The sequence below is a fragment of the Litoreibacter sp. JB4-2 genome, assembly GCF_055693445.1.
Genome location: NZ_CM146334.1, coordinates 3,489,670 through 3,600,766, shown reverse-complemented (window position 1 = coordinate 3,600,766; position 111,097 = coordinate 3,489,670). Strand labels below are relative to the sequence as shown.

114 protein-coding genes, 1 tRNA gene, 6 pseudogenes and 1 riboswitch (2 of these 122 running past the window's edge) are annotated in these 111,097 nt (G+C 57.1%); of the genes and pseudogenes, 58 read left to right on the top strand and 63 right to left on the bottom strand.

The genetic code is table 11. The features are described from left to right. The 3 genes from ACZ1G7_RS18035 to ACZ1G7_RS18025 all read left to right on the top strand — a co-directional run. On the top strand, positions 1-354 hold the 3' end of the coding sequence (locus tag ACZ1G7_RS18035) for a quinone-dependent dihydroorotate dehydrogenase (protein WP_472660760.1). 705 nt of this gene lie to the left of the window's left edge; only the last 354 of its 1,059 coding nucleotides appear in the window; its start codon lies beyond the left edge, outside the window; it ends in the stop codon at positions 352-354. Further along, positions 345-683: an arsenate reductase (glutaredoxin) gene (gene arsC, locus ACZ1G7_RS18030; RefSeq protein WP_472660759.1), complete on the top strand. Its 339-nt coding sequence runs from the start codon at positions 345-347 to the stop codon at positions 681-683. Before ACZ1G7_RS18035 ends, arsC begins: the two co-directional genes overlap by 10 nt. Before the next feature lie 242 nt (positions 684-925). Beyond that, the gene (locus ACZ1G7_RS18025; protein WP_472660758.1) at positions 926-1,312 is read left to right on the top strand and encodes a hypothetical protein; all 387 of its coding nucleotides are present in this window, start codon (positions 926-928) and stop codon (positions 1,310-1,312) included. On the opposite strand, the gene ACZ1G7_RS18020 is transcribed toward ACZ1G7_RS18025, so the two are convergent. Genes ACZ1G7_RS18020 through ACZ1G7_RS18010 form a run of 3 tightly spaced genes read right to left on the bottom strand, consistent with a single transcriptional unit; the run spans position 1,309 to position 3,552 of the window. Beyond that, entirely contained in the window at positions 1,309-2,631 is a 1,323-nt protein-coding gene (locus tag ACZ1G7_RS18020; RefSeq protein ID WP_472660757.1) for an MATE family efflux transporter, read from the bottom strand. The two genes, ACZ1G7_RS18025 and ACZ1G7_RS18020, sit on opposite strands and share 4 nt — an antisense overlap. Further along, complete coding sequence (locus ACZ1G7_RS18015) at positions 2,621-3,124, bottom strand: PaaI family thioesterase (protein ID WP_472660756.1); 504 nt, start codon at positions 3,122-3,124, stop codon at positions 2,621-2,623. Before ACZ1G7_RS18015 ends, ACZ1G7_RS18020 begins: the two co-directional genes overlap by 11 nt. Further along, a complete protein-coding gene (locus ACZ1G7_RS18010; protein WP_472660755.1) occupies positions 3,121-3,552 on the bottom strand; it encodes a PaaI family thioesterase in 432 nt (143 codons plus the stop codon). Before ACZ1G7_RS18010 ends, ACZ1G7_RS18015 begins: the two co-directional genes overlap by 4 nt. A gap of 163 nt (positions 3,553-3,715) precedes the next feature. Here ACZ1G7_RS18010 and ACZ1G7_RS18005 point away from each other — a divergent pair, with 163 nt between their 5' ends. The 12 genes and pseudogenes from ACZ1G7_RS18005 (at position 3,716) to ACZ1G7_RS17950 (ending at position 13,679) form a co-directional block, all read left to right on the top strand. Further along, the gene (locus ACZ1G7_RS18005) at positions 3,716-4,084 is read left to right on the top strand and encodes a MerR family transcriptional regulator (protein ID WP_472660754.1); all 369 of its coding nucleotides are present in this window, start codon (positions 3,716-3,718) and stop codon (positions 4,082-4,084) included. Between the two features lie 265 nt (positions 4,085-4,349). Beyond that, positions 4,350-4,628, top strand: a pseudogene (locus ACZ1G7_RS18000) (MerR family transcriptional regulator); the annotation flags it as partial. 168 nt (positions 4,629-4,796) lie between these two features. Next, the gene (locus ACZ1G7_RS17995) at positions 4,797-6,575 is read left to right on the top strand and encodes an acyl-CoA dehydrogenase C-terminal domain-containing protein (protein ID WP_472663759.1); all 1,779 of its coding nucleotides are present in this window, start codon (positions 4,797-4,799) and stop codon (positions 6,573-6,575) included. 52 nt (positions 6,576-6,627) lie between these two features. Then, the gene (locus ACZ1G7_RS17990; RefSeq protein WP_472660753.1) at positions 6,628-6,840 is read left to right on the top strand and encodes a hypothetical protein; all 213 of its coding nucleotides are present in this window, start codon (positions 6,628-6,630) and stop codon (positions 6,838-6,840) included. After that, positions 6,837-7,463: a glutathione S-transferase family protein gene (locus ACZ1G7_RS17985; RefSeq protein WP_472660752.1), complete on the top strand. Its 627-nt coding sequence runs from the start codon at positions 6,837-6,839 to the stop codon at positions 7,461-7,463. Before ACZ1G7_RS17990 ends, ACZ1G7_RS17985 begins: the two co-directional genes overlap by 4 nt. A gap of 72 nt (positions 7,464-7,535) precedes the next feature. Beyond that, a complete protein-coding gene (yidD, locus tag ACZ1G7_RS17980) occupies positions 7,536-8,021 on the top strand; it encodes a membrane protein insertion efficiency factor YidD (protein ID WP_472660751.1) in 486 nt (161 codons plus the stop codon). An 18-nt stretch (positions 8,022-8,039) separates the two neighbouring features. Continuing rightward, positions 8,040-8,378 carry a hypothetical protein gene (locus ACZ1G7_RS17975; RefSeq protein WP_472660750.1) on the top strand — a complete coding sequence of 113 codons (339 nt, stop codon included), beginning with the start codon at positions 8,040-8,042 and terminating at the stop codon, positions 8,376-8,378. Beyond that, positions 8,371-9,582: an acetyl-CoA C-acetyltransferase gene (locus ACZ1G7_RS17970; RefSeq protein WP_472660749.1), complete on the top strand. Its 1,212-nt coding sequence runs from the start codon at positions 8,371-8,373 to the stop codon at positions 9,580-9,582. Before ACZ1G7_RS17975 ends, ACZ1G7_RS17970 begins: the two co-directional genes overlap by 8 nt. 10 nt (positions 9,583-9,592) lie before the next feature. Further along, a complete protein-coding gene (locus ACZ1G7_RS17965) occupies positions 9,593-10,060 on the top strand; it encodes a hypothetical protein (protein ID WP_472660748.1) in 468 nt (155 codons plus the stop codon). Between the two features lies 1 nt (position 10,061). Next, on the top strand, positions 10,062-11,258 hold the full coding sequence (locus tag ACZ1G7_RS17960; protein WP_472660747.1) for a cupin domain-containing protein: 1,197 nt from the start codon (positions 10,062-10,064) through the stop codon (positions 11,256-11,258). Further along, positions 11,242-11,493 (top strand): hypothetical protein, encoded by a 252-nt coding sequence (locus tag ACZ1G7_RS17955; RefSeq protein WP_472660746.1) that lies wholly within the window; start codon positions 11,242-11,244, stop codon positions 11,491-11,493. The genes ACZ1G7_RS17960 and ACZ1G7_RS17955 overlap by 17 nt, the downstream gene beginning before the upstream one ends. Continuing rightward, positions 11,490-13,679 carry a 3-hydroxyacyl-CoA dehydrogenase NAD-binding domain-containing protein gene (locus tag ACZ1G7_RS17950; protein ID WP_472660745.1) on the top strand — a complete coding sequence of 730 codons (2,190 nt, stop codon included), beginning with the start codon at positions 11,490-11,492 and terminating at the stop codon, positions 13,677-13,679. The genes ACZ1G7_RS17955 and ACZ1G7_RS17950 overlap by 4 nt, the downstream gene beginning before the upstream one ends. 38 nt (positions 13,680-13,717) lie before the next feature. On the opposite strand, the gene ACZ1G7_RS17945 is transcribed toward ACZ1G7_RS17950, so the two are convergent. The 4 genes from ACZ1G7_RS17945 to ACZ1G7_RS17930 form a co-directional block, all read right to left on the bottom strand. Beyond that, positions 13,718-14,497: an SDR family NAD(P)-dependent oxidoreductase gene (locus ACZ1G7_RS17945; protein WP_472660744.1), complete on the bottom strand. Its 780-nt coding sequence runs from the start codon at positions 14,495-14,497 to the stop codon at positions 13,718-13,720. Positions 14,498-14,630: 133 nt separating this feature from the next. Continuing rightward, positions 14,631-15,248, bottom strand: a complete 618-nt coding sequence (locus ACZ1G7_RS17940) for a Hint domain-containing protein (RefSeq protein WP_472660743.1) — start codon at positions 15,246-15,248, stop codon at positions 14,631-14,633. Between the two features lie 113 nt (positions 15,249-15,361). Next, on the bottom strand, positions 15,362-16,012 hold the full coding sequence (locus ACZ1G7_RS17935) for a sulfotransferase family 2 domain-containing protein (RefSeq protein ID WP_472660742.1): 651 nt from the start codon (positions 16,010-16,012) through the stop codon (positions 15,362-15,364). After that, entirely contained in the window at positions 16,009-16,926 is a 918-nt protein-coding gene (locus ACZ1G7_RS17930; protein ID WP_472660741.1) for a DMT family transporter, read from the bottom strand. The genes ACZ1G7_RS17935 and ACZ1G7_RS17930 overlap by 4 nt, the downstream gene beginning before the upstream one ends. 84 nt (positions 16,927-17,010) lie before the next feature. On the opposite strand from ACZ1G7_RS17930, the pseudogene ACZ1G7_RS17925 reads away from it, so the two are divergent. Beyond that, a pseudogene (locus ACZ1G7_RS17925) lies at positions 17,011-18,635 on the top strand (AMP-binding protein). 31 nt (positions 18,636-18,666) lie between these two features. Here ACZ1G7_RS17925 and ACZ1G7_RS17920 read toward each other — a convergent pair. Then, entirely contained in the window at positions 18,667-20,262 is a 1,596-nt protein-coding gene (locus ACZ1G7_RS17920) for a hypothetical protein (RefSeq protein WP_472660740.1), read from the bottom strand. A gap of 598 nt (positions 20,263-20,860) precedes the next feature. Between ACZ1G7_RS17920 and ACZ1G7_RS17915 the strand changes: the two genes are divergently transcribed. Both ACZ1G7_RS17915 and ACZ1G7_RS17910 read left to right on the top strand, forming a co-directional pair. Then, a complete protein-coding gene (locus tag ACZ1G7_RS17915; RefSeq protein ID WP_472660739.1) occupies positions 20,861-22,279 on the top strand; it encodes a tetratricopeptide repeat protein in 1,419 nt (472 codons plus the stop codon). Positions 22,280-22,628: 349 nt separating this feature from the next. After that, complete coding sequence (locus ACZ1G7_RS17910) at positions 22,629-23,648, top strand: hypothetical protein (RefSeq protein ID WP_472660738.1); 1,020 nt, start codon at positions 22,629-22,631, stop codon at positions 23,646-23,648. On the opposite strand, the gene ACZ1G7_RS17905 is transcribed toward ACZ1G7_RS17910, so the two are convergent. The 10 genes and pseudogenes from ACZ1G7_RS17905 to ACZ1G7_RS17860 all read right to left on the bottom strand — a co-directional run bounded on the left by ACZ1G7_RS17905 (position 23,645) and on the right by ACZ1G7_RS17860 (position 34,683). After that, entirely contained in the window at positions 23,645-24,181 is a 537-nt protein-coding gene (locus ACZ1G7_RS17905) for a hypothetical protein (RefSeq protein WP_472660737.1), read from the bottom strand. The two genes, ACZ1G7_RS17910 and ACZ1G7_RS17905, sit on opposite strands and share 4 nt — an antisense overlap. Before the next feature lie 66 nt (positions 24,182-24,247). Then, a complete protein-coding gene (upp, locus tag ACZ1G7_RS17900) occupies positions 24,248-24,880 on the bottom strand; it encodes a uracil phosphoribosyltransferase (RefSeq protein WP_472660736.1) in 633 nt (210 codons plus the stop codon). Beyond that, positions 24,877-25,859: pseudogene (locus ACZ1G7_RS17895) on the bottom strand (adenosine deaminase). The gene upp and the pseudogene ACZ1G7_RS17895 overlap by 4 nt, the downstream one beginning before the upstream one ends. Then, entirely contained in the window at positions 25,856-26,992 is a 1,137-nt protein-coding gene (locus ACZ1G7_RS17890) for a phosphopentomutase (protein ID WP_472660735.1), read from the bottom strand. The pseudogene ACZ1G7_RS17895 and the gene ACZ1G7_RS17890 overlap by 4 nt, the downstream one beginning before the upstream one ends. Next, entirely contained in the window at positions 26,989-28,299 is a 1,311-nt protein-coding gene (gene deoA / locus ACZ1G7_RS17885; protein WP_472660734.1) for a thymidine phosphorylase, read from the bottom strand. The genes ACZ1G7_RS17890 and deoA overlap by 4 nt, the downstream gene beginning before the upstream one ends. Beyond that, positions 28,299-28,688: a cytidine deaminase gene (locus tag ACZ1G7_RS17880; protein ID WP_472660733.1), complete on the bottom strand. Its 390-nt coding sequence runs from the start codon at positions 28,686-28,688 to the stop codon at positions 28,299-28,301. Before ACZ1G7_RS17880 ends, deoA begins: the two co-directional genes overlap by 1 nt. Positions 28,689-28,764: 76 nt before the next feature. Further along, on the bottom strand, positions 28,765-29,589 hold the full coding sequence (locus ACZ1G7_RS17875) for a hypothetical protein (protein WP_472660732.1): 825 nt from the start codon (positions 29,587-29,589) through the stop codon (positions 28,765-28,767). Next, positions 29,589-31,478 carry a propionyl-CoA synthetase gene (locus ACZ1G7_RS17870; RefSeq protein WP_472660731.1) on the bottom strand — a complete coding sequence of 630 codons (1,890 nt, stop codon included), beginning with the start codon at positions 31,476-31,478 and terminating at the stop codon, positions 29,589-29,591. Before ACZ1G7_RS17870 ends, ACZ1G7_RS17875 begins: the two co-directional genes overlap by 1 nt. A gap of 78 nt (positions 31,479-31,556) precedes the next feature. Next, a pseudogene (locus tag ACZ1G7_RS17865) lies at positions 31,557-33,843 on the bottom strand (NADP-dependent malic enzyme). A gap of 72 nt (positions 33,844-33,915) precedes the next feature. Then, positions 33,916-34,683 carry an NAD kinase gene (locus ACZ1G7_RS17860; protein WP_472660730.1) on the bottom strand — a complete coding sequence of 256 codons (768 nt, stop codon included), beginning with the start codon at positions 34,681-34,683 and terminating at the stop codon, positions 33,916-33,918. A 183-nt stretch (positions 34,684-34,866) separates the two neighbouring features. Between ACZ1G7_RS17860 and glyA the strand changes: the two genes are divergently transcribed. After that, positions 34,867-36,162, top strand: coding sequence for a serine hydroxymethyltransferase (gene glyA / locus ACZ1G7_RS17855; protein WP_472660729.1), 1,296 nt, complete (start codon positions 34,867-34,869; stop codon positions 36,160-36,162). A 9-nt stretch (positions 36,163-36,171) separates the two neighbouring features. Here glyA and ACZ1G7_RS17850 read toward each other — a convergent pair whose 3' ends face one another. Further along, positions 36,172-36,762, bottom strand: a complete 591-nt coding sequence (locus ACZ1G7_RS17850; protein WP_472660728.1) for a TetR/AcrR family transcriptional regulator — start codon at positions 36,760-36,762, stop codon at positions 36,172-36,174. Positions 36,763-36,850: 88 nt separating this feature from the next. On the opposite strand from ACZ1G7_RS17850, the gene ACZ1G7_RS17845 reads away from it, so the two are divergent. The 6 genes from ACZ1G7_RS17845 (at position 36,851) to ACZ1G7_RS17820 (ending at position 42,096) form a co-directional block, all read left to right on the top strand. Continuing rightward, positions 36,851-37,183, top strand: coding sequence for a hypothetical protein (locus ACZ1G7_RS17845; RefSeq protein WP_472660727.1), 333 nt, complete (start codon positions 36,851-36,853; stop codon positions 37,181-37,183). 78 nt (positions 37,184-37,261) lie between these two features. After that, the gene (locus ACZ1G7_RS17840) at positions 37,262-38,548 is read left to right on the top strand and encodes a homoserine dehydrogenase (protein WP_472660726.1); all 1,287 of its coding nucleotides are present in this window, start codon (positions 37,262-37,264) and stop codon (positions 38,546-38,548) included. A 6-nt stretch (positions 38,549-38,554) separates the two neighbouring features. Next, on the top strand, positions 38,555-39,244 hold the full coding sequence (locus ACZ1G7_RS17835) for a ceramidase domain-containing protein (RefSeq protein WP_472660725.1): 690 nt from the start codon (positions 38,555-38,557) through the stop codon (positions 39,242-39,244). Next, the gene (gene glpX / locus ACZ1G7_RS17830; RefSeq protein ID WP_472660724.1) at positions 39,241-40,200 is read left to right on the top strand and encodes a class II fructose-bisphosphatase; all 960 of its coding nucleotides are present in this window, start codon (positions 39,241-39,243) and stop codon (positions 40,198-40,200) included. Before ACZ1G7_RS17835 ends, glpX begins: the two co-directional genes overlap by 4 nt. An 86-nt stretch (positions 40,201-40,286) precedes the next feature. After that, on the top strand, positions 40,287-41,948 hold the full coding sequence (recJ, locus tag ACZ1G7_RS17825) for a single-stranded-DNA-specific exonuclease RecJ (protein WP_472660723.1): 1,662 nt from the start codon (positions 40,287-40,289) through the stop codon (positions 41,946-41,948). Positions 41,949-42,021: 73 nt separating this feature from the next. Then, positions 42,022-42,096 (top strand) — tRNA-Glu (locus ACZ1G7_RS17820). Between the two features lie 147 nt (positions 42,097-42,243). On the opposite strand, the gene ACZ1G7_RS17815 is transcribed toward ACZ1G7_RS17820, so the two are convergent. The 5 genes and pseudogenes from ACZ1G7_RS17815 to ACZ1G7_RS17795 all read right to left on the bottom strand — a co-directional run bounded on the left by ACZ1G7_RS17815 (position 42,244) and on the right by ACZ1G7_RS17795 (position 46,574). After that, complete coding sequence (locus ACZ1G7_RS17815) at positions 42,244-43,257, bottom strand: GGDEF domain-containing protein (RefSeq protein ID WP_472660722.1); 1,014 nt, start codon at positions 43,255-43,257, stop codon at positions 42,244-42,246. Next, positions 43,257-43,856, bottom strand: a complete 600-nt coding sequence (locus ACZ1G7_RS17810) for a heme NO-binding domain-containing protein (protein WP_472660721.1) — start codon at positions 43,854-43,856, stop codon at positions 43,257-43,259. The genes ACZ1G7_RS17815 and ACZ1G7_RS17810 overlap by 1 nt, the downstream gene beginning before the upstream one ends. Before the next feature lie 71 nt (positions 43,857-43,927). Then, a pseudogene (locus tag ACZ1G7_RS17805) lies at positions 43,928-45,483 on the bottom strand (trimethylamine methyltransferase family protein). Between the two features lie 100 nt (positions 45,484-45,583). Then, on the bottom strand, positions 45,584-46,123 hold the full coding sequence (locus ACZ1G7_RS17800) for a peptide-methionine (R)-S-oxide reductase (protein ID WP_472660720.1): 540 nt from the start codon (positions 46,121-46,123) through the stop codon (positions 45,584-45,586). Between the two features lie 139 nt (positions 46,124-46,262). Further along, complete coding sequence (locus ACZ1G7_RS17795; protein WP_472660719.1) at positions 46,263-46,574, bottom strand: hypothetical protein; 312 nt, start codon at positions 46,572-46,574, stop codon at positions 46,263-46,265. A gap of 251 nt (positions 46,575-46,825) precedes the next feature. Here ACZ1G7_RS17795 and ACZ1G7_RS17790 point away from each other — a divergent pair, with 251 nt between their 5' ends. Further along, positions 46,826-47,746 carry an AraC family transcriptional regulator gene (locus tag ACZ1G7_RS17790; protein WP_472660718.1) on the top strand — a complete coding sequence of 307 codons (921 nt, stop codon included), beginning with the start codon at positions 46,826-46,828 and terminating at the stop codon, positions 47,744-47,746. Positions 47,747-47,760: 14 nt separating this feature from the next. Here ACZ1G7_RS17790 and ACZ1G7_RS17785 read toward each other — a convergent pair whose 3' ends face one another. Further along, positions 47,761-48,003: an HAD family hydrolase gene (locus ACZ1G7_RS17785; RefSeq protein ID WP_472660717.1), complete on the bottom strand. Its 243-nt coding sequence runs from the start codon at positions 48,001-48,003 to the stop codon at positions 47,761-47,763. Then, entirely contained in the window at positions 47,936-48,454 is a 519-nt protein-coding gene (locus tag ACZ1G7_RS17780) for an HAD family hydrolase (protein ID WP_472660716.1), read from the bottom strand. Before ACZ1G7_RS17780 ends, ACZ1G7_RS17785 begins: the two co-directional genes overlap by 68 nt. Positions 48,455-48,533: 79 nt before the next feature. Continuing rightward, a riboswitch (FMN riboswitch) is annotated at positions 48,534-48,667 on the top strand. A gap of 75 nt (positions 48,668-48,742) precedes the next feature. Here ACZ1G7_RS17780 and ACZ1G7_RS17775 point away from each other — a divergent pair. Then, on the top strand, positions 48,743-49,189 hold the full coding sequence (locus ACZ1G7_RS17775; protein WP_472660715.1) for a 6,7-dimethyl-8-ribityllumazine synthase: 447 nt from the start codon (positions 48,743-48,745) through the stop codon (positions 49,187-49,189). Positions 49,190-49,206: 17 nt separating this feature from the next. Here ACZ1G7_RS17775 and ACZ1G7_RS17770 read toward each other — a convergent pair whose 3' ends face one another. Continuing rightward, a complete protein-coding gene (locus ACZ1G7_RS17770) occupies positions 49,207-49,485 on the bottom strand; it encodes a DUF3572 domain-containing protein (protein ID WP_472660714.1) in 279 nt (92 codons plus the stop codon). Between the two features lie 136 nt (positions 49,486-49,621). Between ACZ1G7_RS17770 and ACZ1G7_RS17765 the strand changes: the two genes are divergently transcribed. Continuing rightward, positions 49,622-50,941, top strand: coding sequence for a diguanylate cyclase (locus ACZ1G7_RS17765; RefSeq protein ID WP_472660713.1), 1,320 nt, complete (start codon positions 49,622-49,624; stop codon positions 50,939-50,941). Here ACZ1G7_RS17765 and ACZ1G7_RS17760 read toward each other — a convergent pair. From ACZ1G7_RS17760 to ACZ1G7_RS17745, 4 genes are read right to left on the bottom strand one after another with little or no spacing between them, the layout of a single operon-like run. Next, positions 50,938-51,435: a periplasmic heavy metal sensor gene (locus tag ACZ1G7_RS17760; protein ID WP_472660712.1), complete on the bottom strand. Its 498-nt coding sequence runs from the start codon at positions 51,433-51,435 to the stop codon at positions 50,938-50,940. The genes ACZ1G7_RS17765 and ACZ1G7_RS17760 overlap by 4 nt on opposite strands. Next, positions 51,428-51,799: a hypothetical protein gene (locus tag ACZ1G7_RS17755; RefSeq protein WP_472660711.1), complete on the bottom strand. Its 372-nt coding sequence runs from the start codon at positions 51,797-51,799 to the stop codon at positions 51,428-51,430. The genes ACZ1G7_RS17760 and ACZ1G7_RS17755 overlap by 8 nt, the downstream gene beginning before the upstream one ends. Continuing rightward, on the bottom strand, positions 51,796-52,371 hold the full coding sequence (locus ACZ1G7_RS17750; RefSeq protein ID WP_472660710.1) for an RNA polymerase sigma factor: 576 nt from the start codon (positions 52,369-52,371) through the stop codon (positions 51,796-51,798). The genes ACZ1G7_RS17755 and ACZ1G7_RS17750 overlap by 4 nt, the downstream gene beginning before the upstream one ends. Before the next feature lie 50 nt (positions 52,372-52,421). Next, positions 52,422-52,889: an EF-hand domain-containing protein gene (locus tag ACZ1G7_RS17745; RefSeq protein WP_472660709.1), complete on the bottom strand. Its 468-nt coding sequence runs from the start codon at positions 52,887-52,889 to the stop codon at positions 52,422-52,424. A 175-nt stretch (positions 52,890-53,064) separates the two neighbouring features. Between ACZ1G7_RS17745 and ACZ1G7_RS17740 the strand changes: the two genes are divergently transcribed. From ACZ1G7_RS17740 to ACZ1G7_RS17715, 6 genes are all read left to right on the top strand, one after another. Beyond that, a complete protein-coding gene (locus ACZ1G7_RS17740) occupies positions 53,065-53,472 on the top strand; it encodes a DUF983 domain-containing protein (protein ID WP_472660708.1) in 408 nt (135 codons plus the stop codon). Positions 53,473-53,515: 43 nt separating this feature from the next. Beyond that, entirely contained in the window at positions 53,516-54,187 is a 672-nt protein-coding gene (locus ACZ1G7_RS17735) for an NUDIX hydrolase (protein WP_472660707.1), read from the top strand. An 86-nt stretch (positions 54,188-54,273) separates the two neighbouring features. Beyond that, positions 54,274-55,290, top strand: coding sequence for a lysylphosphatidylglycerol synthase transmembrane domain-containing protein (locus ACZ1G7_RS17730; RefSeq protein ID WP_472660706.1), 1,017 nt, complete (start codon positions 54,274-54,276; stop codon positions 55,288-55,290). Beyond that, positions 55,265-56,149 carry an FAD-binding protein gene (locus ACZ1G7_RS17725; RefSeq protein WP_472660705.1) on the top strand — a complete coding sequence of 295 codons (885 nt, stop codon included), beginning with the start codon at positions 55,265-55,267 and terminating at the stop codon, positions 56,147-56,149. Before ACZ1G7_RS17730 ends, ACZ1G7_RS17725 begins: the two co-directional genes overlap by 26 nt. 82 nt (positions 56,150-56,231) lie before the next feature. Beyond that, positions 56,232-56,579: a D-arabinono-1,4-lactone oxidase gene (locus ACZ1G7_RS17720; protein ID WP_472660704.1), complete on the top strand. Its 348-nt coding sequence runs from the start codon at positions 56,232-56,234 to the stop codon at positions 56,577-56,579. After that, positions 56,576-57,313 carry an SDR family NAD(P)-dependent oxidoreductase gene (locus ACZ1G7_RS17715; RefSeq protein ID WP_472660703.1) on the top strand — a complete coding sequence of 246 codons (738 nt, stop codon included), beginning with the start codon at positions 56,576-56,578 and terminating at the stop codon, positions 57,311-57,313. Before ACZ1G7_RS17720 ends, ACZ1G7_RS17715 begins: the two co-directional genes overlap by 4 nt. On the opposite strand, the gene ACZ1G7_RS17710 is transcribed toward ACZ1G7_RS17715, so the two are convergent. Beyond that, on the bottom strand, positions 57,310-58,743 hold the full coding sequence (locus tag ACZ1G7_RS17710; protein WP_472660702.1) for a UbiA family prenyltransferase: 1,434 nt from the start codon (positions 58,741-58,743) through the stop codon (positions 57,310-57,312). The genes ACZ1G7_RS17715 and ACZ1G7_RS17710 overlap by 4 nt on opposite strands. Continuing rightward, positions 58,743-59,555 carry a lytic transglycosylase domain-containing protein gene (locus tag ACZ1G7_RS17705; protein ID WP_472660701.1) on the bottom strand — a complete coding sequence of 271 codons (813 nt, stop codon included), beginning with the start codon at positions 59,553-59,555 and terminating at the stop codon, positions 58,743-58,745. Before ACZ1G7_RS17705 ends, ACZ1G7_RS17710 begins: the two co-directional genes overlap by 1 nt. A gap of 379 nt (positions 59,556-59,934) precedes the next feature. Between ACZ1G7_RS17705 and ACZ1G7_RS17700 the strand changes: the two genes are divergently transcribed. The 12 genes from ACZ1G7_RS17700 to ACZ1G7_RS17645 all read left to right on the top strand — a co-directional run bounded on the left by ACZ1G7_RS17700 (position 59,935) and on the right by ACZ1G7_RS17645 (position 70,779). Then, positions 59,935-60,123, top strand: coding sequence for a Flp family type IVb pilin (locus tag ACZ1G7_RS17700; protein WP_472660700.1), 189 nt, complete (start codon positions 59,935-59,937; stop codon positions 60,121-60,123). Positions 60,124-60,357: 234 nt separating this feature from the next. Then, positions 60,358-60,564, top strand: a complete 207-nt coding sequence (locus ACZ1G7_RS17695; protein ID WP_472660699.1) for a Flp family type IVb pilin — start codon at positions 60,358-60,360, stop codon at positions 60,562-60,564. Between the two features lie 265 nt (positions 60,565-60,829). Further along, positions 60,830-61,663, top strand: coding sequence for a Flp pilus assembly protein CpaB (gene cpaB / locus ACZ1G7_RS17690; protein WP_472660698.1), 834 nt, complete (start codon positions 60,830-60,832; stop codon positions 61,661-61,663). 216 nt (positions 61,664-61,879) lie between these two features. Continuing rightward, positions 61,880-63,286, top strand: a complete 1,407-nt coding sequence (locus ACZ1G7_RS17685; protein ID WP_472660697.1) for a type II and III secretion system protein family protein — start codon at positions 61,880-61,882, stop codon at positions 63,284-63,286. Between the two features lie 6 nt (positions 63,287-63,292). Then, positions 63,293-63,934, top strand: a complete 642-nt coding sequence (locus ACZ1G7_RS17680) for an OmpA family protein (protein ID WP_472660696.1) — start codon at positions 63,293-63,295, stop codon at positions 63,932-63,934. 209 nt (positions 63,935-64,143) lie between these two features. Next, positions 64,144-65,409 carry an AAA family ATPase gene (locus tag ACZ1G7_RS17675; RefSeq protein ID WP_472660695.1) on the top strand — a complete coding sequence of 422 codons (1,266 nt, stop codon included), beginning with the start codon at positions 64,144-64,146 and terminating at the stop codon, positions 65,407-65,409. Between the two features lie 11 nt (positions 65,410-65,420). Continuing rightward, the gene (locus ACZ1G7_RS17670; RefSeq protein ID WP_472660694.1) at positions 65,421-66,845 is read left to right on the top strand and encodes a CpaF family protein; all 1,425 of its coding nucleotides are present in this window, start codon (positions 65,421-65,423) and stop codon (positions 66,843-66,845) included. Positions 66,846-66,851: 6 nt separating this feature from the next. Then, entirely contained in the window at positions 66,852-67,820 is a 969-nt protein-coding gene (locus ACZ1G7_RS17665) for a type II secretion system F family protein (RefSeq protein WP_472660693.1), read from the top strand. A 12-nt stretch (positions 67,821-67,832) separates the two neighbouring features. Continuing rightward, positions 67,833-68,810, top strand: coding sequence for a type II secretion system F family protein (locus tag ACZ1G7_RS17660; RefSeq protein WP_472660692.1), 978 nt, complete (start codon positions 67,833-67,835; stop codon positions 68,808-68,810). Positions 68,811-68,813: 3 nt separating this feature from the next. Beyond that, a complete protein-coding gene (locus ACZ1G7_RS17655; protein ID WP_472660691.1) occupies positions 68,814-69,380 on the top strand; it encodes a tetratricopeptide repeat protein in 567 nt (188 codons plus the stop codon). Between the two features lie 55 nt (positions 69,381-69,435). Beyond that, positions 69,436-70,281 (top strand): tetratricopeptide repeat protein, encoded by an 846-nt coding sequence (locus ACZ1G7_RS17650; RefSeq protein WP_472660690.1) that lies wholly within the window; start codon positions 69,436-69,438, stop codon positions 70,279-70,281. Positions 70,282-70,287: 6 nt separating this feature from the next. After that, positions 70,288-70,779, top strand: a complete 492-nt coding sequence (locus ACZ1G7_RS17645) for a prepilin peptidase (RefSeq protein ID WP_472660689.1) — start codon at positions 70,288-70,290, stop codon at positions 70,777-70,779. Here ACZ1G7_RS17645 and ACZ1G7_RS17640 read toward each other — a convergent pair. Further along, complete coding sequence (locus ACZ1G7_RS17640) at positions 70,773-72,359, bottom strand: hypothetical protein (RefSeq protein WP_472660688.1); 1,587 nt, start codon at positions 72,357-72,359, stop codon at positions 70,773-70,775. The two genes, ACZ1G7_RS17645 and ACZ1G7_RS17640, sit on opposite strands and share 7 nt — an antisense overlap. 142 nt (positions 72,360-72,501) lie before the next feature. Between ACZ1G7_RS17640 and ACZ1G7_RS17635 the strand changes: the two genes are divergently transcribed. From ACZ1G7_RS17635 to pdeM, 3 genes and pseudogenes are all read left to right on the top strand, one after another. After that, positions 72,502-73,818 carry an ATPase gene (locus ACZ1G7_RS17635; protein ID WP_472660687.1) on the top strand — a complete coding sequence of 439 codons (1,317 nt, stop codon included), beginning with the start codon at positions 72,502-72,504 and terminating at the stop codon, positions 73,816-73,818. A 108-nt stretch (positions 73,819-73,926) separates the two neighbouring features. Continuing rightward, positions 73,927-76,379, top strand: a pseudogene (locus tag ACZ1G7_RS17630) (ligase-associated DNA damage response DEXH box helicase). 39 nt (positions 76,380-76,418) lie between these two features. Further along, a complete protein-coding gene (gene pdeM, locus ACZ1G7_RS17625; RefSeq protein ID WP_472660686.1) occupies positions 76,419-77,114 on the top strand; it encodes a ligase-associated DNA damage response endonuclease PdeM in 696 nt (231 codons plus the stop codon). Here pdeM and folD read toward each other — a convergent pair. From folD to ybgC, 12 genes are all read right to left on the bottom strand, one after another. Next, positions 77,085-77,987, bottom strand: coding sequence for a bifunctional methylenetetrahydrofolate dehydrogenase/methenyltetrahydrofolate cyclohydrolase FolD (gene folD, locus ACZ1G7_RS17620; RefSeq protein ID WP_472660685.1), 903 nt, complete (start codon positions 77,985-77,987; stop codon positions 77,085-77,087). The genes pdeM and folD overlap by 30 nt on opposite strands. Positions 77,988-78,098: 111 nt before the next feature. After that, entirely contained in the window at positions 78,099-79,775 is a 1,677-nt protein-coding gene (locus ACZ1G7_RS17615) for a formate--tetrahydrofolate ligase (protein WP_472660684.1), read from the bottom strand. Positions 79,776-79,956: 181 nt separating this feature from the next. Next, the gene (locus ACZ1G7_RS17610; protein WP_472660683.1) at positions 79,957-80,541 is read right to left on the bottom strand and encodes an MOSC domain-containing protein; all 585 of its coding nucleotides are present in this window, start codon (positions 80,539-80,541) and stop codon (positions 79,957-79,959) included. Positions 80,542-80,658: 117 nt separating this feature from the next. Then, complete coding sequence (ftsH, locus tag ACZ1G7_RS17605) at positions 80,659-82,584, bottom strand: ATP-dependent zinc metalloprotease FtsH (RefSeq protein WP_472660682.1); 1,926 nt, start codon at positions 82,582-82,584, stop codon at positions 80,659-80,661. 77 nt (positions 82,585-82,661) lie between these two features. Further along, positions 82,662-83,852, bottom strand: a complete 1,191-nt coding sequence (gene tilS / locus ACZ1G7_RS17600) for a tRNA lysidine(34) synthetase TilS (protein WP_472660681.1) — start codon at positions 83,850-83,852, stop codon at positions 82,662-82,664. Between the two features lie 83 nt (positions 83,853-83,935). Continuing rightward, on the bottom strand, positions 83,936-84,748 hold the full coding sequence (gene ybgF / locus ACZ1G7_RS17595) for a tol-pal system protein YbgF (RefSeq protein WP_472660680.1): 813 nt from the start codon (positions 84,746-84,748) through the stop codon (positions 83,936-83,938). Positions 84,749-84,760: 12 nt separating this feature from the next. Further along, a complete protein-coding gene (locus ACZ1G7_RS17590) occupies positions 84,761-85,291 on the bottom strand; it encodes an OmpA family protein (protein ID WP_472660679.1) in 531 nt (176 codons plus the stop codon). Positions 85,292-85,395: 104 nt separating this feature from the next. Beyond that, entirely contained in the window at positions 85,396-86,715 is a 1,320-nt protein-coding gene (tolB, locus tag ACZ1G7_RS17585; RefSeq protein ID WP_472660678.1) for a Tol-Pal system beta propeller repeat protein TolB, read from the bottom strand. 103 nt (positions 86,716-86,818) lie between these two features. Then, the gene (locus ACZ1G7_RS17580) at positions 86,819-87,949 is read right to left on the bottom strand and encodes an energy transducer TonB (protein WP_472660677.1); all 1,131 of its coding nucleotides are present in this window, start codon (positions 87,947-87,949) and stop codon (positions 86,819-86,821) included. 6 nt (positions 87,950-87,955) lie between these two features. Further along, positions 87,956-88,444 carry a protein TolR gene (gene tolR / locus ACZ1G7_RS17575; protein ID WP_472660676.1) on the bottom strand — a complete coding sequence of 163 codons (489 nt, stop codon included), beginning with the start codon at positions 88,442-88,444 and terminating at the stop codon, positions 87,956-87,958. A 3-nt stretch (positions 88,445-88,447) separates the two neighbouring features. After that, positions 88,448-89,143 carry a protein TolQ gene (gene tolQ, locus ACZ1G7_RS17570; protein WP_472660675.1) on the bottom strand — a complete coding sequence of 232 codons (696 nt, stop codon included), beginning with the start codon at positions 89,141-89,143 and terminating at the stop codon, positions 88,448-88,450. 104 nt (positions 89,144-89,247) lie between these two features. After that, entirely contained in the window at positions 89,248-89,643 is a 396-nt protein-coding gene (gene ybgC, locus ACZ1G7_RS17565) for a tol-pal system-associated acyl-CoA thioesterase (RefSeq protein ID WP_472660674.1), read from the bottom strand. A 147-nt stretch (positions 89,644-89,790) separates the two neighbouring features. Here ybgC and ACZ1G7_RS17560 point away from each other — a divergent pair, with 147 nt between their 5' ends. Next, positions 89,791-90,369: an exopolysaccharide biosynthesis protein gene (locus ACZ1G7_RS17560; RefSeq protein WP_472660673.1), complete on the top strand. Its 579-nt coding sequence runs from the start codon at positions 89,791-89,793 to the stop codon at positions 90,367-90,369. 4 nt (positions 90,370-90,373) lie between these two features. Here the strand turns inward: ACZ1G7_RS17560 and ACZ1G7_RS17555 are convergent, their stop codons facing one another. Genes ACZ1G7_RS17555 through ruvC form a run of 4 tightly spaced genes read right to left on the bottom strand, consistent with a single transcriptional unit; the run spans position 90,374 to position 93,187 of the window. Beyond that, complete coding sequence (locus ACZ1G7_RS17555) at positions 90,374-91,000, bottom strand: hypothetical protein (RefSeq protein ID WP_472660672.1); 627 nt, start codon at positions 90,998-91,000, stop codon at positions 90,374-90,376. A 6-nt stretch (positions 91,001-91,006) separates the two neighbouring features. Then, positions 91,007-92,029, bottom strand: a complete 1,023-nt coding sequence (gene ruvB / locus ACZ1G7_RS17550; RefSeq protein ID WP_472660671.1) for a Holliday junction branch migration DNA helicase RuvB — start codon at positions 92,027-92,029, stop codon at positions 91,007-91,009. A gap of 19 nt (positions 92,030-92,048) precedes the next feature. Next, positions 92,049-92,684, bottom strand: a complete 636-nt coding sequence (gene ruvA, locus ACZ1G7_RS17545; protein ID WP_472660670.1) for a Holliday junction branch migration protein RuvA — start codon at positions 92,682-92,684, stop codon at positions 92,049-92,051. Beyond that, complete coding sequence (ruvC, locus tag ACZ1G7_RS17540; RefSeq protein ID WP_472660669.1) at positions 92,681-93,187, bottom strand: crossover junction endodeoxyribonuclease RuvC; 507 nt, start codon at positions 93,185-93,187, stop codon at positions 92,681-92,683. The genes ruvA and ruvC overlap by 4 nt, the downstream gene beginning before the upstream one ends. A 343-nt stretch (positions 93,188-93,530) precedes the next feature. Here ruvC and ACZ1G7_RS17535 point away from each other — a divergent pair, with 343 nt between their 5' ends. After that, positions 93,531-93,722 carry a DUF1127 domain-containing protein gene (locus tag ACZ1G7_RS17535; protein WP_472660668.1) on the top strand — a complete coding sequence of 64 codons (192 nt, stop codon included), beginning with the start codon at positions 93,531-93,533 and terminating at the stop codon, positions 93,720-93,722. A 71-nt stretch (positions 93,723-93,793) separates the two neighbouring features. Here ACZ1G7_RS17535 and ACZ1G7_RS17530 read toward each other — a convergent pair whose 3' ends face one another. From ACZ1G7_RS17530 to ACZ1G7_RS17515, 4 genes are all read right to left on the bottom strand, one after another. Then, entirely contained in the window at positions 93,794-94,147 is a 354-nt protein-coding gene (locus ACZ1G7_RS17530; RefSeq protein WP_472660667.1) for a hypothetical protein, read from the bottom strand. A gap of 72 nt (positions 94,148-94,219) precedes the next feature. After that, positions 94,220-95,089 (bottom strand): 50S ribosomal protein L11 methyltransferase, encoded by an 870-nt coding sequence (locus ACZ1G7_RS17525; protein ID WP_472660666.1) that lies wholly within the window; start codon positions 95,087-95,089, stop codon positions 94,220-94,222. A 147-nt stretch (positions 95,090-95,236) separates the two neighbouring features. Further along, positions 95,237-95,899, bottom strand: a complete 663-nt coding sequence (gene msrA / locus ACZ1G7_RS17520; protein ID WP_472660665.1) for a peptide-methionine (S)-S-oxide reductase MsrA — start codon at positions 95,897-95,899, stop codon at positions 95,237-95,239. 57 nt (positions 95,900-95,956) lie between these two features. Next, positions 95,957-97,201 (bottom strand): MFS transporter, encoded by a 1,245-nt coding sequence (locus ACZ1G7_RS17515; RefSeq protein WP_472660664.1) that lies wholly within the window; start codon positions 97,199-97,201, stop codon positions 95,957-95,959. 96 nt (positions 97,202-97,297) lie between these two features. Between ACZ1G7_RS17515 and ACZ1G7_RS17510 the strand changes: the two genes are divergently transcribed. Further along, on the top strand, positions 97,298-98,074 hold the full coding sequence (locus ACZ1G7_RS17510; RefSeq protein WP_472660663.1) for an SDR family oxidoreductase: 777 nt from the start codon (positions 97,298-97,300) through the stop codon (positions 98,072-98,074). Between the two features lie 15 nt (positions 98,075-98,089). Here the strand turns inward: ACZ1G7_RS17510 and ACZ1G7_RS17505 are convergent, their stop codons facing one another. From ACZ1G7_RS17505 to modA, 8 genes are all read right to left on the bottom strand, one after another. Continuing rightward, a complete protein-coding gene (locus ACZ1G7_RS17505; RefSeq protein WP_472660662.1) occupies positions 98,090-99,367 on the bottom strand; it encodes a hypothetical protein in 1,278 nt (425 codons plus the stop codon). 195 nt (positions 99,368-99,562) lie between these two features. Continuing rightward, the gene (rpsD, locus tag ACZ1G7_RS17500) at positions 99,563-100,183 is read right to left on the bottom strand and encodes a 30S ribosomal protein S4 (protein WP_472660661.1); all 621 of its coding nucleotides are present in this window, start codon (positions 100,181-100,183) and stop codon (positions 99,563-99,565) included. A gap of 131 nt (positions 100,184-100,314) precedes the next feature. Further along, positions 100,315-100,926 (bottom strand): M50 family metallopeptidase, encoded by a 612-nt coding sequence (locus ACZ1G7_RS17495; protein WP_472660660.1) that lies wholly within the window; start codon positions 100,924-100,926, stop codon positions 100,315-100,317. Positions 100,927-101,012: 86 nt separating this feature from the next. Beyond that, positions 101,013-101,915: a Hint domain-containing protein gene (locus ACZ1G7_RS17490; RefSeq protein ID WP_472660659.1), complete on the bottom strand. Its 903-nt coding sequence runs from the start codon at positions 101,913-101,915 to the stop codon at positions 101,013-101,015. A 271-nt stretch (positions 101,916-102,186) separates the two neighbouring features. Then, positions 102,187-103,095 carry a lipid A-modifier LpxR family protein gene (locus ACZ1G7_RS17485; RefSeq protein WP_472660658.1) on the bottom strand — a complete coding sequence of 303 codons (909 nt, stop codon included), beginning with the start codon at positions 103,093-103,095 and terminating at the stop codon, positions 102,187-102,189. Between the two features lie 64 nt (positions 103,096-103,159). Next, entirely contained in the window at positions 103,160-104,278 is a 1,119-nt protein-coding gene (gene modC, locus ACZ1G7_RS17480; protein ID WP_472660657.1) for a molybdenum ABC transporter ATP-binding protein, read from the bottom strand. Next, positions 104,275-104,952 (bottom strand): molybdate ABC transporter permease subunit, encoded by a 678-nt coding sequence (gene modB, locus ACZ1G7_RS17475; RefSeq protein ID WP_472660656.1) that lies wholly within the window; start codon positions 104,950-104,952, stop codon positions 104,275-104,277. Before modB ends, modC begins: the two co-directional genes overlap by 4 nt. Further along, positions 104,949-105,635: a molybdate ABC transporter substrate-binding protein gene (gene modA / locus ACZ1G7_RS17470; protein ID WP_472660655.1), complete on the bottom strand. Its 687-nt coding sequence runs from the start codon at positions 105,633-105,635 to the stop codon at positions 104,949-104,951. The genes modB and modA overlap by 4 nt, the downstream gene beginning before the upstream one ends. Positions 105,636-105,744: 109 nt before the next feature. Between modA and ACZ1G7_RS17465 the strand changes: the two genes are divergently transcribed. Continuing rightward, the gene (locus ACZ1G7_RS17465; protein ID WP_472660654.1) at positions 105,745-106,719 is read left to right on the top strand and encodes a threonine dehydratase; all 975 of its coding nucleotides are present in this window, start codon (positions 105,745-105,747) and stop codon (positions 106,717-106,719) included. On the opposite strand, the gene ACZ1G7_RS17460 is transcribed toward ACZ1G7_RS17465, so the two are convergent. After that, positions 106,716-107,831 carry an acetoin utilization protein AcuC gene (locus ACZ1G7_RS17460; protein WP_472660653.1) on the bottom strand — a complete coding sequence of 372 codons (1,116 nt, stop codon included), beginning with the start codon at positions 107,829-107,831 and terminating at the stop codon, positions 106,716-106,718. The two genes, ACZ1G7_RS17465 and ACZ1G7_RS17460, sit on opposite strands and share 4 nt — an antisense overlap. Before the next feature lie 187 nt (positions 107,832-108,018). Here ACZ1G7_RS17460 and ACZ1G7_RS17455 point away from each other — a divergent pair, with 187 nt between their 5' ends. The 5 genes from ACZ1G7_RS17455 to ACZ1G7_RS17435 all read left to right on the top strand — a co-directional run. Then, positions 108,019-108,462: an NUDIX hydrolase gene (locus tag ACZ1G7_RS17455; protein ID WP_472660652.1), complete on the top strand. Its 444-nt coding sequence runs from the start codon at positions 108,019-108,021 to the stop codon at positions 108,460-108,462. A gap of 67 nt (positions 108,463-108,529) precedes the next feature. Continuing rightward, positions 108,530-108,955, top strand: coding sequence for a DUF1178 family protein (locus ACZ1G7_RS17450; RefSeq protein ID WP_472660651.1), 426 nt, complete (start codon positions 108,530-108,532; stop codon positions 108,953-108,955). After that, positions 108,956-109,615, top strand: a complete 660-nt coding sequence (locus ACZ1G7_RS17445; protein ID WP_472660650.1) for an SDR family NAD(P)-dependent oxidoreductase — start codon at positions 108,956-108,958, stop codon at positions 109,613-109,615. It abuts the gene before it with no gap. Between the two features lie 116 nt (positions 109,616-109,731). Further along, positions 109,732-110,535: a glycosyltransferase gene (locus ACZ1G7_RS17440; RefSeq protein ID WP_472660649.1), complete on the top strand. Its 804-nt coding sequence runs from the start codon at positions 109,732-109,734 to the stop codon at positions 110,533-110,535. Positions 110,536-110,621: 86 nt separating this feature from the next. After that, positions 110,622-111,097, top strand: partial view of an aspartate kinase gene (locus tag ACZ1G7_RS17435; protein WP_472660648.1) — the beginning only. It continues 775 nt past the right edge of the window; 476 of the gene's 1,251 nt are visible here — the first part of the coding sequence; its start codon is at positions 110,622-110,624; its stop codon lies beyond the right edge, outside the window.

Below are 111,097 nucleotides of genomic sequence, written 5' to 3'. Positions count from 1 at the left end.
GTGGCAACCAACACCACTCTGTCGCGCGAAGGGCTTGCAAGCGCGCATAAGGCGCAGGCGGGCGGGTTGTCCGGCCAGCCGCTGTTTGAAAAATCAACCCGCGTCCTGGCTGAGCTGTCAAAGCTGACCGACGGCAAGCTGCCCCTGATCGGTGTCGGCGGGGTAAGTTCGGCGGCGCAGGCCTACGCCAAGATCAAAGCAGGCGCGAGCGCGGTGCAGCTTTACACCGCCATGGTCTATCACGGTGTCGGGCTGGCGGGCGAAATCGCGCTTGAACTGGACGGTTTGCTTGAAGCGGACGGGTTCAGCACGGTCTCTGAGGCAATTGGAACAGGACGCGACGCATGGCTGTAGAAATTTGGCACAACCCGCGCTGCACCAAGTCGCGCCAAACCTTGGCCTTGCTGGATGATCCAAAGGTGCGGCTCTATTTAAACGACGCGCCCTCTCGAGCTGAAATTGAGGCGGCACTTGCCCTACTGGGCCTTGCACCCATTGCGCTGATGCGCACGGGCGAAAAACTGTTCAAAGAGCTGGGCCTGAGCAAAACGGATGACCCGGACACGCTGATAGACGCCATGGCGGCACACCCAATCCTCATCGAACGCCCGATCGTCTTTGCCAATGGCAAAGCCGCGATTGGCCGCCCGCCAGAGGCCGTCTTAGCGATTTTGGACGCCTAGCCGGGTCGACACCTGACCGAGGGCTGGTGTTCTGACATTCATTTAACAGAACTTTATGGCAGCCAGGCACTCTCTACCGAATTTCACTTTGCTACGGTGACCAAAACACCAGACCGTGGGGCGGTCAGGTGTTAGCCCGGCGCCTACGGCTTGAGTCCGGGCCTTTTGGCGAAAGATGTGATACTGGGGAGCTGGCACTTTAGGCCACTATTTTATGTATGTCTTTTTCAGGAGCATTTTTCATGCCATCCACCTCCATTGCCGACTACCAAGTTCTGCGCGACGGGACGTTCACGCTCAAGGACGCCACCAACGATGTCGAAACCTTCACCTTTGCGGTGCCAGACGATCTGAACCGCTCGACCTCCGGCCGGCGCAAATCCGTTCTGACGTTTAACCTGCGCCCGGTGCAGGACAGTCAGGTCACGGTCAGAATGCACACCACCAACATCATGACGAACCGCACGTTTTCGCGAAGCCACACGCGGATGCATCAGGAGACCTTTGACATAGACGCCATCCTGTCGACAGGCGGCGGCGTGCCGGATGCGGGCGCGCGGGTACAATTCATAGTGGTGGGTGAGGTCGTCTTTTCCGACGTCGTGATCTGGTATCAGATCAACCGCTAGGCGCGCTCGGCTGAGCGTTCCAGCGCGGGGTATTTCGCCCCCAGCGTCACGCCCCGCGCAACGAATGAGATCAGCAGCGCCGCCCACAGCCCGTGGTTGCCCAACAGCGGCATCAACACCCAGATCGCGGCCCAGTAGATGACGAACGACACCGCCATCATATTGCGCATGTCGCGCCCCCTTGTTGCGCCAATGAAAATACCATCCAGCATCCATGCGGCGCAGCCGACCAGCGGGGCCGCGACCATCCACCAAAGATACTGGCGCGCTTCGGCCTGAACATCCGGCGCTTTGGCCATCACGTCGATCAGCCATGGGCCGGCAATGGCAAAGAAAATCGCGGCGATCACGCAGACGCCAAGCCCGCCCGTGCTGGCCACAATCGCGGAGCGGCGCACGCGCGCCCGGTCGCCCCGCCCATAGGCCCGCGCGATCAGGGTTTCGGAGGCGAAGGCGAACCCGTCCATCGCGTAGGCGGTGATGTACATGAATTGGATCAGCACCTCATTGGCCGCCAAGGTCACGTCGCCGAACCCCGCGCCCAGGAACACGAAGGACGAAAAGATGATCATCAAAAGCGCCGACCGGATCAGGATATCGACATTGACCAGCATCATCTTGATCAGCCGCGCGCGTTCAAAAATGCGCGGCCATTCGCGCCAGGCCGGGTGGGCAAATGCAGAACGACACAGATAGAGGCCAAGCGCGGCACCGGTGATCTCGGCGATGACCGTGGCAATCGCGACGCCTTCGACGCCCCAGCCAAAGCCCAGCACGAAAACCAGATCGAGCACGATGTTGATCCCGTTCATCACCAGCTGGACCCAGAAAACACCGATGGTTTTCTCCATCGCGACCAGCCAGCCGGTCAGCGCATAGACAGCAATCGCCGCCGGGGCCGACCAAATGCGAATGGCCAGATACTCGCGCGCCAAGGTTTCAACCTCCGGCGTGGCGGGTGACAGCGCGAAAGCGCCCAAAAAAATCAGCGGCTGCAGGATGATCAACAGCACCCCACCTGCCCCCGCGATCAAAAGCGCGCGCGTCAGAAGGGCTGAGACCTCGGCGCTGTCACCCGCGCCTTCGGCCTGACCGACCATGCCGACCGTGCCCATGCGCAAGAAGCCAAAAATCCAGTAGATCGTCGTGAGGATAATCGCGCCCATGGCCACCGCGCCAATCGGCGCGGCCTCCCCCATTTGACCCACGACGCCCACATCGACCGCGCCCAATATCGGGACAGTGGCGTTTGACAGCACAATAGGGCCCGCGATTTTGAAGACACGGGCATGGGTGATGGGTTTGGGTTCAGCCTGCATTATCAGGCGGCGGCGGCATCAGGAAATGTCCGGTCGCCTGCGCGAACAGTTTGGATCGGTTGTCCTGCCATGCCTCCACATGGACTGAGCCATAGCGCCGACCGGATCGGTTGATCCGCGCCCGCGCGTAAGCATCGCGCGGCAGGCCCGTGCGCAGATAGTCAACGGTGAAATCAATGGTCTTGGGCATGCGCGGCAGCACGTCGCCCTCCGGATCGATCCGCCCGGCTTCCAGATCGGACCAAAGCGTGGCCCATGTCAGCTCTATCACCGCCGTGATTTCCAGGAAGGATGCGGTGACACCGCCATGGATCGCGGGCAGAGCCGGGTTGCCGATAAGCGCGGGCTTGTAGGGCAGCACCGCCGTCAGCTCATCCCCGCGCCGGTCAAATTCAACGCCGAGAAAGCCAATATAGGGCACCGCGCGCGTAAGCTTGCTCAAAAGCGCGTCGCGGCGGGTTTTGACGACTTGAACGGGTTCCGGCGCCTTCATGGCTTTCCCCTTTGGAAGGTAAAGGCCCCGGTCGCGGCAGCGACAGGTCGGTCGGTGTCATCGTCCCAGGCGGTCGCACGCACAAAGGCCACGGCGCGGGTGACGTGGTAGCATGTGGCCTCCGCCCGGATACTTTGGCCGGGGGCGGCGGCGCGCATATAGTCGATGCGCAGGTCAATCGTGGCTGTCGCTATGGGCGCGTCTGGATGGCTCATCACGGCCGCCCCGCCGCAGGTGTCCATCAAGGCAGAAACCGCGCCGCCATGAATAACGCCCGAACGCGGATCACCGATCAGGGCTTCATCATAGGGCATGGTTATCACCGCGCGGCCTTCGCCGATCTCGTCCAGGGACATCGACAGTGCCTTGGAAAACGGGATCGCTTCGATAAATTGGCGGGCAATCTTGGTGCGCTCGGCTGGCGTCATGGCGTGCAGCGACCTTCCGGGAATGTTCTGGCCCCCATTTATCCTGCCCGCGACCATCGCCCGCAACCCCGCAAATGAGGTTGTTTGACGAAAGAAACGAAGTTCGGGTAGAAATTAACCATTCGCGCGGCCCGTGCCGCGTCGCCACCACACTGGACCAGCCATGACAGACACCCGTCTTAGCTTTAAGGAAATGTGTGCCGAGTTTGATGTTACCCCGCGTACCTTGCGCTACTACGAATATATTGAGCTGCTGCAGCCCGAACGCGAGGGCCGGTCGCGGTTTTACCACCCACGCGAAATAGCGCGCATGAAACTGATCATGCGTGGCCGCAAGTTCGGCTTTTCGCTGGAAGACATACGGCAATGGCTCGACCTGTATGACGCCGACCCTGAGAACCGGACCCAAATGCAGGCCTGGATTGATCTGGCAGATGGGCAGCTCAATGAGCTGAAGTCACGCCGCAGCCAGATCGACGAAGCAATTGACGACTTGCAGAAACTACGCGACCAGGTGGCGACCGGACTCTGAATCGTCGCAGTTGCGCGCATCATATATGACAACTTTTCTTCTGCGTTCCCCGTTAACCCTTATTTTTAAGGGCGAAATGACTTTTTAGCCGGGAAATAAAATTTCCCAAAATGCGTATATTCTTGGCTGACATTACGTCAACCCGGTTTTGACGTCACGTTACATTTACGTAAACGTCAAGAAGAGTTGTAAGAGTAGTCCAAGAACTCCAGATCGGCCTCACTTCATCAAACGAAACAAATTTCGGCAGAGTAAGGACGATCCAATGACCGAAGGAATTATGACAATACGCGAGATGTGCGAAGCTTTTGGCGTCACGCCACGAACACTGCGCTTCTATGAGGCCAAAGAACTGATCTTTCCGACACGGGAAGGCCAGAGACGGCTTTACAATAAATCCGACCGCGCCCGGCTGAAGCTGATCCTGCGCGGCAAACGCTTCGGCTTCTCGTTGGAAGAAATCCGGCAGCTGCTGGACATGTATTATCTCGACGACCAACAGGCCACGCAGCTGGCTCGCACCTATGAAATCGCCCAAGACCGTCTGGCAGACATGATCCGCCAGCACACCGAACTCGGCGAAGCCATCAAAGACCTCCAAAGCCAAATGCGCTGGGGAGAGAAGATGTTGGCCTCGATGACCCCAGCAAACGCCCCCGCGCAGCCGCCGGGTAAGGCAAACACAGACCAAGACGCATATTCGGAGGAAACCATGCCAACCTACACCGCCCCCGTTAAAGACATGCAATTCGTGCTGCACGAAATGCTGAACGTCACCGGCCAAGACGTGCCGGGCTACGAGGATTTGGACGCGGATTTTACCAGCGCGATCCTGGAAGAGGCTGGCAAGATTTCCACCGAGGTTCTGCAACCTTTGAACGTCATCGGCGACAAAGAGGGCTGCGTTCTGGAAAATGGCGTCGTGCGCACGCCGACAGGCTTCAAAGAGGCCTTCGACCAATTGAAAGAAGGCGGCTGGACCGCATTGGACTGCGATCCTGAATATGGCGGCCAAGGCCTGCCCTATCTGATGGGCACCGCTGTGGGCGAAATGATGGTTTCCGCCAACATGGCGTTCAACATGTATCAGGGTCTGACCCATGGCGCTTATTCCGCGATCCATGCCCATGGCACGGACGCGCAAAAAGCTACCTATCTGCCGAAAATGGTCAGCTGTGACTGGACCGGTACCATGAACCTGACCGAGCCGCATTGCGGCACGGATCTGGGCCTGATGCGCACCAAAGCCGCCCCGCAAGAGGACGGCAGCTACAAAATCACCGGCCAGAAAATCTTCATCTCGGCGGGTGAACACGACATGTCCGACAACATCATCCATCTGGTCTTGGCCAAGATCGAAGGCGGGCCCGAGGGGATCAAAGGTGTATCGCTGTTCATCGTGCCAAAGTTTATGGTGAACGAGGACGGCTCGCTTGGCGCGCGCAATGGCGTCGCTGTCGGCTCCATCGAAGAAAAGATGGGCATCCACGGCAACTCCACCTGCGTGATGAATTATGACGGTGCCACCGGCTACCTGCTGGGCGAAGAACACAAAGGCATGCGCGCCATGTTCACAATGATGAACGAAGCGCGTCTGGGTGTGGGCCTGCAAGGCTACGCGCAAGCCTCCGTCGCCTATGAAAACGCGGTTGTCTACGCCAATGACCGGCTGCAAGGCCGCTACGTGACCGGCGCGAAGAACCCCGACGGCCCGGCCGACCCGCTGATCGTGCATCCCGACATTCGCCGCAACTTGATGGACCAGAAAAGCTTCGTCGAAGGCGCGCGCGCGTTCGTCTTCTGGGGTGCCAGCCTGATTGACCGGGCGCATCTGAACGATGATGCCGACGCGGACGGGCTGATCTCCCTGATGACGCCGGTGATCAAAGGCTTCCTGTCCGATAAGGGCTTTGAATACGCCACGGCCGCTCAACAGGTCTATGGCGGCCACGGCTATATCGAGGAATGGGGCATGTCGCAGTTTGCGCGCGATGCCCGGATCGCGATGATCTATGAAGGTGCCAACGGCGTGCAGGCGCTTGATCTTGTCGGCCGCAAGCTGGCGCAGGACGGCGGCAAGCATGTCATGGCCTTCTTCGAGATGGTCAAAAGCTTCATCAAGGAAAATTCCGGCGACGAGGCGTTCGACAAGAGCTTCATGGAGCCGCTGAAAGCTGCATCAAAAGACCTGCAGGCGGCGGGCATGTATTTCATGCAAAACGGCATGAAGAACCCCAACAACGCGTTGTCCGGCTCTTACGACTTTATGCATATGATGGGTCATGTCTGCCTGGGCCTGATGTGGGCGCGGATGGCGAAAGCGGCGCAAACCGCCATCGACAACGGCGCCACCGACCGCGATTTCTACGACAGCAAAATCGCCACCGGGCGCTACTACATGGCGCGGCAATTGCCCTCGACCAAAATGCATTTGGCGCGCATTGAATCTGGTGCCGATACTGTGATGGCGCTTGAGGCTGCGAACTTCTAAGCTTGGGGTCTGGGCGGGACTAATCCCGCCCGTGAACCTGAAGGAGGAACAGATGCCAAGACGGTTGCGACTGACCCGACGTGTGAACCTTGCGATGAGCGAGGACGGATGGCGGCGGCTGAAAAAATTCAGTGCTGAGGCCGGGTTAGACGAGGGCGAGGCACTGTCCTTCCTGTTTGAAAATTTCAGCTCGGTGATGGACGAGGACAATCTCACCCACCGCCTGCGGCTGTTTAATTCCGAGCTGGAGGCCCGAAAGAAATGACGATGAAACTACACTGCTTCGGCGAAAGCGGACATTCTTACAAAGCAGCGCTTACCTTGCAGCTGATGCGGGCCGACTGGGAGCCGGTTTTTGTCGACTTCTTTAACGGCGGCGTGCGCAGCGACGACTACCGCACGCTCAATGTGATGGGCGAGGCCCCGGTGCTGATCGATGGCGACAAAACCCTCACCCAATCGGGCGTGATCCAGCAATATCTGGTCGACAAAACCGGCAAGCTTGGCGGCGCGCGTGAGGACAAATACGAAGTCCTGCGTTGGGTCCTGTGGGACAACCACAAATTGTCCAGCCAAGCGGGCGTTGCCCGGTTCTTGCTGAACTTCCTGCCAGAGGACAAGCGCCCGAAAGAGGCGATCGGCTTCATCCAGTCTCGCATGATGGGTGCGCTCAAAGTGCTCAACGACCATCTCGATGGGCGCGACTGGCTGGCGGGCGACAGCCTGACCGTGGCCGACCTGACCTGCTGCGGCTACCTGTTCTACGACGAACCCTTCGGGTTCATCCGCGCCGACTGGCCCAATATCGATGCATGGCTGACGCGCATCTCAGAACAGCCCGGCTGGAAACACCCCTATGACTTGATGCAAAGGGCCTATCAGGCATGAGCCTTAAAGCCGCCACTTTGCTGCGTATGATCCCCCTGCCCGCGATAAAAGCGGTGCAGGGACGGAGGACATATGTTCAGCAAAACGGCGCTTGGTGCCATCTGGGTCTACCAAACATATATCTCGCCCCATAAGGGCTTCCGCTGCGCCTATGCCGTCCATCACGGCGGCGCGGGTTGTTCGGGCTATGCCAAAGGTGCAATCCAAGACCACGGTCTATGGCAGGCCATCCCTTTCATCCGCCGGCGATTGCGCGACTGCAAAGCGGCCTATGCCGAAATCAAAGCCAACTGCACTTGCCGCTCAGAACCGCTCAGCGAAAAAGAACGTGCCGAGCTTGAGCGCCGCCGCAAGAAAGACAAACGCTCCTGCACCAAAACAGATTTCTGTCTCGGCTGCGGCGATTGCGGCACCGGTTTTGGCGGTTGCGGGGGCGCAGGCGGGCGCGCTGCGGCGTCAAGCAAGGCCTGCGACGTCAACCCATGCGACGGCGATATCGGCATTGGCGGCTGCGATTGCGCGTCGTGTGACTGCGGCGGGTGTTCCTGCGGCGGCTGACCTTTCAAGGTCCCGCGCATGATTTTCTGGGCATTTCTCATCGGTATGGCGCTCTGCGCGCTGACCCTGTCGCTGATCGCACATGAAGACAGCCATGATAAATTCGGCTCCGCTGTCGCGATGTTTTGCGGCTGGTGCGCCTTCGCGATGCTCTTGATGGGCGGCACATGGGGGCTTGGCATTGTTCTGCCCGGCATCGCCGCCGCCTGTGTGATGGTTTTACGGACAACGACTTTCGGCAAGCGGATTTCTGCTCTTGCCACTTATAAAATGCCCTTCGGGATTGGCGCGCTGGTGTGCAGCGTGTTGGTCTGGCTGGGCGTGCTCAATATGATGGAAGGACTCCCGAATGGCTGATGCCTATATCTACGACGCCGTGCGCTCGCCGCGTGGCAAGGGCCGCAAAGATGGCAGCCTGCATGAGGTCACGGCGGCGCGCCTGTCGGCCCAAATCCTCAACGCGCTCAAAGCCCGCAACGGGCTTGAAGGCCACGCGGTTGAGGACGTGATCTGGGGCAACGCAACCCAGGTCATGGAACAAGGCGGCTGCTTGGCACGCACGGCGGTGCTGGCATCAGACCTGTGCCAATCCATACCGGGCCTGTCGATCAACCGGTTCTGCGCCTCGGGGATGGAGGCCGTGAACTTGGCCGCCAACCAGGTCGCAGGCGGCGCAGGCGACGCCTATATCGCAGGCGGCGTCGAGATGATGGGCCGCGTGGCCATGGGCAGCGACGGCGCGGCAATTGCCGTGGACCCGTCGATTGCGATGGACACGTACTTTGTGCCGCAAGGCATCTCCGCCGACATTATCGCGACCGAATATGGCTTCACCCGCGACCAAGCTGACACGCTCGCCGTTGAATCGCAGCGTCGCGCAAAGGCCGCATGGGATGACAACAGGTTCGAAAAATCCATTGTCACCGTAAAGGACCAAAACGGCCTGCCGATCCTCGATCACGACGAATACATGCGCCCCGGCTCCGACATGCAGTCCATGGGATCGCTGAACCCGGCCTTCCAGGCCATGGGCGAGGTTATGCCCGGCTTCGACAAGGTCGCGCTGATGAAGTACCCGCATCTGGAGAAGATCAACCACATCCACCACGCGGGCAATTCGTCGGGCATCGTGGACGGCTCGGCCGCTGTGCTGGTCGGCTCAAAAGAATTCGGCGAACAGATGGGCTTGAAGCCACGCGCGCGCATCCGCGCCACGGCCAAAATCGGGCTGGACCCAACGATCATGCTGACCGGTCCCGTGCCCGTGACCGAGCATATCATGAAAAACTCAGGCATGAGCATTTCCGACATTGATCTGTTTGAGGTGAATGAGGCCTTCGCCTCCGTGGTGCTGCGGTTCCAGCAGGCATTCGACGTCGACCCTGAGCTGGTCAATGTGAATGGCGGCTCGATCGCGATGGGCCACCCGCTGGGGGCCACCGGCGCGATCATCATCGGCACATTGCTTGATGAGCTAGAGCGCACCGACAAGGAAACCGGGCTCGCCACGCTTTGCGTAGCCTCCGGCATGGGTGCGGCAACCATCATCGAAAGGGTCTAGTTCAAGACAGATGGGAAGCCAAAGGGACGAGGAAGCCTGGCGCATTGCGTCATACATGGTCGAACGGACCCGATCGACGCTGATCGAAGGGGATTTTGACGGCTATGCGGCGGCGTTCACATACCCGCATGTCATCATCACGACGGAAAAGACGATTAAAATCGAAGATCTGGACGACATGAAAAGACTCTACGAAAACATCCGCGCCTCCTACGAGAAAATGGGTTTGACCCATGTTTCGCGCGAGTGTTTGGCGGCCGAATTTCGAGCCGACGGCGTTCTACAAGTCGCTCATGTCAACCACCTGATGTCAGGCACCCGCCGCTTGAATGACCCGATTCCCGTCTACTCCAATCTCGTCAAGGGAAGCGACGGGAAATGGCGCATTTCCAAAGCGGAATACGCAATTGACAAGAAGCTACCCTTTGGCGCTGCCCTCGAGGTGGACCAACACAGCAAGCCATTGAAGGTGAAATAATATGCCAAAAATTGACATCTCCAAACTGCCTGTTGAAACCGGCTCCGGCTACCCCGGCCACCGCGCCGCCTTGATGGAGGGCCGCAGCCAAGTGCGGTTGGGAAAAGCGGCCGGGCTGACCCAATTTGGCGCAAATCTGGTCACGCTCGCGCCCGGCGCGCTATCGTCGTTGCGGCACTGGCATATGGAACAGGACGAGTTTTTGGTCGTCACGCAAGGTGTCTGCACCTTGATTGACGACCACGGCGAGACCGCTTTGCACCCGGGCGACTGCGCTGCATTTCCGGCAGGCGACGCCAACGGTCATCACATCAAAAACACATCCGACGCGCCAGCCGCATTCGTCGTTATCGGCACCCACACCGCAACCGAGACCGGATTTTACAGCGACGAGGACATGATGGTGCGGGCCAAAGACGGCACTTTCGAGTTTACCCGCAAGGACGGGGGCCCCTTGACTAAAATGACTGTCCAAAAGAGCTCCAAGAAAGCCGCCTGCGACATCTACCAGGAGGTGCTCGACGCCCTATCGGACGCGCTGATGGCGAAAGACGAAGCCGTGCTGGCCGAGCGCGTGACCTACCCTTTTCGCGTCTCGACGACGGAGGAGGAATTCATCATCGAATCCGCCGTCGATTGGCTTCAATGCGCCGCGATCTTTCGCGACAACCTGATCGCGCAAGGCGTCAATCACTACATCCGCCTCGTCACGGATGCCGAATTTCTCAGCGAAAGCTACATTCGCGGCAGCCACATCACGCACACGATGCGCAACGCAAATATCGTTGTGCCCGCCTATGAAAACCACTCTACGCTTGTCCGCGTGGACGGTATCTGGCGGTTCAGCGAAATGGACAGTGCAATCCAGAACAACCGCTGGCCAATTTCAATGTCGAAGGTGCCCAATGGCAGCCGGCGAGATTGGCAAGAGACCCTGCCCGAGACAGACATTAGACGTTTCAGCGCCTCGCCGCTGGCGCTCTATCAAAGCTTTCTCGACGAGCTATCAGCAATCAACATGGCGGGTGATTTCGACGGCTGGTGCGCGCGCTGCACCTTCCCGCACAGCGTTCACATAGAGCAGGTCGACGACGTCATCGAGACGCCAGATGAGATCTCGCCCGTTCCTGAAAATGATGCGCGAGCAGATCGAAACCCACGAGATCGACGAGCTAAAGCGCGTGGCGACCAATGCTGAATTTATCAGCGCCACAAGGCTATGCGGCTACCATACGACAACGTTTGAATCCAAAGGCCAGGTAAAGCTCGGCCCCATCATGTCGCGCTACATTCTCAACCGCACCGGCACATCATGGCGCATGTCGTCGGTGACCAATTCACTTTCCAACACGGAATTCCCCTATTCCACGCCCAAGCCAGGTGACGCCCTGGTCTCGTTGCGTGAAATCCAAGAAAGGACGCTAAAGAAATGACCGACTTCACCATGAGCACCGACGCCGACGGCGTGGCCACAATCACATGGGACACGGTGGGCAAGTCTATGAACGTGCTGAACCGGCAGGGGTTTTACGATCTCGACGCGCTGGTTAATCAGGCCCTGGCCGATGACGCTGTGAAGGGTGTGATCATCACCTCGGGCAAGGACGGCACATTCGCAGGCGGCATGGATTTGAACGTCATCGCGCAGATGAAAAACGACGCGGGCGACAACCCCGCCCAAGGTTTGATGGACGGGCTGATGGCCTCGCATGGCGTTCTGCGCAAGATCGAACGCGGCGGCATGGATGACAAGAACAAGGGCGGCAAGCCCATTGCCTGCGCCATGCCCGGCACCGGCCTTGGCATCGGGTTCGAAATCCCTCTGGCCTGCCACCGCATCTTTGTCGCCGACAACCCAAAGGCCAAAATCGGCCTGCCCGAAATTCTGGTCGGCATTTTCCCCGGCATGGGCGGCACCACGCGGCTGGTGCGCAAAATGGGCGCCATGGCGGCGTCACCCTTCCTGCTGGAAGGCAAGCTGAGCGATCCGAAAAAAGCCAAAATGGCCGGTCTGGTGGACGAAGTTGTGCCTGCAGATGAGCTGCTTGCAGCCGCCAAGGCTTGGGTTCTGTCCGAACCAAAGATCGTCAAACCATGGGACGAGAAGGGCTACAAAATGCCCGGCGGCAAGCCGTATTCGCCCGAAGGTTTCATGACTTATGTCGGCGCCTCCGCCATGATCAACGGCAAGACCCAAGGCGTCTACCCGGCCGCCAAGGCGCTGCTATCGGCCGCCTATGAGGGCGCGATGGTGCCATTCGACACCGCCATTCGGATCGAAGCCCGCTGGTTTACTAATGTGCTGATGAACCCAAGCTCAGGCGCGATGATCCGTTCGCTCTTCATCAACAAGGAAGCGCTTGAAAAAGGCGCGGTGCGCCCGGATGTGGCCGATGAAAAGGTCCAGAAAGTCGGCGTCATCGGCGCGGGCATGATGGGCGCGGGCATCGCGCTGGTCTCCGCGCTTGCGGGCATCGAGGTCGTGCTGATCGACAGCAAGCAGGAGGCCGCGGACAAGGGCAAATCCTACACCGCCAGCTACATGGACAAGGGCATCGCCCGCAAAAAGGCCACCGAAGAGAAGAAAGAGGCGGTGCTTGGCCTGATCAACGCCACCACAGATTATGCCGCCCTTGAAGGCTGCGATCTGATCGTGGAGGCCGTGTTCGAAGACGTCGGCGTCAAAGCAGATGTCACCGCCAAGGTGCAGGCCGTCACCGGCCCCGATTGCATCTTCGCGACGAACACCTCCACCCTGCCAATCACCGAACTCGCCAAGGCGTCGAACAACGAAGAGCAATTCATCGGCATCCACTTCTTCTCCCCCGTGGACAAGATGCTGCTGGTCGAGATCATCAAAGGCGCCAAAACCGGCGACCGGGCCGTGGCCAAGGCACTGGATTTCGTGCGCCAAATCAAGAAAACGCCCATCGTGGTAAATGATGAACGCTTCTTCTACGCCAACCGCTGCATCATCCCCTACATCAACGAAGGGATCCGCATGGTCACAGAGGGCGTCGAACCTGCGCTGATCGAAAACGCCGCCAAGCTGATCGGCATGCCACTGGGCCCACTGCAATTGGTCGATGAAACCTCCGTCGATCTGGGCGTCAAAATCGCCAAAGCCACCAAAGCCGCTTTGGGCGACGCATACGACGATGCGGTGGATGAAATCCTGTTCTGGATGGAAGGCGAAGGCCGCTTGGGTCGCAAATCAAAGGCTGGGTTCTACAGCTACGACGACAAAGGCAAGCGCCAGCTGCTGTGGGACGGCCTGGCCGCCAAATACCCTGTCGCGACCGACCAGCCCGATCTGGCGGAGGTACAAAACCGCCTGCTCTTCGCGCAGGTGCTTGAAGCCGTTGGCGCACTGGAGGAAGGCGTGTTGATGGATATCCGGGAAGGCGATGTCGGCGCGATCCTCGGCTGGGGCTTCGCACCGTGGTCTGGCGGGCCGCTGAGCTGGCTCGACATGGTCGGCACCCCTTGGGCGGTGGAGACCACCAACGCATTGGCGATCAAACACGGGAAACGGTTCAAAGCCCCTGCCCTGCTGGAAGACATGGCCAGCAAGGAAGAGGCGTTCTACGACCGGTTTGACCCGGCCAAAGCGGCCTAAGCGGGCATCGAAACGGGGCCCGCCTGACGCGGTGGGCCTTATTTCTTCTTCTGCATCCCGGAAATCTGCTTCAAGACCATGCGGCGTGGCATCATCGGGATGATCCATTGCATCAACACGCTCAGCATCGGCTCATTCACCGTGACCAGCTTGCCCCGCATCATCGCGTCATAGCCGTGTTTGGCCACACTGGCGGCGGATGCACCGCCCGATTTGACCAGATTTGTGCCTTCCAAACCGGCAACCTCAGCGAATTCAGTTTTGACATAGCCCGGCGCCAACACGGTGCAGGTGACGCCTTTGGCGCGCAGCTCCTCATCGATGGCTTGGCTGAAGGAATTCACGAAAGCCTTGGTCGCAAAGTAGACGGCCTGCAATGGGCCGGGCGCAAAGCCAGCGGTTGAGCCCACGTTGAGAATTCGGCCCTTGCCGCGCTCCGCCATTTTGCCGCCAAAATGGTGCGTCAGGGCAACCAGCGCTTTGATGTTGAGGTCGATCATGGCCTGTTCTGCCGCCAAATCGCGCTCGACATGGATGCCGTGGCCGCCGAAGCCCGCATTGTTGATCAGAATATCAACCTGAAGCCCGGCGGCTTCAACGGCCTTGATCAATGCGTCCGCACCACCTTCCACGCCCAGATCCAGGGCGAAGACATGCACGGCAATACCGTGCTCAGCCTCAAGCTCAGATTTCAGGGCGTTCAGCGTGGCCTCCCTCCGTGCGGTCACGATCACGTCGCCGCCTTTGCGGGCATGGTAGCGGGCGAATTCCGTTCCGATGCCGGCAGAGGCACCTGTGATCAGGGCGGTATTGGGCATGATATCTCCTAAACCTGTGCGGTGGGTTGTTTGGCAGTTAAAACTGCATTGCCCAACAAAAAAGACCCGGCGATGAAAAACCGGGCCTTCTTTGAGGAAACGTCACGGCATGTGACCTTCTTCGAGGGGGAACTTATATCCAGGCATGCGGCGCGGGCCGCGTGCGGGGGGCCTGCGTGTCGGCCTTCAATTCGCGCATCAACATCCGCGACTGGCGGTCGCCAAGCGGCAGGAAATTGTGAACATTGGTCATGTCCGGCAGGTCGAAAAACACCCCGCCCTGCGTGACCAGCGTTTGCGGTGCGTCGAACACCAGCGTCACATGTGTCAGGTCACGGGCGATCTGGGCCCGTGCAATGCCGCGATATCCAACCAGATTTTCAGCCCGGACAGAGACGCAATTATGGCCAAACAATGTGCCAGCGGCTTTGTTTTCCAGAACCAGCCGCATCGACGGCGCCACAACAAGCGGCTTGTGATTGCCAAGCGCGCCTTCGGGGATCATCAGCGGCCAATGGCCAGCGGCGGCGGAATGCGACGACACGCTGAGCGCGCCTTTTTCAAGGCCCGCCAGAGGTTGCGGGCCGTTTTCTGCGGTCAGGACTATGTCGCCAACTTGCAAGTCTTCAACGCGCACCCAAGCATCGGGTGTTGCGATTTCGGTGCCCGCGAAAAACCCCGGTGCCGGAGCCACGTTCAACACCAACGGATCTGGCCGTTTGGTCACTTTGCGTTTTGATTTGAAAAACATCAGTCCCACCTGTCGTTTACTCGTTAACCAAGTGATGCAGGCAGAAGATGCCCTCGAATTGACTGCAAAGAGGTAATTTCAGGGCAGATTGTGTCTAAAATGAGAACAGTCTTTTAGTCGAATGCGTAGCCAAAGCGTTCGATATCCTCAGCGGCCAGTTCGCACAGCAATGTGCGGTCGCTCAGTGAATAATAGCCCTGATAGGCGTCCCCGCGCGCCGACGCATTCTCATGCGGGAACGGGCGCAGCTTCAACCCGATCAGGTCTTCCAGCTTGGGCAAGTCCTCGTCCAGATGTTCGAGGCGGACGAACATATCGCACTGCTCGACCCCATCCGCATCGCTGACATAGCGCCCATAGGGATTGGCCCGGAACGTGGCCTGCGTATGCGGGTGGTTCAGAAATTCCGAAAAACCAGCGGTTTTGGCGATGCGCACGGCCTCATGGTAGAAATCCTGCTGCTGCAGCCAATGATAATAGCTGACCATCCGGTCCCACGGGTTGCGCACCATGGTAAAAACGCGGGCCCGCGCGATCTGTTCCGGGCTGACCAGCCCGACAATGTCGTGCAGCGTTGAATGTTTCCAAAGCCTGCCGCTGGCCGCCACATCCTTGGCGCGCGCGCGCCGTTTCAACGCCTTGGGCGTGTCGCCCAGCATGATGTCATCCTTCGCAGCGCGGTTTTCCAGCGCAACCGCCATAGAGGTGCCACCCGTTTTCGGGATGTGGATGAACAGGTAATTGTGCTTTTCGCTGTAGATCATGCCGGTGGCGCCTCGTTTCGGGTGCGCAGTATGATGACAAGCCCCGCCGCCACGATCAAGACGATGCCCAAAAGACCCAGCGCGTCCGGCACCTCGCCCCAAAGCATATAGGCCCAGAACCCGGCAGAGATCAGGAAAGCGTATTCGAACACGGCGACATGGCTGGCCTCCGCGATCTGGTAGGCGCGGGTGATGAAGCCCAGCCCCGCCAGGGACACCACGCCTTGCGCCACCACCCAGAACACCGAATTCTTGGTCCAGGCCTGCCATCCACTTGCGAAAAATCCGTCTGTTATGGGGTCTGTCACCGCGCCTATGGCCCAGAAATAGACCAGCCCCGCTGCGCCCCATAGGCCCAGAACGGCAAAGAAACCCACCACCAGCGCGGCGGTGCCCTCACCCTCGCAATAGACCCGGGTGCAGACAGCGCCGTAGCCGTAAAACAGCCCCGCCAGAACGGGCACAAGCGAGACCGCATTGAACGCGCCTGCGTCCGGGCGCAGCAACAACAGCACACCCAAAAAGCCTAGACCCACCGCAAAAACACGCCAGCGCCCAATCGGCATGCCGTAAAACAGGGCCGAGATCACTAGCACAAAGATCGGCGCCGTGAACAACCCGGCGCCCACTTGCGCAATCGGCAAAACGGCGACGGCGGCAAAGTAGAAAATCATCGCCGTGGCGGTGAAAAAGCTGCGAAAGGCCACGGCCCCCACCCGTTTTGGGCGCACGCCCCAGCCCAGCCACAAGGCCAGCGGCACCAACACCCCCAGCACCATCACCGAGCGGGCAAAATGGAACTGCCAAAGCCCTATATCTTGCGCCATCAGCTTCACGAAATTGTCGATAAAGCCCAGCAGCGCCATGCCGCAGACCGCGAAAAGCGCCGCCTGTGCGGTTTTCTGTGCGGCCATGGCGCGCTCCGTTTTTGCTCTTTAAAAATGTCTGACATTTCGACAGTATCCGTGTCCATCAAAATTAGAATTTGGGAGGATTCTATGGGTTGGATGTCCGACGAGATCGGCTTGGAAAAACGCGCGGCAAACTACGTGCCCCTGACGCCGCTTAGCCATCTGAACCGCGCCAAAACTGTCTTCCCCGGGAAGGAAGCGCTGGTCTACGGAGCCCGCCGTTTCACCTACGCCCAGTACCACGCGCGCGTCTCGCAGCTGGCCTCCGCGCTGCATCAACGCGGCATCGCGCCGGGCGACGTCGTGGCCACCCTGATCCCCAACCTGCCCGCGCAGGCCGAGGCGCATTTCGGCGTGCCCGCTTGCGGCGCAGTGCTGAACACGATCAACACAAGGCTCGACACCAGCACAGTGGCCTACATATTCGATCACGGCGAGGCCAAGATCGTGCTTTGCGACACCCAGTTCTTGCCGCTGGCCGAGGCCGCCAAAGCCGCCTGCGAAGGCGACGGCCCCGAGATCATCGAGGTCGCCGACCCACAAGCCAACTACCCCGCCACCGGGCGCTTCCCCGAATATGAGGACGTGCTGAACGGCGGCGACCCGAATTTCGCATGGCTCATGCCCGAAGATGAATGGGAAAGCCTCGCGCTGAACTACACCTCCGGCACCACCGGCAGGCCCAAAGGCGTGGTCTACCACCACCGCGGAGCCTACCTGATGACGATGGGTACGGTGATCTCCTGGCGGATGCAGCTGTTCCCGAAATTTCTGGCCATTGTGCCGCTGTTTCACTGCAATGGCTGGAACCACACTTGGATGATGCCCGTGCTGGGCGGCACGGTGCATTGCTGCCGCGATGTCACGGCGGAGGCGATTTATGCGGCCATCGCCGATGAGGGCGTCACCCATTTCGGCGGCGCACCGATCGTGCTGAACATGATCGTGAACGCACCGGACAATGCCCGCAAACCCTTCAACCACACGGTCGAGGTGTTCACCGCAGGCGCCCCCCGGCCCCCGCGACGCTGGCTGCCATCGAAAAGCTCGGCTTCAACATCACGCAAGTCTACGGCCTGACGGAAACCTATGGCCATGTGACCGAATGCATCTGGAACGACGACTGGGACGCGCAACCACAGGACCAGAAAGCCGCAATCAAAGCCCGGCAGGGTGTGGCCTTGCCGACGATGGAACAGGTCACTGTGGTCGACGCAGATAACGCGCAGATCCCGATGGACGGCGCAGCGCAAGGCGAAATCGTGATGCGCGGCAATTCGGTGATGAAAGGCTATCTGAAAAACCCTGACGCCACCGAGGAGGCATTTGCCGGCGGGCATTTCCATTCCGGCGACATCGCCATCCAGTACCCCGACGGCTACATCCAGATCGCCGACCGGATGAAGGACATCATCATCTCCGGCGGCGAAAACATCTCATCAGTCGAGGTCGAAAGCGTGCTCATGTCCCACCCCGACGTCTCCCTCTGCGCCGTGGTCGCCAAGCCTGATGAGAAGTGGGGAGAGGTCCCCTGCGCCTTCATCGAGCTGAAAGACGGCGCCACAGGCGACGCCGACAGCCTGATCGCCCACACGCGGTCGCAACTCGCCGGCTTCAAAACCCCCAAAACAGTGGTGTTCCAAGAGCTCCCCAAAACCTCCACCGGCAAAATCCAAAAATTCATGCTGCGCGAGCAGGCCAAAGGAATGTGAGGTATGGGGCACCCTAACAGTTACCCGAGGGTTAGTTCGAATAGGGCGTCGTCGGAAATTCCATGGTGGTGTAAGCGAGCGACTGCGCCGGTAAGCTGCGTTCTTTGCGGCAGATGCCCCGCCGCTTTGCGGCATTCTCCAGAACGGTGAACGTATCGGTTACCTCTGCTGGTGGCGTGCAGTTGTAGTGGGATCTTGCCTCGCATATGCCGCGTTTGACCGCCAGCGCACGCATGAAGGGACATAATATGTCATGTTCCAAAGACGCGCCTTCAAATGCGCTTTCCACCTCTTTGGGCAGGCCACCAACTTTGAAACGTTCAAATATGCCGTAGAGCGCAACCTTGTCCTGTAGGTAAATCATCAGCTCTGTAACGTCGTGGTTAGAGGTGATTATCGCATTGATGCTGTAGGGCTCCAGCTTGAAAAAAGGCTGTTCTGGATTGGCACGCTGCTTTGTCAGGACATAGTTTTTCCATGTTTCCGGATTGTAGGGCGCCGCAAAGATGAGCCGCTCAGCATAGTCAACGAGAGTATCCAAATCAGGCTGACCTATGACCTTGTAGCTGGTGTCACCATTTGGATCGTTTTGGACTTCTATCTCAGGCTCGGTCAACTTGAACAAGGCTTGGGGTGAAAAAGGATTGTTTTCAATCTCTTGCTCCCACTGCTTGTAATCCCGAACATGGTGAATGGCACTCATGCGGGGCAACCCGTATGTCGCGCCAATCGCGGCATCAAACCACGACGCTTTTATTGGCTCTATGGTGTCGGGATCTTTGAGGATCTCGTAGGCAAGCAAAGCTTCTTCTCGCGTTGCCTCCATTTTCAGGAGGAAATGTAACCTCAGTTTGTTGAGATGCGGCAGGTCGCCTTTGGCAAGCCGTTCTCCAACCCAGTCACGTTGATCATCAAACCAAAAGGCGCGGCTGATTTTGCACGACAGAACAGGCTCCACGGGGGCGTCCCAATAACGCTCCGCATATGTGTCGCAAAGCGCCGCTGCATCCACATATTTACCGCCCCAGCCCCAGCGATGCGTAGCGGCTGCACGCCTAAGAGAGCCAGAATTTGGATCGGTCGCCATCACAGTATCAATAACCGCTCGGACAGCCGGGAGCTGGTTTGTCTGACTGGCGACAGCAAACATGGCATCACTGGCAGGGATGAGGCGCGGGGAACTGGCATAGGCCGATGAGGCGAGACGCCAAACCTCCCTCTGTAGGTGCGAGAAGGCACCCATGGCCGCATGGTATGTTTCGCGCGCGTTTTCTTCGCCTCTCAACCCCCAGCTGAACTTATGCAGATACCAGGCCAGCGCAACTTGGGCAAAAGGGGACTCGGGCAATTCAGTGAGCCACCTATCCGCGAAAGTGCCATTTTCGAGATTGGCCCAGGTAAACGGGTCATAAAGCGCACGCATTTCTTCTGCGGTGATCTCTCCGGTTTCAAAACGGGCCTGCATCTGGGAAAAATGTGCCTCAATAGCGTCGACGTCTTGCGCTTTTATGAAAGACTGGACGTTCTCGATGATTGCGTCCTTGCCAAACTCAGTCGAGCTCGATTGCCCAAAAGCACCGACTGGGAACGACAAACAAAATAAGAAAGCTATGAGTCTAACGGCCATGAATAATTCCAATCTAAATCTTTGTGAAAGCTAGACAGAGCAATGGGCAGAATTGTGGCACGTGTTCGACGTCGATCATGACTCCCTCTGGATATCGCGTAGTTGGTTTTGTGAAATTTGGTGGAAAAACGACAATCGTGTTTTTTGCAATCTCTCTGCCGGTGCTGAATGCCCTCTACTAGTCTGAGAATACACATTAATTCAGCACATAAGCCGTCATATGCTCTCAATCCGCCCCACTGAACAGAACTAGGAAAATCCAAGGTGGATAAGATTAACTAAGGGAATAATTTACCAGCTGATCCAGTTTGCCTCAGAGGCCAGAAACTTTCATCAGATCGGTCGCCCGGGCTTGTTCACGCGTGAGGCTATCGAAGGTCCGGTGCGCGGACGAAGTTGACCTTTAGTTAAGGCTTACGAATGGCCGGTAAGAAAACTCGCGGCCCAAATTTAGGATAGTGCGGCTCATTTACTGAACGCCACTGCTTCTAAGGGAGATTGATGAGCGGTGGCCGTCAGTAGCCTTACTGTCGCCATGTTTTTTGGCGATACGACTGACCAAATTTGTCACGCGATATTAGCTAGCTAAGTTATATATATGAAATACCCATATCTTCTCTCCGGTTTGGTCATCGCCTTTACCGCTGTCATACTTTCGTTTCCCGCGCTTAAGGAACAATTAGTAGCTGCGTTACCAACGCAAGTCGGTGATGACTCACGAGAAGACGAGCCAAGCTTGGCCTCCCTTTCCGCACTTAAGGCACAAGCTGACGCGATGATCGATCGGAACGATTATGCCGGGGCGCTTGTGACCCTCAACAATGCTGTAACTACGCATGACGAGGACCCATCGCTTGTTAGCGTTTGGAAGGATCGCGCTTTTGTTCAGACCAAACTCGGTGATCGGGAGGGCGCTTTGGGCGACATAAATAAAGCCATTGCCTTTGGTGCGGACTCCGCCTGGACGTGGCACATGCGCGCACGCCTGCATCTTGAGCTGGGTGATGTGCATTCGGCGATCCCCGATCTCGGTACCGTGTTGGAACGCAATCCAAATCATTGTCATGCGCTTCGCCGCATTCGCCACGTGGTGGAACCGATTGAAATACTCGCTCAAAAGGGCAAACACGTTCTGTTTGATATTAATGACCTGGGCGAGACGTATGAAGTTGAGACATTGGTTTCGAAACATCTCGTCGCGGCCGAGGGGAATGCTTACCAAGAAGCTATCGGTATCTTGGAGCGGCTCATCGAAATTGTAGAGCCTCCAGAGTTTCTTATGCTTCAACGAGCGAAACTGAATGCCAGGCAGGGTGAGCTTGATGTAGCAATTTCCGAGCTTGATAGACTATCCCAGCCAAACGAATTCTATAAGAAGGTGCTACAGGACCAGATCGATCGTAGCAACAAACTCAACGCTGGAGGGGATCGCTGTGCCGGCAAAGAGGTGAGCCTCGCAGCCAACGATCTTATCTTTTTGTCAGAGAAAATAATGGAGGAAAAGGTCCTCGCTTTGGTCAAGATGGACGATCTTCAAGCGGCTTTGACAACACTAGATGCTTGGCTTGCGACAAATTCCCTGGACAACGAAAGATGGACTTGGCGAGGAAACGTCCTTGCTAAGTTAGGTCGCCATGATCAAGCGCTTGCGTCTTATAACAAGGCGCTCAAATTGATCGATACTCGCGAAGGAACGTCTCACCGCGACGATTGGCTTCACCTTGAGACGCTTTTTCGGATTAAGACGACCTATAACGACATGGGTAGATCCGACGAGGTCTTCGAGATTTTTGAGGCGTCACTCACTGAAGCGGATAATAGCCTTTTCTGGAACCTCAGGGAGATGATGGATATCGCTGGCCATTACGAAGGAGAGTGGCGCAGAGGTTCCTATGAGGAGACCAGTTCGGCCTTGGAGAAATGCATTGCTGATGAGGCTTGCCATTGGCAGAACATCCGGCCTGAAATGACCCACCAGCGCCAATACCGAGGACAAGGTAGCGTGTTACGCTACTAGGCGAGCAGATTACGTTAGCATTGTCTTGGATTAATCCATTGCAACATGGCTACAAAATCCCCAGAGCAGCCATTCGAGCAGACCGCAGCATCAGTTGGTTTGGGCTCACACCGGACGCTACACGTCTTCACGGCGCAAAGATTGTCGAGCTAAGACACGCCTATCGTAGCAGGGGCGCCTCTGTGAGCACCCTGCTCACATCCTTTCTAAATTCTTAAAATTTTTGAAAAACGCCACAATATTAGTGCCTTAAAAGATTCCCCGCATGCGGGGCGGTCAAAAGAATTGAGCCGGAGCCTTATCATCGCTAGGGTGAGCCCAGAACAAAAAAACAGGCAAGCCGCACCAAATGACGGCGCTCAAAGAGTATGACAGGTTAGAATCCACCGGTATCTGGCGTGAGAACGCCCAGACCCAGCGGCGCGACGTGATCGTGGCCTTCGGCGACGCCTCCCTGATCATCAAAGACAAGTCCGACACCGCCCTCGCCCACTGGTCCCTGCCCGCGATCCATCGCACCAACCCCGGCAAGCGCCCCGCCCTGTTCAAGCCCGCCCCCGACGCGGAAGAAGAGCTGGAACTGGCCGACCCCGACCTGATCGACGCCATCGAGAAGATCCGCAAGGTGATCGCCAAGACCCGCCCCCGGCATGGTCGGCTGCGGCTGACGATATTCGCGTTGATTGTGGTGGCGATCACCGGCCTCGCCCTGTTCTGGCTGCCCGGTGCATTGGTCCGCAACACGGTCGCCGTCCTGCCCGAAAGCACCCGGCTGACCATCGGCAACACCCTGCTGCGCCACATGACCCGCCTGACGGGCGACACCTGCCGCACCCCACTGGGCCGCGACGCGCTGAACCAGCTCACGACCCGAACCGTGCAAACCCGCCTGCAACGCGTCTACATCGCGCCCGATCTGGGCGCGCGGGACACCATCGTGCTGCCCGGCCGCCTTGTCCTGCTGGATGCCACCGTTGTGGAAGATCACGACAGCCCCGAAGTCGCGGCCGGCTACATCCTCAAATCCCTGACCGACCGGCTGGCAGAGGACCCCATGACCCCGCTTTTGGAAGCCGCCGGCCCGCGCGCCACGTTCAACCTGCTCACAACCGGGGAGATGAATGACAGCGCCTTACGAGCCTACGCCAAATCAATGCTGTCGGCCCCCGAACCCGCCCTCAAACTGGCGGCCTTGAGAGATGAATTCCGCGCCGCACGCATCCCCGCCGCCCCCTTCGCGACGGCAATCGACATCAGCGGTGATACGACCGAGATGCTGACAAACGAGGACCCGTTTGCGGATGCGCCAACGGGGCGCCTGATCAAAGACGGGGCTTGGGTCAGCTTGCAGGCGATCTGCGCGCCTTAGCGCAGCCGTTTGCCTGTCGCGGGGTCGATCAAATAGCGCGGCACTGTTTTCGACCAGACCTGTTCCATCTTAGCTTTACCAGCCCGAGTACCGACGCCTGTATAGGGGTTCAGACGATCATCCTCCCACGCGGCGCGGTTGCCATGCGGCGCTTTTATCTTGCGGGCCTCAGCGATCTTATGTGGCGCAGAAACCGGCCCGATACGTTCTTGGGCGTTGACCACGGCTGGTTGTGGAACCGCTGCGCGCGTCGCCACGGCCGCGACTGCTACCGCAGCGGGGGTGGTACCTTGCGCGAATGTTGGCTGCGCACCACAAAGAGGCTGTCGTGACCGACTGACCCGTGCAATCCAACGCACTTCCCCGCCATAGCCAGTGCGGATGAAAATACAGCCGTTGCTGTCGGCATATTGGTTGCCGGTGAAAGAAGCGGGCGGCAGCTCTGCCGGGCCCGGAAACCCTTGCGCCTGCGCCGCTGATACGCCCATGACAGTGGACAAAATCGCGGCGGCAACAATCTGAGAAAAATGCATATCGCCCCCTACCAAGTGTGGTCAGATGATGCCGCAGCCACAGGATATAGTAAAGCCGCTTCCGCTCTATTTGGTGCCAAACATCCGGTCACCGGCATCGCCCAGGCCCGGAACGATATAACCGTTTTCATTCAAATGGCTATCAAGCGAAGCTGTCACGATGGGCACATCAGGATGCGCCTCCTTCATCCGCGCGACACCTTCGGGTGCGGCTAGAAGGCACAAGAATCGGATATTGGTTGCGCCCGCCTTCTTCAGCAAATCAATCGCAGCGACGGATGAGTTTCCCGTAGCCAACATCGGGTCCACAGCGATTACCATGCGCTCATCGAGCATGTCGGGTACTTTGAAATAATACTGCACAGGTTGTAGCGTTTCCTCGTCGCGGTAGAGACCGACAAAGCCCACGCGCGCTGATGGGATCAGCTCCAACATGCCGTCGAGCAACCCGTTTCCGGCCCGTAGGATCGAGATCAGAGCAAGCTTTCGGCCCGCGAGTGTGGGGGCGTCCATCGGCTCCATCGGGGTTTCGATCCGCTTGGTTTCCATTTCCAGATTGCGCGTCACCTCATAGGCCAGAAACTGCGAAATCTCGCGCAGAAGCTGCCGGAAAACAGCCGTGGGCGTGCCGGTTTCGCGCATCAATGTCAGCTTGTGCTGTACCAGCGGGTGGTCGACGATTGTAAGGTGGTCGGTCATGAGGCGGGCTCCAGTTTTTTGAGAAGTGCTGCTCGGGTGGCGTCGTCGCAGAAGGCGGCTTTGGCAGCGGTCATATTTACGTCGCGGACAATCTCATCTTCCCAGCCGAATGTCTCGTGAAGCATGTCATATTCGCGCGTCAAATCGGTGTGGAAAAACGGCGGGTCGTCGGTTGAGACAGTCACCGGGACGCCGCGCGCGCGCAGCGTCTCAATGGGGTGACTTTTCCAATTCGGGTATACACCGAGGGCGATGTTGGAGCCCGGGCAAACTTCCAATGTGATCTCATGCTCGGCGAGGTAGTCGACCAGTGCCGGGTCATCTATGGATTGTACGCCGTGCCCGATGCGTTCAACCTTGAGATCGCGAAGCGCCTGCCAGACCGACGCTGCCCCGCCCCATTCGCCCGCATGCGTTGTCAGCCTCAATCCGGCCTCGCGCGCCAAGTCGAATGCGTAGGCGAAATCGCCTTGGGTGCCGATATTCTCGTCACCGCCCATTCCGAAACCGGTCACAAAGTCGCCCATGGTTTCAGCGGCACACAGCGCGTCTGGTTTGGCCGCATCCGGGCCTTCGTGCCGAATGCAGGTGACGATACCGCGCATGGTTATGCCCATCTCGCGTTCGGCTTTAGTGGCGGCTTCCTGCATCGCGGCGAGATATTCGCGCCACGCGCCAAGATCGCCGCCACCACAGAAATTCGGACTGATGAAAGCCTCCGTGTAGATCACGCCTTGCGCGGCGGACTGTTCCAGAACCGCTTCCGTCAGGCGTTTGAATTCCTCAGGACCCGTCAGGACTGCGGTCGCGGCTTCATAGGTGCGCAGAAATTGTGTGAAGCCGTCAAAACGGTAGCTGCCATCCTCATTGAAAACGCCGTCCAGATTGACGCCTTTCTCTTGGGCAAGGCCCTTAATGAAGGCCGGGGGGCGGCGCCTTCGAGATGCAAGTGAAGCTCGATCTTGGGGATACTGGTCATAGAAAGCTCCGTCCGGGGCCGCGTTCAGAGAGGCCCAAATGATCTGCGATTGAGGCCGCGACGTCGACAAAATCGACTTGGCCTATGGCGCGCGCACCTGCCCCTATGCCGATGACGGGAACCTGCTCGCGCGTGTGATCTGTTCCGTGCCATGTCGGGTCATTGCCATGGTCAGCGGTGAAAATCATCAGATCGTCATCGCGCAAGCCCTGCATGATGCGCGGCAAGCAGGCGTCGAACCATTCAATATGCCGGGCGTAACCGTGCGGGTCGCGTCGGTGCCCATAGAGCGCGTCAAACTCGACAAAATTGGCAAAGATGAAACTGCCATCATCCGCGTCGCCTATGAGGTCAACCAAATGCTCCATCAGCTGGGCGTCGGTGCCCTTTCGGCTGTCGTCAATTCCGCGACCGGAATAGATATCGGCAATCTTTCCAACAGCATAGGTTTTGCGCCCGTCAGCCTTGGCCCAATCCAACAGTGTCGGGGCGGGCGTCGCGATCGCATAGTCGCGGCGGTTTTTGGTCCGGGTGAAATCCGCGCTGGTGGTGCCGATAAACGGGCGCGCGATGACCCGCCCGACTTTCATCTCATGCAGCACCGGCGCCATATGCGCGCAGAGCGCGTGCAACCGGTCGAGCCCAAAACTGTCCTCATGCGCGGCAATCTGAAAAACGCTATCGGCGGAGGTGTAGCAGATCGGCTGCCCGCTGCTTATGTGCAGCGCGCCCAAGCGCTCTATGATCGCGGTGCCGGATGCGTGACAATTGCCCAGCACGCCGTCCGTTTGACAAAATGCGGCGACCGCATCGGTGATCGCGGGCGGGAAACATGGCTCGGATTTGGGGAAGTAGTGCCAGTCCCACGGCACCGGGACGCCCGACAGCTCCCAATGGCCGGTGGGCGTGTCTTTGCCCGGCGAATGCTCGCGTGCGACACCGTAAAGCCCGGCCTGCCCGCCCGACATACCGGGGACCAATTCCCCCAAGCCCAGCTGCGCCATGTGAGCCATGTTCAGTCCGACTTGGGCGTGGATATGGGCCAGTGTGTTTGCGCCCGCATCGCCAAAGTCAGCAGCATCAGGCGCGTCACCGCAGCCGACGGAATCGAGCACGACGAGGAAGGCCCTCATATGCCGACGCCTGAATGGATCAAAGGCGCCGCTTCGGGGCGGGATGCACCCATTTTGAATGCCGCGCGCACCGTCTTGACCGCGAGAGCTGCTTTCTTCGCATCTGTTGCATGCACCATGGCGAGCGGCGTTTTCATGTCCAGTTTCGCGCCAAGCCGCGCAATGGATGACAACCCGACCGCGTGGTCAATCTTGTCGCCCTCAGACAGACGCCCACCGCCAAGATGCACGACGGCCTCGCCCAATGCGCGGGTGTCAATCTCGGTGACGAAGCCGGGGCGGGCGGGCGTGACCTCGGTGATGATGTTGGCCTCAGGTAAGATGTTGTTCCACCGTTCCAGAAAGTCCTCGGGGCCGCCCATTGCGGCCACCATTTGACCGAACCGTTCGGCGGCCTGCCCGCTGGCGAGCGTGGCTGCGATCTTCTCGGCGCCGTCTTGCACATCTGTCGCCAGCTCGGCTTGTGCCAACAATACGCCGCCCAGCGTCACCGCTACCTCACGCAGGCGCCGTTGCGCTTTTGGATTGGTCAAGGCCTCCATCACGGCGCGGATTTCGACCGCGTTGCCCGCTGCAGAGGCCAAGGGCTGCGACATGTCCGTAATCAGGGCTGAGGTCTTGCAGCCTGCGCCATTGGCCACATCGACCAGCGCTTGGGCCAATTTGGTCGCATCCTCAAGCCCGCCCATGAAAGCGCCGGAGCCTGTTTTAACATCGAGAACAAGGCCTTCCAGCCCTGCGGCCAGCTTTTTGGACAGGATCGAGGCGGTGATCAAGTCGATGCTTTCGACGGTCGAGGTCACGTCGCGGATCGCGTAAAGCCGCTTGTCGGATGGCGCGACGCGGCCTGTGGCGCCGACGATGGCGCAGCCTGTGTCGCGCAGGATATGTTCCAGCCTCTTAGGACCAATTTCGCAGATATAGCCCGGGATGGCCTCCAGCTTATCGAGCGTGCCGCCAGTGTGGCCAAGCCCCCGGCCCGAGATCATCGGCACATAGGCCCCGCAGGCCGCCAGTGCAGGCGCAAGGATCAAAGACACGGGATCCCCCACTCCGCCGGTCGAGTGTTTGTCGAGCACCGGGCCCGGCAAATCCCAGGCCAGCACATCGCCGCTGTCGCGCATGCCGGCTGTCAACCCGACACGTGCGTCCGCGCCCATGCCGTTCAGACACACGGCCATAGCAAAGGCCCCGGCCTGCGCGTCGGTAATCATCCGGCCGTTCAAAGCCTCGCCAAACCAGCGGGCTTCATCGGCGCTAACAGGCTGACCTGCGCGTAACTTCGATATGATGGCACGCGCGTCCATCAGGCCATGTGACTCACGTCAAACGCACCCGGCAACAGCGCTGAAACGGAAGTGACCTGACTTTCGCCACCCGTCGTGGCCAGCGTCACAACGGCGGCGGCATTGGCAAATTCCGCGATCTTTTGGCGGCACCCGCCGCAGGGCGGCACCGGGCTGGGGCTGTCGGCGATCACAGCGATTTCGGCAATCTCATATTCGCCAGCTGCGCACATCGCAGCGATTGCCCCCGCCTCCGCGCAGGTGCCTTCAGGGTAGGCCACGTTTTCGACATTGCAGCCCGAGAAAATTGCGCCAGTTGGCGTTTTGATCGCGGCGCCCACCTTGAACTTTGAATAGGGCGCATGCGCGTTTTCGCGCACGGCGCGGGCATGGTCGAGCAGGTCGGTCATAGGGCCCCCGAAATTTGGCTGTTTGAGAGACGAGTGTGCCTTCGGACCAGGCGGGTTTCAACCCGCCCACGTGGCTTTACTGGGTGTAACGCAAGATCAAATGGCGGGCACCCGCAAGCGTTTCGTTCAAAGCGTCGATATCGGCGTCATCGTAGAGCGCGGCAATGATCGCGCTGCGTTGCGCAACTTGCACATCCGACAGAACCGCATCGGCCCAAAAGGCTACATAAGACGCCCCGATGGCGATCAGCTGGTAGCCCAGCGGCGCAAGCTCAGACGCAAGCGCGTGTATTTCAAAAGGTGTCAAATCACCTGCGAAATAACCATTTGGAAAGGCCGCCACCGTATCGGCCGCGTCTGAGACGGGCACGGCCTGAATGATGCCTTTGGGATCGACCACCGCATCCGGGTCGAAGTTTACGTCGTCGATGCTAACGCTTTGGTTTGGATCAACCCAGCTGAGTGTCGTCGTGCGAATTGGGGCGGCCTTCAGCCCCGTGCGGAAATTCGCCAAACGGATGGGAAATTCGGATTCTGTGGTCAGGTAGCCAATATGTTCACCCCCGTCGAAACACTCTGGCGGTAGGCCGCTCAGATCATGGCCGTCTGGCGCGTCAAGGCGGTGGGTTTCGAGACTGTGAAAGCTGGTGTAACCGGCCTGCCCCAGATGATCGAGGCTAGCAAGAAGTGTCGCGTCAGGATGGCGTGCGGCCACCATTTGACGCCAATGGCGCAGGTCTTCGAAACTGGTCGGAAAGACCCGATAGGTTGGGCACAGCGTATTTACGCCGCCCGCATCTTTGGGGTCTGTCGACAGTTCAGGCCTGCGGGGCGTGTCGGGCTGTGCGGGGGCCTGTTCTTCGGAAGCGCCGTTAAACCGTCTCAGCCACCCTTTAAGCATTACTTGGCGTAGCCAATGGATTTGATCGCCTCGGTCAGCTCATCCAAAATGGCCGGGTCATCGATGGTTGCGGGCATCTTGTAGTCGCGCCCGTCAGCGATTGAGGCCATCGTACCACGCAGGATTTTACCCGAGCGCGTCTTTGGCAACCGGTCAACAACCAGCGCCAGTTTGAATGCCGCTACGGGGCCGATTTTGTCGCGGACGCGGGCGATGACCTCTTTGACAATCTCATCATGAGGTCGGTTAACGCCGGTCGACAGGCACAAGAAACCCATGGGCAGTTGGCCCTTCAGCTCATCCGCGACACCGATGACAGCACATTCAGCGACGTCTGGGTGGCCCGCCAAAACTTCCTCCATCCCACCGGTGCTGAGCCTGTGACCGGCAACGTTGATCACGTCATCGGTGCGCGCCATGATCCAAAGATAGCCGTCGGCATCTTTCATGCCCGCATCGCCAGTTTCGTAATACCCCGGAAAGGTGTTGAGGTAGCTTTTGCGGAACCGATCTTCTGCATTCCAAAGCGTCGGCAACGTGCCCGGCGGCAGCGGCAATTTCAACGCAATCGCGCCCAAATCGCCGTCCGGGACAGGGTGGCCCGCATCATCTAGGATTTGCACGTCATAACCCGGCATCGGCACGGTGGGCGACCCGATCTTGACGGGCAGCGGCTCCAGCCCCGCCGGGTTGCCCGCGATGGTATATCCGGTCTCAGTCTGCCACCAGTGATCATAGACCGGCTTGCCGGTAAGGTCTTGTATCCATTCGATTGTATCGGGGTCGGCGCGTTCGCCCGCCAGATAGATTGCGCGCAGGCCCGACAGATCATATTTGGCGTAGAATTCACCCTTTGGGTCGACGCGTTTGACCGCGCGGAAGGCCGTGGGCGCGGTAAAAAAGCTTTTGACTTTGTGCTCCGACATCACGCGCCAGAAGGTGCCTGCATCAGGCGTGCCGATGGGTTTGCCTTCGAATACGATGGTGGTGTTGCCGGTGATCAGCGGCGCGTAGCAGATGTAGCTGTGGCCCACGACCCAACCCACGTCGGAGGCGGCCCAGAAGACCTCCCCCGGGTTGACGTCGTAGATGTTTTTCATGGTCCAGTTCAGTGCGACCAAATGGCCAGCGGTTGGCCGCACGACGCCTTTGGGCGCGCCAGTGGTGCCAGATGTATAGAGAATATAGGCCGGATGGTCGCCGGAGACGGGCACACAGTCTGCAGGCGTCACGCCCTCCTGCACTGCGTTCCAGTCGAAATCACGTCCCTCTATCAGGCTGGCGGGCGCTTGTTCACGCTGCAGGATAATGCAAAAATCTGGTTCATGCTCAGCCAGCTCAATCGCGCCATCGAGGAGCGGTTTGTATTCGACAACGCGCCCCGGCTCGATCCCACAAGAACCTGCGATGATGGCTTTGGGCGTTGCGTCATCGATGCGCACCGCCAGCTCATTGGCAGCAAACCCGCCGAAGACCACCGAATGAATTGCGCCAATGCGTGCGCAGGCCAGCATGGCGGTCAGCGCCTCGGGGACCATGGGCATGTAGATGATCACGCGGTCACCGGTGACGACGCCTTTGGCGGCAAGCGCACCCGCAAGGGAGGCCACCTGGTCTTTCAGCTCAGCATAGGTGATCTGGCGCTTGGTGTCGGTGACGGGGCTATCATAGATGATCGCGGCTTGGTCGCCGCGCCCTGCGTCAACATGGCGATCAACGGCGTTCCAACAGGTGTTAACGCGGGCGTCTTTGAACCATTCATAGAGCGGCGCATTTTCGTCGAATAACGCTTTGGAGGGGGCCTGCGCCCAGTCGATGGACTTGGCTTGGTCCATCCAGAACCGTTCCGGATCGTCTTGCCAGCTTTTATAAACCTCTGCGTATCCCACGGAACAACCTCCTTCATTTTTCAAAAAAGGTTTTGCCGCTTTGCAGCGCCCCACGCAAGAGGCTGGTCCATGATAACGCTATCCGTAGGTCGCGACCGGCGTCCCTGCGATAGCCGAAACATTGAGCAAACCGCGCGCTGTAATTGACGGGGTTACGATATGCGCCTTGTTCCCCATACCCATCAGGATCGGGCCAACTTCGAGACCACCTGCCTTCATCTTCAGAATGTTTCGCACTCCGGAAGCGCCATCTGTGTTGGCGAAAACCAGAACATTGGCGGGCCCTTCGAAGCGGGCACCGGGAAACAACCGGGCACGTACATCAGCGTCCAAGGCAGCATCTGCATGCATCTCACCCTCATAGGCGAAATCGCGCGGAGTGGCGTCGAGAATGGCCAAAGTTTCCCGCATACGCCGACCGGAGGCGGAATCTAAGTTCCCAAACTGGGAGTTGGAGCACAGCGCAATCTTGGGTTCCACACCGAAGCGGCGCACGTGGCGCGCGGCGGCGCAAACGGTCTCAGCGATCTGGTCGGCGTTGGGCGCGGCGTGCACATGCGTATCGGCAATGAAGAGCGGCCCGTCTTCCAAAATCATCAGCGACAGCGCGCCGACCGGGTGCAGTTTTTCAGGGCCCCCGCCCAGCACCTGCTGCACATAATTGAGATGCCAAAGGTACTGACCAAAGGTGCCGCAGATCATCGAGATCCGCTTCGTCGCGATGCACCATCACAGCGCCAATCGCCGTCGTATTGGTCCGCATGATCGCCTTGGCCAGATCCGGCGTCACACCGCGCCGTGCCATAAGCCTATGATATGTTTCCCAGTATTCACGATACCGGTCGTCTTTTTCCGGATTCACCAATTCAAAATCGCGACCGGGCTTGATGCTAAGGCCAAGCTTTTCTGCGCGTGCTTCAATGACCTGCGGGCGACCGACTAGGATCGGAATGTCGGTCGTTTCCTCCAACATGGCATTGGCCGCGCGCATGATCCGCTCACTTTCACCTTCGGTGAAGACAATGCGACGCGCCTGAGTCGCAGCGGCCTCGAACACAGGGCGCATGATAAGGGCAGATTTGAAAACAGAGGCGTCGAGCGATTCTTTGTAGTCAGCCAAGTCCTCTATCGGTCGTTCGGCAACTTTGCTTTCACCTGCGGCTTTGGCCACGGTGGAGGCCACGACCCCCATCAAGCGCGGATCGAAAGGTTTCGGGATCAGATAGTCAGGGCCGAACAACATTTCTTCGCCGCGATAAGCCGCTGCTGCCTCAGCGCTGGTGGTGGCGCGTGCAAGGGCTGCGATGCCTTCAACGCAGCCGATCTTCATGGCGTCATTGATCTCCGTCGCGCCGACATCAAGCGCGCCGCGGAAGATGAAAGGAAAGCAGAGCACGTTATTTACCTGATTAGGATAGTCGCTGCGCCCAGTGGCGATAATTGCGTCTGGTGCAACCTCCCGAACAAGCTCAGGCATAATCTCAGGCGTCGGGTTGGCGAGCGCGAAAATAATCGGGGCCTTGGCCATTTTCTTGACCATGTCCTGTTTCAGAACGCCGGGCCCAGACAGGCCGAGGAAAAGATCGGCGCCTTCGATCACATCGTCCAGCGTGCGTAGGTCAGATTTCTGCGCGTATTCGGCCTTTTGCGGTGTCATTTCCTCAGTACGGCCTTCATAGACCAGCCCGGCAATGTCGCAGAGCCAGACATTTTCGCGCTTCACGCCAAGCTTCAACAACATGTTGAGACACGCAATCCCCGCCGCGCCGCCGCCAGTGGAGACAACCTTGATGTCTTCAAACTTTTTCTTGTTCAAGATCAGCGCATTGGTAGCTGCGGCGGAGACCACAATCGCGGTGCCGTGCTGATCATCATGGAAGACAGGGATGTTCATCCGCTCACGGCATTTCTGCTCTACAATAAAGCAATCGGGTGCCTTGATGTCTTCCAAGTTGATCGCGCCAAAGGTGGGTTCCAATGCGCACACGATATCAGCCAGCTTTTCGGGATCGCTTTCGTTTAGCTCGATGTCAAAGCAATCGATATTGGCGAACTTCTTGAATAGAACCGCCTTGCCTTCCATCACCGGCTTGGATGCGAGAGCGCCGATATTGCCAAGGCCCAGAACTGCCGTGCCATTGGTGACAACCGCGACCAGATTGCCGCGCGAGGTATAATCACGCGCAAAGCTGGCATTTTCCTTGATCTCTAGGCAGGCTTCCGCAACGCCGGGCGAATAGGCCCGCGCCAGATCGCGGCCATTGGCCAAAGGCTTGGTCGCGCGTATTTCCAGCTTACCGGGTTTTGGGAATTTGTGGTAATCCAGTGCGGATTGTCTTTGCGAGTCTTTGCGCTCTTCGGCCATGTCAGACCCTCCCGATTGAAAACTAGTTTAATATTAAACTATTTTTTGCTTCGCCACGATGGCCTACGGTTTCTAGGTAAATTGCTCGTTAATCAAGCGTTCTTCCAGCCCATGACCCGGGTCAAACAAAATGCGATGGGTTACACTCGGGTCTGAACGGATCTCAACCGACAAAACACTGCCTGCTGACCTGCCATCCGCATCCGCCATCACAGGGCGTTTCTTAGGCTGCAACACGTCGATGCGGACCTTCGCGGACTTTGGTAGCAACGCGCCGCGCCATCTGCGGGGACGAAAAGCCGACATCGCTGTCAGCGCCAAAACGTCAGCGCCAATCGGAAGGATCGGGCCATGCGCTGAATAATTATACGCGGTCGACCCTGCAGGTGTGGCGACCAAAGCGCCATCACACACAAGTTCCGGCATACGCTCCCGGCCATCGACTGATATTTTCAAGCGTGCTGCCTGCGAGCCTGCACGCAGCAAAGACACTTCATTGATAGCGAGCGCTTCGTAGGTCGAGCCATCTTCACGTTGCGCGACCATTCGAAGGGGGTTGATCGCCTCTTCTTGAGCCTCGGCCAGGCGATCGGTCAGTCCCGTCCCTGCGTATTCGTTCATCAAGAAGCCGACTGTGCCGCAATTCATCCCGTAGACGGGCGTGTCGAGACGTTGGGTTTCGTGCATCGTATGCAACATGAACCCGTCGCCACCTAAGGCCACGATCACTTCGGCGGCTTCCGGGGCGCATTGACCGTAGCGGTTCGACAAGACAGCGAGCGCATTCTGGGCAACCTCGGTATCGGAGGCAGTAAAGGCGATTTTTCCTGTCTTCGGCATGGGTTAGTGGCTCCTCCTTGCAATTGATTGCGCTGTGAGGCGCAAAACACAAGCCCCGCTTCTGAACGCAATTCATAATAATGAGCCGGAAATCCCATACTCTGCGTCGTTTTATGCGCTTCCCGCTGGGCCGGATTCGATCTATGCAGCCTCAATTCCATTCGGATTTAAGGAGCCTGCCCCATGAATGCCTCTCATCGCGACACCGGATTTTTCACAGAAGAGCTGTCGTCTCGCGACGCGGAACTGTTTGCGTCGATCACGTCTGAGTTGGGGCGGCAGCGGGACGAGATTGAGCTGATTGCGTCGGAGAACATCGTCTCCAAGGCGGTCATGCAGGCGCAGGGTTCGGTGATGACGAACAAATACGCCGAAGGCTATCCGGGGCGGCGCTATTATGGCGGCTGCCAATATGTGGATGTGGCGGAAAATCTGGCGATTGAGCGCGCCAAGCAGCTATTTGGCTGTGGCTTTGCGAATGTGCAGCCGAACTCCGGCTCTCAGGCCAACCAGGGCGTGTTTCAGGCGCTGCTGAAGCCGGGCGACACCATCCTCGGCATGAGCCTGGATGCGGGCGGGCATCTGACCCATGGCGCGGCGCCAAACCAGTCGGGCAAATGGTTCAACGCGGTGCAATACGGTGTGCGCGAGGACACGCTGGACGTGGATTATGACCAGCTTGAGGCGCTTGCGCTGGAGCATAAACCACAGATGATCATCGCCGGCGGCTCGGCCATCCCGCGGCAGCTGGATTTTGCCAAATTCCGCGCGATTGCCGACAAGGTGGGGGCGTTCCTGCTGGCGGATGTGGCGCATTTTGCGGGGCTGATCGCGGCGGGTGTGTACCCCTCACCCTTCCCACATGTGGATGTAGCCACGACAACGACCCACAAGACCTTGCGTGGTCCGCGCGGCGGCATGATCCTGACCAATGACGAGGCCATGGCCAAAAAATTCAACTCCGCCATCTTCCCCGGCATCCAGGGCGGCCCGCTGATGCATGTGATCGCGGCCAAGGCTGTGGCCTTTGGCGAGGCGCTGCAGCCGGGCTTCAAGGACTACCAGGTCCAGGTGATCAAGAACGCGCAGGCCCTGGCCGATCAGCTGATTGCGGGCGGTCTGGACATCGTCACTGGCGGCACGGACACGCATGTGATGCTGGTCGATCTGCGCCCCAAAGGCGTCAAAGGCAACGCGGCTGAGAAGGCTTTGGGCCGTGCGCATATCACCTGCAACAAGAACGGAATCCCGTTTGACACCGAAAAGCCGATGGTGACCTCCGGCCTGCGCCTGGGCAGCCCCGCGGGCACCACCCGCGGCTTCGCCGAGCCCGAATTCCGCCAGATCGCCGACTGGATCGTCGAAGTCACCGCCGGGCTGGCCGCAAATGGCGAGGACGGCAACGCCGCCGTCGAAGCCAAAGTCCGCACCGAGGTCCAACAGCTCTGCGACAAATTCCCGATCTATGGGGAGCTGTAGGAAACGGCGCTAGGCCGCCCGGAGGGCTTTCTGAACAACCGCAACATAGTGGTCTTCGACCTGAGACAGGGGCACACGTCCGTCAGGTCGGTACCACGCCAAGACGCCGTTCAAGATTGAGATGACAACCAGAGTCGACAGCTTGCTGTCTTCAACTTCAAACTCGGCTGTTTCCTGTCCCGCCCGAATGATACTTTCGAGCTCGGCCTCATATATACGCCGCATCTCTTCGAGCTTTTTGTAGTTTTCAGGCGTGAGGTTTCGCAGTTCTGTATAGGGGATAAATGTTCCGTGGGGGCCGCCCATATGGTATTGGAAATGCGCACGTACAAAGGCTTCGATCTTTTGGCTGGCCGTGCCGATCAAGTCGACTGCGTCTAGCGAGGCAACGGCGCCGCGCATTTGTTCAAGAAGCAACGTGAACAACAGCGCTTGCTTGTTGGGCGTGTACAGATAGAGCGCGCCCGCCTGAACTCCGACCTCCGCCGCGATTTGGCGCATCGACACACCAGCATAGCCATGTTCAGTGAACAGGCGCATCGCCGCCTCATGCACCTTTGGGCCGGTGATATCAGAATGTGATCCAGTCTTTCGCGCCATATCAGCAAGCGTATATGAACGAGCGTTCAGTTCAAGGCGTTAACCGTGATGGTGGACGCGCAAATGCGGCTGTGCGTATGGTACCATCATGATTCCGCGCCTGACACAGACTTGCATTCGCGCCGTTAGCCTCGCAATTTTGGCCGGGCTTCTGTCCGCCTGCGCCAACAATTTACCGCCACGTGGGGGCACGATCAGCCAGGCCGCGCAGAACGCACCTTACCCCACGCTTTTGCCGCTGGATCAGCTGATCGCCAAGTCCAATGCGGGGTCCACCATTGAGGATGACGCGGCTTCGCTTCAATCCCGGCTGGCCGCGTTGAAATCACGCGCGGCCGCGTTGAAAGGGCGTAGCGTTTTTGACGGCGCGAGCCGATTGAAGCTGATTGAGGCAGGTCGGCGCAACGCAGCGCGGCTTTAGTCTTATGGGGCGCGTTGCACCCCGCCCCAAACCCCGCTAACAGACCTCCAACAGACGCCGCCAATATGGAGACCCTCAATGGCCGACCCGTTACGTTTGGGAATTGCAGGACTTGGGACCGTTGGCGCGGGCGTGGTCAAAATCATTCGACAGAAAGCCAACTTGCTTGGCGCACGCGCCGGCCGAGAGATCGTGATTACTGCAGTCTCGGCGCGGTCACGTGACAAGGATCGCGGAGTCAGCCTGTCGAGCTATGCATGGGAAGACGACCCTGTCGCCCTTGCAACACGCGACGACGTGGATGTGTTTGTTGAACTGGTCGGCGGTGAAGAAGGCCCCGCAAAAGAGGCCGTTGAGGCCGCAATTAAAGCCGGCAAGGACGTGGTCACCGCTAACAAAGCGATGCTGGCGATGCATGGACAAGCTCTGGCGGAACTTGCCGAAGATGCGGGCCGAGTGATCCGGTTTGAGGCGGCAGTTGCGGGCGGAATCCCCGTGATCAAGGCGCTGACCGAAGGGCTGGCTGGCAATGACATCGATCGGGTCATGGGCGTAATGAACGGGTCGTGCAACTACATCCTGACCCGAATGGAAAGTGCGGGGCTAAGTTACGCTGAGGTGTTCGCAGAAGCTGACGGGCTGGGATATCTAGAGGCCGATCCGCAACTGGACGTAGGTGGCATCGACGCGGCGCATAAGCTTGCGATCCTGAGCGCGATCGCCTTTGGCACGCAGGTCGATTTCGACGGCATTGCGCTTGAGGGGATCGAGAACGTCACCATTGAAGACATCAACCACGCAGCCGACATGGGCTTTAAGATCAAACTGTTAGGGTCCGCACAGCGCACCGCACGCGGGCTGGAACAGTCAATGGCGCCCTGCCTTGTGCCTGCGACTTCGCCCTTGGGGCAGCTCGATGGCGGCACGAATATGATCGTGCTGGAAGGCGATCACGTGGGCCAGATTGTGCTGCGCGGCGCGGGCGCGGGCGAAGGCCCGACCGCTTCGGCTGTCATGTCGGATATCATGGACATTGCCCGCGACATCAGGTTGCCGACCTTTGGTCAGCCAGCCAGCGTTCTTGAACAGGCGAAATCGGCCAAGACCGCGACGCCTGCACCCTACTATCTACGTCTAGCGCTTGAGGACAAACCGGGCGCTATGGCGAAAGTCGCGACAGTGCTGGGTGACGCAGGCGTCTCCATTGACCGGATGCGCCAATATGACCACGCAGACGCCGTCGCACCTGTCTTGATTGTGACGCACACGACAGGCACCGATGCGTTACAGGCTGCTTTGTCGGCCCTGCCCCAGACTGGCGTCGTCAGTGGCGCCCCGGTCGCGTTGCGGATTGAAAAGGCTTAAGCCACAATGAATTGGCACGCGCATGTCGATATTTATTGCGAGCGCGTGGACCCTTCTTATTGGGCAGAGCCGCTCAATGCGGTTTCGAACCTAGCCTTCATCTTGGCCGCATTTTGGGGTGCCTATAGCGCCGCGAAGCGCGGTGTTTGGAACGTATCTGTCTGGGTACTGATCGTCCTGGCTTTCTGTATTGGCACCGGGTCCTTCCTGTTTCACACCCACGCAACTGTTTGGGCCAGCTTTGCCGATGTGCTGCCTATTTGGACCTTTGTGGCTTTCTATACGCTGGTTTGCATCGCACTGATCGGAAACGCGCCGCCACGCAAGATCGCCATCGGCGTGGTGATAGCCGCCGCCATTGGCACCGTGATTTACCTCGCAGCCGATACGGGGTCTACGGGCGACGTATCGGCTGCGCCGAGCCGGTTCAACGGCTCAGAGCAATACCTGCCAGCTGTCATCGCGATGGTGGTGTTTTCGGCTATCACACTCTTGCGGGGCCACCCAATCCGGTATTGGTTCTTGTCGGCAACACTTGTTTTTATGGTCTCGCTTACCTTCCGCACCTTTGATATGGCAGTTTGCGAGACGTTGCCGATCGGCATTCATTATGTTTGGCATATTCTAAATGGGCTGATGATTGGCTTGCTACTTCAAGCGCTGATCCTCAATGTAAAAAGGACCCCTCCCCCATGAGCAAAGTTGAATTTCAGGACCGCATGTTGTCGCTGGGCTTGGCCCGTGTCTCGGAAGCGGCTGCCTTGGCGTCAGCCAAGTTGATCGGCTGCGGCGACGAGAAAGCTGCGGACCAAGCTGCGGTGAACGCGATGCGCGAACAGCTGAACCTGCTCGATATTGCAGGCGTTGTCGTGATCGGCGAGGGCGAACGGGATGAAGCCCCGATGCTGTTCATCGGCGAAGAAGTCGGCTCTGGCAAAGGCCCCAAAGTTGATATCGCCCTTGACCCTTTGGAAGGTACGACGCTGACCGCCAAAGATATGCCAAATGCGCTGACGGTGATCGCTATGGGGCCACGCGGCTCGATGTTGCACGCGCCGGATGTGTATATGGACAAGCTGGCCGTGGGCCCAGGATACCGCAACGGGGTGGTGACGATGGATATGTCACCTGCCGAACGCGTCAACGCGCTTGCTGCCGCCAAGGGCTGCTCGACCAGCGACATCACCGTTTGCGTTCTGGAACGGCCCCGCCATGAGGACATGATCGAACAAATTCGGTCGACCGATGCAGCAATCCGCCTGATCACAGATGGCGACGTCGCAGGCATCATCCACTGCGCCGAAGCCGCGAAGACTGGTATCGATATGTATATGGGGTCCGGCGGCGCGCCCGAGGGCGTCTTGGCTGCCGCTGCTTTGAAATGCATGGGTGGGCAAATGTATGGCCGTCTGACATTCCGCAACGATGACGAGCGTGGCCGCGCCAAGAAGGCCGGTATTACCAATCTTGACCGCGTCTACACGCGCGACGACATGGTCACAGAGGACGTAATTTTTGCGGCCACCGGCGTCACAGACGGCTCAATCCTTGCGGGCATTCAGCGTGAGGTTGGCTTCATGACGACCGAGACGATTTTGATGCGGTCCAAGACCGGGTCCGTTCGGCGCATGACCTACCGCAACCCGGTTTGAACGCCGCTTTTCTGAACGTAGAGGCGTCCCTGACAGGGCGCCGCTGGGTTGGGGTCAACCCCGAACAAGATCGTTTAGCGGAGGCCATGGCTCAGCAAACAGAGCTGCCTCGACCGGTTTGCCAGACACTGGCGCGGCTTGGGGTCCCTGCGGCTGAGGCGGACCGATACCTGAGCCCGACCTTGAAAGACCTTCTGCCCGACCCATCGGTTCTGCGCGATATGGACATCGCGGCGGCGCGCATCGTCGCGGCAGTCAGCGGCCAAGACCGCATCGCCATTTTCGCAGATTATGACGTCGACGGGGCGACCTCTGCTGCCCTTTTGATCACGTGGTTGCGCGACCAGAACCGCAGCGCCACGCTTTATATTCCCGACCGCATTGACGAAGGCTATGGCCCGAACGAACCCGCGATGGAGATGCTTGCGCGGGACCACGATCTGATCATCTGTGTTGATTGCGGCACGCTCAGCCATGACGCATTGGCAGCGGCTAAAGGCACGGATGTGATCGTGCTCGATCACCATTTGGGCGGCGAAACCTTGCCCCCTGCCCTCGCCGTCGTGAATCCAAACCGACAAGACGAAACTGGCGATCTGGCCCATCTCTGCGCGGCTGGCGTCGTGTTTCTAACACTGGTGGCCGCCAACAGAGTGCTACGCCAACAAGGACAAGAAACGCCTGATTTGATGGGGCTTTTGGACCTCGTGGCCTTGGGCACTGTAGCAGATGTGGCTCCGTTAATCCGGGTCAATCGCGCCTTGGTCGTCCAAGGTTTGAAAGTGATGGCGCAAAGGCGGCGCGTCGGCTTGACGGCCTTGGCCGACGTCGCGCGCATGGATACGGCGCCGACTTCTTACCACCTTGGCTTTTTGCTAGGCCCGCGGATCAATGCGGGTGGACGCGTCGGCAAGCCCGACCTTGGCGCGCGGCTGCTTGCGACACAGGATTTGGCCGAGGCACAGGCCTTGTCGGAACGTCTGGATGCGTTGAATTCAGAGCGGCGCGAGATCGAAGAGCAGGTCCGCATTGCCGCCCTAGCGCAGGCAGAAGAGCGCGGATATGACGCACCGCTGGTCTGGGCGGCGGGGGCTGGATGGCATCCTGGTGTCGTTGGGATCGTCGCGTCGCGGCTGAAAGAAGCCACCAACCGTCCCGCCGTCGTGATCGGGTTGGAAGACGGTATCGGCAAGGGCTCGGCGCGGTCTGTGTCGGGCATTGATCTGGGCGCACAGATTCAAAAACTAGCACGTGAAGGCCTTTTGCTTAAGGGCGGCGGGCATAAGATGGCCGCTGGGCTGACGGTCGAAGAGCACATGCTTGAAGCAGCAATGCTGCGGCTATCTGAACTAATGGAACAACAAGGCGCGAGCGCTTTGGGACCGAGAGACCTGCGGCTTGATGGGCTGATGATGACAAGCGCCGCAACGGTGCCTTTGGTGGAACAGCTGGAACGCGCGGGCCCTTTTGGGGCGGGGGCCGCCGCGCCGCGTTTTGCCTTCCCTGACCAACACATCCATTTCGCAAAAGAAGTCGGCCAGGGTCATCTGAAATTGAGCTTCTCCGACGGGATTGGCCCCAAGACAGAGGCAATCAGCTTCGGCGCGGCTGAGAACGGACTGATGCAGGCGTTAATGCAACATAAAGGCGCCAAATTTCATCTCGCTGGTCGTATCGAAATCAATACGTGGCAGGGCCGCCAATCCGTCCAACTGCGGCTTGAGGATGCAGCACCAAGCGCGGGATAAAAATTCGCGCTTGTCGCAAATTTCGACTTGTCAGCCCGCCGTCGCTCGCCTAAATAGCCTCTCACTGCCGAGTGCTCCCTTCGTCTATCGGTTAGGACGCCAGGTTTTCAACCTGGAAAGAGGGGTTCGATTCCCCTAGGGAGTACCAGCAGTGTTTTTCCTTTGTCATTCGAGTAGCTGAATTACCGCATTCGTAGAGCTATCTGGCCAAGCGACGTTGCATAAAACTGTCGGCGCGACTCGCAAGAAGGTACTGGATTTTTCGTATCCACCATTAACAACGGCTTGCAGATGACTAGTTTTGTCCTACAGCCTTTGCAGGCTGCGCCGGGTCAAAAACGGTTGCACGGGAGCGACCCGCATCTTTGGACTTGTAGAGTGCCTGATCCGCGTCGTCCAACATGACCTCAATATTTGGGCGATCATAAAACGAACTTAAAGTGAGGCCGATACTGGCGGACACTTTGCAAACCGCGTTGTCAACGACGACGGGTCTTTCGAACCCAACAATGATCCGATTGGCGATGCTGAGCAATTGCTCGACATCCGTAAGGCCCTCAAATGCTACGATAAATTCGTCGCCGCCGATACGTGCGACGAAATCCTCTGAACGTGTTTCCTGACGTAGAACCCCCGCAGCCGCCTCCAAAACCCGATCACCTGCAGCATGTCCATACGTGTCATTCACCGATTTGAAGTAGTCCATATCGATATTCATCACGGCGAATGGAACGTCGTCATCCGCCAAACGGTTTAGCTGCAGATCAAGCGCCCTGCGGTTGTGCAAACCGGTTAGAGGATCAGTATGGGCCTGCATTTCTGCTTGCCGTCTTGCGCCTTGCAAGCGAGCGTTGAGCCGCTTGCTTTCTGCCATTGCCGCATTGTTCACTTCGATCAGGTAAAGCATGTCAATCGAGGGGTCGGCAGGTGCAAAATCCGCTGCCGAGAGGTTGAACCGCTGAACTGCATCTACAATTGATATGCCCCAAGACAAATCAATCAACATACCTTCCGCATGTAGGAGACGTTGCGCCGATCCGCGCAATGTCATTGTGTCGCCCTTTCGTGAACCGCCTTTGACCTGAACCCGGATTTTTGCATTTTCCTGCTCGTACAAGTCGGAGAACGCTTCGATGCCAAAAGGCCGTGTAATTTCAAACCGTTCCAAGAAAACGGCATTTGTCAGCGGCCTGTCGCCCGCGATCTTTTTGAGGGAGGGGCCAACATGCCTGATCACACCGGATGGCGCGACAATGGCGTGCATTGGCATCAATGCGTTCAACCCGGTATATGGGATCGTGATCGACATTACGGCCGCATACCTGCACCAAGGTCCAAGCCCCTATCCTCGCTGAACGACGTTTCCAGCAGCTCAATCTCAATAAGTTCCGTAATGCCATCCTCTGAATTGGCGCGTTTCAAATCTGTTAAAACAAGCGCGCCATAGTCGTCGGCAAGCGCTTGCAACATCCCCAGCAAAACCGCGCCATATCCTTCGATATCGCATTCAAGTTTCAGTCTGTAGACACCGTGCCCATGGCTTCGGATGGTGATTTGAGGCATTTCTAGATCTGGTATCGCGAGCTTTACGCGTCCGGTCAGTTCATCAAGCGACATCAGGAAATCTTCGAATTCCCGCCCACCGAAACGCAGCAAACGGCGTACCCTTTCCATATTCGGGTTGGTCACAAGGTAAGTGCCGATATCTTCCAGAACGCTTTGACGGTCTTTCTTCAAGACCAGTGTTGTGGCGTCCAAAACCGCTTCCGTCAGCGTGTCATCATAGGGCAGCATCGCTTCAAAGTCGCGAAAATCAAGATGGGCATCGCGCGTCACCTGCTCCCACACAGGGCGCCCGTAGGTGTCTTGAACGAACCCTTGGATTGCAAAGTTGATGAGCCCAAACATGGCGATCCCTGTGACTACTCACTGGGGGTTAGCCATAAACCGCAGAGTCTTAATTCTTCGCTAAACGCCGCTTAGAAATCCGTTGCCACACCGCCTTCGGCCTTCCGTTTTTCGACGAATTCTGACAGCTCCTCACGGATCGCAATATCCATGGGGGGGCCTCGAACTCCTCGATTATACCCTTGTACATCTCGTGGGCGCGTTCCGCCGTCCAAACAGCACCGCCCAAATCCCAAGCCTCAAAGTTCGACCAGTCCGAGATGAGCGGGCTGTAAAAGGCGGTCTCATAGCGTTCTTGCGTGTGCTGACATCCAAAGTAATGCCCGTCAGGGCCCACGTCTTTGATTGCGTCAACCGCAATGTCATCAGGCGTGGTCGCGAAGGTCGCAGGCTGCATATAGCGTTGAATTTGCTGCAAAACATCGCAGTCCATGATGAATTTCTCGGGCGACGCAATCAGCCCACCTTCCAGCCAGCCAGCCGCATGGTAGACAACATTGGTGCCTGATTGGACGGCGGCCCAAAGCGAATTTGATGTCTCCCACATTGCCTGTCCGTCGGGCACGTTGGCCGCGCATACACCGGACGAGCGGATCGGCAAGTTGTAGAACCGGCCCATCTGCCCAGTCATCTGGGTCGCGCGCATATATTCGGGCGTGCCAAAGGCCGGTGCGCCAGTTTTCATGTCGACATTCGACGTAAACGTTCCAATCGCGCAAGGCGCGCCAGGATTGACCACTTGCAACAGCGCAATCGCGGCCAGCCCTTCGGCCAAAGACAACGTCACGGCGCCCGACATTGTCACCGGCGCCATGGCGCCCGCCAAGGTAAAGGGCGTCACAATCACCGGCTGGTTGCGGCGCGCATGGATCATGGCCCCTTCCAACATCGGGAAGTCATGTTTCAGCGGCGAGACCGAATTAATGTTGGTGTACATATGCGGTTTGGAATCGAACTCCTCACGCGTCAGCCCGCCCGCAATGCGGGTCATTTCCATCACATCTTCAACCCGGCCCTGCCCAAGAGAGTACGCATGTACCACCTTGTCGGTCAGGGTCAGCTTGTCGAACAGGCAGTCGAGATGGCGGACGGAGGCATGAATATCAATCGGCTCAACTGGATAGCCACCCGCAAAATGGATGCAGTTAAAGAACTGCGTCAGCTTGATAAAGTCGCGGTAGCCTGCAAAATCGCCTGACCGTTTGCCGCGCTTCAAGTCCCACATATTGGGCGGTGACGACACGTTGCCAAAGAGTAGATTTTTCCCACCCATCGTGATCGCGCGGTCGGGGTTGCGCGGCGTGATAGTGAACTCGGACGGCGCATGGCCCACCATCTCCATGACGAAATCTTCTTCCATTTTGACATTGGTTCCGTCGACCTTGCAGCCGGCCTTTTTCAATATCTCGCAGGCCTCAGGATTAAGAAATTCGATCCCGATCTCCGACAAGATGCGCATGCAGCCTTCGTGGATGGCTTGAACGCCGTCCTGATCCAGCGGTTCCGTAGGTGCGTCGCGGTTGACCGGAGGATCCCACGGCATCTGATCCGGCAATTTAGAGACAGTGCGCCGTTTGTTCCCCGCGCGCCCACCGCTACGTGTTCTGCGCGGCATATCGTTGGCCATCATCTGCCCTCCGGTCGTTTGACCGTCAGGCTGACATGCAACATCCGTACAAGAACGGCGTTTTCCGACCCGTAAGGTCGTTTTCTAGCGCTGAAACGCGCTAAGCAGCCTCAAGGACGAAATTCATTGCGGTCGCGTTGATGCAATGAGTGATCTTGCCCGAGATGAAGACCAAGTGCCCCTGGTGGCTGCCGCAGCGTCTGCAATGCACTTCGATCAGCAAGTCTTCCCCGGTCCCCATTTGACCACCATACGCCGCTGGAATACCATCGGCATTCAGCATCACCGCATCAGGGCGGGCGTGATAGAAAAACACCCATCCTTTGTCCAAAATGACCTTCCGATCAGAGTTGTAGAGGTGCAGGTCGCAGCCTTTGCAGTGATACGTCCCAGCGCGGTCTTCTTTCCACATGTCGCCGGTTTTGGGGTTCTCTGTGAACCCTTCGCGCAGGATGACATATTCTTCGGCCGTCAGCATGGATTGCCACTCCGCATCAGACCGCTGAACTTCGTATTGATAGTCTGAATCGGCCCCCGGCAAGACACGGGCCTTCGCGCTCGACCCCGCCCCAAGTGCAGCGACGCCTACGCCTGCGAAAAATGAACGGCGGCTTAAGGAAATTGACAGTCTAGACTTCATTGGGCAGGCCTCCGATGGATTGGCGATCCCCCGCAATTGATGTGCGGAGTGGGTTTTTGGTCAAAAAAGAAGTGGGCCGCATGCGCTGAGGCCCACTTTCGCTTTTTGGCGTCTCAACAGAATGTCTGTCGGAGACAGATTACTTTTGCTTCACGATCTCGGCGGCCATTTCGGCAGCGCTATTGCCGTCGCCAAACAAGACAGTCTTTTCGATGATCTTTTGGCGGGATGTCACGTCAGCTTCAAAAAATGTCTGGCGTTCCGCTGCGCTCATGTTGCCCAGAGCGAGCCGCACACGCGCGGCGGAGATGTCACCCATCGATGTTTCTCTGACAATTGTTTCAGCCGCGGAGGCATTGCTCATTGCGAAAAGTTCGGCAGCAGATGTGTCCGCGAAAGCCGGGGCGGAAATGGCGAGGCTGATAGCAGCGGTCGTTAGTACGGTTCTCATAAGTCTTTCTCCGAGTGTATTTTAGAAGAATTGAACGGATTTCTGCGCTGTAGAGGCGTGATTTTTATGTGCTCCCACGGCGTGAATTCAGGTCCGGTCGCATTTTAAGCTATCGGTTGAGGGGCATTTCCATAGTGCCGAAAAATTCGTTTTTCATGCCATTCGTATAAATCAAGACACGGTTTATTGATCTCACCACAGCGTTTGTATTTCGTGATGCGACTTCGTTCTACGTCGGTGAAATGACAAACGTGAACCAAGACCTATTGAATATGATGCGGGTGAAAAGCACCGCATATATTGGCAAGAACCTGACCGCCCCTTGGGGCGTGCATATTATTGAGCATGAAACCCTTGCCCGCTTCCACATCGTCGTATCTGGGACGACATGGATTGATGTGCCGGGCTCAGGAGGCCCCGTGAAGCTTGAGGACGGGGATATCGCGATCATTCCTGACGGCAAGGCACATAGCTACATGGATACCCCCGGACGGCAAACCGTAGACGCGGCCTTCCCCACAGGCGCCGAAAATTCCTATTTCCACAAGTTTCAACATGACAACACTCAAACGCATTTGCTTTGCGGGTATTTCGAGATGTCAGAACGCACCCCGCCCGCCATTACGGAAAATTTGCCAGAGCTTTTGATCGGACGCGCCAAAGATCCTGCGCTGTCGAAAGGGTTTTCAATGGTTGCTGATCTGATAGCGGCCGAGCTTTCAGAGCAGTCCGATCAATCGGAGATTGTTCTAAACCGCATGACGGAAATGCTCTGCATCTACACAATCCAAAACTGGATGGACCGCACGCTCAATGATGACGATCACCTTCTTGCATTGGCGGACCCCAAAACCAAATTCGTGCTTGATATGATCCACGAAAACCCCGGTCGGGGTTGGACTGTCGACAATCTTGCCAAACTGTATGGGCAATCGCGAACAGCGTTTTCGGCGCATTTCAAGCTTGCAACCGGCTTGACCCCTATGAGCTACGTCCGACGGTGGCGGATCAAACTTGCCTGCCGCATGCTAGATGAGAAAGCCCTTTCGATTGACGAGATTGCCTTCAAGTCCGGCTATGCTGACACAAACGCCTTCAACCGCGCTTTCAAACGCGAAACAGGCCATTCGCCAGGCTCCTACAAGAAACTGGCATCTGTCTCAGCGCTTTGAAACTGTCACCTGTCCTATGCGCGCAACTTCGAGAGCCAGCCGGGTAAGTACGAAATATCAGGCAGGACGACATCGCTGATCGGGTTTAGGTCCGCCTCGCTGGCAAATCCGCTGGTCACGCCGACGCAGACCATTCCAGCCGCCCTGCCCGCTTTCATATCATGGGCGCTGTCACCAACCATTGCGACGTTATCGGGCGCGAGATCCCAACTGTTCACAAAAGGCCAAACACATGCCCGGGCCGGGTTTGCCGCCATATCCGCTGTCACTACCAATGATGGCGTCGAACAGGTCATCCACTTCAAGCGATTGCATATGGCGCAATGCCGCGGCGGCGCTGTCATTGGTGGCGATACCAAGCGCGACCTGTTCTTTCAGCCGCCCCAAAACCGGCTTTAGCGGCAGAATTTCATGCACCACAACATCGCGCGACATAGCATTGGAGTGTTCGAGCAGCGCCTCACGGTCCCAATCTGGTAAAAATGGCAGGAGCAGGTCGACGCTGTCCTCCGGCGTGCCAGCAATCACCGGGCTATCGGAGGAAAATGCCAAAGTGGACGGATCAAAACCCACCGCATCAGACATCTGGCGCAACTGCGTCTCGTTCCCCTTTGCGAGCCCAAACAGAAAGGCACGCGACCATTCCCCCCAGGTCTTTTCAAAGTCCAAAAGAGTAGCATCTTTGTCGAATAGAATTGCGCGGATCATGTCACTGCCTCATGCCGTTTTGCGCGACCCTAGTGTCGCAATTCCCCTTGCACAAAACAAGATTTGCCTACACATCTGAAACAGTTCTCAGGGCGGGGCGAAATTCCCCACCGGCGGTGATAGCCCGCGAGCGCCTCGTCTCAGGATTGAGGGTCAGCAGATCAGGTGAAATTCCTGGGCCGACGGTCATAGTCCGGATGAGAGAGAGCGTGCGCGCGCCCCATGTCCGGGGCGTTCGAACGGGATCGCCTTGGTGACGTGTTGATGTTGCGAAAGGAGATCTGCAAAATGACACTCACCCGATATGCCTTTATCAAGGCCAACTGGCATTCTGAAATTGTCGACCAAGCCTTGGTCGGGTTTTCAGAGCTGATCGACCCCAACCAGATTGACGTATTCGACGTGCCCGGCGCGTTTGAAATGCCATTGATGGCCAAAGAGCTTGCCTCAACGGGGCAGTACGCCGCTGTCGCCTGCGCTGCACTGGTCGTTGATGGCGGCATCTACCGGCATGATTTCGTGGCATCGGCCGTGGTTGACGGACTGATGCGGGCCGGGATGGACACAGGCGTGCCCGTTTTGTCGGTCTCACTAACGCCGCATCATTTTCAGGAAACCGCGCATCACATCGGCATCTACAAAGCGCATTTCGTGGAAAAAGGCCGCGAAGCAGCGCAGGCGGCAATGATGATTGGTGAGACGCGCAAAGCCCTAAAGCCACGCGCGGCTGCCTAAACGAGACCCGCCTTGCCTTAGGTCCAGTTTGGTAGATCGCCGCCTGGCAAGAGCTGGCGCGCGCGCATCGGGTCCATGTAGTCGAAACCGACCGCGTCACAGAAGTCGGTGACCCAAGCGTCATCCATCAACAAAAAATCCAAAACTGACCCCAGAAAGGCCGGGTCGCTGGCCTGCGCCCGCATGTCTTGGGCGCTTGCGCCGGTGGACCCCATAAAGACGGTCGCAAGATCATCTGTGGATAAAATCCAGGCCAGGGCCTGTATCGCAAGGGTCTGCGCCGCGTTCGGTGACATTGTATATTTTTCTTAAAGGTTTCTTTAACCAGTCTCACTCATATCTGACCCATCGGCATACGCAAGTTCGGAGACTGTTACCACGATGGGGCGACGCATTTTAATTATCGACGCAATGCCGACCCGCCGCATTGTAATGAAAGCCAAACTCGGCGCTGCGCGCTATCAGGTCTCAATGGTGAGCGACATGGCGGAGGCGGAGCCGATTTTGGCGCAAGGGGCCTGCGACTTGATTCTGATCGACGCCGTCGCCGGCGAGACCGAAGAACAAACGCGCTCCATTTGTCGCGATCTGAAATCAAATGCGAAGACGCGGGACTTGCCGGTCATCTTGATGTGTCAATCGCCGACCCAATTGCGCGTTGTCCAAGCGCTGGAGGCTGGATTTGACGATATCATGCTGCGCCCGGTGGCTGAGCCGGTCCTACTGGCGCAACTGCGCGCTGTTTTGCGGCGCAAAGCGGCACAGGCCGATCACCCGGACAAGAATTTCCTGATTGAATTTCAAGCACAAACAGTACCTGCAGCGTCCCAATCCCGCATCGCAGTGATCGCCAGCAGCAGACCAAAGGCGCGCGCGCATGCCGCAATGATGCGCCGCGCGACTGAGCCCGACGCGCCCACGGAATATATTGCATATGACTTCAGCTCGATACTGGCGCTAACGCCTGATGCACCGGAAATCGATGCAGCAGTTTTGTTTTCCGACACATTCAACGAAAATGTGGCTTTGACCTTGCTGTCAGACCTACGCAGCGGTGGGCATCTGCGCACCGCAGGCGTGGTCGCTGCGATGCGCGACGACGACCCCGCATTGGTCGCGCGCGCCTTCGATCTGGGTGCGGAAAATGTCGTGTCCGACGAGTCAGGACCGGCGGAGTTGGCCTGGCGTGCCCAGGCGCTTGCAGCGTGCAAGCAAAGCGACGATGCGGTGAAACGCAATCTTGAGAATGGATTGCGACTTGCCATGACCGATCCTTTGACCGGGTTGTTTAACCGTCGCTTTGCAGCACGCAGACTCGAGCAGATCGTGTCCGAAAATGACCAGTTTGCATTGTTGATGCTGGATATCGACCATTTCAAACGCATCAATGATCGCCATGGCCATGCAATGGGTGACAAGGTGCTTTCGCAAATTGCTGACACGATGCGCGCCAATATGCGTCAGGACGATCTACTGGCGCGGGTTGGCGGTGAGGAATTTTTGATCGCCCTGCCCGCTACCTCATCCGAGCAGGCAGTTGCGACGGCAGAACGCTTGCGCCACGCGATCAAGTCTACCCCAACACTTGACCCAAAAACAGGCCGTCAGGTGTTTGCCACGATCAGCATTGGATTGATGCATAGTGACGGCATTGACGAGGAGGTTGAAACGCTGTTGGCGCGGGCCGACCGTGCGCTCTATGACGCCAAGGCAGCCGGACGCAACAAGGTCCGGGTCAGCGAAGCCGCCTAGCGGTTTTTCGCGCGCCTGATACCGGATTCGAGCTTGTCAGCGAAGGCGGCGCGGGCTTCCGGGTTCATTTGTTCTAACCGGTCCACCATGATCTCGGCACCCGTCTGCTGCATCGTGGTTTGCAGCAGACGCTGCGCGTCCAAAATCGACATTACCGCATCGGCGTCAAATGGCGTGGCACGCACAGTCTGCGCCAAAGATTGCCCCAATGCGCGCATCTGCTGGCGGTTTTCACGGAAGGAGCCGCGACGTTCTTCAAACTTCTCACGCAACAGCGCACGGTCTTCCTTGGAAAACGCGCGCCCGTATGGGCCCACTGCACCTTGGGCGCTTGGATTGCGATCCTTGCCACCATTGCCCTTCGCGGCGTAGGAGCCCACAAAAGCCCCAGCCACCAGCAAATTTACACCCAGCGAAAGAACCAGCAGGATGCGCAGCCAGCTTCGGCGCGGCGCGCCGGTGGATTGAGTGTCAGGGGTTGGGGTGTCAGCCATCGACCGATCCTTCCTCAAAAAACATGTCGTCGCCCGGCAGGAAGGCCGAGATCGAGAAATCCACGTCGTTCAACGCGGCCTCTGTCCCGGTCAAAAGCGCGGGCTGCGCAAATCCAATATAAATCCCAGCGGCTGTCGCGGTCACAAGGCCACCAATTGCGGGCCAGCCGCCAAGTAACTCGCGCAATTGTACCAGCGGGCTGTTGACCGGTTGCGCAGGCGCGACTTCGAAACGTGGCTGCACCGCCTCAGCATCCGCAATAATCCGCGCCATCAATGGCTCCGTAGGAAGCGGCGCGGCCTCGCGGGCCTGCGCAAACAAAGCGTCGAGTTCAAGATCGATATCGTGCTTCTTTTCGGTCATAGTCCCAACTCTTCCTTTCGACCCGCGAGCGCCGCAGCAAGCCCGCGTTTTCCGCGCGCTGTCAGGCTTTCGACGGCCTCTACGGTAATCTCTAATATCTCGGCAATCTCGGGGTTTGCCAGCCCTTCGATATGACGCAAAATGACGGCCTGCCGTTGCCGGTCCGGCAAGCTTTGCAAAGCGGCGTCCAAGGCAGACAAACGCTCTGCCTGCAGCAGCTGCGCCTCCGCGCCAGGGCGGTCATCCTCCGGCTCAGCGATCTCATCAAGCCCGATACCGCGCCGTTTCCGCAGCCGGTCGGTACACAAGTTTGACGCCACACGAAACACCCAGGTGCTGGGCTTTGCCCCGCCCTGCTGCCAGGTCGGCGCAATTTTCCACAAGCGCAACATTGCCTCTTGCACCACATCTTCGGCCTCGGCGACATCACGCAGCATCCGATTGCAAAACGCCAGAAGCCGCGGCGCTAGGCGCGCCGTCAGCTCGGCTGCCGCTGCCGGATCACCATTGGCATAGAGCACCAAAAGCGCGTCATCTGCCATGTCTGCAGTTTGATCGAAGGCCATACTCATCCCGTGATAGCTTTACCGGGCCACGCATGGCCCAGCAATTCCAACTAGGTCTATTCGCTGGTCTTGTTGGCACGCTTGCCTTTGCGGTCTTTGATGGCCTCGAATTCTTCCTTCGAGATGCCGCCGCTGCCATCGGCGTCGATTTTGCCAAACCGCGCGGCCACGCGTTCGGCATCTGGCGCCAATTCTTCGGGGCTGAGCATGCCATCCGCATTTGCGTCACGGCGTTCAAACATCCGGTCCAGACGCTTTGCGCCGCGTTCACCCATTTTTGCGGAGAGCTCTTCCTTCGTAAGGAACCCGTCGCTATCGGCATCGGCCTCGGCAAAACGTGCAGCTCCTTGTGCGGCCATCTCCGCTTGCGTGACCTCGCCATTGCCGTCCTGGTCAAGCTGCTCGAAGCTTGCGCGCGGGCCGTGGCGCCCTTCGCCTTTTGCCAAAGCGGCGACTGGAACCAGCGCCACGGCGACGCCGGCAGCCAGAAGGAAAGTCTTCGCAGGTGTAAAAGTCTTGGTCATAGTGTCAGTCCTTGCCTTTGATTATTCAGCGCCTCATCGCGCTGTCATATCCTCAAACGCGGGAGCTGCAGGTTTCCGTCGCAGAAAATTGCGACATCGCGACGCAAGACACACGGCGACTATGTACTTGGCTGCCGATAGGCGTAGAACACCCTCAATCTGGAAAGGGGCGAATATGGCCACGCAGACCCAAATCGAAGCGTTGGAAGACACCACCGAGGAACGGTCCACCAAAACCGCAATGCTGCGAGGTTGGCGAAAGACCTGCCCGAATTGCGGCCAAGGCCCTTTGTTAAAATCCTATCTCAAAGTGTGCGACGAATGTGCCGTTTGCCAGCAACAGCTGTATCACCACCGCGCCGATGACGGGCCCGCCTATTTGACCATTCTGGTTGTTGGACACCTGATGGCGCCGTTTTTGCATATGACTTTCACGCATTTCGACCAACCTGATCCGCTGATTGTCGCAACCGTATTTTCCGTCGCTTGTGTCGCGCTGTGCCTGTATCTGCTGCCCCGCATGAAAGGGGTCGTCGTCGGCATTCAATGGGCCAAACGCATGCACGGGTTCGGCGACGCTTGAATTGACGCTGGACGCGACAGGTAAGCCGGGCCAAGCTGCCGCCATGACCTCACCCCAGATCAGAGACGCCGCAACCGTTGTGCTATTACGGGATGCCGCGACCCAACCAAAGGTTTTGATGGGGCAACGTGGCAAGAACGCGGCCTTCATGCCTTGTAAATACGTCTTTCCCGGCGGCGCTGTGGACCCAGAAGACAGCCTCGTGCCATTTGCCCAGCCGCCCGACGCGTTGACACTGGACCGTTTGGCACTCAGGTCAGATCCAGATTTGGCAAAGCCCATTGTCGCAGCAGCAATACGTGAGGTCTGGGAAGAAACCGGATTGATGTTTGGGACGAAAATACAGGCCGACACCCCACCCCCAGACAGCTGGCGAAATTTCTTCGAAACTGGAAACGGCCCGACGGCAGAGGGATTTCACTACATGTTCCGCGCGATTACCCCACCAGCGCGGCCCAGACGGTTTGATGCGCGTTTCTTTCTGGTAGAGGCCGAACGGGCCTTGAGCGACCTTGATGATTTTTCCGGTGCGGAGGACGAGCTGAGTCATTTGCACTGGGTCGATCTTGACGCGGCAAAAGCCCTCGATTTGCCCTTTATAACGGAAGTCGTCTTGGCGGAGGTGGCGGCGCTTGCAAAGGGGGCGTTGCCGCCCGCATCTGTCCCGTTTTTCAACAACAGCACTGAGACCTCGGAATTTCTGCGGCTCGGTTAGAACCGCTCCGCTTTCACAGAAATGCGGGAACTGTTCCACAATACCGCCCTATTCTGCGCATAGCCGACTGTGCAATGATAGTGAGCATGAGCAGCCCGCACCCGCAAGAGGCGCAACAGACTAGGCCCCGTGCCAAATGGGATCGTTGGATCCTGTTTGGATTGGTGGGCCTTTTCGTGTTTGGCTTTGCCGGGCTCATGGCCTCGGTCGGTTGGGACGAGACGCTGAATCAGCTCAAGAAACTCACCTTTGGCCAATTTGTGCTGCTGTTGTGCTTGTCGCTGGTCAATTACGGATTGCGTGGGTTTCGCTGGCATATATTTGCGACGCAACTGGGGCTGCCGCTGCGCATGCGCGACAACATTCTGCATTTCATCGGCGGGTTCGCGATGACCGTAACGCCCGGCCGCATCGGCGAACTGGTGCGATTGCGCTGGATCTCCAACCTGTCGGGGTGGCCGTTTGAACGCAGCCTGCCCCTGCCCTTCATTGACCGGGCATTTGACATCGCGTCCATGGGCCTGGTGCTGACCGGCGCTGTGCTTCTGTCGCAAGTCGGGACGGCGGGCGCGATCCCTGTGGCTCTTTTCGCGATTACGACTGCCTTGGTTGTGACGCGGCCCAGATTGGCGCGTCTGCTTGTGACGCTTGTGTGGCGGATGATCGGCCGTTGGCCGCGCCGTTTCGCAAACCTGCGCCAATCCGCACGGGAAATCGCCCGGTTCAGCGCGCCTTCAGTCGCGCTGCCCGCGCTCGCGCTCGGCTTGATTGGGTGGAGCGCCGAAGGCTACGCGCTTCATCTGCTGCTGTCATGGATGGGCGCAGATATCGGCTTCGCGACGGCGACCCTAATTTTCGTTTTCGCCACTTTGGCAGGTGGGCTTACGGGCGCGCCCGGTGGTGTCGGCGGCGCGGAGGCAGCGATGTTGGCGCTGCTCCTAGCCCAAAACGTCCCTCTTGAAATTGCGGTCCCGGCCATGGCCGTTATCCGCATCACAACGCTTTGGTTCGCCATCGTGCTAGGCATCACCGCCTTTCCGATTGCAGAACGAAATTCACACAAAGGCATGAAAGCACATGGTCTGGAAAACGCGCACCTATAGCGGCTGGGGCCGCGTGAAAACGGCCACCGGGCCTGTCGCGCGCCCGGAGCGGGTTTCGTCCCTGATCGCGGCACTGTCAGAGCGGGCGGGCCCTGCTATCGGCAATTGCCGTTCCTATGGGGATGCGTGCTTGAAGTCAGACGCGCCCGTCATGATGACAACGCGGCTGGACCGTATCTTGGGATTTGATCACGAAACCGGAGTGTTGGACGTCGAAGCCGGGATAAGCATCGGCGAAATTGCCAAAATTTTCGCGCCGCAAGGCTGGTTGCCAGCAGTTATGCCCGGCACCGGGTTTGCCACCGTCGGCGGCTGCATCGCCAATGACGTACATGGCAAGAACCACCATGATGTCGGCTCCTTCGGGCAACATGTTGTCGAGCTGACACTCATCAATGGTGGAAAGCCGCAAAAAATCGGACCATCAAAAAACCCAGGCCTATTTGCCGCAACCGTCGGCGGGCTTGGACAAACTGGGGTGATCGCATCGGCTAAACTTCAGCTATTGTCTTGCAAAGGCGATGTGATGATGGTCACGGAACGCCGAATCGACGGGTTTGACGAATTCGCTGAAGCGCTCGATGCATCGCAAGCGAGTTACACGGTCGGCTGGATCGACGCGACCGCCCGCGGAAACGCATTGGGGCGCGGGATTTTGGAGGAAGGTGAAACCGGTTACGGGCTTGTACCGCCGAAGAAAGGAAGCAAATCCGTCCCCTTTAACGCACCGGGCTTCACCCTGTCAGCTCCGGTCGTGAAAGCCTTCAACAGCGCCTATTTCCGCCGCGTACCTGAAGCCGGTCGTACAAGCGTCAAGCCTATTCAGGATTTCTTCTTTCCGCTGGATCAGAATCCATGACTGGAACCGGCTCTACGGGAAGGCGGGCTTCATACAGTTTCAATGCGTTGTGCCGCCGGACCAGTTAAACGCGCTCAAAGACATGCTCAAAGAGATCGCCAAAAGCGGCCTTGCCTCGCCCTTGGCCGTGCTCAAACGCATGGGTCCGGGCCGCGCCGGTTTGATGAGCTTTCCGATGGAAGGCTATACGCTTGCGGTCGATTTCAAGAACAGCTCGCGGTCCAACGGGTTGATTGCACGGCTGGAACAAATGACGGCACAAGCACAGGGACGCGTCTATCTGGCCAAGGATGCCACGCTTGCCCCAAAGCATGTGCCCGCGATGTACCCTGAACTGTCAAAATTCGTCGCCGCCGCCAATAAGATCGACCCGGATGGCAATTTCGAGACCGACCTGACCCGCCGCCTCAAGATCAGGAGCGCAGCATGACCGACAATTGGATCATCCTTGGTGCGACCTCCTCGATGGCCAAGGCTTTCGCGCGCGCCGTATCAGCAGAAGGGGCCCGCGTTTTTCTGGCGGGTCGCGACATGGCCGATCTGTCGGCAACCGCTGCTGATTGCGGCATGCGTGGCGCGGATTTGGCAGAGGCCGTCAAATTTGACGCACGCGACAGCGCAGGCTTCGCGGCAATCATAAGCCGGGTCACCAAAGAGGACGGCATGATCAATGTCGCGGTCTTTGTCGGGTCCATGCCCGCGCAATCCGATATCGACGAAAACCCAGACCTGATCGAAGGCGTCGTGATCGACAGCCACACCGGCCCCGCAACATTTTTGCAAATGATTGCACCTGAGATGGAGGCACGCGGCGGCGGTACCGTTGTCGGTGTGGGCTCTGTTGCTGGTGACCGCGGGCGGATCGGGAACTATGTCTACGGCTCTGCAAAGGCCGGGTTTCACACCTATCTCAGCGGGCTGCGCAACCGGCTGACCCGCTCAGGTGGGCATGTCGTCACTGTTAAGCCGGGTTTCGTTGACACAGCCATGACTTGGGGGATTGAGGGAATGTTTCTTGTCGCACCGCCCGAGGCCGTGGCTCGCAGCATCCTCAAGGCGGTAGAGAAAAAGACGGATGTTCTGTACACCCCGTTTTTCTGGCGCATTATCATGGGCATCATCAAAACGATCCCGGAACGCATCTTTAAGAAAATGAGCGTCTAGAACCCGAACGCCTGATGGAATTGCCCAGCTGCGTAAAACATCAGCGTTGCTGTGAATAAGATCAAAGACAGCCCGTGCTTGTCGCGTAGCGCGAAGACAATTGGGTCGTAATCCTGCTTGCCTTTGTAACCCAGCGACACCATCCGCCACAGCCAGCCAGCGATCGGCACCATCGCGCACCAGAGCAGCCATTGCGACTTATACAGCTCCAGCGCCTGATCGGTGAACGTGTACATGAAAAATACCAAGAGAGATGCGACCATTCCCAAACAAGCCACGTTGAACAGGTCAGATCTGTCGGGCCTGCCATAACCGCGCCCTGGAAGCCGGTCATCGGAGGTGGCCAAAGTGAGCTCCGTCAGCCGTTTGACGCAACCCAACGTGACAAAAACCGGGAAAATGAAGACGAGCATGTAGATCGAAACGTAAATTTCCGCCGCCGCCGCTCCTGCAACGACGCGCAGCGTGTAGAGCCCCGCCAGCGTAGCAATATCGATCCAACGCATCCGCTTGAGCTTAAGCGAATAGGCCAGCGACATCAGCATATAGAGCACGACAATGCCAAAGAACGCCCATGTCAGGCTGAAGGCGACCCCAAGCGCCAAAGCGCCCAAGATCAGGCATGCCTTCATGCCCACAGAGATCGGGACGGCGCCACTTGCAAATGGCCGGTGCTTCTTTTTGACGTGGAGGCGGTCAGCCTCCAAATCCAGCAGATCGTTAACAATGTAAATGCAGGACGCCGCAGCTGAGAACGCCACCATCGCCAACAAGACAGTCGCAAAAGGGATCAGCCCAAATTGATGCGCCGCAATCAACGGCAGCAAGAGCATCACGTTTTTCACATATTGATGCGGACGCAGTCCTTTGAGCAGGTCGCGCCACAACCACCCACCTTCGAGCTGCGTGACATCATGCGCGCCACTAAGCGCCGCTTTCGCGCCCGCGACGTTGCCAACTATGATGGCGTCATCGCCATGCGGCCAAATTTCCAAATCTGTACTGTCATTGCCTGCATAGTGGAACCCACGTTCGCCATAGGCGGCCACCAAAGCATCCGCCTTGGCCGCACCACGCAGATTGACCCCGTCACGTGTCGCAAAATAGGTTGATGAGAGGCCATGCAAGGCCGTCAGATCGCGCACCAGTGAATGATCCGAGGCGGAGGCAAGCACAACGTCATGTCCTTGCGCCTGGGCCGCCTGCGCGAGCCCTTTTACTTGCGCGTTGACCGGCATCAGGTCCAATCGCGGCTGCCCAATCTCTGCGAGCGCAGATTTCAAGGCGGGCTTGTCGCGCAAGTTGCGCCAAATCGCACCAATCGTCGCCAACGGATCACGGCCCAACCCGAGCCACAGGCACTCATACAAAAGATCTGTTTTCAGAAACGTGCCGTCCACATCAAGAACGAGCGGCTTAGACCCCGACATTAGAGCGCGCTTTCCGTTCTAAAGACGCAGCCGTCGCTGACCAGCTCCGGAGGCGTCAGGCACATGGAACGTGCAACCTTCCAAGCGGCGAGCACGCGTGGCACGTAAGCCCTTGTCTCAGCAAAGGGGGGCACGCCGGCATGTTTGCGCACGGCACCCTCGCCCGCGTTATAGCCAGCCAAAGCCAATATCGGATCGCCGCCAAACTCCCGCATCAACCAATCCAAGTAAGCCACACCGCCTTTTATGTTCTGCCCCGGGTCCGTCGCGTCCTTCACCCCAAACCGCGCAGCGGTATCGGGGATAAGCTGCATTAGCCCTTGGGCGCCTTTGGGGCTTTCGACTGCAACGCGGCCACCCGATTCAACCGAGATCAATGCCAGCACAAAGGCCGGGGACAGCTTTTTGTCTAAGGTCTCGACAATGATGCTGGTGCCATGCTCAGCAGCAATTTTCTGGAGCTGGTCCAACCGCGGCTCTGGGACGGCCTTGCCACTTGGGGCATTCGCCACATGCGCAACTGCCTCGGAAAACCGACCGCGCACCGGGGTGCCCATTTCAGGCGAAACAGTTTGCCAAAACCAATCCAAATCTGAGCCCGGTACGGAAGCTGGCTTTTTGGCGGGCTGAGACGGCGCCACGACCGCCTCTGGGTCAATCTGCACCGTGATACGACTGCCCCCGCCTGATGGCGGCTTGATCTTACGAAAAGTAAAATCCCCGCCAAAAGCAGGTTTGTGCGACCCCGCGAAAGCGGCGACGGCAACGCATGATACAAGCGCCGCAATAGTGATGGTTCTGATAATCAACATGATCCGCCCGACCAGCCATTTTGCTTTGTTATTTTGAAAGCACCATATCGTCAAATCTGGAAACAAAACCATTAAAATAGATTTATTGCCTGTTTTTAGCTGAACGACGGAACACAGAGGTCACAGAGTTTTCGAGAGAATTCGATCTTTTTCTTCTTTAATATCTTAATGATATCAAGTGTTTATCAATTTTTTCCATACTATTTACCTTTGCTTAGAAATTGCACCATTGGCGCCCAACTCTCGCCCAGATTGACCCCGATAACTCTCCCCATACCGCAGCGGCGATGAAGTTCGGAACAGAGGCCGGACCAAGTCAAACACACCGCTTCGGCGTAAATGGAAACGAAACTGACTATATCCTTGGAGGGATACCAAAATGACTAAACTGTTCACAAACTTCTTCGCAGACGAATCCGGTGCCGTAACTGTTGACTGGGTTGTTCTGACCGCAGCCATCGTTGGCCTGGGCATTGCTGTTATGGCATCTGTATCCGATGGCCTGGAAAACCTGTCCGGCGACATCGACCAGCAGCTGTCTGACCAAGGCATCTCGACTACATTCTAAGTGGTCAGCCGCCCTCGCGGCGGCCTTAAGCTACCGATTAAACCACGCCAAATGGCGTGGTTTTTTCATAAGACCGGGAGTTTGGAGAAGATTAAGAAACGGTTAATTTCCATCTTAATCAGACGCCAAAATCGATTTGCCCAATTTTGAACACAATTGGGACTACTCTTTGGTTTATCAGGGGTGAAGACCGAGCGCGCTACTTGGAAGCGGCGCGTTTAAAATGAGGAAGACATGTTGGTACATATAAAAAGTTTTTTGCGTGAAGAAGATGGCGCAGTTACTGTTGACTGGGTCATTCTGACCGCTGGTGTCGTTAGCCTCGCTTTGGCTGCGGTTGGCGTAATCACTGATGGGACAGAGGATTACTCCGGCGACGTTGAGGAAAAACTCAAAAGCGATCTTATTGTGACCTCTTTTGAGACAGGTAACGATGTCTAACCAAGGCTGAGGGGCCTGGAAGACCCAAAGGCAGATAGCCTTTCAACACGCGGGCCTATGTTCAAACATTGGGCCCGCTTTTGTTTGAGCAGATGTCTCACCCTTTTTTTTGCAACACGCTATGCGATTGTCTCCTGACTGTGCAAAATGCCCTAACCTGATCATCATCATATCACCTTTTCGCCTCAATCCCTCACTATCCCCAAACCAAAGATGTCTGCACTTGTTTACGCAGGCATTGTGTTAATCTGAAAAGGGGCACGAAATGAGGATTTTGTTTGGGCTTGTTCTGATCATGGGGATCGGGCTTGCCGGGTTCGCAGCCTACTTGGCTAAAAATCGCATTGGCGAATACCAGTCGACACTGGCAGAACAACAGGCAAAGTTGGCAAGCAACGTGCCGCTGGAGCCAGTCTTCGTTCTAAAACGTCGAATTGCTTATGGCGAAAAGCTCAAAAAGGAAGACGTGAAAATCGTCGCGTGGCCCGAGAATGCCATTCCTGAAGGCGCGTTCCAGGACGGCAAGACCCTATTCCCTGAAGATGGTGAATTGCGCACCGTATTGCGTGTTATCGAAAAAGACGAAGCACTGCTTTCGGTGAAAGTGACAGAACCTGGTGAGGATGCAGGTGTGTCGTCACGGTTGGCAAAGGGTATGCGTGCCTTCGCACTGCGTGTCGATGTTTCGACCGGTGTGTCGGGCTTCTTGCGCCCGGGTGACCTTGTCGATGTGTACTGGACAGGCAATGCACGTGGTCGAAGCGTCACAACGCTCATCCAAACAAATTTGCAGCTGCTCGCCGTTGATCAGACATCTGATGGAGATCGGAACTCGCCAACAATCGCCCGAACCGTCACTGTGATGGCATCACCCGACCGGGTCGCAGCGCTTGCGCAAGCGCAATCAACAGGACGCCTCACCTTGTCTCTTGTCGGCGCGGGCGACGACACAGAGCTTGCTGAGATCGAAGTTGGTCAGAACGAATTGCTTGGCATCGAGAATGAGGTCGTTGTCGAAAAAGAAGCGGAGAAAGTATGTACGGTGCGAACACGTAAAGGTGCCGAGGTCATCGAGATACCTGTTCAATGCCCTGAGTAAACAAACCTCTGTATATCCCCTGAATGCACAAGGCGCGGCACATCATATAGGTGCCGCGCCTTATTTTTTACCAGAATTGGGCATGTGTTGCACCTCCCCCACATAAACAATGCCCTACAAGCATCTGATTATTGCAATAAATTCTCAAATCGCGCATCGTCGCGTCTAAATGGGCACAAGACCCGTTCAACCCAGTGATCAGAGAGGCAGGATCACATGAAAATGAAGCAGATCATTAGCGCAGGGCTGATCGGCCTTGCCGTTTCAACATTTATACCGGTCACGAGCTTTGCTCAAAACTTGTCGATTACGAGTGGTGCAACCTCTCGCAATCTTAACGTGTCGATCAACCGCGCTGTGGTTGTCGAAAGCGACACCCCCTTCGCAGAGCTTTCCGTCGCCAATCCTGGCATCGCGGATATTGCAACATTGTCAGATCGGACGATTTACGTCCTTGGTAAGGCTCCTGGCCGCACCACAATGACGTTGCTCGGGCCTGACGGCAAACTGATCACAAACGTGGAAATCAGAGTCGCGCCCGACATCGCCGAGTTCAAAGAGCGTCTGGGCGAAATCCTCCCTGGTGAGAAAATCGAAGTGCGGACCGCAAACGACGGCATCGTGCTTTCAGGTACCGTATCGAGCATTCTGAAGCTTGACCGCGCGCTTGATCTGGCCGAACGCTATGCGCCAGAAGCTGTGTCTAACCTGATGAGCGTCGGCGGCACCCAGCAAGTCATGCTAAAAGTGCGCTTCGCTGAAATGGCGCGCTCGGTATCCAAAGATCTTTCGGTCAACCTTGGGTTCAGCGCGTTGTCCGGTAATTTCGAGGCCCTAGGTGGTTCAGGCTCGGGCGCGCCCAATGTTAACAGCACAGCAACTTCACTGGTCACAAACAGTGGCCAGTCTCAAGGCGCCCTTGGCATAGCATTTGGGAGCGGCAGCCTTCAGGCGGCGGTTCTTATTGAAGCCCTTGAAACAAAAGGGCTTGTTCGCACGTTGGCTGAACCGAACTTGACTGCATTGTCGGGTCAGCAAGCAGAGTTTCTGGCGGGTGGTGAAATACCAATCCCGGTTGCGAGTGACGATGGAATCTCAATTGAGTATCGTCCATTCGGCGTCGAATTGGCCTTCACGCCAACCGTTGTTGACGGCGATCTGATTAACTTGAACTTGGCGACCTCTGTATCGAGCCTTGACACGACCAATGCCGTCACATTAGCCAACACCTCGGTTCCGTCGTTCAACAAACGTGCGTCCTCCACCACGGTAGAGCTACGCGACGGCGAAAGCTTCGCGATTGCGGGCTTGCTGCAAGACGACTTCGTCGACCTTGCGGGGCAGGTTCCATGGTTGGGCGACGTGCCTGTGCTGGGCGCCCTCTTTCGAAGCGCCAACTATAGCCGCCGTCAGACAGAGCTGGTCGTTATCGTGACCGCGCATTTGGTCTCACCGGTTCGTGGCGACGCCTACGTCTTGCCAACTGATCGCATCCGCGCACCAAGCGAGCGCGATCTGTTCCTGAACGGTACAATCGCGCGCGACGTGCGCAATGCTTCCACCCCAACCGGCGAAGTCGCACGTCAAGACTTTTCCGGGTCTTACGGCTACGTTTTGGAGTAAGAACAGATGCTTAAATCAACCAGCACCATTGCAATCCTAACCGCAGCTGGCATCAGTCTCAGCGCTTGCGGCGGAGATTTCCACCGCGAAGCCGGCGCACAGGTCGATGAGGGGAGCTTCGGCAACCCGACCATGACCAACACGCTGATTTCCACAGGCGAGCTTGCCGCTGTGGAAGGGCTGAAGCGCCGGTTTGAAGATGAGGTTCCGCCATCGGTGAACTTCGAGTTCAACAGCGCCACGCTCGATGCTGCATCCCGTGAGGTCCTGATGCGTCAGGCCAACTGGATCAAGCAATTCCCAGAAGTGCGTTTCCGCGTCTACGGGCATACTGATCTGGTCGGCTCCGGTGGCTATAACAAGTCGCTTGGCTTGCGCCGCGCACAAACTGTGGTCGGCTTCCTGACACGTCAGGGCATCAGCCGCTCCCGCTTGGAAGCCGTTGTATCCTTTGGCGAAACACAGCCTCTGGTTGTGACCGAGGGACGCGAACGCCGCAATCGTCGCACAGTGACTGAGGTCACAGGCTTCGTGGCTGGGCATCCTTCGCTGCTGGACGGCAAATATGCCCGCGTGATCTATCGTGAACATGTCGATTCAGCCGGGCGTGCGATCTTCGACGAAGTCTCTGCGGGTGTTACCAACTAATAATCTGAATATACCCCAGATTTTCGCGATTTTGGCCGCATTGCTGCCCTTATTCCAAATCAAAGATTGTTCTGAGAACGCTGACAATTCTGAATAATACAGAAAATTCTGCGTAAAAAGGCAATCTGGCCGCCCCAGGGGTAACGCTTATTAAAGCGCCTTGGGGTAGCCACTCATCCCGACTGAAGCGGGTGATTTGGGATATAAACATGACGAGTAGTGTCGCATTACAACCAGACGCTGGCGCGATTACGGCCTGTACGGTCGCGCGAGACGTTCAAAACTTCGATCTCCTTATTGAAGACATGGAAGCGGAACTCGGTGAAGGCTGGGGCGATCTTAGCTTCGACGATGCAACCGCATATCTTGATCAACCCGACGCAAGCGCCCTCGAATTCATCGCCATTGCCGTTGATGATCAGGATGAAGACCGCCTTACCGAAATCGGCGAACTGATCGGACGCGCCAAAGACAAGAAAATCCGCGTCATTTTGATCGCTGATGACCTGTCGCCAATCGCGTTGCACCAGCTTTTGAAGCTCGGCGCCGATGATTTTGTCCCCTACCCCCTTCCCGAAAGCGCGCTGCATGATGCAATTGAACGTATCCGCGCGCCCGAACCAGAACCTGTTGTCGTCTACGACCAAGACACTGGCGGCGCGGAAACCGGCGGCGCGCTTCGCACGTCGAAGCCCGGCGGCAAAGAAGGCGTCATTCTACCCGTTCATGGTCTGGCCGGCGGCGTCGGCGCGACCACATTTGCGGTGAACCTGGCTTGGGAACTCGCAACCGCCGACAAAAAATATTCTCCAAGCGTATGCTTGCTGGATCTCGATCTGCAGTTCGGATCGACCGCCACCTATCTGGATCTGCCGCGTCGCGACAACGTCTATGAGATGCTGTCAGACATGGAAAACACTGACGACGAAGCGTTCAAGCAAACTTTGCTGCCCTTCAACGACAAAATTCATGTCCTGACCGCACCGGCAGATATCTTGCCGCTTGATTTAATTGCGCCCAGCGACATTGAACGTCTCGTTACTCTGGCACAGCGGAATTTTGACTTTGTTATCATCGACATGCCGACCACACTGGTGCAATGGACCGAAGTTATCCTTGGTATGTCACAGGTCTATTTTGGCGTCGTCGAGCTTGACCTTCGTTCGGCCCAGAACGCGTTGCGTATGATCCGTGCGCTCAAAGCCGAAGACCTGCCGCATGAAAAAATTCGTTACGCACTCAACCGCGCACCGAAATTTACCGATATGTCTGGCAAAGGACGCGCCAAGCGTATGGCCGAAAGCCTGGATATCGACCTTGGACTGCACCTGCCCGATGGCGGCAAGCAGGTTCCGCAAGCCTGCGATCACGGCCTGCCACTTTCCGACACCGCGGCCAAAAACCCGTTGCGTCGCGAAATCACCAAACTCGCCCAGTCTTTGATTGAACTCGAGCGCGCGGAAGAGACCGCATAAGGGACGACATAATGTTTTCACGTTACAAAAAATCTGATGGCCCAGCAGCACCCGCTGCAGCCGCGCCCGCCCCGGTCGAAAAAAAGGCTGAAGTAGCTGCGCCGAAACGCGCGGCCCCGCGCTCCCCGGCTGAAAGCGTTGCAGCCGACAAAGAGCTAAAACGCCGTCAGAAACTTGAAGAAATTCGCTCCGAGCTTCACCACCGGTTGCTGGACAACTTGAACCTTTCTGCGCTTGACGACGCGCCCGAAAAAGAACTCAAAGCTGAGATCGCCTCGATCTGTGCCGAGGGCCTTGAAGAGATGGCGATCGTCCTGAACAAGGAAGAGCGTCAGACCCTACATGCTGAGCTGTTTGATGAAGTCACGGGCCTTGGCCCGCTTGAGCCGCTTCTCAAAGATGAAACCATCAACGATATTTTGGTCAACGGCCCGAACAGGGTGTTCATCGAACGCTCAGGTAAGTTGGAATTGACGCCAACCCGGTTCAAAGACGAAAAGCACCTTCTACGTATCATCGACAAAATCGTCTCGGCCGTTGGTCGGCGCGTTGATGAAAGCAACCCGTATGTCGATGCGCGTCTAAAAGACGGGTCGCGTTTCAACGCCATGGTCCCTCCTATTGCCGTTGACGGATCGCTGGTCTCCATTCGGAAATTCAAAAAAGAAAAACTCGGAATCGATGACCTGGTGACCTTTGGCGCGTTTTCCGAAGAAATGGCAGCCTATCTGCAAGCCGCCGTTGCCTGCAGGTTGAATGTGATCGTGTCCGGCGGTACCGGTTCCGGTAAGACCACAACACTCAACGCGCTATCCTCCTTCATTGACGATTCCGAACGCATCCTGACAATCGAGGATACGGCGGAACTTCAACTGCAACAGGTCCATGTTGGCCGGATGGAAAGCCGTCCCGCAAACGTTGAAGGCAAAGGTGCTGTGTCCCAACGCGACTGTCTGCGAAACGCGCTGCGGATGCGCCCCGACCGCATCATCGTTGGTGAGACGCGCGGCGAAGAAGTTATCGACATGCTTCAGGCGATGAACACGGGCCACGATGGTTCGATGACGACAATTCACGCCAACTCAGCGCGTGACGGCGTCTCACGTTTGGAAAACATGATCGCCATGGCCGGGATCGAAATGCCGATCAAGGCGGTTCGTGCGCAGATCTCTTCGGCTGTGAACCTGATCGTGCAAGCCTCGCGCTTGCAAGATGGCTCTCGCCGTATGGTGTCGATTACTGAGGTGACCGGCATGGAAGGCGATGTGATTTCGATGCAGGAAGTCTTCCGCTACCAGCGCCTCGGCCTACAGCCAGACGGCAAAATCATTGGTCAGTTCACACCGCTCGGTGTGCGTTCACACTATTCTGATCGCTTTAAACAATGGGGTTACGACTTGCCGGCCTCCATCTATGAACCAGTTGCCGCGGAGTAGACCTAAATGAACATTTCTTTCGAGCCGCTGCTTTACGGTATTATCTTCGTCGCCGTCCTGATGATGATCGAGGGGATTTATCTCGTCGTTTTTGGCAAATCAATTAGCCTCAACAGCAAGGTTAATCGTCGCTTGGACATGATCCAAAAAGGCGGATCGCGCGAAAAGGTTCTTGAACAACTCCGCAAGGAGATGGACCAACACATGAAATCGGGCGGTATCCCGCTCTATTCCATGTTGGCGGATAAGGCGCAGCGCGCCAATATTGCGTTTTCGCCCAAAGCTCTGATCGGTATCATGATCGCTTTGTCTATCGTGATTTTCCTGCTCCTCAGCCGAATGACGGAAGCATCCGTGCCAGTACGCGGCTTAATCGCAGTGGCAATGGGGGTTGGCGCAGTTTATGTCTGGGTCAACAACAAGTGTAAAAAACGTTTGGCATTGCTTGAAGAACAGCTGCCTGACGCGATCGAATTGATGGTGCGCAGCCTTCGTGTCGGACACCCGTTTTCATCTGCAATTAATATCGTTGCCAAAGAGGTCGCCGACCCGCTCGGAACCGAGTTTGGCGTGATCGCAGATGAATCCGCCTATGGGCGGGACGTCTCTGAAAGCCTCAAACACCTCGCTGAACGCATGGATATGCAGGATTTGCGCTTCCTGGCAGTCGCCGTCACAATTCAACAAACATCGGGCGGCAACTTAGCAGAAATTTTGCACGGTCTGTCTCAGGTGATCCGGGCGCGTTTCAAACTGTTTCGCCGCGTGAAAGCGATCACTGCGGAAGCAAAATGGTCCGGCGCATTCTTGTCCGTTTTCCCACTGCTAGCACTGGTTGGCATCAATGTGATGGAACCGGACTACTACGTTGAGGTGAAGGACACAGAATTTTTCATCCCGGCCTGCCTCGCGGTGGGCGTCTTCCTGACAGTCAACGTGATCTTCATGAAGATCATGGTCAACATCAAAGTCTAAGGGGATCACGACATGCTCGACCAAATTAATACGATGCTGACCGACATGCTGGGCCCGTTGGGTCCGGTGATCGCTGTTGGTTTCCTCGGCGTAATTTTGGTGTGCCTCACGCTGCCAATCATGCTGAAAAAAGAAAAAGACCCGATGGACCGCCTCAAAAACGAGGTGAAACGCGGGGCTAGTGCTGAAAAGCCTGGTGAAGCCGCCCTGCGCCGCAAGGAAGGTACTGACAAGCTTGATAAATACGCAAAATTTCTAGAACCCGAGGACGAAAAGCAGCTTGAGGGTATGAAGCTTGTTCTTCTTCAGGCTGGCTACAAAGGCAAGTCTGCGGTTCGAACCTTCCATTTCATGCAATTCGCGCTTGGTATGTTGTTCCTACTGGCCGGCGTCATTTACGCGCTGTTTCTGGCAGGCGACGATATCACGACGCGCAACCTAGTTCTTTCGATCCTTCTGCCAGGCTGTGCGGGCTACTACTTGCCAAAATATTGGATTGAACGGCGCCGCCAGGAACGAATGTCCGAAATTGAATCCGGTTTCCCCGACGCTTTGGATTTGATGCTAGTCTGCGTGGAAGCTGGCCAATCCCTCGATCAGGCCATCATCCGTGTGGCAGAAGAAATTCGCGCGGGCTACCCGGCGCTCGCTGACGAATTCGCGCTTGTCGCCCATGAGATGAAAGCTGGTAAAGATCGCATCGTTGTCTTGAAAGACATGGCCGAACGTGCAGGCGTTCCTGATGTCGCAAGCTTTGTGACAGTGATGATCCAATCGGCAAGCTTTGGTACGTCGATTGCAGAAGCGCTACGTGTTTATGCGTCTGAAATGCGTGATAAACGCGTTATGCGCGCAGAAGAGAAAGCAAATGTCTTGCCGACGAAGCTTACTCTTGGCACGATGATGTTCACCGTACCGCCTTTGATGATCATTCTGATTGGGCCGTCGGTTTATGGTATTTACGTCAACCTCAATGGTGGTGGTCTGTAGCGTTTGAAACATGTGGTGGGGACTACGCTGATCTTAACAGCACTCGCAGCCTGCGAGCCTACGCCTCCGGCCCTTGGACCGGGGGCTGATCCATTTGCACCGACTGGCGAAGTGACACGAGAGGAAGCCGTCGATGGATTGATCGTCGGGCACCGTCTTATGGCAGCGGGCGAATACGAGCTCGCTATCAAAGCCTATCTCAGGGCCGCCGCCAAGGTAGGCACCAATGTTGACGTCCTCTCGGCGCTGGGGTCGGCAAACTTACAATTGGGGCGCATTGGTCAGTCAGAAAAACTGCTGCGCCGCGCCATCAAAGAAGACCAAACCTTTGTGCCTGCATGGAACAACCTTGGTGTTGTTTTGATGGAGCAGCAAAAAACTGCAGAAGCCGCACGGGTGTTTCAAACCGCCTTCGCGCTCGATAGTGGCAAATCTGACGAAATTCGGGAAAATCTGCGCCGTGCGCTCGCAAATGTAGAAAACCCGGCCTACACTCAGGAAAAAGAAGAAAAAGCCTTCGATCTCGTGCGTCGTGGCAAAGGGCAGTACCTACTCCTTTCGACCCCTTAAGCAGTTGCGCACGGTGAAATCGTCGGATTATTGAGAGCAGCAGAGGACGCCCAAAATGCGCCATATGACAAAGATTTCGCTGTGCCTTGCGAGTGCACTGGCCTTAGCAGCTTGTGAAAAACCAGACGATGAAGAAGTAAGCCGGGCCTCCAAAGGCGTGAATGTCATCGACGAGAGCAATCTTAACGATATTATGCTGACATCCGCGGACCCGAATGAAGCGGTGAGCTATTTTCAACGCACTTTGGGTGAAAACCCAGACCGGATTGACCTGCAACGTGGGCTTGCAAGCTCCCTCGTGCGCGCCAAACGCGCGACAGAAGGCGCTGTGATCTGGGAGCGCGTGACACAGCACAAAAAGGCGACTTTTGACGACAAGATGAGCCTTGCCGACGCGCTGATCCGCAACGGCGACTGGGATCGCGCCGAAGCAATTCTGGATGAAATCCCGCCGACAATCGAGACCTTTCAACGCTACAAGCTTGAAGCCGTGATCGCCGACAGCAACAAAGAGTGGAGAAAAGCCGACAGTTTCTATGAAACCGCAATCGGCCTGACAACAAGACCAGGCGGTATTCTCAACAATTGGGGTTATTCGAAGCTGACGCGCGGGGACTATCGCGACGCGGAGCGTTTGTTCGGCGAAGCCATCACATATGACTCAACGCTGTTTACTGCGAAAAACAACATGGTGCTGGCCCGCGCAGCCCAGAAAAACTACTCCCTACCTTTGATCCAGATTACGCAAGTCGAACGCGCACAACTGCTGCATACGATGGCGTTAGCAGCGATCAAGCAAGGTGACACGAACACTGGCAAAGACCTTTTGGAACAAGCCATTGAAGCGCATCCACAGCATTTCGAGGCCGCCGCACGTTCGTTGAAAAAGCTCGATGGCTAACTGAAAATGCTGCTTAGCGAAACGCAGGCCCTTTGGTTCTTGCCCTTCGTGCTGCCGATTTGCATTTGGGTGGCATGGTCAGACCTGGCGACGATGAAAATACCCAACAAGGCGGTGCTCGCCTTGATTGGTGTGTTTTTGACCGTTGGGTTGATGGTTTTTGATTTGAGCGATTGGGCGTGGCAGCTTCCCAACTTCTTTGTGATTTTAGCGATTGGGTTCATCCTGACAATTTCGGGAGCGATGGGCGCGGGCGACGCAAAGTTTGCGGCTGCGGCTGCCCTCTTTGTCTTGCTCGCAGATGCCACAAATCTCATCGCAATCTTAGGTATATGCGTGTTGTTTTGCTTTGCCAGCCACAGGCTTGCTGGTCGAACTCCGCTCAAAAAGCTTGTTCCACATTGGGAAAGCTGGGCACGAAAGAAAGAATTTCCAATGGGTTACCCTTTGGCAATGACTTTAGTCGCGTATCTTGCCCTGGCCGCCAGCGGCTACTGAGACAACTTATAAAGTCTGTAAAGCTCTGTCGCCCGCAACAACTCCAACTCGAGACCACTGAGGGCATCAATGTCCGTGAGGATCGCCTTAAACGCCCGCGGTGTGATCGGACATGTAGGTATCAAAAGATACTCCGCATCTTCAAACCCAGACAGATCGCCGTAGTACCAAGGCGACCCGCCTTGCAACGGTGTAAAGGACCCAAACATCCAAATCCCGCCAAATGTATCGGCCGTAAAAATCCGCGCATCGTCACCAAGACCAAACGCGCGCATATCGGCAGAGACATCTCGCATAATGCCCAGTAAGCCAAGCTCTTGAACGCAAGACGGATAAGTCACGCCTTCAAAAACGAGGTCTGCTTCTTTATCGGCAAACTCGTTCAAAGCAGTGAACTGGGGATTGTCGAATGTCACCGTCCCGCGTTCTTGGACCCGGTTGACGCGGCTGCGCGGCGTGAAAAAATCGTCATGCGGGGTTTGCGCAAAGACAGGCATAAATGCGGACTTGCCCATAAGGGCGTGACGCACTGGGCTGGCCGCCATATTTACAAAAGAAGGAGCGATTAACGCCGCAGCGATCACGGCAACCAAACGGAAAGGTTTCGAGTGGTTCAACGTCACCATCAAAACAGCCAGAAGAGCCAACCATTTTGGGTCATTCCCGTAGTTTTGATACGTAATGTAAAGAAAGCCGGGCGCCAATACGAGCAGCACGAGCCCCATTTCAGGACGCGCACTGCGCCGCAGTAAAACGATAGAGGCCAAAAGCAGAATGTTCCCCGGTAGATATTGCGGCGACAAGAGCAGCTCAGCCCAAGAAGCACCGGCGCGCGGGCGTATGCCAGAGCCGCTGACCTGCAAAAGGTCCCCGACATAGGCGTTCCAGAATCCGATGCCCCCGCCAACCGTTGGGATCAAGAGACACAACATTAAAACTAAAAATGCCATTGCCACGCTGCGCCACGCGCCGCGAAGGACCAATGCCAAAAGCAGCCCAGGGGCCAATGCCACGCCATAAGTGACCTTACCCAGTATGAAAATCGACATCGCCAGCCCTAGAATTAGACCATCTGGCCAGCTGGCGCGTTCGTCCCGTGGTGCGAGCAAGGCTACCGGGACAGTCAAAAATGTTACCGCCCAAGCCCAACGATTATAGTGCATCGACAAAGAAACTTGTCCCGCCGCTTCACCATGAATGAGCGCTAGAACCATCACGAGGATTGACGCGCCAAAGGCCAACCTGAAAGGCGGGTCAAAACGTGTCTCGGCGACCCACCATATCGCAGGAAGCAAAACGACCGCCACGAGCACCTGAGATAGAAGAATCGACGTTCCAATTCCGAAACCAGCAGCAACCAATCCGGCTATTGGAAGGAAAGAAATCCCGCCCAATGGCGTGACGAAATCCAGATGCGGCCATTGCCCCTGCGCAATCCGCATCACGATCTCCATCAAATGCAAGGTATCGCCTTCATGACGGTCGATATAAAGACCACCTTTCGCCAGGGTCATTGCTGCAATTAAAACAACAATTCCAGATAGATAGGCGAATAGCTTGCGCCCGGTAACGTGTGTCATTTCTCTGCTCGGCATTATCTGTTTCTAAACTTCACGTCGCATAAGTTAGCACGCGAAGCCCGTTCGGTTTTTGACCTATATAAGGCGATTAAATGGTTAATTTCGCCAAACAAATGTCGAAATCTACACGTAGAGAAGTCCTATGAACATGCACGCACCCACAGGGGTTATCCCCCCATCGCCGCCAAAATCGTTGCAAGACACCGGGCTTACCACGGTGATGATGCGCGACATCTTACTTAAGACCGTCTTTCGTAAGAACCTTGAACACGTCTCCGCGATGTCAGAGGCGATTTGCTTATCGCTACCGCTGACGCAACAACTTGTTGAAATTGCGCGCGAACAACGCTTGATCGAGGCGCAGGGTACGTTGCATGCCGGATCGGGTTCCGAAATGGCATTCCAGCTTTCCGATGCGGGGAAAGCACGCGCACTTGATGCGTTGAGCCAGTCTGAATATTACGGCCCCCTTCCCGTCCCGCTGGAAAAGTACAAAGAACAGGTTCAAAATCAGTCTGTGAAAAACGTGCAAATCACACGTGACCGGCTGCTGGCGAATATGGGCCATTTGATCTTGCCGGAACATTTGTTGGAGCATCTGGGTCCGGCGGTCAGCTCAGGCCGATCCGTTTTGCTTTACGGCCCACCCGGAAACGGTAAATCTGCCATCTCGAACGGTATTCGCGACGCGCTTGGCGACGTGATCTACATCCCGCATTGTATCGAATATGCGGGCCAGGTGATTACGCTCTACGACCCGATCGTCCATACCGTGTTGGAAGATACCGAAGCAGGTCAAGTATCTTCACTGCGTCGGACCGATAACCGTTACGATAAACGCTACCTATTGTGCGAACGCCCAACCGTTATGACCGGTGGTGAGCTAATGCTCGACATGCTCGATCTGAACTACAACCCGGTATCGCGCACGTATCAGGCCTCGCTTCAATTGAAGGCGACTGGCGGGGTGTTCATTGTGGACGACCTTGGTCGTCAGGAAGAACCGCCGCAGGCGCTGATCAACCGCTGGATTGTCCCGATGGAAGCGGGATACGATATTCTCGCTCTGCAATCGGGCGAAAAGTTCGAGGTTCCATTCGACACGCTTGTCGTTTTCTCCACCAACTTCCACCCCAACAAACTGTTTGATAGCGCGGCTCTGCGGCGGATTTTCTACAAGATCAAGATTGATGGCCCAACGCAGGAAGAGTTCCTGAAAGTCTTTGCTATGGTCGCGAAAAAGAAAAACATGCCGCTTGATGAGGCGACTTTGATCCACATGTTGAAGGTCAAATACCCAACGATCGACAATATTTACGCCAATTATCACGGCAACTTCCTGATCGATCAGATGATCAATGTATGTGACTATGAAGGCATCCCAAATCAGATGTCGCCGGACCTGCTCGACCGTGCTTGGGCCAACATGTATGTGAAGGAGGAGGAGATCGTTCACTAGAACGGCTCCTCTCAACCGACGATGGGCAACAAACAAAGTTCCTGAAACCGTCGCAGTTTCGAGCGCTCGCAGCTGTCATTCCTCATCTAAACCGCTAGGTTTCGAGGCATGGATGTTCTGCCAAATAAGATCGCAAATTGGTTCGCCCAGAAAGGCTGGACGGTGCACCCGCATCAACTGGCCATGCTTGAGGCACAGAACGATCCAGCGTGTTTGCTGATCGCACCGACTGGCGGCGGAAAGACAATGGCAGGTTTTTTGCCGACTCTCTCCGACCTTTGCCATGATCAAAGTCCCGGCCTGCACACGCTTTACGTCTCCCCCTCAAAGCACTCGCCGCTGATATCAAAAGAAATTTACGCAAACCAGCAGACGAAATAGGCCTCGACATTCGGATCGAGGATCGTACCGGCGACACAAGCTACACTCAAAAACGCAGGCAGCGCGCCGACCCACCACATATCCTGCTAACGACGCCTGAAAGCCTGGCGCTCCTTCTGACATATGAGGATGCGCCCCGCATGTTTGCCGGGGTTAAGCGTATCGTCATGGACGAAATCCACGCGCTCGCGGAAAGTAAGCGTGGTGATCAACTGATGTTGGCGCTTTCACGGTTGCAAAGTATCGCCCCCGACCTTCGCCGCGTCGGGCTCAGCGCGACGGTTGATGACCCATCGGCTATCGCTGATTTCCTCGCTTGCCACCCTGCTAAACCCACGATCATTTCCGCCGACCCTGGCCCAGACCCTGACATCCAAATGCTGCAAACCGAAGAGGCGCCTCCTTGGTCGGGTGGCGGCGGAAAATACGCGATCCCAGCAGTTCTAGATCAAGTGCGTCAGCACAATACGACACTTATTTTTCACAACACGCGGGCTCAGGCTGAAATTTTCTTTCATAACCTTTGGCTTGCCAACAACGATCAGCTGCCGATTGGAATTCACCACGGCGCGCTTGCCAAAGAACAGCGGCTCAAAGTTGAACAGGCCATGGTTGACGGTACCCTTAAGGCGATTGTCTGCACGGGATCACTCGATCTGGGAATTGACTGGGGGGATGTCGATCTGGTGATCCAGATCGGCGCGCCTAAAAATGTGAAGCGTCTTGTACAGCGCATTGGTCGTGCCAACCACCGCTACAACGCTCCTTCGAAAGCACTGTTGGTGCCTGCAAACCGCTTCGAGATCGTCGAATGCAAAGCCGCACTTGACGCCGTAAATGCCTATGACCTTGATGGTGAGCCTAAAGGGCCTGGACCACGAGACGTTTTATGCCAACACATTCTCAACTCAGCCGCTGCCGGGCCGTTTGAAGCAGATAGCCTCTTCGCACAGATCACGACCGCGGGGCCCTACAAAGCGCTGGATCGGGCTGCCTTTGATGCCTGTCTCGACTATTGCGCGACGGGGGGCTACGCGCTGAAAGCCTATGATCGCTATCAAAGGCTTGTTCAAAGGGGCGGATTTTGGCAACTACGCGACCCCCGATCAGCGGCACAAATTCGTATCAATCTCGGGACGATCATTGACACTGAAAGGTTGAAAGTCAGGCTCAAAGCCAAGCGTGGGCCGGGCAGTGGCGGAGCACCTTTGGGTGAGATTGAAGAAGGGTTTGCCGCCACGCTCGCACACGGTGACACGTTTCTCATTGGTGGCCAGATCGTGAAATACGAAGGCCTAAAGGAAATGACTGTTCAGGTCACAAGATCCCCGTCGGATAAACCCCGTATCGCGACCTATATGGGCACCAAATTTGCCACCTCGACACAGCTTAGTAGTCGTATTTTAGATATATTTCAAAAGGATAGCTGGCCTGATCTGCCAGGTCACACTGCGCAATGGCTGGCTTTGCAGCGCGAACGCTCGCGCCTACCCGAACCCGGCCGGCTCTTGATTGAAAGCTTCCCGCGTGACGGTCGTGCGAACACCGTCATCTACGGATTTGCCGGGCGCAATGCGATGCAAACGCTTGGCCTTTTGCTCACACAACGCATGGAAGCGCAAGGTTTGGCACCCTTGGGTTTTGTAGCCACCGACTACGCAACATTGATCTGGGGGTTGGAGCCTTTGAAGGACCCCGCGCCACTGTTTGAACTTGAAAACCTACGAGACGGTCTCGAACAATGGCTTGCAGGAAATGCAGTGATGAAGCGCACCTTTCGCAATTCCGCGATCATTGCGGGGTTGATTGACCGTATGACACGTGGTGCGCGAAAATCTGGCCGCCAGGCGACATTTTCCTCAGACATCCTCTACGACACGCTGCGCAAATATGATCCGGATCACCTGATGCTCGCCATCACGCGCGAAGAAGCCATGAAAGGCCTGATTGATTTTGGCCGGGTCGAGGAAATGATTACCCGCACGCAAGGTCACATTGACCTGATTGAACTTGACCGCGTCACACCCCTCGCAGCCCCGTTGTTTTTAGAGGTTGGGCGCGTACCTATCAAAGGTTTGGCCGAAGAACGACTTTTGGCTGAAGAGGCTGAGCGCCTGTTCGACGACGCAGCCTTGCCCGATAATGTCACACACCCGAAACGTTGGGCCGTCCCTTATTAACCATTGGCAAGCAGGTCACGCCCAAGATAAGAACACATCATGAACTTCTACGAGTTTATATTCACGGGGGAGACGCTTCGAGCCTTCGGATCAGGCGCATTGTATTGGCCTGAACGAGACCTTCTGGTCGTCTCAGATCTTCACTTGGGAAAGTCTGAGCGAATAGCGCGCCGGTCGGGTCAACTGCTGCCGCCTTATGAGAACCTTGAGACGCTTTCGCGTCTTTCAGATCTTGTTAGTGATTTAGACCCTTCGATGGTCATTTGCCTCGGCGACAGTTTTGATGATCTGTCAGCCAGCGAAGCGTTGCCCGAGGCAATCACACAGCAGATAACAACGCTCATGGTTGGGCGCCGCTGGATTTGGATCGAAGGCAATCATGATCCCGGCCCGGTAGAACTGGGCGGAACCCACTTATTCGAGATCAAACACGACCCGCTTGTCTTCCGTCACATTACGGAAGCGGGCGCCATTGGCGAAATATCCGGGCACTTTCACCCTAAGATCAGCCTCAACCTTCGTGGCCGCCAGCTGTCGCGCCCTTGTTTCCTGGTCAACAAAACGCACCTGATTATGCCCGCATTCGGCGCATATACCGGTGGTCTCAACGTCACCGACCCTACCTTCGATACGCTGGAGGAGGACGGCGGCTACGCAATTGTTACTGGCGCCGTCCCGCGTGCCGTTTCACTGCCAAAGACGCGTTTAAGCCGTCAGGCCCTCGGGCTCCGCTAGATCATTGGCGCGGCAGCATGCTGTCAAAGTATTCGCCAGCAGACAAGCAATCGTCATCGGTCCGACACCACCCGGTACGGGCGTTATCGCTCCGGCAACAGCGGCACAGCTTTCGTAATCCACATCGCCCACAAGCCGGGTCTTCCCCTCGCCTTTTTCCGGCGCATCAAGTCGATTGATGCCAACGTCGATCACCGTCGCACCCGGTTTGATCCAATCGCCAGGTACCATTTCAGGGCGCCCAACGGCAGCGACGACGATATCGGCGCGACGTACAACATCGGCCAGGTCTTTGGTACGGGAATGCGCAATCGTTACCGTGCAACTGTCCCCCAACAACAACTGTGCCATCGGTTTGCCCACAATGTTTGAGCGGCCCACCACGACGGCATCCATCCCTGAAAGCGATCCATGGTGGTCGCGCAACATCATCAAACACCCCAACGGTGTGCATGGGACCATGGACTTTTGACCGGTCCCCAAAAGACCAACATTGGAGATATGAAACCCGTCAACGTCCTTCGCCGGATCTATCGAATTGATGACCAGATCTTCGTTCAGGTGCTTTGGAAGCGGTAGCTGCACCAAAATACCGTGGATACTTTCATCTTTGTTGAGCTGATCAATAACGGCCAGAAGATCGGCTTCAGACGTGTTAACATCAAGCTTGTGTTCAACCGACTTCATGCCAACTTCGACGGTCATCTTGCCTTTGGAACGCACATAGACCTGGCTTGCAGGGTCTTCCCCGACCAACACAACCGCCAATCCAGGTGTGATCCCATGATCTTTCTTAAGCGACGTAACATGGTCCGCCACTTGGCCGCGCACGCGTGACGCGAATTCCTTACCGTCAATAATTTTGGCTGACATTTTAGTCCTCATCTACCGCGCCCGCGGTTTCATCTTTTTGCTTTGGAGCCGCATGTCGCGGCGACGCAGGCGAACGGGGCTCGAGGCCCCGATCGCCTGCCCCCATATTGTTTAGAAAAGACCTTCGATCTGGCCGTCTGCATTGAGATGAATGTTTTCGGCGGACGGAACCCGTGGCAGGCCCGGCATCGTCATGATCTCTCCGCAGACGACAACCACAAAGCCCGCACCTGCCGATAGGCGCACTTCGCGCACTGGGACCGAGTGCCCTACAGGCGCGCCGCGCAGGTTCGGATCAGTCGAGAATGAATACTGGGTCTTCGCCATACAAATCGGCAAATTGCCATAGCCTTGATCTTCCCACAGCTTCAGCTGGTCACGGATTTTCTTGTCCGCCAAAACCTCATCAGCACGGTAGATAGACTTTGCGATCCGGTTGATTTTCTCCAGCAGAGGCAGATCATCACTGTAAAGCGGTGCGAACTGGCTTGCACCGCTGTCAGCGATCTCCGCAACGCGTGTCGCGAGAGCTTCAGACCCTTTAGAACCGAACTCCCAGTGCTGACTGACAATCGCCTCGGACCCTTGTGTCGCGACATAGTCCTTCACGGCTTGAACTTCTGCGTCTGTATCCGTCACAAAATGGTTAATCGCCACAACAACAGGCACACCGAAGCTTTTCAGGTTCCCGATATGGCGTCCAAGGTTTGCGCAGCCTTCATTTACCGCATCGACATTCTCAGCGCCCAGATCAGCTTTTGCGACACCGCCATTCATCTTCATAGCGCGCACGGTCGCGACCAAAACGACACAATCGGGCGCAAGGCCCGCCTTGCGGCATTTGATATTCATGAACTTTTCTGCGCCAAGATCAGCGCCGAAACCAGCCTCAGTCACGACGTAATCCGCCAATTTCAACGCTGTCGTCGTCGCAATGACCGAGTTACACCCGTGCGCAATATTGGCAAACGGACCACCATGCACAAAGGCAGGGTTGTTTTCCAAGGTTTGCACCAAGTTCGGCTGCATCGCGTCTTTCAGCAAAACGGTCATCGCCCCATCAGCCTTAATATCGCGACAGAACACCGGCGAGCGGTCGCGGCGGTAAGCAACGATCATATCGCCAAGGCGTTTTTGCAAATCTGTCAAATCGGTAGCGAGGCACAGGATAGCCATAACCTCTGATGCCACGGTGATATCGAACCCGCCTTCGCGCGGGAACCCGTTGGCGACCCCGCCCAGCGACACGTTGATCTGGCGCAATGCGCGGTCATTCATATCGACAACGCGCTTCCATTGTACGCGCCGGATATCAATCTCGCACTCATTTCCCCAGTAAATGTGGTTATCGATCATCGCCGACAGCAGCGAATGCGCGGAAGTGATCGCGTGAAAATCCCCTGTAAAATGCAGGTTCATCTCTTCCATCGGAACAATCTGAGCGTAACCGCCGCCAGCGGCGCCACCTTTCATCCCAAAGTTTGGGCCAAGCGATGCTTCACGAATACAAACAGCTGTCTTTTTTCCGATGCGGTTCAATCCGTCACCAAGGCCAACCGTCGTAGTTGTTTTACCTTCACCAGCCGGTGTTGGATTGATCGCAGTGACGAGGATCAGCTTGCCATTGTCGTTGGACGAGACTGAGTTGATGAAGTCTTGGCTAACCTTCGCCTTATCGTGGCCATAGGGAAGAAGATGTTCGCTGGGAATGTTCAGCTTGGCCCCGATCTCTTGGATCGGTTGTTTTTTTGCTTCGCGAGCAATCTCAATATCGGTTTTGTAGCCCATCGGTTTTCCCCTGTTAACGCCCTATGGCGGTTCAATTGGGATACGCTATACCGTGGCATGCGAACACCACTCAGCGCATTTCCGACATTTGGCCTTTAGGAATCGCCTTGGGGGTATGCGGGAATTTCTTATACGAAACCAATGTTCCAGGTGGACGAAGCGTCCAGCTTCCGCGGGCGATCTAGCCGTTTGGCGACCACGCCCGTTGTCCCGGCACGTAAAGCGTCACCGTGTCACCAATGGCCAAAGGCCCCTCGCGTTCGACCCATGCGGTGACACCGCGTCGGTCCTTGGCAGCCGCCTTGAACCCTCGCCCGTGCCCAGGGGCGTCTTCATCAATCACCGCCGCCGGAAGATGACACGGCTGGTTTTCCATATCGATTGTCAGCGTCGTCCCGTTCTGGGTCTGCAACCTCGCAGAGGGCGGTACATGTGTAAAATCAGGAAATCCCTCAACGACCAAATTTGCGCCGCACCATTCCGGATTAAACTCCTCCACGCCCATTTCAGCCGCAACAGCTGCCATCTCCTCCGCAGAGACAATACAGATTTGACGTACATTCCGGATATCAGTGCCTTTCGGATATTGAGTCACGACCCGCGAACATGAAGCGCGCGTCAAACCGCTATGATCCTCGCCATCGAGACCCGCGAAAGTTGCATTGACCGCGTCGGTATGTCCCGACCGAAGCGCAACGTCGCGATCTACAACGAGACCCAACCATACAATTTTACCGGTATACCCTGAATTGATGAGCGCAGGCATCTTGATCTCCACATGATTGCTCGGCCGAAACTGACATCTGTGTGTCACCGCGTCCAATCACGTATCTTGATGACACGCTTCAAAAAGAAAACCCCGGCGCGTGGCCGGGGCATTGTTTTACGTAGAAGGTTCCGGTTCCATACCGGGGTCGCTCTTCGGCGGCTTCGGTTTCTTGGTCTTCGGAATTGCAGCCAGAGACGCCTTACCGCCGGAATCAGGCGCATCGCGGTCATCGTCATCCTCATGATCAATCGGCAGGCCGTTGATCACCTTCGTGATTTCATCACCTGTCAGCGTCTCATATTCCAACAAGCCTTGGGCAAGCCGTTCAAATTCTGTGTTGTGTTTCTTCAGAAGTTTTACGGCAGTTTCATAGCCCTCATCGATAATCGCTTTGACTTCATCTTCGATCAGTTGCTTCGTCGCTGCCGAGACGGAGAACCCACCAGCACCACCGCCACCTTGGTAGCCATCCGCCGCCTCTTGGTAATCGATATTGCCGACTTTATCGGACATACCCCAGCGCATCACCATCGAACGCGCCATTTGGCTCGCCTGTTGAATATCACCAACCGGGCCAGATGAGACAGAATCTGCGCCATATTTCATGATTTCAGCGGCTTTACCGGCCATCATCATGGCAATGCGCTGTTTCGCCTCGTCCTTGAACAGCTGCAAACGGTCCATTTCGGGCAGCGACACCACCATGCCCAAAGCACCACCACGTGGAATAATCGTCGCTTTATAAACAGGATCACATTTATCTAGGTTGAGACCTACAATGGCGTGGCCCGCTTCATGATATGCGGTTTTTTCTTTCTGATCCTGTGTCATCACCATAGACCGACGCTCAACGCCCATCAGGACTTTGTCCTTGGCCATCTCAAAGTCTTCCATGGTCACGACACGACGCCCGATCCGGGCCGCTGACAACGCCGCCTCATTCACAAGGTTTGCAAGTTCCGCACCAGAAAACCCCGGGGCGCCACGTGCGATGATCCGCAAATCAACATCAGGGCCAAGTGGCGTTTTTCGTGCGTGAACGCGCAGGATTTTTTCGCGACCTTTGATGTCGGGGTTGGGAACCTGAACCTGACGGTCAAATCGCCCGGGACGCAAAAGCGCCGGGTCCAGAACATCGGCACGGTTGGTCGCAGCAACGATAATGATGCCCTCATTGGCTTCAAAACCATCCATTTCGACCAGCAATTGGTTCAGCGTCTGTTCGCGTTCATCATTCCCGCCGCCATAGCCCGCGCCGCGCGATCGCCCAACAGCGTCAATTTCATCAATAAACAGGATGCACGGGGCATTCTTTTTGGCTTGATCGAACATGTCGCGCACACGGCTCGCACCGACACCGACGAACATCTCAACGAAATCAGAACCCGAAATGGTGAAGAAAGGCACACCCGCCTCGCCCGCAATCGCACGCGCAAGCAGCGTCTTACCAGTACCCGGAGGGCCCACAAGCAATGCACCTTTAGGGATCTTGCCGCCAAGGCGTGAGAATTTCTGCGGGTTGCGCAGGAATTCAACGATCTCTTCCAGCTCTTCCTTGGCCTCGTCAATGCCTGCAACATCGTCAAACGTCACGCGGCCATGCTTTTCCGTCAGCAGCTTCGCGCGCGATTTTCCAAAGCCCATCGCGCCGCCTTTGCCACCGCCTTGCATGCGGTTCATGAAGAAAATCCAGATACCGATGATGATGATAAATGGCAGCAGGGTGCCAACATAGGCAAGGAGGCCGTTTTGTTCTTGGGACTTCGCTTTGATATCGACGTTATTCTCAAGCAAGACTTCTGTTACGTCGACGCCTTGCGGTTTGATCACAGCAAATGTTTGGCCGCCAGCGACGCCAACGATGCGCTCACCATCAAGCGTGACCTCGCTCACCTCGCCCTTTTCGACACGTTCTACGAAGTCGGAATAGGCGATCTCTTGCGAGTTCGCTTGGCTCTGCCCGCCCTGGAACAGATTAAAGAGCGCTACGATCAGCAAAAGCAGAACGAGCCAGAAGGCGATATTGCGCGCGTTGCCCAAAGAAATTCTCCTGATATCAGCTTGGAGTGTGCTGGTGTTACAGCGTTCCCCTTAAAATAGGCGTAATGGCCGGTAGTTCAATGCGATAAAAGCATGGAAAGGAACTGTTCGCGGGTTTGTGTCAATCGGGCGCACCACCCATTGGGCAAATTTGCAAGCGGCGCTGCGACCAACGCATCCCCATGCCAAATCGCCGGAGAAGCCAGAATTGACATCCGAGGCAGCCCCGAGGCCCGCCAATCCGGGCACTTCAAAATGCCCGCTTCGCCAAGCGCTGCGATCCGCAGATCAGGGCTATGCGGTCCATCAAACACCCAACGATCGTCCCATGCCTGATCCGTTGCGCAGCTTACGTCTTTGACTGAGCTATATTCGCGCGCGATACGCAATTCTTGCTCATTGCGTGAGACGTAGCATCTATTCAGCGTATGTGGTTTGTATGCATTTGTTTTTAAAGACATCTTAAGCATAGCATCTGCACGCGGCGGGTAAGCGCTTTGCCCCATCACAGTCAAAAGGGACGCCATTAAGCGACGCAAAACCTCAGGGTGGATATTCACCAATTCCGTCGTGGAGATCACGACATCACCTTGATCAAACCGGACGACCTTTTCTGCGCATTGACGCACAGTGTCGCGCATCGCGTCTTTTGCGGCGCCAAGATCATGCGCCGCGCCAGCAATCTCAGACGTGCCTATGCCCAAAGGCCCCAATTCGGCCAGAACGGCACGGGCGCGAACGCGCAAGAACCGGTCGTCCTCATTGCTTGGATCGTCGCACCACTTATGGCCGTGCTGCGTCAAATAGCTGCGCAACGTCTCGCGTTCGAGCGCGAGCAATGGTCGAACAAAACTCATCCCGCTTCGCACAAAACGCTTTTCCATTGCTGCTAAACCATCAAGGCCACTGCCCCGAGACAGCCGCATCAAGAAGGTTTCGGCCAGATCATCGACTGTGTGCCCAAGGCAGATTGCAGCCAAACCGTGTTCAGCGCCCCATGCCCCCAGCAACCGATACCTTGCGTCACGCGCCGCAGCTTGCAGATTTCCGTGCTTGTCCCAATCAGCCCATGTCAGAACATCATGCTCAATGCCCAATTGCGTCGCGACACTACCAACAAAAGCCGCTTCTTGCACCGCTTCAGGTCGTAAACCGTGATCGACCGTTGCAACGCGCAGTTGGCAATGCTGTTGCGCTCCAACGGTGGCAAATAGATGCAACATCGCCATTGAATCGCTACCGCCGGAGACGGCCAATCCTATTTTCAAAGGGGTTTCTGGTGAAGACGCCGGAAACTGCTTTAAGACTGCCGAAACCTGATCGAATAACCGAAGGTCCTCTGACCCCGGCTTTAGCTGCACCCAAGGCTCACGCGTGTTTGGCTGGCAGGCCCGACTTGCGCCGATGTTGGGAAGCGGGTCATCACCTCTTGCAACATCAAACAGGCCTCGCTGCGTTGTCCCAAGGCATCCAAAGACAGCCCCAATTTATACAAGGCTTCGGGCGCACGCGGACTTTCGGGTGAGCCGGAGAAACTGGCCAAATAAGCGCGCGCTGCACCTTGCGCGTCGCCCGCCTGCTCCAACGCAAGCCCGCGCTGAAATTCTGCGTCGGCCTCTAACGGGCTGCCCGGGTAGGATTGGGTAAAGGCCGCAAACTTTTCGGCGGCGCCGCGAAAGTCACCGGAGGCGAGCGCCTCCTGCGCCCGCTCGTAGTCAGACTTCTCGCCGATCGCCAACTCCGGCCCCTCGGGCTGCGTTGCGGGGGCCGTCGGGGCAGTCGTAGTACCGGTGCCGCCGCCCAAGGTAGCTGTTTCGCCCAACGCACCAAGGTTGCCGCCTTCCAGCTCTACCAAGCGGAATTCAATGTCGCCAATACGATTGGTGCCGTCAGCCACCACGCGGTTGATGCGGTTTTCCAACTGTTCCGCCTTGGCATTAAGGCGGGTCAAACCCGCCTCAATAGCGTCGATGCGTTGCAATGCGTCACCGGTGATGGTGACGCTAGCGCCACTGGCGCTCGGTGCAAGTTCGGCCTGCAAACGGGCCATCTCGCCTTTCAAAACACCCAGCTCAGACCGAATATCCGCAAGTGTTTCGGCATCTTGCGCCGCCGCAGGCAGCACAAGAAAGAAAGCAAAGACCATCGCAAAGAACACGCGCATCGTTCGAAACCTTTAGCTTGTGGCGCCTGCGCCGATAACCGTCACAGAGCGGCGGTTCTTCGCATAGCAGGCTTCCTCGGAGCAGATTTCAAGCGGGCGTTCTTTCCCGTAGGTCACGATCTGCAAACGCGCATCTGCAACGCCTTGCGACACCAGATAGTCGCGAACTGCGGCCGCGCGGCTAGAGCCCAAGTTGAGGTTGTAAATCCGTGTGCCCTGCTCGTCCGCATGACCTTCAACGATCGCCGTGTAGGTTGGGTTCGCCACAAGCCAAGCCGCTTGCTGCGCCAAGACCGCGCGCGCCCCATCGCTGAGGGTCGACTGATCAACCGCAAACAACACTGTGTTGCCGATGGTCTGGTCAAAATAGGCCACCGAATTTGGCGCAAGCGCCCCCGTTGTGATGCCGCTGCCATTGACGCCGTTTGCACCATTGCTTGCGCCGGTGCCGCCGAGGCGGTCGCTTTGGTTGAATAAGCCACCGGAACAGGCCGACAGGGCCAATGCGGCGCTCATAAGAAGTGCTGTGGAAAGGGTTTTCATTGTTACCGTCCTTTGTTGGCTCTTATTGGCTCGATTTTTTCCAGAATAGCACGTGTGGCGGGCGAAGGGAAAGCGCGCGACGTGCACAAGTTATTTCAGTTGCTTCACTCCAAAAGCGGTGACCAGCTTGGGTCTGAAGCGCTTTGACGGATCGCACGTAAGTTGCGGCCCGAAATATCGACTGAGTAGAGCGTCGATGACCCGTCCGCGCCCGCGCTTTCACGGGTGAACATCAAGACCCGTCCGTTGGGCGCCCAAGTCGGGCTTTCATCCAGAAAAGACGCCGTCAGCAAACGCTCGCCCGAACCATCAGCATTCATCACACCGATATGAAAACGGCCACGATTTTGTTTGGTGAAGGCGATCAAATCGCCGCGTGGCGACCAGACCGGCGCGCTGTAGCGCCCCTGCCCGAAAGATATCCGCGTGGCTTCGCCGCCATTGGCGGGCATCACATAAAGCTGCTGGGTGCCTGAGCGGTCGCTTTCAAAGACAATCTGACTGCCATCGGGCGCGAAGCTTGGGGCCGTCTCAATTGTTGGATCATTGGTCAGACGCTGAGGGGCGCTGCCATTGATGTCCATCTTGTAGATGTCATTGTTGCGCCCCGTGGTCAGCGAATAGACAATCGACTGCCCGTCGGGCGAAAAGCGTGGCGCGAAGGTCATGGTGCCGGGCTGTTCGGCCAACCGACGCCTGTTCACACTGGCAAGATCAAGCACGTAGATTTGCGGCGTACCCGTCTCATAGCTGGTGTAGATAACCCGCGTCCCGTCGGGCGAAAACCGCGGCGCCAGCACAATCGACTGATCTGTCGTCAGAAACTGAGTGTTCTCGCCGTCATAATCCATAATCGCCAGCCGTTTTTGGCGCGCATTCTTGGGGCCGGTCTCTGAGACGAAAGTCACACGGCTGTCAAAGTAAGCACCCTCACCGGTGATCCGTGAATAAACCGCATCGGCCACTTTATGCGCCATACGCCGCCAGCCATCGGTGGAGCCAACAAATTGCAGTCCACCCCCGAGTTCTTGTTCAGCGAAAACGTCATAGACCCGGAATTTCACCGCGATTTGCCCGTCCCCAACCGTGCTGACCGATCCTGAGATCAGGGCCTGCGCATTGATCGCTTTCCAATCAGAAAACTGAACCGGGCTGTCAAAATTCGTCAGTGTTGAGATAAACGCATTCTGCGGAATTTCACGAAAAAGCCCGGAACCTGCCAGGTCGGACGCCACAACCCGCGCGAGGTTCTGCGCGTATTGATCCGCGCCTGCTGTCTCCGCGATAAAATCGGGCACCGCGAAGGGCAAAGGTTCGATGTTGGGGTTGTCTATTTCGATGCGCAGCGGTGATTGCGCCAGCACGGCAGCGCTCCAAAGGCTCACGAAAATCAGGCTCAAGATCGCCAAAACTGTTGTCTTCATGCTCTTATCCTCACACGGCGCGCCGAGATTGCAACATGCCGGTCCCTCTGTTGGGGTCTTTCCGGCAGCATCCGGCCTAGCCCCATGTTATGCAATAACGCGCTCACCGAATTTCCTTCGTCGTCGCGTTAAACTTCACTTCGACCCCGCGCCACTGGTTGTATTTGTCAGCTGGCAACCCAAACCCGGCGGAGCCGCATCGGATGATCGCGCGCCGTGCGGCTTCATAGGCTTTGTCGACCGCTCCGCCCGTGCCACCTTCTGCACTGACCAAATTGATCGAGCCGATCTCGGGCTTGGCGTCTGGTGTCATCGTAAATCCGACTGTCACGGTCACTTTCAGTGCATCAGTGCTCAGCGCACCCACATTCCAGCACCTCTGTATCGCAAGAATAAACGCCCCTTTTTCGGCGCGCGTGATCGGTGTGCCGTCACCGCCGCCGGGATTAGCGTTGTCAGCCACAGGCTCAGGTTCATTGGCTTCGGTCACGGCCTCTTCAATCAGATCCTCAAGCCCGGGAACGCTCGGTTCCGCCTCCGGTGCGTCGGCAACATCTGTTGGTGCCGGAGCGGGCGCGGGAGGCGCTGGTTTGCGCCCCGGCCGCCGCGAAATCGTTGGCGCTTGCGTGACCGGCTCGTCTGCTTCGGTAACCACTTCGGTCGTAGTTTCTTCTGGGGCGGTTTCTTCCTGGCTATCTTCTTGAACCGTCTCAGCCGCGGCATCGGGGGCAACCTCTTGCCGCGCGACATCGTCGGTTTGAACATCCGGGTCCGGCGTCTCCGTCACCTCCTGCGCGATATTATCGGCGGCGGGCGGCGTCGGTTCTTCGGTCTCGGGGCCCAGTTCGACTGCGCCAGGGTCACCCTCTTGTGTCACCGGCTCGGGTGGAGCGGGTACGGGAGCAGGTTCAGGCGGGGCAGCTGGCACATCGGTTTGTGTTGGGGCCGGTTCAGGCGTTAATTCTACCGGTTCTGGTTCTGCCGCCACGGGGTCAGGCGTCTCCACGTCAGCGTTTGGCAAGCTGGGAGGTTCCTCTGACACTTCCGGGCCACTTGGTTGCGCGGCCTCAAAATCATCCACTGAAATGATTGACACATCGGTGATCGTCACCGCGTCAAAATCGTCGCGCGCGACAAACAAGCCGCCAATCAACAGCCAAACAAACAGGCCTGCATGGCCGATCCCAGACACATAGGCCCCGGCTTTCATGTCGTATTTTGGATCAGAGCGCATCCGCGCTTACTCGCCCTGCGTCTCGGGGGCTTGACCGTCAAAGGACGGCCCGTCTGTGTCCGTCACCAGCCCAATGTTGGAAAACCCGGCATTGTTCAATGCGCCCATCACCTGAACCACCTGCGCGTAGGACACCGCCCCGTCGGCGCGCAAAAACACCTTGTCCGAAGCCCGTTCCGCCGCGATTGCGCGCAACCGGCCAATCAGCACAGCTGCCTCGACCGGTGTGTTTTGAATAGATAATTCGCCGGAGGCTTCAACCGTGATCGTCAACGGTTCTTCTTCCTCAGTCGGTAACGCGTTCGCTGCCGTTTTTGGGAGCTCAACTGGCACACCAACGGTCAGCAAAGGCGCCGCGACCATGAAGATGATCAGCAGCACCAACATCACATCCACGAAGGGAGTGACGTTAATCTCTGACATTGGCTTTGCCTTCGACTTACGCCGCCGCCCCCTGCGAGAGCCGCTTGCCGCGCCTTGTGCTGCCGGGCCCATGGTTCAGGCGTCCAACTGACGCGACAGGATCGTCGAGAACTCGTCCGCGAAGGCCTCATACCCGCTGGCGAGCCGGTCCGCGTCTGCGCTGAGCTTGTTGTAGAAAATTACTGCCGGGATCGCCGCCAACAGCCCCAATGCCGTGGCAACCAACGCCTCTGCGATGCCGGGCGCTACAACAGCTAGGTTGGTGTTTTGCGCAATTGCGATCTCTTCAAACGCGTGTTTGATGCCCCAGACGGTGCCAAACAACCCAATAAACGGTGCGGTCGCGCCCACAGTGGCCAGAAAGCCCAGCCCGTAGTTCAGCGTTTCATCTTCCTTGGCGATCGCCACGTCCATGGATCGGTCGATCCGGGCCGTGGCGCCTGCGATAAGCTGGCCGTCCTCGCGATGCGACCGGCGCCATTCGGTCATGCCAGCCGCAAATATGCGCTCGGACGCGCCAGTGGGCGTCGATCCCACCTTGTCAAACAGCTCGTCCAACGGCTCTCCGGACCAAAAGGCGCGATCAAATGCATCCGCCTGCCCGCGCGCCACGCGGTAGTTGACGAATTTCTGCACGATGATGGCCCAGCCCCAAAAAGAGGCGGCGATCAACATCACCATGACGATTTTAACAGTTGGAGTTGCCCGCCAGAACAACGTGGTGAGAGAAAAATCCACCTCGCTGGCCAGGCCAATTGCCTCAGCTTCCATGTACCCGCTCTTTTCCTAGCGCCGCTTTGATGCGGCTTGTTATTCGCCACATATACTATGTCAGACGCCGCAATGCCATTATTCCTTGGCGATGCGCGAAAAAATTAAATGTGAGCTTCCATCTTTGCGCGAATATCCGCTGGGATGCGTGCGGGTCGGCCAGTCTCGGCCAAGCAGACAAGCGTGACTTCGGATCGGAACAGGGCTTCCGACCCGCGTGAAACTTCCTGAAGCAACACGATCCGGGTGCCAGTCATTTCCTTTAGCGTTGTTCCCACAGACAAGACATCATCGAAAATTGCAGGCTTGAGGTAATCCGCCTCAACCCGCCGCACGGCAAAAACGAGCCCAGCGGCCTTCATTGCCCGCTGATCAATTCCCAGCTCCCGCACCCATTCACTGCGAGCACGTTCGATGAATTTCAGGTAGTTGGCATAATACACGATCCCGGCAAGATCGGTGTCTTCATAGTAAACGCGACATTCAAATACGTGTGCCATATGGGTCGGTCTCTTCCGGTTTTGGGACGCTTAACCCCTCCTTAGCAAGCGATCGCGCATGCGCAAAGGTGGCGAAAATCTGCCGTTTTGTACAAGGTATGGCTCCGCCTACTTTGTTCGTAGCAGCCGCCGGGGCACTCTAACCCAATGGCTGATCTTTCGCACCCTATGCCCCCGACAGCGGAGGCGGCAACCAGTGTTGCGCCTTCCCAGCAACTGCATCTGCAACCCGGTCTTGAGGAATTGGGTGAAGCGTCCTTTTACCCATTGGTTGCCATTCCGGCGCTGCTGCTAATCACGCCGCTTGGGGCAATCCCTCCGCTGGCTGTCTTCTTGGGCGCATGCATTTTTGTCGTCGGCGTCCAGATGGCTTTGCGTTTGCCACATTTGCTTCTGCCTGCAGTGTTTCGCGATTTTTTGAACGGGCTTGGCGTGTTCCAAAAAGCTCTGCGCGCCTATTTGCTTTGGAAAAGCACCGAAACCTCAGAAAAACGCCGGATCGGGCATTGGGCCACGTTGCCCCCGTTTGATATTGTGCCACGCGTCTTGATTGGCATGATTGGACTGATTGCGGTTATTGGCTCAGGCGTGTCGGGCGTGCCTCAGGTCATGGGTATCGCAGCGCTGATGGTCGTCGCATCGCTGGCAGTGCGCAGCATCATTTTGCTGCTCGGCGGTGCCGCCGTGCTCAGCCTGTCCAGCCTCATCCCGCTTTTGAACACTTGAAAGCTTAGGCTTTTGGGGCGAGCATCCTCGCCTGCAGCCGCAGCGCATGGCTTACATCACTTGCCGTGACGGGCATGACCGGGTCGTAGCTCGCGCGGATGATGTCGCCTACATCCGGGCGCAAGATCGCGACATCTTTGCCGGTTAACGCAAGCGGGGAGGCATTCAGAAAAGCCTCATCCGACCACAACAAAATGGATTGCACCACCTGCCCCAGGCACAAAGTGTCGGCCGGAATATCCGCCATAACCGCGTCCATTTTCAGGAAAACGAAGCAGGCCTTGATCCCGCCATCCGCGTCAAAACGGAAAATCCGGTATTGGTTAGCGTCAGCTTCGCGCAACCGGGGCACAAGCTGGTCCAGCTCCGGCAGCAACTTGTCGAGGTTTGGCGTGTCCAGAAGCTCCTGCCACTCGCGCATGAAAAACACCATAAAGTTGACGCCCAACTCAGGGTCGGTTTCAGCCATCTCATGACCTGCAAGACTGCAAACCGCCTCAATCGCACCCTTGAGGACGCTAACCGTCTGATCCTCAACCCCGAACACCACAGGAGCAATAGGCCGCCCCCAGCGGGCAAACACATAGCTGCCGTCCGAGCGGGTAAAAAACCGTGCCACATCAACCGTCATCTCGGCTCATCCCTCAAACATATCTGCCGGGCCTTTCGGCGGGTTTAGCCCGAGATGCGACCACGCTTTAGCAGCAAGCATCCGGCCCCGCGGTGTCCGTTGGATCAGGCCCTGTTGCAGCAAATATGGCTCAATCACCTCTTCCAATGCATCTCGGCTTTCCGACAAGGCGGCGGACAGCGTTTCAATGCCCACCGGCCCACCTTGGTAATTTTCCGCGATCAGGCTCAGATAACGCCGATCCGCGCCGTCAAGGCCAAGACCGTCGACGCCCAAACGGGTCAGCGCGCTGTCGGCAAGCGTTCGGGTAATGATCCCGTCGCCCTCGACCAGCGCGAAGTCAACGACACGACGCAAAAGCCTCCCAGCAATCCGCGGCGTGCCCCGGGCGCGTTTGGCAATCTCAAGCGCACCATCATCCTGCGTAGGCACCCCGAGAAGCCGCGCGCCGCGACGGACGATCTCATGAAGCTCGCCGGTTGTGTAGAACTGCAGCCGGGTTGGGATCCCGAACCGATCTCGCAAAGGCGTCGTCAACAATCCCAGCCGGGTTGTGGCACCCACCAAGGTAAAAGGTTGCAACTCGATACGCACAGTGCGCGCGGCAGGGCCTTCGCCGATCACCAAATCCAGCTCGAAATCTTCCAAGGCGGGGTAGAGCACCTCTTCAACCACCGGGTTAAGCCGATGGATTTCATCGATGAACAACACATCGCGCGCTTCGAGATTGGTCAGAATGGCCGCCAAATCCCCGGCTTTCGCAAGCACGGGGCCGGAGGTCATTCGGAAATTGACACCAAGCTCACGCGCCATGATTTGCGCCAAGGTGGTTTTTCCCAAGCCTGGCGGCCCATGAAACAGCGTGTGATCCATCGCTTCGCCGCGTTGCTTGGCGCTTTCAATAAACACCCGAAGGTTGGCACGCGCCTCAGCCTGGCCAATGAATTCGTCTAACCCCTGCGGTCGCAAGGCACGGTCGGCGTCTTCCGGGCGACGGTCGGGGCGCAGGGTTGGGTCAGGCTCGCTCATACGCTCTCATATGCCCCTATCACCCTTTGGGGGCCAGCAGCTTTAACGCCGCGCGTATCAAATCGGGGGTTTCAGCCACCGTGTCGTCGGCTTGCGCGATCGCACTTGCCGCATCACCATGCGCATAGCCCAGATTGACTAAGGCTGACAGAGCCTCCGCCTGCGCGGCTCCGCTCGCGCCTTGTATGGGCTCAATGACATCGGCTGTGGCAACCCCTGTCGCCTGTGAAAGAGACCCGCCCAAGGCCATAACGCCCGGAGCTTTATCCTTCAGCTCAAGAACCACCTTTTGCGCGGTCTTGGGGCCGACGCCCTTTGCCGCTTTGATCGCATTCCAGTCGCCCAATGTGATTGCTTTGGACACGCCATCCACACCCAAGGCGCCCAATATCGACATCGATGCTTTCGCCCCAATGCCTTGCACGCCCATCAACAGCCGATGCCATTCTTTCTCAACAAGGCTGGTAAACCCAAAGAGCTGCAGTAAATCTTCACGCACAAGAAGGTCCGTATACAGCGCAACTGTTTCGCCAGGGCCGGGAAGTCCAGCCAAGGTCCGTTCGGAACAATAGACAACATATCCGACGCCGCCGACATCGATCATGATATGATCAGGGGCGCGATGCGCCAAAAGACCGGTCAGCTTTCCGATCATGCGCTTGCTTTCTGTATCGCACGGGCGAGCCCCGTTTGCGCGCGCCCATGCCACGCATGACAAAGCGCTATCGCAAGCGCGTCAGCAGCGTCTGGCCCAGCAATCTCGATACCGGGAAGCTGCAACCGGACCATATGGTCAACCTGCCGCTTGTCGGCATGCCCCACCCCGACGACAGTCTTCTTGATCGAATTCGGCGCGTATTCGCCCACCGACAGCCCCGCTTGTGCGGGCGCGAGCATCGCAATACCCCGTGCCTGTCCCAGCTTTAGCGTGCCTGCCCCATCTTTGTTAACAAACGTTTGCTCGACCGCCGCCGCATCAGGCTGGTGACTGGCAATAACCGCGGTCAGCTGTTGATGAAGGCTCAGCAGGCGTCCGGCAAGATCGGCGCCCTCCGACCGGCAAACCCCATTAGCTATATGCGAAATCCGCGATCCGTCTACGGCGATCACGCCCCAGCCCATATTGCGGAGCCCCGGGTCAATCCCAATCACACGCATACTGCCCACCTTTGCGGTTTGTTTTGCTTAAAGCAGTGCTAGCACGAAACGAGAACATTTGCCAAGACAACGCATCTAAGGGCAAAAAACGTCTTATCGCATGTCGTTTTTCGACACGTTCCTTTGTTGACGTTTCAGAAACACGTTTTTCGACGCTATTAACGACCCAAATTTCTGAATTTTATTGTTTTTATTCATATAGTTAACCTACGAACTGACCTATGTGGAAAATGCATAGGGGGCATGCAGAAATTGCGATTGTTCCTTACGAAGAACAACCCTATTTGCCGATCAAGACATCAAACTGCTGAAAAATGCATCAACTTATAAAAGGACGACTTCAATGGCTGTATTCGAATCCTCCCGCGCGCTGAACGAAGGCGTCCGGGCCAACCCAACCACTCTGTTCACCCGCTTGTTCGGCGCAATCATGGTTTGGAACGACCGCCGCGTGACACGCAAAGCGCTGAGCGAGTTGACAACCCGCGAGCTCGCAGACATCGGTCTGAGCCGCAACGATCTGGAAAACATGTAACATCGGCGAAAGCCGGATACGACAAAGCCACGCAGCAATGCGTGGCTTTTTTTCATTTCAATCAATGATTATTAGCCCAGCGTCTTCATCAGTGCTGTCGCAATAACCCGGGTCGCAGGGTCGATATCGAGCAAAAAGGCCGCAGACACCTCAACCGCTGATCCCTTTTTCATGTCGTCGAGCCGTTGCAAATACTCAGTCTCGCCAATTTCGGCCAAAAGAAACGATTTGAACGCCACAAATATGACGGCAGCGACCAAGAAACCCTTGATTGGCAGAACACTGACAGGCGAGGAACTGGATTTAGCAACATCAACAACCAGCCCATCTTCTTGAACGCGTCTTTCGATGCGCACCTTAGGATCGGCCTTTTTCTTCAACACGCTCAGGCGTTGATCAAATCTATTTCTGTTGGCGTCGGCCACGTTAGAACGAAGCTCCCCAGCTAAAGTCATCGCTTTGTACGGCAGGAATACAGCCTGCACCTAATAGTTTTCCTAATATTTTGTCATTCTGATGGCAGTCCATTCGCCAATGTCGCGTCTTTGCGACAGTTTAAAGCCAAATTCCTCGTATTTGGCCTGAACTTCAGCGCCTTGTTCGACCAATAGACCCGACAGAATAATGGTGCCGCCTGGTGCCACATTGGCCGCAATGTCGCCCGCCAATGCCAAAAGCGGCGGTTTCAAGATATTGGCAAAAACCAAATCAAAGGGCGCGGATGCCGCCAAATCAGGGTGGTCAAAACCGGCAGCTTCGACACAGCTGACCATGCCTGTCATACCATTGGCGGCCAAATTGACCTCCGCAACCTCAACCGCAACTGCATCTATGTCGCTGGCGATCACTTTGTTTTTCCAAACTGCTGCCGCCGCCATTGCCAGAACTGCAGTGCCGCAGCCAATGTCAGCGCAGCGCTCCGACACACCGCCTTCTGAAATGAAGTCTTCCAATGCCAGAAGGCAGCCCAAAGTTGTGCCGTGATGTCCGGTCCCAAAAGCCATGGCAGCCTCAATGAGCAAACAAATCTTGTCATCAGGTTTCTTATCCGCGTCATGGGCACCGTAGACAAAAAACCGTCCTGCCTCGACAGGCGCCAATTCACGCCGGACATGAGCGACCCAATCTTTGTCCGGCACCTCGGAGACAACAAAGTCTTTCGCTCCATGCGCCGCCGCCAAAATTGCAAGGGCAATGCCGTCCGGGGCGTCCAGGAAATAGCCGCCAACTTCCCACAGCCCTGAGCCGTCCTCGACCTCAAACACCCCTACACCGGTTGGTTCCGGCACAAGCTGTTCCATTGCTTCGCCCAAAGCTTGTGCTGGGGCTTCCCCCAACAACGTCGTCAAGGCAGTAAATGTAGGCATGAGGTTCTCGCGGCTGACAATTCTTTCCTGCAGCCCTAGGCAAGCGGCCCGACTTCGTCAACTAAGCGCAGGCTTTGCAATAAGGCGGCGCGTGGCGGACGCCGCGCAAAACATCGCGCGCGGGCCTTTTAGGCCCGCACAATCAGATCACGTGCCCGCGCTCGCGCCGGTACCAATCGGGCAGCTCACGCCCGTGCCACCGATGCCGCAATAGCCGTTTGGATTTTTTGCCAAATATTGCTGATGGTAGTCTTCTGCAAAAAAGAACGTCGGCGCATCTACGATTTCAGTCGTAATTTCGCCGTAGCCCGCTTCGGCCAAACGCGGTGCAAATAGCAACTTTGCCGCTTTGGCCGCCGCTGCCTGCGCCGGGCTGTAGGTGTAAATACCTGACCGGTATTGCGTGCCCATATCATTGCCCTGCCGCATACCTTGGGTCGGATCATGTCCTTCCCAAAACACTTGCAGCAAGGCGTCATATGAAATGACCGAGGGGTCATAGACCACGCGCACAACTTCGTTATGGCCGGTTTGGCCCGTGCAAACTTCTTGATAGGTCGCATTAGGTGTGAACCCACCTGCATATCCGACCATGCTCAGATAAACACCATCGAGCCCCCAGAACATCCGTTCGACGCCCCAAAAGCAGCCCATGCCAAACATCGCAACCTCCATCCCGTCCGGCACATCCATAACCAGCGGGCGGCCATTGATGAAATGCGTCTCCGCCGTTGCAATCGGCTCGGCACGGCCCGGCAAAGCCGTTTCCGGCGTCACAAGCTCGATCTTTTTGCGGGCAAATCCAAACATGGGGAGGGTCTCCTTCCTGAAGCTTCTTTCTTTAAATAGGCGGAGTGCGCCGAATTTCTACTCCGCCGGTCGTGCTATACGTTGCGCGAAGATGGTCTCATGGCCGGGCATCGGGTTGCGCGGAATGAGCGCAGACAAAACGAGCGAGATCACCGCCATACCCGCCGCCAGGACAAAGACGCTCACCTGTGAGACAACCCAGAGATAGCCCAGCCCTGCCGGCAAGAACACCGCCGCAATGTGGTTGATGGTGAAGGCCACAGCGGCTGTGGGCGCAATATCCTCAGGCGCGGAAATCTTTTGAAAATAGGTTTTGATCGCAAAGGCCATCGAGAAGAATAGATGATTTAGCACATAGAGCACGGCCCCCACGACCACGCCCCAACCAAAATAATAGATCCCGCCATAAGCCAGAAACACCAGGCTCAAGCCCGTATATTCGAATAACAACATATTCCGTTCGCCGTAGCGGTGAATGGCCTTGCCGATGATTGGCGCGAAAATCATGTTGGCGACATAGTTGATCAAAAACAGCGCCGTGACCTCTTCCACGTCAAAGCCAAAATGCTCGACCATCATGAAAGCGGCAAACACGATGAAAATCTGGCGGCGCGCACCTGAGATAAACTGCAGTGCGTAATACAGCCAGTAGCGGCGGCGCAGCACCATTTTCTTGACTTGCGGGTCTGGCGCTTCGAATTGCGGGAAGTAGAGCATTGCAAAAACGGCAATTGCGACGGTGATACCACCAGAGCTTAGGTAAACAAAACTGTAGCTCAGCTCAAACGCCTTCCAGGTCAGCACCAACGCGCCATAGGCGATCAGCGATGCAAAAGACCCCGCCGCCGTAAGCCACCCTAAGGTTTGCGGCGCACGGTCTTTTTCAATCCATTGCAACTGCAACGACTGATTGACCGTCTCGTAATAGTGGAACCCAACAGACGAAAGCAGCGTCAGAAGCAAAATCCCACCAAAGCTCGGGAAATAGGCTGTTACGGCGGAGGCCGCGCCCAGCAGGATGAGCGACACCAGCCCCAAGACCTGTTCACGTACGAATATGATCAGGAAAATAACGCCAACGGCCAGAAAACCAGGAATCTCGCGAACTGTGTGCAGCCAGCCAATTTCGACACCCGTGAAACCTGCTGCCTCGATCACAAAGTTGTTCAAAAGCGCAGACCAAGTCGCAAAGGCAATCGGCATGGCGAAGGCCATCAAGAACAACAAGAAGACCGGCTGCCGGTGGAAAGGCAGCTTGCGGGCCTCTGCCAGCTCAACAGTTCTCAGCGTGTCACCAATCATGTCTTAGCGATACGCCTGTTCGCACAGAATGGCGAGGCCCCTTCCCCAGCCAGCGAAAGCTGGGGTATAGGTACGGCAACATTAAGGGCACCCAGCATGAGCAATCTCAAAGACAAATCGGTTCTTATCACAGGCGCATCGCGTGGAATTGGCGAAGCGACGGCGCGCCACTTCGCGGCAGAGGGCGCCAAAGTTATGCTCGCCGCGCGCAGCATCAAAGACACGCAGCGCATCGCAGCAGAAATCACCGAAGCTGGCGGCCAAGCCGCAGCGATTGCTTGTGACGTGGCATGGCACCACGACGTCGCCGCTGCCGTAAACGCGACGGTAGACACATTTGGCGGGCTCGACGTGCTGATCAACAACGCGGGCCTCGTTGACCCGATTGCCCGGATCACCGACTGCGACCCCGAGGATTGGGCGCTGGTCATTGACGTTAACCTCAAGGGTGTTTTTTACGGCTACCACGCGGCCATGCCCGTGATGCAGAAGCAGGGTGGCGGGACGATCATCAATATCTCCTCCGGCGCCGCCTACAACGCGCTTGAAGGTTGGAGCCATTATTGCGCCAGCAAAGCCGCCGTCCTGTCGCTAACCAAATCTGGGCACAAGGAAATGGCCGAGCACGGCATCCGCGTCATGGGCCTGTCGCCCGGAACCGTCGCCACGGAAATGCAAGTTCAGATCAAAGAAAGCGGAATAAATCCGGTTAGCCAGCTCGACCCAAGCGTTCATATCTCGCCCGAATGGGTCGCCCAAGGCCTCGCCTATCTTTGCGGTCCCGGCGGCGACGCCTGGCTCGGCCAGGATTTTTCACTGAAAACAGATGAGGGGCGTGCGGCCCTTGGCCTGCCACTCGTCAGCGCCAGCTGAGTTTTACCCCTTTGGCTATTTCTTTTTGGAGAAAATGCCGTCCAAGAAAGACTTGCGAGCCTTTGGCGTGGACACCTCTATCACTTGGGTATCATAGACCATTTCTGTGCTGATCTTGCCGGTTTCAGGCGGTGCGTCTCGCGTCGGAAACAAGTCTTCGAGTACGCTGTTCACAGCCGACCGTGTCGCCGCTGATTGCGCAGTTTGATCTGTCACAACGACCTCTGACGCAACCTTATTCAGGGCGGCATTTGGCAGCCCCGCGACCCAAATCTCGATCAATCCAGCCGGCGGCTTTGGCTCATGCGTCGTCATATCGCGCAATATGAAGCCCATATCATCGGCAATACGCGTCGCGGCGGCCATGTCATCTTTCGCATAGACGCGGATATGCGATTGCGACACTTCAAACCCGACAGCGCGCGCGGTGAGGTGAGGCGAGACACGCGCGGCGATCTGCTTCAACACACCGGTTTGTTGGGCGTCGGAGGTTCCGTCAGGCAGAAAAACACGCAGAGGCCTTTCGGAACTGCCGCCAGATTGCGTGGCTGACAGAACACCCACGCCGGTTCTCAAAGATGCCGAAAGTGCGTCGATTGCAGGGTCCGGCGCCCGACCCTCCGGCGGCAGATCACGCGACGACGAAACGGGCGCAACAAGGCCTGTTAGGACCGGCAGCTGTGAATCATAGCTTGTATCCGTGAGCGCCAATACCGGTGTGACCCTGTCCGTGTTCGCCCCAAACACATCGCCAATCGCACTGCCCAGCAGCACCGTTGTCGAAGGCGCAGATGTCATCGCCACTGGGGTAGTAAACTCTGAAGGCTTCGTCACCAAATTCTCAATAGGTCTAGGAATATGGGCAATCGCGGCGCCGCCTGACGTCAAAGCCGCATTGGTTGTTTCCACGCGGCTCTCCAATCGCATCGCAGAAAAGGCCAGCAGCGAGACCGCAAGCAGACCAAAGCCCCAATAGACGCGCCGATCGAGGCCCAAAATCAGCGGCGTGACGGGGGCATGACGGATCGCTGGTTGGTCAAAACTGGTAATGTCAGCAGGCAAGCGCGCCAACGCCATTGCCGGTCCCAACCGGGACCGGGTGGCGGCATCTTCATCAAGCTCCATCTTCGGCGCGCTGATCCGTGCGCGCGCTTGGTCTTGGCGCTCTTTCAGAGTTTCGGCGCGCCGTTCGCGGGCTTCTGACAACCGGCTCAGAAAATCTTTGCTATGCGGTGACGGCCGTTTGTCAGCCGCGGCGGGGCTGGTCGGCGGTTTGGGCGGTGACACAGACATATTGCTCCTCAGCGTAAGACAACAACAGCACTGGCAGCACGCCCGCTTGCCCCAACAGGCGAGATCGCAAAAAGGTTAATACCTCATTTTCAGGAATTTTGTTTTGTTTTTAGAAACAAAGCTCAAAGGCGTTGCCTTAATGCAAAAGGCCGCCCCAAACAGGACGGCCAATCACAGTAGCAACAGATGCGCAGTTTAGTTTTGCGCGTAATATTCGATGACGAGGTTTGGCTCCATCATGACCGGGTAAGGCACATCGCCCAACCCAGGGGTGCGCACGAAAGTCGCAACCATTTTGGAGTGATCCGCCTCGATATATTCGGGGACATCGCGTTCCGCCAATTGAACAGCTTCAAGAACGGCAACGTTCTGCTTGGAACGGTCACGAACCTCGATCACGTCACCTTCTTTGACACGGTAGGAAGGGATGTTCACTTTCTTGCCGTTCACACGGACATGGCCATGGTTCACGAACTGGCGGGCCGCAAAGACGGTCGGCACGAATTTGGCGCGGTATACAACAGCGTCGAGACGGCGTTCCAACAAGCCGATCAGGTTTTCACCGGTATCGCCTTTGACACGGGCTGCTTCCAGATAGATACGTTTGAACTGCTTTTCAGTCAGGTCGCCGTAGTAGCCTTTCAGCTTCTGCTTGGCACGCAGCTGCAGACCAAAGTCGGACAGCTTGCCCTTGCGGCGCTGACCGTGCTGGCCGGGGCCATATTCACGACGATTGACTGGGGATTTCGGACGACCCCAAATGTTTTCACCCATCCGGCGGTCAATTTTGTATTTGGCAGCGGTACGTTTAGTCATACGCTGATCTCCTCTTTCAGGTTTAAGAGGGCGTTGTCCTCTCTGCGGATTTGGCCGCAGCGACAGGGCATCCCCTTGCGGGGGCCACCAACACCAATGAAGCCGCGCTTATAAAAGGCTTTTGTGCGGAGTCAACGCCCCAAGGCGCGAAAACGCACATTGCTTGGCGTTTTCAAAGCGACACGCAATGTCACGACGATGACCACCAAGCTGATCAGCAGCCAAACCGCGCCCCATAGCAGTGTGGTGCCGCCAAATTGCTCTGCCAAAATACGAGCGTCTGATCGCAACTGCGAGCGCCTTATTGTATCATCAAAAATGTCAATCGGGGCATAGATCATGCTGGAAAGCCCGATCACCCGTAGCACCAAGTCATTTAGGGCGTTGCTAGCCCAACGCGCGCACGACAGCAGCAAAACACCGGTCACGGCACCATAGAAAAGCGCAAAAGGCTCGCGCATGTAGATTGCGGTGATGAGCAACGTTAGGGCGCCTAAACAGGTGACAATGTAATGATCAAAACGGCTGCGCAACGCGGCAAGAAACAAGCCTGCGCCCAGCAAAAGCGACCCCAGGTAGCCCGCCGAACTGATCGCAAACCTGTTGCCGCCGCGCGTCACTGCAAACCCACCCAAACGGTGCGACACGCTCAGCTCCAGCACCTCGCCGCCCGTCAAAACGGCCGCCAACCCATGGGAAACTTCATGAAGGTAGACCACGGTCAGTTTGAGCGGAAAAACCAATGGCGTTGGCCAGAGAACAAATAAGCCTAATGTGAGCGCAAGAAGCTGCCAATGATCGCGGAAAAAGCGTTTTGCACGGCCCAGCGTCACCTTGGGGCGTGCAGCAAAATGGCGGCATCGGCCTTGCTTAGGGCGCGTCGAGCGCTCGGCCCGTAGTGATGCGCGTCCAGCTCCAACTCGGGATACAGCTCAAAAAGCCGCTCGCGGTGCTGTGCGTCAATGAGGCCAAGGCTGGTATTGGCCGGATGAAAGCTTTCGCTTGCCACCCCGTTGGCCCAAAGCAGTTGATGCTCGGCAAACATGATCTGAAAATATACGACTTCGCGCATCTGGTGGTCGACCAAAATCGAATGGTCATTCACCAAATCCTTTGCCCGCAACAGCACTTCGTCGCAGTTAAATAGCGCCTGCGCATTCGGCCCTTTGTACATGAGGCGATGGTGGGGCGACACGAGCAGGTCCTGATCTGGTTGATCCAGACCCATTGCTTGGGCCCGAATGCGAACGGGCCTGAGCTCGGGCATCACATGTAGCCGCGCGCCAGAAATTCTACGCGACCCGGTCCAAACAATCTCCTGAACACCGTGGTCCCGCGTCGCGATCCTGTCACCCGGATCAAGGTTTTCGACAGGGGCAACGCCACTTTCAGTTTGGATGAGCGTCCCGGCCGTAAAGCCAATCACATCAGAACGTCCGCCTAGGTCACGTCTTACGGCCCCTGTTTCTCGCGACACGTGACTCACGGTAAAATCACGATCTGCCAATGGGACGCCATCCGGGCACCACACTAAACCGTTCGTGCCACCCTCTGTTTCCAAGGGCACCAAAAGATACTGACGCACCCCATCGGTCACAACAAAGCCGCTACGCATATCGTCGGGTGAGATCTCAGGCAAAATTTGCTTGAACGGCAAGTCAAAACGGCGCTCAACCGTTTTAGCAACTTTTGAGCGCCATTCGGCGCGCCCAAGCGCGCTGTCCAAACTCAAAAGAGATTGTGGTCCGTCCAATCGAATGGCCTCTCCCCGCCAGCACCAAACCTGTCCCACACGTGGCATAGTACCGGACAAAACCGGCGCGCCATCCAATGTCGTTTGGTGTCTGGTCAGGACATACGTGCCCCCAAAGCCCGCGCCCATATCCGTTACCCTGCTCGTTTCTTTTTATCGTTGCAAAAACAGCTAACACAAAGTTAACGCCAAGAAAAGAGTCAGAGAGCACAGTCACTTGCGCGCAAGGGTGAGAAACGAAGGTGCGAAACTAGAACCGGAACCGCAAATCAAGAGATCCCAAAACCTGCCCTTCTTGCTGGGTTTCAAATTCTTCGCTCAGATAGGTCAGGCCGTAGAAAATGCTTCCTTGGCCAAAAGAAGTGTTCACACCTGTGCGAAGCCGCGACCGGGTCTCGCGCGCCTGAAGCAGCTCTGTATCGAGGTATTGGCTATCAGCCACATAGGCGACGTCCCCGCCAAGGAAAAATGATGTCCCGCGCGGCGCGGCGCCGACGACGCCAAGATAACGATGCCCGGTCGTGCTGTCGCGCAATCGCAAACCGCCCTCGCCATATCGACCGACAGTCATATCGCCGCCTATCCGGATCAGAGTCTCGGCACCTGCTTGTGCTTCAATGAATGGCCGCAGCCGTGCCCCACCAACCCGGTAGCCACGCCCGGCCTCAAAGGTCACGGTTGGCCGAACGGCATCGCCAATCTGTGCCCCGTCAACACGCGGGCGCGGTGCGCTGAAAATGTCGTGAAAGATGTCCTGTAGATCATCAAGCCCGGTTTGCGGCCCCACAAGAATGACATCAAGGCCAAGCGACATTTCCGTTCCGGCGCGTTGCCAATGCGAATGTAGACCGGCCGACAGTGCTCCAACGTACGGCCGGTTGCTTGGCTGTGGGTTCGATATGTCGCGTGGTGCAATGATTTCTGCCCTGAAGCGGTATTCCAGCAGCGCGCCAAGCCTTTCGGGCAATTCTCCATCCCAGTTGCGGGCCCGCAATTGGCTTACTGTGTAGCCGCCAGTGCGCCAGCGATCGTCGCCGTCGCCAATCACATCATTGTTGAAGAAACTGCCATATCCCAACACGCGCCGCTCTTGCGCCGTAGCCGAGAAAGTCAGAACAAGCCACGCAAACAGCATGACGCATAAACCAAGGGCCTTCATCGCGTTTATCCCCACATAATCGCTGATCTGCGGGCAAACCTAGGCTCAATAGATTACTGATTTCCTACCCCGGCGACGATCCACCGGTTTTGCGGACCCGTCCAATGCTGCCCGGCGCAACAGAAACGGATTTCAGGATCGCGTAGCACTGCCCGCCAGCCTCAAGCTTCATTAGCCGCGCTGATCGCGCTGTTACCCTTGCCAATAGGCGGTCTTCCCCTGACCGCAAGGCGACAGCAACCCCCGGCCCGGCACCTTGATGCACCGCTTCAATTTTCGCAGGCAGACAGTTCAGCGCCGACAGACCATCAGGTCGATCCTTGGACAAAATAATGTCGCGCGCCAAAATACGCACGCGTATCCTGCGCCCATTTTCTGCGTCAACGCGCGGCAAAAATAGCTGTCCGGCAGTGGTTTTGAGGCGGCTCAATCCGTCGCCTGCGTCGCGCTCGCCCATTACGACATCAATCACGCTCCCAGCCTCGCGGACGCCAATATGCGGTATGGCGCTTGGGTCTGACAAAATATCGCCCAACGGTCCGGCGCGCACAACGCGCCCGGCCCGCATCAACAGCAGCGTGTCGGCCAATCGCGCAACTTCAGACATCATGTGAGAGACGTAAAAGCTTTGCACATCAGAGACGTCACGCAGGCGGTCCAGATAAGGCAAAATCTCATCACGCCGCGCCTGATCAAGCGCCGATAGCGGCTCATCCATCAGCAAAATATCGGGGGCGCTCAACAATGCCCGCCCGATGGCCACGCGCTGCGCCTCACCACCGGACAATTCACGCGGCATCCGATTCAACAGTGCGCCAATTCCAAGAATTTCGATCAAGTCATCGGCTTTTTCTGTCTGTTCGCTGCGAGGCGCGCCGTAGCGCAGGTTCTGCGCAACGCTCAAATGTGGAAACAACCGTGCTTGTTGAAACACATAGCCAATCCGGCGCTGATGCGGCTTCACAAAAACGCCGTTCGCGCTGTCCATCAACACCCGGTCACCGACGCGGACATAGCCCTCATCTGGGCGAAACAACCCCGCTATCGCATTGACAACGCTGGTTTTCCCGGACCCTGACGGCCCGAAAAGGGCATTCACCCCGCCCGCCTCACTTTGCGCGTCAACATCCAACTGAAACGCGCCAAAGCTGTGACGCAACCGGATTTCAAACCCGACGCTCATCGACGCGCGGCCCTTGCAGCCACCCACTCGGACACAAGCAACGCAGCAACCGCAATCACAACCGCAATCATTGTCAATCTGATCGCGGGGCCTTCAGCGCCTGGCACTTGCAAAAACGCGTAGATGGCGGAGGGCAGCGTGCGCGTCTCGCCGGGGATTGAGGCCACGAAGGTGATCGTTGCGCCGAACTCCCCCAAGGCTTTGGCAAACCCCAGAACCGCGGCGGCAATGATAGAATTCAGCGATAGCGGCAAAGTCACTGTTGCAAACACCCGAAAGGGCGACGCGCCAAGTGTCGTCGCGGCCTCCTCCAGCTTTGGGTCCGTTGCCTCAAACCCCAGCCGAACCGCGCGCACCATCAATGGGAAGGCCATTACCCCAGCAGCGAGCGCCGCCCCAGTCCATTTGAAAGCAAACACTATGCCAAAACTGGCCAGAAACCCGCCAAATGCCCCTTGGGTGCCGAAACTCAACAATAGCAGGTAGCCCGTAACAACGGGCGGTAAAACCAGCGGTAAATGCACCAACACATTGACCAACTGCTTGCCCGGAAAGTTCTTGCGGGCAAGCACATACGCAACCCAGACAGCCAACGGCAGGCTCGCAATCATCGCGACCAAAGCGACCTGTAGCGACAACAAAACCGCTGCCCATTCTTGCGGTCCAAGGCTCATAGCAGCGTGAACCCGGCGTCGCGATAAATTCGGCGCGCATCCGGGCCGGTCAATGCAGCAAACCCGTCATCAAGCGCGCCGCCCATCAGGGCAAAAGGATAGCGGATCGGATCATGCAAATCAGGGGAAAACCGCGCCAATACCGAAACAAGTGGTTCCGCCAAAGCGTCCGTAGCGTAAACCACGCCAAAGGGTACGGCACCACGCGCCACAAGGTTGAGCACTGCAACCGCACTTTCGGTTTCGACCACTTGCCTGGCTACCTGCGGCCAGATCCCAAGCGTCTCGAACGCGGCCTTGCCGTATTGCCCTGCCGGCACCGCTTGGACGAACCCCATCGCAACAGCACCGTCAGGACGCCAGGTTGGCAAGGATACCGGAGCGGACCCAGCCGCGCCAACCAACACCAACTCATTTCCTAACAGGTCAAGGCGTTCGCCAACAGGAACTGCGGCCGCGACAGCGTCCATCCAGACCGTGTTGGCAGACACGAACACATCCGCTGGGGCGCCTGCGATGATCTGGCGCGCCAATGCTCCGCTGCCGCCGTAGGCCAAGCGTAGAGGCATTACCTCAACCGAGACCCGATCAAGCACCTGCTTTAGGCTGGACGCCGCAAAGACCAACGGTGCCGAAGCCGCGAAAGCCGGGGCTGCGCAAGCACCAACGGCGAGCGAAAACATATGTCTGCGGGTCAACATCATTGCGCGTGATACTGGGCATCACAGCTTTGCGGGCGCAAGGGCAATTTCACGGGTTGCGCAGCGGGCTTGCAAGGCTACCCTCTAAGGCATGTTTAAGCTGACACGATCCGAAATTGAAGCCGCCACAAAGCTGGTTCACAGCGCAATGGCGCCGACGCCGCAATATAGCTGGCCCCTTCTCAACGCCGCCACCGGTTGCGAAACTTGGGTTAAGCATGAAAACCACGGGCCCACTGGCGCGTTCAAAGTACGCGGTGGGATCACCTTCATCGATTGGCTCACGCGCACCCACCCGGAATGCAAAGGCATCTGCACCGCCACCCGCGGCAATCACGGGCAAAGCCAGGCCCGCGCCGCTACGGCCGCCGGGTTGCGCGCATTGGTCTATGTGCCACGCGGCAATTCGGTCGAGAAAAATGAAGCCATGAAAGCCTTCGGGGCGGAGTTGGTGGAATTCGGCGATGATTTCGACGAGGCGCGGGAAGAAGCCTTCCGCATGGCCGGGCAGGAAGACCTCTTTATCGTCCCGCCCTTCCACCCAGAGCTGGTGCGCGGTGTCGCAACCTACGCCTATGAACTCTTCACCAACGCGCCACCTTTGGACGTGGTCTATGTCCCGATTGGTTGCGGCTCGGGTATCTGCGGCACGATCCTCGCGCGCGACGCCTTGGGCCTGAGCACAGAAATCGTCGGCGTCGTTTCAGACCAAGCCCAGACCGCCAAGCTGTCGGTAGAGGCGGACCGGTTGATCGAAACCAACTCCGCCACGACATTCGCTGACGGAATGGCGGTCCGCATCCCCGTGCAAGAGGCCTATGACATCTATTCCAAAGGTGCAGCCCGGATCATCGCAGTCAGTGATGATGAAATAGCCGAGGCCATGCGGCTCTACTATACCAAAACCCATAACCTGTCCGAAGGCGCAGGTGCCGCGCCTTTGGCCGGCTTGATGCAAGAACGCGCGCAGATGACAGGCAAACGTGCCGGTGTGATCTTATGCGGCGGCAATGTTGATACGGGCTGGTTCCACACCGTGTTGGCGGGCGGGACGCCACAAGTTTAGTCGGTCCGCGCCAAAAGCTCCGCCACGTCTCGGCGCAAATCATCACGTATTCCGCCCGGGTTTGGCGCGTCGCGTAATGTGGTGAACCAATGTTCGGGCGGGTTTTTCCCCCGCCGGTTGCCGTCAAAACTTAACCCGCGCAGCACTGTTTCGGCCTCAACGGGCAGCCTGTCGGGAATATCAAACCCGTTCAACACTGCCCAATTTCCGGTCCAAAGGCGACCCACGGACCAAGGGTTATACCCGCCGCCACCCTGCACCAACAGCCGTGGCGCTATCCCCATCAAGCCACGCAATACCGCCCAATGAGCATTGTTCGACAGCATTTGATGCGACAAAGGGTCATCGGCGGCGGCGTCCGCCCCACATTGCAAAATTATCGCATCAGGCTTGAACGCGCTCACCAGCGGCAAGATCAGCATGTCGCGGATATAGCCCATCTCATCGTCCGTCATCCCCCGCGCAACGGGCAGATTGATCGTCGCAGGCCCACCTGTTCCAAGCCCACCGGTCCGGGGCCACAGGCCGTCTTCATGGACAGAGATCATCAAACACTCCGGGTCCGCGCCAAACCCGTGCTCCACCCCGTCAGCGTGATGGGCGTCAATGTCGACATAGGCGACCCGTCGCGCGCCATTGCGGCGCAAAGACAGGATCGCGAAAACCGGGTCATTGAAATAGCAAAACCCATTGGCATGGCCCGGCATGCCATGATGCGTCCCACCGCCTGGTTGAAAGACGACCCCGCCCTCCGCCAGCAGCTCCCCCGCCAAAAGCGCGCCGCCGACGCCGGTTGCGGGGCGGGTAAACATTTCCGGGAAAACCGGGTTGGTCACTGTGCCCAGCTGATAGGTGCGTGTCTGCTCCGTCGTCACAGCTTGAGATCGTGCGACGTCTCCCAATGCTGCAACATAGTCAGGGCTGTGCCACGCCCGCAAAGCTGTAGGTTTCGCCCGCGGTGAACTGATATATTGCGCTGTAGGCAACCACCCCATGGCGCGCGCCAAATCCATCACGGTCGACACGCGCGGCACGCGCAGCGGGTGCAATCCGCCATAGCTTGACCCGCGATAAATTTCGGACCCGATAAAACGCGGTTGGGGGTTTGGCATTGGGCTCATTTCGGTCTGCACGTTACCTTGCTCTGTTCGCAAACCGTTAACAAGTCTCTGTAAATAGCCTTGTTTTTATGGTCACACTTGCTTTTTACACCATGATCGCGCTAAGTGGAGGGCAATAATAAAAGCGGTTTTGTACAGTCAAATGTCTTTGTTACGGCTCAAACAGGCTCCTCTGAAAATGACGGGCTCCCAAAAACGAGAGGTCCGGACCCAGTTTGGTGCGCTTTGTTACCGTGTGCGCAACGACGAAACGCAGGTGCTATTGGTCACCAGCCGGCAACGTGGCCGTTGGATCATTCCCAAGGGCTGGCCCGTGGAAGGCGAAACCCCGGCTGAGGCTGCCGCGACCGAAGCTTTTGAGGAGGCCGGCGTCCAAGGCAAAACCTTCAATATCTGCCTCGGGCTCTATTCCTACACCAAATTGATGTCCGGCGATGAACAGGACCTGCCTTGTGCGGTGTCCGTCTTCCCGGTCAAGGTCAAGAAAGTGCTGCGCAGCTACCCCGAACAAAACGAACGCAAACGTAAATGGTTCAGCGTCAAAAAGGCAGCTGGCAAAGTCCGTGAGCCGGAGCTGCGCAAAATCTTGAAGCATTTCGACCCGAGCCTTCTGGAGCGCTAAGCCGTGCTTGCAAAGGCAGCTTGAGGCTTTATCTCTATACCATCCAGAAACTGAGGCACGCCCCCGTATGATCCGCTACGCATTGACCTGCGAAAATGACCACCAGTTTGAAAGCTGGTTCCAATCCGCCGACGCATTCGACAAGCTATTTGCGAGCGACATGGTGACCTGCGCGGTTTGCGGTGACAACAAAGTGCGCAAATCCATCATGGCACCGCGTATTGGCAAGGCCGGTGATACCAACACCGAACGGCCCTTGTCGGCCCCCGCCAGCACCGCCGAACAGGCCTTCAAGGAGCTGCGCGAAAAGGTCGAAGCAAACTCGGAAAATGTCGGCTCTGATTTCGCCACAGAGGCGCGCAAAATCCACAATGGCGAAGCGCCGGAACGCGCCATTTACGGCGAGGCAAAGCCGCAAGACGCCAAATCCCTGATCGAAGACGGCGTGCCGGTCATGCCCCTCCCCTTCATGCCATCACGTAAGACGAATTAGATGAGCAAAGTCCTGATCACAGGCGCCACGCGCGGCATCGGTCGCGCATTGTTTAGCTGCTACGCCGCGCGCGGGGATCAGGTAACAGGCACCTATCGCGGCACGATGCCGGATGATGGCCATTGGCTGAAACTCGACGTTGCGAAGCCCGAAGATTTCGACACGCTTTGTCATGACTTTCAACCAGACGCGGTGGATCTACTGATTTGCAATGCAGGCGTTTACCTCGACAAGGATCACAATCTCGCAGACGGCTACCCGCCGCAGATGTGGGCTGACAGTTTTGCCACGAATGTCACCGGCGTGTTTCAGACAGTGCAGACCATGCTGCCCAAATTGCAGATGTCAAAAGCGCCAAAGATCGCAATCATATCTTCGCAAATGGCCTCATCAGAGCGCGCACCGGGTGGTTCCTATATATACCGCGCCTCCAAAGCGGCGGCTCTCAACCTTGGCCGCAACCTGGCAACCGACCTGAAAGGTCTGGGAATTGCGGTGGGCATCTACCATCCCGGATGGGTACAGACCGAAATGGGCGGCAGCAACGCAGACATAACGGTCACTGAGGCCGCAGAGGGGCTAATTGAACGGTTCGACGCGCTCAATCTGGACACGACCGGATGCTTTTTGACTTGGGATGGCAGGCCGCATGCCTATTGAGCTGCCAGGCCGATAGCTGATTCCGTAGAATTTAATTCAAAATTACTGCCCGAAATTGCCACAATCCAAGTTCATTTGAGAGATTGGACACAAAAATTGGACAAAGGGTGTGGGCTGTGGAGCTGCTCTATCAAACGCGGTTTTCTTATTTTGGACATTCGGGCTGGAAGTCCGACGCCAGCAAGGACCTCGCTCTGCTTTATGCGCCCGACCGCATGGAACGGCGGTTCGAGTTGTTTGAAAAGATCACGCTCGCCAGCCTGCAGGAACAAACCGACCCCGACTTCAAACTTGTCTTGCTGACCTCCTCCCAAATGCCTGAGCAATACGCCAAACGGCTTAGGGAACTGACTGGCGATATGCTCGACGCCTCACAGGTTGAGATTTTGGTCCGCGCACCACGCTACGCGGGCCGGGTGTTTCGCGCGCATGTGCATGATAGCTACGCCCCTGATCAGAAAATCTGCCAGGTGGTGCTCGATGACGACGATGCTATCTCCTGCGACTTCACTGAGATTTGCCGTGCCGAAGGCCGCCGCGCCCTCGAGGTTGACTATGATGGCGACCCAAGCAGGTTCATCTCCTTTGCGCGCGGGGCAAATCTATTGGTTGAGGACGGGCAGCCGACAAAACTTTCCGACCGATACACGCCGATGATCAATCTTGGGCTCACGCTGGTCTCCAACGCCAATACCACCAAGAACCCCTACCTGACTCAACACCTAGCCATCGGACTGAACCACCCATCCGTGGTCATTAATAGTTTGCGGCCTTTTTACCTTCGCACCGTGCATGACCAAAATGACAGCCGGACGCCGCATAAGACCAATTGGATGGATGCCGATGAGATCGCTGTGCTGCGCATGCACTTCCCCTTCCTGCGCGCCTACTTTTCTGAGACGGCCCGGGCCACGGCCTGATTGCGCCCCCGCCCTTGCCCTCACCGGGCACTCGGCCTAAGACGCAGCGCGACATTGTAACTGACTGCCAAGACGGGTCTTCCGGTATGACTGCGCCAGCAAAACGGCTTGTGATGAAATTCGGCGGAACCTCCGTCGCCAATCTGGACCGTATCAAACGGGCCGCCAAACGCGTGGGCGTGGAGGTTGCGAAAGGCTATGAGGTGATTGTTATTGTCTCAGCCATGTCCGGAAAAACCAATGAGCTGGTCGGCTGGGTCGAGGAAACCTCGCCCCTCTATGACGCGCGCGAATATGACGCGATTGTCTCTTCTGGCGAAAACATCACCGCCGGGCTGATGGCGTTGACCTTGCAAGAAATGGACGTACCTGCGCGCAGCTGGCAGGGCTGGCAGGTGCCGCTGAAGACAACCGACGCGCATGGCGCGGCGCGGATCGAGGAAATTCCAACCGACAATCTGGATGCCAAGTTCAACGAAGGCATGAAGGTCGCGGTCGTCGCGGGTTTCCAGGGCATAAGCCCGGAGGGTCGGATCACCACATTGGGGCGCGGCGGGTCTGA

What these genes read in the sequence shown, in the direction of transcription:
- arsC (WP_472660759.1), top strand. Translation starts at nt 345, where the DNA reads ATGGCTGTAGAAATTTGGCACAACCCGCGCTGCACCAAGTCGCGCCAA.
- ACZ1G7_RS18025 (WP_472660758.1), top strand. Translation starts at nt 926, where the DNA reads ATGCCATCCACCTCCATTGCCGACTACCAAGTTCTGCGCGACGGGACG.
- ACZ1G7_RS18020 (WP_472660757.1), bottom strand. Translation starts at nt 2,631, where the DNA reads ATGCAGGCTGAACCCAAACCCATCACCCATGCCCGTGTCTTCAAAATC.
- ACZ1G7_RS18015 (WP_472660756.1), bottom strand. Translation starts at nt 3,124, where the DNA reads ATGAAGGCGCCGGAACCCGTTCAAGTCGTCAAAACCCGCCGCGACGCG.
- ACZ1G7_RS18010 (WP_472660755.1), bottom strand. Translation starts at nt 3,552, where the DNA reads ATGACGCCAGCCGAGCGCACCAAGATTGCCCGCCAATTTATCGAAGCG.
- ACZ1G7_RS18005 (WP_472660754.1), top strand. Translation starts at nt 3,716, where the DNA reads ATGACAGACACCCGTCTTAGCTTTAAGGAAATGTGTGCCGAGTTTGAT.
- ACZ1G7_RS17995 (WP_472663759.1), top strand. Translation starts at nt 4,797, where the DNA reads ATGCCAACCTACACCGCCCCCGTTAAAGACATGCAATTCGTGCTGCAC.
- ACZ1G7_RS17990 (WP_472660753.1), top strand. Translation starts at nt 6,628, where the DNA reads ATGCCAAGACGGTTGCGACTGACCCGACGTGTGAACCTTGCGATGAGC.
- ACZ1G7_RS17985 (WP_472660752.1), top strand. Translation starts at nt 6,837, where the DNA reads ATGACGATGAAACTACACTGCTTCGGCGAAAGCGGACATTCTTACAAA.
- yidD (WP_472660751.1), top strand. Translation starts at nt 7,536, where the DNA reads ATGTTCAGCAAAACGGCGCTTGGTGCCATCTGGGTCTACCAAACATAT.
- ACZ1G7_RS17975 (WP_472660750.1), top strand. Translation starts at nt 8,040, where the DNA reads ATGATTTTCTGGGCATTTCTCATCGGTATGGCGCTCTGCGCGCTGACC.
- ACZ1G7_RS17970 (WP_472660749.1), top strand. Translation starts at nt 8,371, where the DNA reads ATGGCTGATGCCTATATCTACGACGCCGTGCGCTCGCCGCGTGGCAAG.
- ACZ1G7_RS17965 (WP_472660748.1), top strand. Translation starts at nt 9,593, where the DNA reads ATGGGAAGCCAAAGGGACGAGGAAGCCTGGCGCATTGCGTCATACATG.
- ACZ1G7_RS17960 (WP_472660747.1), top strand. Translation starts at nt 10,062, where the DNA reads ATGCCAAAAATTGACATCTCCAAACTGCCTGTTGAAACCGGCTCCGGC.
- ACZ1G7_RS17950 (WP_472660745.1), top strand. Translation starts at nt 11,490, where the DNA reads ATGACCGACTTCACCATGAGCACCGACGCCGACGGCGTGGCCACAATC.
- ACZ1G7_RS17945 (WP_472660744.1), bottom strand. Translation starts at nt 14,497, where the DNA reads ATGCCCAATACCGCCCTGATCACAGGTGCCTCTGCCGGCATCGGAACG.
- ACZ1G7_RS17940 (WP_472660743.1), bottom strand. Translation starts at nt 15,248, where the DNA reads ATGTTTTTCAAATCAAAACGCAAAGTGACCAAACGGCCAGATCCGTTG.
- ACZ1G7_RS17935 (WP_472660742.1), bottom strand. Translation starts at nt 16,012, where the DNA reads ATGATCTACAGCGAAAAGCACAATTACCTGTTCATCCACATCCCGAAA.
- ACZ1G7_RS17930 (WP_472660741.1), bottom strand. Translation starts at nt 16,926, where the DNA reads ATGGCCGCACAGAAAACCGCACAGGCGGCGCTTTTCGCGGTCTGCGGC.
- ACZ1G7_RS17920 (WP_472660740.1), bottom strand. Translation starts at nt 20,262, where the DNA reads ATGGCCGTTAGACTCATAGCTTTCTTATTTTGTTTGTCGTTCCCAGTC.
- ACZ1G7_RS17915 (WP_472660739.1), top strand. Translation starts at nt 20,861, where the DNA reads ATGAAATACCCATATCTTCTCTCCGGTTTGGTCATCGCCTTTACCGCT.
- ACZ1G7_RS17910 (WP_472660738.1), top strand. Translation starts at nt 22,629, where the DNA reads ATGACGGCGCTCAAAGAGTATGACAGGTTAGAATCCACCGGTATCTGG.
- ACZ1G7_RS17905 (WP_472660737.1), bottom strand. Translation starts at nt 24,181, where the DNA reads ATGCATTTTTCTCAGATTGTTGCCGCCGCGATTTTGTCCACTGTCATG.
- upp (WP_472660736.1), bottom strand. Translation starts at nt 24,880, where the DNA reads ATGACCGACCACCTTACAATCGTCGACCACCCGCTGGTACAGCACAAG.
- ACZ1G7_RS17890 (WP_472660735.1), bottom strand. Translation starts at nt 26,992, where the DNA reads ATGAGGGCCTTCCTCGTCGTGCTCGATTCCGTCGGCTGCGGTGACGCG.
- deoA (WP_472660734.1), bottom strand. Translation starts at nt 28,299, where the DNA reads ATGGACGCGCGTGCCATCATATCGAAGTTACGCGCAGGTCAGCCTGTT.
- ACZ1G7_RS17880 (WP_472660733.1), bottom strand. Translation starts at nt 28,688, where the DNA reads ATGACCGACCTGCTCGACCATGCCCGCGCCGTGCGCGAAAACGCGCAT.
- ACZ1G7_RS17875 (WP_472660732.1), bottom strand. Translation starts at nt 29,589, where the DNA reads ATGCTTAAAGGGTGGCTGAGACGGTTTAACGGCGCTTCCGAAGAACAG.
- ACZ1G7_RS17860 (WP_472660730.1), bottom strand. Translation starts at nt 34,683, where the DNA reads ATGCCGAAGACAGGAAAAATCGCCTTTACTGCCTCCGATACCGAGGTT.
- glyA (WP_472660729.1), top strand. Translation starts at nt 34,867, where the DNA reads ATGAATGCCTCTCATCGCGACACCGGATTTTTCACAGAAGAGCTGTCG.
- ACZ1G7_RS17850 (WP_472660728.1), bottom strand. Translation starts at nt 36,762, where the DNA reads ATGGCGCGAAAGACTGGATCACATTCTGATATCACCGGCCCAAAGGTG.
- ACZ1G7_RS17845 (WP_472660727.1), top strand. Translation starts at nt 36,851, where the DNA reads ATGATTCCGCGCCTGACACAGACTTGCATTCGCGCCGTTAGCCTCGCA.
- ACZ1G7_RS17840 (WP_472660726.1), top strand. Translation starts at nt 37,262, where the DNA reads ATGGCCGACCCGTTACGTTTGGGAATTGCAGGACTTGGGACCGTTGGC.
- ACZ1G7_RS17835 (WP_472660725.1), top strand. Translation starts at nt 38,555, where the DNA reads ATGAATTGGCACGCGCATGTCGATATTTATTGCGAGCGCGTGGACCCT.
- glpX (WP_472660724.1), top strand. Translation starts at nt 39,241, where the DNA reads ATGAGCAAAGTTGAATTTCAGGACCGCATGTTGTCGCTGGGCTTGGCC.
- recJ (WP_472660723.1), top strand. Translation starts at nt 40,287, where the DNA reads ATGGCTCAGCAAACAGAGCTGCCTCGACCGGTTTGCCAGACACTGGCG.
- ACZ1G7_RS17815 (WP_472660722.1), bottom strand. Translation starts at nt 43,257, where the DNA reads ATGTCGATCACGATCCCATATACCGGGTTGAACGCATTGATGCCAATG.
- ACZ1G7_RS17810 (WP_472660721.1), bottom strand. Translation starts at nt 43,856, where the DNA reads ATGTTTGGGCTCATCAACTTTGCAATCCAAGGGTTCGTTCAAGACACC.
- ACZ1G7_RS17800 (WP_472660720.1), bottom strand. Translation starts at nt 46,123, where the DNA reads ATGAAGTCTAGACTGTCAATTTCCTTAAGCCGCCGTTCATTTTTCGCA.
- ACZ1G7_RS17795 (WP_472660719.1), bottom strand. Translation starts at nt 46,574, where the DNA reads ATGAGAACCGTACTAACGACCGCTGCTATCAGCCTCGCCATTTCCGCC.
- ACZ1G7_RS17785 (WP_472660717.1), bottom strand. Translation starts at nt 48,003, where the DNA reads ATGGCGGCAAACCCGGCCCGGGCATGTGTTTGGCCTTTTGTGAACAGT.
- ACZ1G7_RS17780 (WP_472660716.1), bottom strand. Translation starts at nt 48,454, where the DNA reads ATGATCCGCGCAATTCTATTCGACAAAGATGCTACTCTTTTGGACTTT.
- ACZ1G7_RS17775 (WP_472660715.1), top strand. Translation starts at nt 48,743, where the DNA reads ATGACACTCACCCGATATGCCTTTATCAAGGCCAACTGGCATTCTGAA.
- ACZ1G7_RS17770 (WP_472660714.1), bottom strand. Translation starts at nt 49,485, where the DNA reads ATGTCACCGAACGCGGCGCAGACCCTTGCGATACAGGCCCTGGCCTGG.
- ACZ1G7_RS17765 (WP_472660713.1), top strand. Translation starts at nt 49,622, where the DNA reads ATGAAAGCCAAACTCGGCGCTGCGCGCTATCAGGTCTCAATGGTGAGC.
- ACZ1G7_RS17760 (WP_472660712.1), bottom strand. Translation starts at nt 51,435, where the DNA reads ATGGCTGACACCCCAACCCCTGACACTCAATCCACCGGCGCGCCGCGC.
- ACZ1G7_RS17755 (WP_472660711.1), bottom strand. Translation starts at nt 51,799, where the DNA reads ATGACCGAAAAGAAGCACGATATCGATCTTGAACTCGACGCTTTGTTT.
- ACZ1G7_RS17750 (WP_472660710.1), bottom strand. Translation starts at nt 52,371, where the DNA reads ATGAGTATGGCCTTCGATCAAACTGCAGACATGGCAGATGACGCGCTT.
- ACZ1G7_RS17745 (WP_472660709.1), bottom strand. Translation starts at nt 52,889, where the DNA reads ATGACCAAGACTTTTACACCTGCGAAGACTTTCCTTCTGGCTGCCGGC.
- ACZ1G7_RS17740 (WP_472660708.1), top strand. Translation starts at nt 53,065, where the DNA reads ATGGCCACGCAGACCCAAATCGAAGCGTTGGAAGACACCACCGAGGAA.
- ACZ1G7_RS17735 (WP_472660707.1), top strand. Translation starts at nt 53,516, where the DNA reads ATGACCTCACCCCAGATCAGAGACGCCGCAACCGTTGTGCTATTACGG.
- ACZ1G7_RS17730 (WP_472660706.1), top strand. Translation starts at nt 54,274, where the DNA reads ATGAGCAGCCCGCACCCGCAAGAGGCGCAACAGACTAGGCCCCGTGCC.
- ACZ1G7_RS17725 (WP_472660705.1), top strand. Translation starts at nt 55,265, where the DNA reads ATGGTCTGGAAAACGCGCACCTATAGCGGCTGGGGCCGCGTGAAAACG.
- ACZ1G7_RS17720 (WP_472660704.1), top strand. Translation starts at nt 56,232, where the DNA reads ATGCTCAAAGAGATCGCCAAAAGCGGCCTTGCCTCGCCCTTGGCCGTG.
- ACZ1G7_RS17715 (WP_472660703.1), top strand. Translation starts at nt 56,576, where the DNA reads ATGACCGACAATTGGATCATCCTTGGTGCGACCTCCTCGATGGCCAAG.
- ACZ1G7_RS17710 (WP_472660702.1), bottom strand. Translation starts at nt 58,743, where the DNA reads ATGTCGGGGTCTAAGCCGCTCGTTCTTGATGTGGACGGCACGTTTCTG.
- ACZ1G7_RS17705 (WP_472660701.1), bottom strand. Translation starts at nt 59,555, where the DNA reads ATGTTGATTATCAGAACCATCACTATTGCGGCGCTTGTATCATGCGTT.
- ACZ1G7_RS17700 (WP_472660700.1), top strand. Translation starts at nt 59,935, where the DNA reads ATGACTAAACTGTTCACAAACTTCTTCGCAGACGAATCCGGTGCCGTA.
- ACZ1G7_RS17695 (WP_472660699.1), top strand. Translation starts at nt 60,358, where the DNA reads ATGTTGGTACATATAAAAAGTTTTTTGCGTGAAGAAGATGGCGCAGTT.
- cpaB (WP_472660698.1), top strand. Translation starts at nt 60,830, where the DNA reads ATGAGGATTTTGTTTGGGCTTGTTCTGATCATGGGGATCGGGCTTGCC.
- ACZ1G7_RS17685 (WP_472660697.1), top strand. Translation starts at nt 61,880, where the DNA reads ATGAAAATGAAGCAGATCATTAGCGCAGGGCTGATCGGCCTTGCCGTT.
- ACZ1G7_RS17680 (WP_472660696.1), top strand. Translation starts at nt 63,293, where the DNA reads ATGCTTAAATCAACCAGCACCATTGCAATCCTAACCGCAGCTGGCATC.
- ACZ1G7_RS17675 (WP_472660695.1), top strand. Translation starts at nt 64,144, where the DNA reads ATGACGAGTAGTGTCGCATTACAACCAGACGCTGGCGCGATTACGGCC.
- ACZ1G7_RS17670 (WP_472660694.1), top strand. Translation starts at nt 65,421, where the DNA reads ATGTTTTCACGTTACAAAAAATCTGATGGCCCAGCAGCACCCGCTGCA.
- ACZ1G7_RS17665 (WP_472660693.1), top strand. Translation starts at nt 66,852, where the DNA reads ATGAACATTTCTTTCGAGCCGCTGCTTTACGGTATTATCTTCGTCGCC.
- ACZ1G7_RS17660 (WP_472660692.1), top strand. Translation starts at nt 67,833, where the DNA reads ATGCTCGACCAAATTAATACGATGCTGACCGACATGCTGGGCCCGTTG.
- ACZ1G7_RS17650 (WP_472660690.1), top strand. Translation starts at nt 69,436, where the DNA reads ATGCGCCATATGACAAAGATTTCGCTGTGCCTTGCGAGTGCACTGGCC.
- ACZ1G7_RS17645 (WP_472660689.1), top strand. Translation starts at nt 70,288, where the DNA reads ATGCTGCTTAGCGAAACGCAGGCCCTTTGGTTCTTGCCCTTCGTGCTG.
- ACZ1G7_RS17640 (WP_472660688.1), bottom strand. Translation starts at nt 72,359, where the DNA reads ATGACACACGTTACCGGGCGCAAGCTATTCGCCTATCTATCTGGAATT.
- ACZ1G7_RS17635 (WP_472660687.1), top strand. Translation starts at nt 72,502, where the DNA reads ATGAACATGCACGCACCCACAGGGGTTATCCCCCCATCGCCGCCAAAA.
- pdeM (WP_472660686.1), top strand. Translation starts at nt 76,419, where the DNA reads ATGAACTTCTACGAGTTTATATTCACGGGGGAGACGCTTCGAGCCTTC.
- folD (WP_472660685.1), bottom strand. Translation starts at nt 77,987, where the DNA reads ATGTCAGCCAAAATTATTGACGGTAAGGAATTCGCGTCACGCGTGCGC.
- ACZ1G7_RS17615 (WP_472660684.1), bottom strand. Translation starts at nt 79,775, where the DNA reads ATGGGCTACAAAACCGATATTGAGATTGCTCGCGAAGCAAAAAAACAA.
- ACZ1G7_RS17610 (WP_472660683.1), bottom strand. Translation starts at nt 80,541, where the DNA reads ATGCCTGCGCTCATCAATTCAGGGTATACCGGTAAAATTGTATGGTTG.
- ybgF (WP_472660680.1), bottom strand. Translation starts at nt 84,748, where the DNA reads ATGCGCGTGTTCTTTGCGATGGTCTTTGCTTTCTTTCTTGTGCTGCCT.
- ACZ1G7_RS17590 (WP_472660679.1), bottom strand. Translation starts at nt 85,291, where the DNA reads ATGAAAACCCTTTCCACAGCACTTCTTATGAGCGCCGCATTGGCCCTG.
- tolB (WP_472660678.1), bottom strand. Translation starts at nt 86,715, where the DNA reads ATGAAGACAACAGTTTTGGCGATCTTGAGCCTGATTTTCGTGAGCCTT.
- ACZ1G7_RS17580 (WP_472660677.1), bottom strand. Translation starts at nt 87,949, where the DNA reads ATGCGCTCTGATCCAAAATACGACATGAAAGCCGGGGCCTATGTGTCT.
- tolR (WP_472660676.1), bottom strand. Translation starts at nt 88,444, where the DNA reads ATGGGCCCGGCAGCACAAGGCGCGGCAAGCGGCTCTCGCAGGGGGCGG.
- tolQ (WP_472660675.1), bottom strand. Translation starts at nt 89,143, where the DNA reads ATGGAAGCTGAGGCAATTGGCCTGGCCAGCGAGGTGGATTTTTCTCTC.
- ybgC (WP_472660674.1), bottom strand. Translation starts at nt 89,643, where the DNA reads ATGGCACACGTATTTGAATGTCGCGTTTACTATGAAGACACCGATCTT.
- ACZ1G7_RS17560 (WP_472660673.1), top strand. Translation starts at nt 89,791, where the DNA reads ATGGCTGATCTTTCGCACCCTATGCCCCCGACAGCGGAGGCGGCAACC.
- ACZ1G7_RS17555 (WP_472660672.1), bottom strand. Translation starts at nt 91,000, where the DNA reads ATGACGGTTGATGTGGCACGGTTTTTTACCCGCTCGGACGGCAGCTAT.
- ruvB (WP_472660671.1), bottom strand. Translation starts at nt 92,029, where the DNA reads ATGAGCGAGCCTGACCCAACCCTGCGCCCCGACCGTCGCCCGGAAGAC.
- ruvA (WP_472660670.1), bottom strand. Translation starts at nt 92,684, where the DNA reads ATGATCGGAAAGCTGACCGGTCTTTTGGCGCATCGCGCCCCTGATCAT.
- ruvC (WP_472660669.1), bottom strand. Translation starts at nt 93,187, where the DNA reads ATGCGTGTGATTGGGATTGACCCGGGGCTCCGCAATATGGGCTGGGGC.
- ACZ1G7_RS17535 (WP_472660668.1), top strand. Translation starts at nt 93,531, where the DNA reads ATGGCTGTATTCGAATCCTCCCGCGCGCTGAACGAAGGCGTCCGGGCC.
- ACZ1G7_RS17525 (WP_472660666.1), bottom strand. Translation starts at nt 95,089, where the DNA reads ATGCCTACATTTACTGCCTTGACGACGTTGTTGGGGGAAGCCCCAGCA.
- msrA (WP_472660665.1), bottom strand. Translation starts at nt 95,899, where the DNA reads ATGTTTGGATTTGCCCGCAAAAAGATCGAGCTTGTGACGCCGGAAACG.
- ACZ1G7_RS17515 (WP_472660664.1), bottom strand. Translation starts at nt 97,201, where the DNA reads ATGATTGGTGACACGCTGAGAACTGTTGAGCTGGCAGAGGCCCGCAAG.
- ACZ1G7_RS17510 (WP_472660663.1), top strand. Translation starts at nt 97,298, where the DNA reads ATGAGCAATCTCAAAGACAAATCGGTTCTTATCACAGGCGCATCGCGT.
- ACZ1G7_RS17505 (WP_472660662.1), bottom strand. Translation starts at nt 99,367, where the DNA reads ATGTCTGTGTCACCGCCCAAACCGCCGACCAGCCCCGCCGCGGCTGAC.
- rpsD (WP_472660661.1), bottom strand. Translation starts at nt 100,183, where the DNA reads ATGACTAAACGTACCGCTGCCAAATACAAAATTGACCGCCGGATGGGT.
- ACZ1G7_RS17485 (WP_472660658.1), bottom strand. Translation starts at nt 103,095, where the DNA reads ATGAAGGCCCTTGGTTTATGCGTCATGCTGTTTGCGTGGCTTGTTCTG.
- modC (WP_472660657.1), bottom strand. Translation starts at nt 104,278, where the DNA reads ATGAGCGTCGGGTTTGAAATCCGGTTGCGTCACAGCTTTGGCGCGTTT.
- modB (WP_472660656.1), bottom strand. Translation starts at nt 104,952, where the DNA reads ATGAGCCTTGGACCGCAAGAATGGGCAGCGGTTTTGTTGTCGCTACAG.
- modA (WP_472660655.1), bottom strand. Translation starts at nt 105,635, where the DNA reads ATGTTTTCGCTCGCCGTTGGTGCTTGCGCAGCCCCGGCTTTCGCGGCT.
- ACZ1G7_RS17465 (WP_472660654.1), top strand. Translation starts at nt 105,745, where the DNA reads ATGTTTAAGCTGACACGATCCGAAATTGAAGCCGCCACAAAGCTGGTT.
- ACZ1G7_RS17460 (WP_472660653.1), bottom strand. Translation starts at nt 107,831, where the DNA reads ATGCCAAACCCCCAACCGCGTTTTATCGGGTCCGAAATTTATCGCGGG.
- ACZ1G7_RS17455 (WP_472660652.1), top strand. Translation starts at nt 108,019, where the DNA reads ATGACGGGCTCCCAAAAACGAGAGGTCCGGACCCAGTTTGGTGCGCTT.
- ACZ1G7_RS17450 (WP_472660651.1), top strand. Translation starts at nt 108,530, where the DNA reads ATGATCCGCTACGCATTGACCTGCGAAAATGACCACCAGTTTGAAAGC.
- ACZ1G7_RS17445 (WP_472660650.1), top strand. Translation starts at nt 108,956, where the DNA reads ATGAGCAAAGTCCTGATCACAGGCGCCACGCGCGGCATCGGTCGCGCA.